Here is a 114913-nt window from a genome sequence, read left to right on the forward strand (position 1 = left end):
TTGGCCGGTGGCCACCGGCCAAGGCGCTAAGTCACTTCCATCGCACAAATGCTGGCCGTGCAGATACAAGGGGTTGCATCCATGAACTCAAGTGGCGAAGTGACTCGCGGATAGAACCCCTCACCCGTCTCGCCGCTTCGCGGCGATCCACCCTCTCCCGCAAGGGGAGAGGGGAAGAAGCACCACCTCCTTCTCCCCGCGCTTTTCCGCTATACTCGCCCGGGTAGCATCAGCGGGAGGGGAGTACCGTGGAGCACGAGCGCAACGCCGACCACACATCCGAGCCGAAGAATCTCGTCATCTGCTGTGACGGCACCGGCAACGAGATCTCGGAAAACATCTCCAACGTCCTGAAGCTCTATCGCTGCCTGCGCAAGACCGACAAGACGCGGCCGCGGCAGATGGTGTTCTACGATCCCGGGGTCGGCACGGTGACGGAGCCGTCGACGTGGCATCGCTGGAAAGCCAACGTCAACCTAGTGCTGGGGCTCGCCACCGGCTACGGGCTCGATGACAACGTGCTGTCGGCCTATTGCTTCCTGGTCCAGCACTACGCGCCGGGCGACAGGATCTATCTGTTCGGTTTTTCGCGCGGTGCCTATACCGTGCGCGTGCTCGCGGGGCTGATCCACAAGATAGGCCTGATCTCGCCGGAGCAGGCCAACCTCGCAGGCTCGGGCCTTGTCGCCTACAAGCAATATTCCGGCACCGGGCGCGGCAACGATGTCGAGGACCTCAAGGACATCGCCGTCGACGAACAGGGGCCTCTGCCGAAGGACCAATTCGACCTCGCCGCGCAGTTCGCACGCATCACCTCGACGCGCTGGCCGACCATCCACTTCATCGGCGTCTGGGACACGGTGGCGAGCGTGATCGTGCCGCGGCGCGACGTCTTCTTCCTCGTCTTCAGCCTGGAGGAGCTCGCCTTCACGCTGCGCAATCCGAGCGTCAACATCTTCCGGCAGGCGATCGCCATCGACGAGCAGCGCCGCATGTTCCGCCTCAAGGCCTATGAGGAGCCGCAGGAGTACTGGCGCCACCGCTACGTGCCCGACGAGAAGAAGGAGCCGCAGGACATCCTGCAGGTGTGGTTCGCCGGCGTGCATTGCGACGTCGGCGGCGGCTATCCGGAAGCCGAGAGCGGCGAGTCCAAATATCCGCTGCTCTGGATGATCGAGGAGGCAACTAAGGCCGGGCTGAACTTCAACCCGCGCACGGTGAACCAGCTCGCCTGGGGCGTCCAGCGCAAGAACTCGCCGTTCCAATACGTGCCGCCTGAATACACCGGCAAGACGGGCGAGCTGCATAATTCGATGACGGCGGTTTGGCGCGTGCTGGAGTATCTGCCGAAGAGCGCGACCTACAAGGAATGGCCGGAGCGGAAAGTGTTTGGGGGCTTCTACATCCCCGATTGCGAACCGCGCCCCATCCCCGAAGGCGCGCATGTGCATGAGAGCGTATTGAAGCGGATGGCGGTGGAGCCGGGCTATCGGCCGGTGAATCTGCCGAAGGACTATGTGACCGTGCCGATGCCGCTGCCGCCGGGTGTGGGGATGGCGGCGGAGACGGGGGAGATCGTGGTGGGGTGAGGTGGTTTGGCGGCGGACCATGATGGGGAGCTGGCCGGCGCTCCACCAAAGCCGTCGTCCTGGCGAAAGCCAGGACCCATACCGCGTGATCTTTCGGTTGCGGACAGTCGGCGTACCGAACGACGAGCCTTCGTCAAAGTACGTCCTGGGGTATCGCGACGAGCGCAAGGGCGCTCGCGCGGGGGTCCTGGCTTTCGCCAGGACGACGGCGGAATACAGCCAACCCACCCCGCTACCGCCAATATTCATTAAAATTATCGACCCCGCTTTAGTCGGATCGAATCACCTCTCGTTCATCATGGTCTCCCAGACCACCCGCGCCATCCGCGGAAATTGGAGGAGAGTGCCAATGCATCCGCGACGACATGCCCGCGTCAAACCCGCAGGCCTCGTGTCCCGCCAGGCCAAGATCATCACCGACCCGCGCGCGCCGGTGATCCCCTGCACGCTGATCGACTATTCGCCGGGCGGGGCCTGCGTCGATCTCGGCGGCCAGGTGAAGATTCCCGATCGCTTCGAGCTGCTGCATGTGAACACCAAGAAGCGCTGCCGCGTGGCGTGGAAGCGCGGCACGAAGGTGGGCGTGGTGTTTTAGAGAACCTTCCCCGTCGTCCTGGCGAAAGCCAGGACCCATTACCCCAGGGAGCCGTTTGGCGAAGGCTCGTCGTTCGGTACGCCTACTGCCCACAATCGATAGATCACGCGGTATGGGTCCTGGCTTTCGCCAGGACGACGGCTGTATCTGGAGCGTGCACCGCCTTACCCGCCTTACCCCACTCCGCTACTTCCGCATCCGCGCCTTCGCCCCCGCGACGATCTGCATCGCCACGCCGGCGATCCAGCCGAACAAGGCGAACCAGCTCCACGCAATATGCGGCTCGAGGCGGAGCACGATGATGGCGACGGAGGCGAGCGCGGTGAGCGTGGCGCAGAGCGTGCCGGCGGAGCTCAGCAGCTCCGCGGCGTCGATGTCGCCGTGGGCCTCGTCGAAGGGCAGCTGCGGCGTGTCGATGCCGAGATAGAAGCCGACGAAGCCCAGCACCATCATCAGCAGCAGGAAGCCCTCGGTTGTGAGCGCGGGTATCGCGGATCCCACATAAGCGCCGACGAAGAGCCCGCACGCCGCCCCCGCCATCGCAAGCCCCACGCGCTCGATGACGTGGGCAGCTTTCCGGATACGAAACCGCATGGCGGGCCTCCGCGAGGAGTTGGACGCGCCCGAGGTTAGGCCAGATTTGGCGGAGGTGGAAGCTGAGAGGCGTTACGGATGCGTGAGGGGTGTTGCCTCCCTCTCCCGTTCTTACGGGGAGAGGGTTGGGGTGAGGGGCCTCTCTCCGCATGTGAGATCATCGCCGCACCTGTACCCCCTCACCCGCATCCCATCGTCGATGGGATGCGACCTCTCCCCGCAAGCGGGGCGAGGTGAAGAGCCTACCGCGCCCCGAACGTGGTCTTGCCGAACAGCGCCTTCTGGGTCGAGGGCTGCGAGCGCCAATATTGCGGCGGCGCTTCGACTTCGCCGCCGAGTTCGGCTGCGGCGTGCCAGGCCCAACGCGGGTCGTAGAGCATGCCGCGGGCGAGCGCGACCATGTCGGCCTTGCCGGATGCGACGATGTCTTCGGCCTGCTTCGGCTCGGTGATCAGGCCGACGGCGATGGTGGGCAAACCCGTCTCGCGCTTGATGGCCTCGGCAAACTGCACCTGATAGCCGGGGCCGAGCGCGATCTTCTGCAGCGGCGAGACGCCGCCGGAGGAGGCATCGATCCAGTCGACGCCGCGCGCCTTCAGCGCCTTGGCGAACTCAATCGTCTGCGCCAGATCCCAGCCGCCCTCGACCCAGTCGGTCGACGACACCCGCATGCCGACCGGCTTGTCGTGCGGGAACGCCGCGCGAACGGCGTCGTAGACCTCCAGCGGGAAGCGCATGCGGTTCTGCAAGCTACCGCCATATTCGTCGGTGCGCCTGTTCGAGATCGGCGACAGGAATTGATGCAGGAGATAGCCGTGCGCGCCGTGCAGCTCGATGGCGTCGATGCCGATGCGGTCGGCGCGTCTGGCGGCATCGACGAAGGCATCGCGGATGCGCTTGAGGCCTGCGGCGTCGAGCGCCAGCGGCGCGGCCTCGCCCTCCTTGTGCGGCAGCGCGGACGGCGCCACGGTCTGCCAGCCGCCCGCGTCCTGCGCGATCAGCTGGCCGCCGTCCCAAGGCCGCGCGCTCGAGGCTTTGCGGCCGGCATGCGCGAGCTGCATTGCGACGGCGGTCGAGGAATGTTTGCGCACCGAGGTGAGGATCTGCTTCAGCGCGGCCTCGGCGGCATCGCTGTAGAGCCCGAGGCAGCCCGGCGTGATGCGGCCGATCGCCTCGACATGGGTCGCCTCGATGCAGAACATCGCCGCGCCGGACAGGCTGAGATTGTTGATGTGGGTGAAGTGCCAGTCGGTGGGAACGCCGTCCTCGGCCGAATATTGGCACATCGGCGACACCACGATGCGGTTCTTCAAGGTCAGGCCGCGCAGCTTGATCGGGGAAAACAGGGCGCTCATGCGGGGGAGTTCCGAAAGGGAGGGAGGGCGGGAGTTGGAGGGAGTGTAGTGAGCGATGCGCCAATTGCCAGCCGCGCGGCGGGAATGGCGGCTCGCGGGGGATGCATTGCGGCTACTCCACCAGCGCGAACTGCAGCAGCAGCGTGCGCTGGAGCATCGAGAAATTGTCGTCGGACACCAGCGTCAGCACGGTCTCGCCCTCGGGCGTGAAATGGGCGTCGATGCCTTCCATGTTGTCGATCTCGTGGCCGAGATCGGCCTTGAACAGCACGGGGCCGTCGACCAATGCGCCGGGCGCGATCGATTTCAGGGGGATCGCGCGGATGCGGATGTCGACGCCGGTGAACCAGGAGAATTTGCGTTCGAGGATCAGGAGATCGCCCGAGGGCAGCAGCACGGCGTCGCTGATGAGCTGCTGGTCGGTGCGGCGAATGCTGAACTGGCCGGGCGTGGGGCCGCCGAGCAAAAATCCGATCAGATTGCCGTCGGCATCGAAGCCGCCCTCCGACAGCGCGATCAAGGTCCCCGCGAGCGGCTGCCCCTTTGATATGTCCTTGGGGACAAACACCAACGCCTCGAGCCCCTTGTTATAGGGCAGTTTGCGCACGGCCTGCGGCGTCGGCAGCACCTCGCCGCGGGCGCGCGTGCCGCCCTTCGAAAAATCGAACCGCATGATCTGGTTGACGCGCTCGAGCCCGACATAGACGAGGTCGCCGTCGCGCGCGAGCGACTCGGTGTCGTACCACAGCCGCTTCTCCGTGATCGGCCGCCCCTCCGCATTGAGCACCGGCGCGGCCTCGACGTCGTCGAGACCGGTCATGCTCCGCCCGGAATAGTGGATGCGACCGGTGAACCAGGTGCCCTGGTCGGAGATCGCGAGGAAGCGCTCGCCTTTGCTGTCGAGGAAGCGGAAGCCGGACAGCCCGCCGAAGCCGCGATGCGGCGAGGTCAGCACCAGGCCGCCGCGATAGTCCAGCGAACCGAAGCGCGTGCGCACGCGGTCGCGCGGCTCGAAATTGGGAATCGGCCGCGCGTTGACCTCGATGCCAACGGGCGCGGCGACGGCGTGCTCGATCAGCGCCGGCTTCGGCGCGGGCTGTGCCTGCGCCAGCCGAGACAGTGCGAGAGTGGAAAATCCCGCCGCCGCGTGGCCGATAAAGCTGCGGCGGGATCGATATTTGCTCACGAATGCAGTTTGCGTCGCGGGCGACCGGCCGGCTGCGTCGGCGCGGTGTTGGTCTCGCTGAAGAGTTCGGCGAGTTTTTCGGTGATCGCGCCGCCGAGCTCTTCGGCATCCACGATCGTCACGGCGCGGCGATAATAGCGCGTCACGTCATGGCCGATGCCGATCGCGATCAGCTCGACCGGCGAGCGGATCTCGATCTCCTCGATGATGTGGCGCAGGTGCCGCTCGAGATAGTTGCCGGGATTGACCGACAGCGTGGAATCGTCGACCGGCGCGCCGTCCGAGATCATCATCAGGATCTTGCGCTGCTCGGGCCGGCCGAGCAGGCGCTTGTGCGCCCAGTCGAGCGCCTCGCCGTCGATGTTCTCCTTCAGCAGCCCCTCGCGCATCATCAGGCCGAGATTCTTCCGCGCACGACGCCACGGGGCGTCCGCCGATTTGTAGATGATGTGGCGGAGATCGTTGAGGCGGCCCGGACTGGCCGGCTTGCCGGCGGCAAGCCACGCCTCGCGCGATTGCCCACCCTTCCAGGCGCGCGTCGTGAAGCCGAGAATCTCGACCTTGACGCCGCAACGCTCCAGCGTGCGGGCGAGAATGTCGGCGCAGGTCGCCGCGACCGTGATCGGCCTGCCGCGCATCGAGCCGGAATTGTCGAGCAGCAACGTCACCACGGTGTCGCGGAACGTTGCCTCCTTCTCGTGCATGAAGGACAGCGGGTGATAGGGATCGGTCACCACGCGCGACAGGCGCGCGGGGTCCAAAATGCCCTCTTCGAGATCGAACTCCCAGGCGCGGTTCTGCTGCGCCATCAAGCGCCTCTGGAGGCGGTTGGCGAGACGGGCGACGATGCCCTGCAGATGCGCGAGCTGCTTGTCGAGATAGGCGCGCAGGCGCTCCAGCTCGTCATGGTCGCAGAGGTCCTCGGCGGCAATGATCTCGTCGAACTTCGGCGCGAAGGCATGATATTCCGGCCCCCGCGGCTCGTTCTTGCCGTGCGAATTCGGCCGCGTCGCCTCGCCCGGCGTCTCGTCGTCGCCGAGCTCGCCGTCGTCGAAGGTGTCGGAGGTCGAGGCCTGCGCGCTTTCCATCGCGCTCTCGCTCATCTCCTCGCTCGACGCCTGGGCCTGATCGGCGCTCATCTCCTGCGCGGCGTCGGAATCGGGCGAACCCTCGGCACCGGACTGATCGTTGTCGCCGTCCTGGTTCTCGTCGTTCTCGTCATTGTCTTCGCTGTCTGCGCTGCGCTCGTCGCCGATTTCGAGCGCCGTCAGGAGATCGTGCACGGCATCGCCGAACCTGGTCTGGTCCTCGACCACGGTATCGAGCCGGTCGAGCCGCCTGCCGATCTTGTCTTCGAGAATAGGACGCCAGAGATCGACCATCTTCTTGGCGGCCGTGGGCGGCGCCATGCCGGTCAGGCGTTCGCGCACGAGCATCGCCAGCGCGTCGGCGAGCGGCGCATCGGCGCGATCGGTGATCTCGTCGAACTTGCCGCGATGGAAATGGTCGTCGAGCATCGCGGTGAGGTTTTTCGCAACGCCCGCCATGCGCCGCGCGCCGATCGCCTCGACCCGGGCCTGCTCCACCGCCTCGAACACGCCGCGCGCCTGCGGATTGCCCGGCATCAGCTTGCGATGCACCTTTGGATCATGACAGGCGAGCTTGAGTGCGATGGAATCGGCATGGCCGCGCACGATCGCGGCATCCCGCCTGGTCATCTTTCGCGCTGGCTCGGGCAGCCGCGCCTTGCCCGGCGCGAGCCCTGGACGCTCGGCGGCGAAGCTGACGTCGAGCTCGGGGGCCTTGGCGATCGCCTTCAGGCAGGAGGCCACCGAGCGCTTGAACGGCTCGGTCGGCGCTTCCTTGGTGTTGCGGAATTTGGAGTTGGAGGTGGTGCTCATCTCGCCCTTACCCGTCGTCCCGGCGAAGGCCGGGACCCATAACCACCGGCGATCATTGCGTCAGGAGAAATTAGCAGCGTCGCTTCACTCGAGACATCACGCGGTATGGGTCCCGGCGTTCGCCGGGACGACATATCGCGAGAAATCAGCTGAGCGCCACGTTCACCGCCGATTCCGGCAGCTCCGCGTTGAAGCAGCGCTGGTAGAACTCGGCGACGAGGGGCCGTTCCAGCTCGTCGCACTTGTTGAGGAAGGTGACCCGGAACGCAAATCCGATGTCGCCGAAGATGTCGGCGTTTTCCGCCCAGGTGATCACGGTGCGCGGGCTCATCACCGTCGACAGATCGCCATTGGCGAAGGCGTTGCGGGTGAGATCGGCGAGGCGAACCATCTTGTTGACGATGTCGCGGCCCTCCGTGGTGCGATAGTGCTTGGCCTTGGCCAGCACGATCTCCACTTCCTCGTCATGGCTGAGGTAGTTCAGCGTGGTCACGATCGACCAGCGGTCCATCTGGCCCTGGTTGATCTGCTGGGTGCCGTGATAGAGGCCCGAGGTGTCGCCGAGGCCGACGGTGTTGGCGGTCGAGAACATGCGGAATGCGGGATGCGGCTTGATCACCTTGTTCTGGTCGAGCAGCGTCAACCGGCCGGAGACTTCCAGCACGCGCTGGATCACGAACATCACGTCCGGACGGCCGGCGTCGTATTCGTCGAACACCAGCGCGACGTTATGCTGGAGCGCCCAGGGCAGGATGCCGTCGCGGAATTCGGTGACCTGCTTGCCGTCGCGGACCACGATCGAGTCCTTGCCGACGAGGTCGATACGGCTGATGTGGCTGTCGAGGTTGACGCGCACGCAGGGCCAGTTCAGTCGCGCGGCGACCTGCTCGATATGGGTGGACTTGCCGGTGCCGTGATAACCCGTGACCATGACGCGGCGGTTGTGGGCGAAGCCCGCGAGAATGGCGAGCGTGGTGGCGCGATCGAAACGGTAATCGGAATCGACTTCGGGGACGTGAGGATCGACTTCGGAATAAGCGGGGACTTCGAGATCGCTGTCGATCCCGAACACCTGGCGCACCGACACCTTCATGTCGGGCAAACCGGAAACTTCCTCAACTTTGGACATCGCGGCGGTCGTCATCAATCCTCCGAGGTCCCGGGCGATCCCGAGACCAGTTATTGCACGTTGGCTGCGGCTGGGTGCTGTTGCGAACCTATCAGAGACAACGTGCGGGCAGAAGCCCGCCCCCCAATCAAAGTTCCGTTGTCTTTTCATTTAGATAGGCAAGGAACGCGATTTTTGGAAGGCTGCCCTGCGAATCACGCCTGAATTTCGTGCGGAGGCACGGTCCTGCCTACGCGGCTGGCACTTTTGCCGCCGGTCGTTACTTATGTAGGGTCCGATGTAGGGCCCGAACCTCGAGGCCCAATCCCACCACAGAGACGATGTGACGTCCTTTCTCGATCCCCTCATTTCATTCGTCTCGGCCCACGCGTGGCTGGCCTATCTGACCCTGTTCCTGGCGGCCCTGCTGGAGGCGGTTCCAGTGGTGGGGTCCGTCATCCCGGGCTCGACCATCATCCTGGCGCTGAGCGCCCTGGTCCCAGGCGGCGAGCTTCGGCTGCAATGGGTGTTGCTGGCGGCAGCGCTGGGCGCAGTGCTCGGCGATGGTTCGGCGTACTGGATCGGGCACCGGCAGCAACGGGAGATCCTCAACACCTGGCCGCTGACCAATTATCCGCGGGTGGTCGAGCAGAGCGAGACTTTCTTCCACCGCTTCGGCACCTGGGCGGTGTTCTTCGCCCGCTTCGTGCCGCCGATCCGGGCCTTCGTCCCGGTCACCGCGGGTGCGCTCGGCATGCCCCCGGCCCGCTTCTACGCCATCAACATCCCGGCGATCCTGGTCTGGGCGCCGGCGCATGTGCTGCCGGGCGTGCTGGCGGTGTCGGCCCTGCACGAATATGCCGGGCTGCATCACCATGGACATGTCGGCAAGCACATCTGGATCCTGACCGTGATCGGCGGCGCGATCGTTCTGGGCCTGGCGGTCTGGATCTATCGCCGCCGAAACGGTGGCGATGTGGCGGTGGCGAAGCCGCGGGGGTGATTGACCGTATCCAAGCCCACCCTCCTCATCCGGAGGGCCCGCCAACGGCGGGCGTCTCGAAGGATGGCCGTGGGCGAAAGCCGGGCCTGCATGGTTCGAGACGCGCGTTCCGCGCTCCTCACCATGAGGGTTTTTGATTATCCCTTGGAGTCCGCGCCCCCTGCCCTTCGCCCCGGTGCAGGCCCAACATAACGCGCCCTTGGCCTGATCAGCTTGCCGAACTGTAATTGCTCGCTCGCATGAGCGATCCAGCCGACGCTGCGGGCCATGGCGAACAGGGCGAGCTCGCTGCCTGCGGGCAGGCGCAGCGCGTGTACGAGCACCGCGAGCGCGTAGTCGATGTTGACGAGCTCGCCGGTCGCCTCCGCGATGCGCTCGGGCACCTCCTTGGTGAATTTGCGCGGTGCGCCGGTGCGGGCCAGGGAATTCAGGAGCGACTGCGCGCGCCGATCGCCCCGCTTGTAGACACCGTGACCGAAGCCCGCAAAGCGTTCGCCGAGCGCGACGCGTTCGCGGACCATTGGCTCGACGTCACGATCCACCAGCGCCTTGACGAGCTGCGAGGCGAGCACGCCGGCGCCGCCGTGCTTCGGTCCCTTCAGCGCGGCGAGGCCGGCGATGACGGAGTCATAAAGATTGAGGCCGGTCGAGGCTGCGCAACGCGCGGTGAAGGTGGACGCGTTCAATTCATGCTCGGCGAGCAGAACCAGCGCGCGGCGTATGAGATCGGCCGCGTGCTTGTTGTCGGGCGCCCAGGCCCTCGCGATCTGCTGGTGCAGTGGCTCGGCGGACGGCTCCGTATTGAGCATGGTCGCGACCAGGAGTCGGACGATGCGCGCACCGACCATCGCGCGTCCATCATGCGCGCGGGTGAAGGCGCGGGGATCGGCGCTCGATGCGAGCGCCAGCACGGCAATGGCGCGATCGATCGGCGCGGCGCGGCGTGCCGCCTGCGCGATCAGGCGCATCTCATCGGACACCGCGGGCTGATTATCCGGCGCAAAGGGATCGACGCCGGAGACGTCCCACAGAAGCGTCGCCGTGTGCTCCAGCGTGTCGTTTTCGGCGAGATCGACGCAATTGACGCCGCGATAGATCGCGCCGTCCTCGGTGATGGTGGAGATCTCGGTGTCCATGACCGGCAGATCGGCATCGAAGCTGCGCAGGCCGCGCGGCTCCGGCGACGGCACCCGGCGCTCCTTCAGCGCCCGGACGTCCTCGGCGCGATAGCGGTTCTTGCGCGAGTCCGGCGTCGGCTCGGAGCGGACCAGGCCGCGGCTGACATAGGCGTAGAGCGTGGCCGGCGAGATCGCGAGCTCGGCGGCAGCTTCCCTGGCCGACAGGTAGAGCTCCTCGGAATTATTCATATTGATTTATGTAATCAAGATTGATCAATCTGTCGAGAGGCCTGACCTTTGACTGGTACAAAGGAGATTTGGGCCATGAACATCCACCTCACCAAGAGCCAGATCGGGCTGGACGGCGTTCCCGCGGCCGAAACCGTGCTGAGCCATGTCGACGGCGAGCGCGGCGAGTTGATCATCGCCGGCGAGCATGTAGGCACCCTCGCCAGGCAGTCGAGCTTTGAGGGCGTCACCGCCAGGCTCTGGAACGGCGCCAGCATAACCACGCTGAGCGAAGCCAATGTGCGCGCGAGCCTCGGCGCGGCACGCGAGCGCGCCTTCGCCCGGCTGGACGAGTTGCTGCCGGCGACGCGCGGCATGGGCGTCGTCGAAGGGTTTCGCGCGGCGGTCGCCGGACTTCGCGCCGAGCACGGCCTCGCCCATGAGGCGACGATCGTCGGCGCATTCCCGGTGATTGCGGGCGCGCTCGTCCGCCGCGCCAGGGGTCTCGATCCCGTGGCGCCCGATCCGAACGTGAGCCATGCTGCCGATACGCTTCGCATGCTGCACGGGCGGGCGCCTGAACCCCGCGAGGTCACGGCGCTGGACGCCTATCTCGTCACCGCCAGCGACCACGGCATGAACGCCTCGACCTTCACCGCGCGCGTGGTGGCCTCGACGCAGGCTGATCTGTTTGCCGCCGTCACCGCCGGCTATTGCGCGCTGACGGGTCCGCTGCATGGCGGCGCGCCGGAGCCGGTGCTGGAAATGCTCGACGCGATCGGCTCGCGCGAGCGCATCCAGCCCTGGGTGGACGCGGCACTCGCTCGCGGCGAGCGGATGATGGGTTTTGGCCACCGCGTCTATCGCGTGCGCGATCCGCGCGCCGACGTGCTCAAGACCGCGATCGAGGCGCTGGCCTCGGACGGCGCCGACCTGCCCTTTGCCGGCGAGGTCGAAGCCTATATCCGCAGCGCACTGCGCAAGAAGAATCCGGACCGGCCGCTGGAGACCAATGTGGAGTTCTTCACCGCGATCCTGCTCGATGCGCTGGCGATCCCGAGGCAGGCCTTCACGCCGATCTTCGCGGTGGCGCGCGCCGCCGGTTGGACGGCGCATGCGCGCGAGCAGCAGCGGACCGGACGGCTGATCCGGCCGAGTTCGTCATATGTGGGGGCGATGCCGAAGATGTGAGGGACCGCGGATATCTCCGCGAGCCGGGAATCGTAGGGTGGCCAAAGGCGCACTTGCGCCGTGCCCACCATCGATCCAACACCGCAACAGAAGTGGTGGGCACGCTTCGCTTTGCCCACCCTACGATACTGCGGCGCGGGGAGAGGCCTCAGGCCTCGCGCACCACGGTCTTCAGATAATTATACGCCTTGATGATCTCGATCAGGCGATCCTCGGTGGAGCGGTCGCCGCCGTTGGCGTCGGGGTGGTGCTGCTTCACCAGCGCCTTGTACTTGGACTTGACGTCGGCCAGCGTGGACTCGGGGCCGAGGCCCATCACCTGGAGCGCCTTGCGCTCGGCATTCATGATCTTGCGCGTCTCGGCCTTGGGCGCGGCCTGCGGGCCGGCGCGCCAGCCGGTGCGGCCGTTGAGCTCCTGGAACATGCTGAACGGATCGAAGGCGCCGTCGATCTCGGCCTCCGCGCCTTTCTTGACGCCGCCATTGGCGCCCATCTTCCAGGTCGGACGATGACCGGTCAGCGCATCTTTTTGATAGCGCGCGACAGCGTCGGCATTCATGCCGGAGAAGAAATTGTAGTTCTGGTTGTACTCGCGCACATGGTTCAGGCAGAAGTGCCAGTACTCACGCTGGTTGTCGCGACCCTTGGGCGCACGATGGGCGCCCTTGTTCTGGCACCCGGTCCATTCGCAATTGACCACGGCGTCGCGCGGCTTCACGTCCGGCTGCTTGCCTTTCGGCTTGACCCGGATGGAGTCGAAGAACTTTGATGAATCGATCGGCATGGCTGACTTTGACTACGCAATGCAAAAACCTTCAAGTCTTGACATTGCAATTAGCTGAAAACACATACCCGAAGCTTCGCCTCGGCGTTCTCAAGAACGGCCGCCAAAGGCGACCTACGGAATTGACGGAGTGCGGTCGCGCACCTTAATGGCACACCCATGGCTATGAGAGACACTATCAGCAACAAGTTGCAGGAAGCTTTCACGCCGGAAAGCCTGCAAGTCGTCGACGAGTCACATTTGCATGAGGGCCACGCCGGCCATCGGCCGAGCGGCGAGACGCACTTCCGCGTTTATATCGTGTCTCAGGGCTTCAAAGGGAAGAGCCGGGTCGATCGCCACCGCATGATAAATTCGGCGCTGGCCGCGGAACTCGCAGGCAGCGTGCACGCGCTGGCGATCCACGCGCAAGCGCCGGGGGAAGGCTGAGGCTTCTTCACTCTCGGCTGGAGGCCTCGTGCGTCATCGAAATGGTCGTCATGCCCGGGCATAGCCGTACGAAGGACGGCGTCGCTGCCGCTCGCCTATGTCCCGGGCATCCACGTTCTTGGTGCGGCCAGTGAGACGTGGATGGCCGGGTCAAGCCCGGCCATGACGATGTGGAAGCTTCAGAGCCAAAGCTACCGCGTCAAAACGACGTCCCCGCCCGCCGCCGCTTGGCTTCCTCCATTTCCGTCTCGCGCGGCACCGGTGAAATACGGAGTGCGGTGATGCGGTTGCGTTCGCGGCGGAGGACGCGGAAGCGGAAGCCGTGAAAGGTGAAACTCTGGCCGCGGTCGGGGATCGAGCGCGCCTCGTGAATGACGAGGCCGGCGACCGTCGTTGCCTCTTCGTCGGGCAGGTGCCAGTCCATGGCGCGGTTGAGATCGCGGATCGGCACCGAGCCGTCGACGACGACCGAGCCGTCCGGCTGGGCGCGCACGCCCGCGACCACGACATCATGCTCGTCGGAGATGTCGCCAACGATCTCTTCCAGAATGTCTTCCAGCGTCACGAGACCTTCAACTTCGCCATACTCGTCGACGACCAGGGCGAAATGGGTCTTGCGGCGGCGGAACGCCTTGAGCTGCTCGGAGACGGGCCGCATCTCCGGCACGAACCAGGGCGGCAGCGCGATGGTGGAGACGTCGATGCGCGAGGTCTCGCCGTCGGCCGCGCGGATCGCGCGCAGCAAATCCTTGGCGTGGAGCACGCCGATGATGTTTTCCGGCTTCTCGCGCCACAGCGGGATGCGGGTATATTCGGCCGCCAGCACCTCGCGCACCAGATCCTCCGGCGGCAGGTCGGCGTTGATCATCGTCATCTCGGTGCGATGGATCATGACGTCGGAGACCTGGAGCTCGCGCAGATCGAGCAGCCCGCCGAGCATGTCGCGGTCGTGCTTCTCGAACTTGCCTTCGTGGTGCAGCAGGTCGACCGCACCGCGCAGGCGCTCGGTCGGCGACAGGATCGCCTGGTGCTCGCCGGCAAGGCCGAACAGACGCATCAACAGCCGCACGATGACTTCCACGATCCGCAGCAGCGGCCCCAGCACGTACATCGTCAGCCGCATCGGGCGCGCGACCGCCAGCGCCATGCGATCGGGCGCGTTGATCGCGATGGTCTTGGGCAGCACCTCGGCGAAGATCACGACCAGCGCGGTCATCAAGCCGGTGGCATAGAGCACGCCAACATCGCCGAACCAGGCCGTGAAGATGCTGGTGGCCAGGGCGGATGCACTGATATTGGCGATGTTGTTGCCGAGCAGCAGCGCGCCGATCAGGCGCTCGCGCATGTCGAGCAGCTGCGAGACCACGTCGGCGTCGCGATTACCCTGCTTGGAGAGCCGCAGCATGCTGGCGCGCGAGGCGCCGGTCAGCGCGGTCTCGCTCGCGGCGAAGAAGCCGGAGACGAGCAGGCAGAGAATGACGATGGTGAATCCGAGCCAATCCATGAACCACTCTGGTTTCTTGTTTTGACGCGTTTTCTTGACGCGAACCGGTACCCACTTCGCTCGAAAACGCTTTAGCGCCGTTCAACCGCGTGTCACGCCTTGTGGGCGAGCTTGTCCTTGAGGAAGTCGCGCACCGGAGCCGGTTCGACATCCTTCACGATCACGGCGCGTCCCACGGCCTCCAGCAGGATGAAGGTGAGCTTGCCGCGCACGACCTTCTTGTCCTGCGCCATCAGCGCCATCAGCGCGTCGGCATCGGCAAGCCCCTCCTGCGCAAAGCCCGCGATGTCCTGCAAACGCGTCGGCAGGCCGGCCTCAATCAGGTGACGCTCGACGCGCGTCGCATCCGCTTCGCCGATCATGCCGAGCTTCGCGGAAAACTGCGCCGCCAGCGTCATGCCGATCGAAACGCCCTCGCCGTGAAACAGGCGGTCGGAGAAGCCGGTCGCGGCTTCCAGCGCATGGCCGAACGTATGGCCGAGATTGAGCAGCGCACGCTCGCCTGTCTCGCGCTCGTCGCGCGAGACCACGCCGGCCTTGGCGCGGCAGGAGGTCGCGATCGCATGCTCGCGCGCCGAACCGCCTTTGGCGATGTCGGAATGATTCTTCTCGAGCCAGACGAAGAAGGCCTCATCACCGAGCACGCCGTATTTGGCGACCTCGGCGTAGCCGGCGCGGAACTGCCGCGGCGACAGCGTGTCGAGCACGGCGGTGTCGGCGATCACCAGCACCGGCTGGTGGAAGGCGCCGAGCAGATTCTTGCCCTGCGGCGAGTTGATGCCGGTCTTGCCGCCGACGGAGGAATCGACCTGCGCCAACAGCGAGGTCGGCACCTGCACGAAATCGACGCCGCGGCGCAGGATCGCCGCCGCAAAGCCGGCGAGATCGCCGACCACACCGCCGCCGAGCGCGATGACGAGATCGTTGCGCTCGATCTTCGCGGCGATCAGGGCTTCGCTGACCTTTTCGAGACCGGCATAGGTCTTGGATATCTCGCCTTCCTCGACGACGATGCGCGATGTCGGAATGCCCGCGGCGGCCAGTGAGGCCTCGGCAGGCTCGAGCCAGTATTTCGCGACGGTGCGATCCGTCACGATCGCAGTGCGCACGCCGGGGCGCAGGCGCGCGACCCGTTCGCCGAGCGAAGCCAGCACGCCGCGGCCGATGACGATGTCATAGGCGCGATTCTCCAGCGCGACCTCGACTGTGACGGGATCAGAATGTTTCAAGGGCGCGGTCATCGTGCGGCACTCGCGACGTCGGCTGGTGGCGGGGACGCCCGTTCGCCGCAAAGATGCGCACGCAGCGTCTCGATGGTCTCGTCGACGATCTTGTCGTGCGGCACGTCGCGCGAGGCGATGGTGAGGTCGGCATGGCCGTAAACCGGCTCGCGCTCGGTGAGCAGGCGCGTCACGGTTCCTTCGGGATCGGCGGTCTGGAGCAGCGGACGGTCGGCGCGCCGGCGCACGCGGCGCATGATGACGTCGTGATCGGCCTTGAGCCAGATCGAGATCGCCTTCGCGGCGATGCGCGCCCGCGTCTCCTCGCGCATGAAGGCGCCGCCGCCGGTCGCCAGCACGATGGGGCCGCCGTCGAGCAGTCGCGCGATCACGCGGGCCTCGCCGTCGCGGAAATGCGGCTCGCCGTGGCGCTCGAAGATTTCCGGTATGGTCATGCCGGCCGCGGCCTCGATCTCGGTGTCGGCATCGACGAAGGGCAGCTTGAGCCGGAGAGCCATGCGGCGGCCGATGGTGGATTTGCCCACCCCCATCATGCCGACGAGCACGACCGAGCGCGTCCCCAGCGCCGACAGGATGTCGGCCTCGGGCGAGGCTTGGATCGGCAACGCGGCGTCGGGCATTTGTCTCGCTCGAATGGGTCTCGCTCGATCTGCCGCCAAAGGCGGCATCCTTTGGCCACCTATACGACCCCGCAGGGGCCCTCGCCAGAGGACTCTTGCCACGAAACGGCGAACGTGTTGGATGATTTCATTGGTTAATTTGCCCGCCAAGCCCCTGACCGAGACCCTCTCCGAGATCCTGCCGATGCCCAGCCTGTTCCGCTTCCTGACGGTCGTCGCCGTGATCGCCGGCATCGTCTATGGCGTGGTCTTCGCGCTGGCGAACTTCGTCAATCCCAAGCCGCGGGAAATGACGGTGACGATCCCGCCGGATAAGTTTCTCAAGAAATAGCAGCTAGGCTGCCGGCATGCGTGCCAGATCTTCCGCCAGCAAGCCCTCGGACACAAAACTCACCGGCCTGTTCCTCGACATGCTCGCGGCGGAACAGGGCGCCGGCCCCAATACGCTCGATGCCTATCGCCGCGACCTCACCGATTTCTCCGAGTTTCTCGGCCGCGTCGGCCATGCATTCGCGGACGCGGAAACACAGACGCTGCGCGACTATCTCGCCGATCTCGACACGCGCGGTTTCAAGTCCACCAGCGTCGCGCGACGGCTGTCGGCGATGCGGCATCTCTATCGCTTCCTCCTGAACGAACGCATCAGAACCGACGATCCCGCGGCGATCCTGTCCGGCCCCAAGCGCGGCCGTGGCCTGCCGAAGGTGCTGTCGATTGCCGACGTCGACCGCATGCTCCGCCGCGCCAAGGAATTGAGCGAGGCGGAGGATGCCTCGCCCTCGAAACGGCTGCGCGCCCTGAGACTCTATTGCCTGCTCGAGGTGCTCTACGCCACCGGCCTGCGCGTCTCCGAGCTGGTGGCGCTGCCGCGCACGGCCGCCAAGCGCGACGCCCGCATGATCGTGGTGCGCGGCAAGGGCAACAAGGAACGGCTGGTGCCGCTCAACGAAGCCTCGCGCCAGGCGATGGCCGATTATCTCGCGGCGACGGAGACGGCAAAGACAGACAACAAGAAGAACAGCGTGGCGGCCTCGAAATGGTTGTTCCCGTCGTTCGGCGAGAGCGGACATCTGACGCGGCAGCATTTTGCCCGCGACTTGAAGGAGCTTGCGGTCGCTTCGGGGCTCCAGGCCCGGCTGGTCTCCCCGCACGTGCTGCGCCACGCCTTCGCCAGCCACCTGCTTCACAACGGAGCCGATTTGCGCATCGTGCAGACGCTGCTCGGCCACACCGACATCTCGACCACCCAGATCTACACCCACGTGGTCGAGGAGCGGCTGAAGAGCCTGGTCCGCGACCTGCACCCGCTGGCGGAGAAATGAGGCTACTGTAGCCCGGCTACAGGCCACAGCCCGAAACCGCCTTGACTTCGGCCACATCTCCGCAGAAAGAGCCGGGGCCTCACGATGATTTGGCCTGGGCTCGTTGCGAGCACACAAGCCAACTCATTGACGAATCTACACTTCTTACCGCGACATCGAATCCGCTTCGCCGCTTCGCCCCGTTCTCCCTATATTGAGTTGATGCCAGACCAGATGCGCAGCTATCTCGATTTCGAAAAGCCCGTCGCCGAGCTCGATTCCAAGCTCGACGAATTGCGGACGCTTGCGGCCTCCGGCAGCGACATCGCCGAGGAGATCGGTCGGATCGAGGACAAGGCGGCGCAGGCGATGGCCGACCTCTATCTGAACCTGACGCCGTGGCAGAAGACGCTGGTCGCCCGGCATCCGCAGCGGCCGCATTTCAACGACTTCATCAAGGGCCTGATCACCGACTTCACCCCGCTCGCCGGCGACCGCAAGTTCGGCGAGGACGAGGCGCTGGTGGCCGGCTTCGGCCGCTTCCGCGGCGAGGCCATCTGCGTGATGGGCCAGGAAAAGGGCGATTCCACCGAGAGCCGCATCAAGCATAATTTCGGCATGGCGCGGCCCGAGGGTTATCGCAAATGCGTGCGGCTGATGGAGATGGCCGAGCGGTTCGGCCTGCCGGTGCTGTCGCTCGCCGATTCCGCCGGCGCCTATCCCGGGATCGGTGCGGAAGAGCGCGGCCAGGCCGAGGCGATCGCGCGCTCGACCGACGCCTGCATGGCGCTGACCGTGCCGAACGTCGCCATCATCACCGGCGAGGGCATGTCGGGCGGCGCCATCGCCATCACCACCGCCAACAAGGTCCTGATGCTGGAGCACGCGATCTACAGCGTGATCTCGCCCGAGGCGGCGTCCTCGATCCTCTGGCGCGACGGCTCCAAGGCGCAGGAAGCCGCCAACAACATGAAGATCACCGCCCAAGACATGCTCCGCTTCGGCGTGATCGACAGCATCCTGAAGGAGCCGGTCGGCGGCGCCCATCGCGACCCCGCCGCCATGATCGCCACCACGGGCGACGCCATCGCCAAGGCCTTTGACGAGCTGCGGGGTCTGGACGGCGACGCCATCCGCAAGCATCGGCGGCAGAAATTCCTCGATATCGGCCGGAAACTGGGCTGATTCGGGCGGTTTGGGGCCCGCAGCGGCGGTGCGCTCCCCGCAAGCGGGGAGGTGAAGAGCCCCGGTAACCCCGCGTTAACCCTTTTTTTGCCCAAATCAGCGATCTCTGTACCGGTTTGGCCGCGAGGCCCAAGTTACGGCCCAGTTTAAGTCTTCGTTGACCACGCCTTTGGGCCAACGGGCTCGTGATCCCCGTTCGGGTTGCGACCACATGACCCAGAGGTTAGAATTTTAATCAATGGCTTCAGGGCATAAGCGCTGGAGCGTGATTGCGAAAAAGCCCGTCGCGACGGGTCCGGGTTTCCGGTCGGATCATGCTTCAAGATTGGGGTTTGCGCGCGATGCTCTGGACGGTGTGGGGTCCATCTTGATTTCTCGTTCGCTTGCTCGCGCGTTTCTGGTTTCGGTGGCGCTTGCCGCCAGCTTTGTGCTGGCCGGCTGCGATACCGACCAGGTTTCGCTTGCGACGAATGCCAAGGCCAACCAGCCGGTGCCGCCAAAACTTCTCGCCGCGATGGTCGAGAAGAACATGGACCTGCAATCCCCGATCCTGGTGCGCCTGTTCAAGCAGGAGGCCGAGCTCGAGGTCTGGAAGCAGACCCGCAACGGCCAGTTCGCGCTGCTCAAGACCTATCCGATCTGTCGCTGGTCGGGCGACCTCGGCCCGAAGGTGCGCGAAGGCGACCGCCAGGCGCCGGAAGGATTCTACTCGATCAATCCGGGCCAGATGAATCCGCAGTCGGCGTACTATTTGTCGTTCAACACGGGCTATCCGAACGCGTTCGACAAGGCCTTGGGCCGCAGCGGCTCGCAGCTGATGGTGCATGGCGATTGTTCGTCGCGCGGCTGCTACGCGATGACGGACGAGCAGATCGCCGAGATCTATTCGCTCGGACGCGAGTCCTTCTTCGGCGGCCAGAAGGCGTTCCAGCTGCAGGCCTATCCGTTCAAGATGACGCCGGTGAACATGGCCAAGCACCGGAACAATCCGAACATGCCGTTCTGGAAGATGATCAAGGAAGGCTATGATCATTTCGAGGTGACGCGGCAGGAGCCGAAAGTCGATTTCTGCGAGAAGAAATACGTCTTCGACGCGGCGAAGGCGCCTGACGCCAAGCGTGATCCGGTGTTCGACGCCTCGGCAAAGTGCCCGGCCTATGTGATCCCCGAGGACATCGTCAGCGCCGTGCGCGAGAAGGACCAGCGCGACCAGGCCGAGTACAACAAGCTGGTTTCGCGCGGCACGCCCGTTGCGCGCATGAACACCGGCATCGACGGCGGCATGAACAAGATCTTTGCCGCGAAAATTCCGGAAGGCTCGACTGGTCTGTCGGAGGGCGCCGAAGGCACCACGCTCCAGATGCTGGCGATGGCGAAGGCGCCGGGCACGATCCCCGGACACGTCAATCCGCCGAAGCCGAATCTCGATGCAGCCGCGCCCTCGCCGCAGGAGGAGCCGGTCGTCGCTGTCAGCGCGCCCGCCGCCAACACCCGCATCGCCACCGCAGCTCCGGCGGAGAAATCCGGCTTCTTCTCCAGCCTCGGCCGCAAGATGGGCATGGGCAGCGCCGACGCCACGGCAACCACGCCGCCGCCACAGGCCACGGCATCCGTTGCCGCGACCACGACGCCGCCGACCGCAGCGTCCCGGCTGAAAGCCGCGGTGACCCGGTTCGTGCCGGGACACGACAAGTCCAAGGATGCAGCGAAGGATGCGCCGAAGCCGGCTGTTGCCGCTGCCAAGCCCGCCGAGCCAGCGAAGCCCGACACCCGCCTCGCCGCGACCCGCCCGACGCTGAAGCCGTCGGTATCTGATGGCGCGGGTGAAGCGACCCAGATCATGGGAGCCGCGCCGGTGGTGCAGTCGAACTCATTCGACAGCCGCTTTGGGGCGGTGAAGTAAGCGGGCGCTCCGCTTAATCTCTTCGATTCATCCCAGCCTGACGCCGTCATTCCCCGCGAATGCGGGGAATCCAGTATTCCAGAGGCACCCCTTATCGATCGAGAAGCTGCGGCTTACTGGATGCCTCGCCTTCACGGGGCATGACAGCCGAGTTCGGTGTGAGAGCGACGCGCTTCACGCGCGCTCTCCTACGGCGCCAGATAGCGCAGCAGCTCCGGATTGCCCCTCACCTCGCCGGCCTCGCCTTGCAGCGCGACGCGACCGCGGTCGAGCACGTAGGCGTAGTCGGCAACGCGCAGCGCGAGATCGAGGTGCTGCTCGACGATGATGACGGCGATGGTTTTCGCGAGCTCGATCAGGCGCTCGGTGATTTCCTCGATCACGCCGATCCAGACGCCCTCGGTCGGCTCGTCGAGCAGAAGCAGTTTTGGATCGCCGAGCATGGCGCGGCCGATCGCGAGCATCTTGCGCTCGCCGCCGGACAGCGTGCCGGCGGGCTGGTCGAGGCGCTGGCCGAGCTTTGGGAAGATGGTCAGCACGTGGTCGACCGCGTCGGCTTTTCTGCTCGCGAGCGAGCCGACCGCGAGATTGTCGCGCACCGAGAGGCGCGCGAACACCGAATGCTCCTGCGGCACGTAGCCGATGCCGGCGCGCACCCGCTCCTGGGTCGCACGGCGGCTGATGTCGCGGCCGTCGAAGGCGACCTCGCCCTTCCACGCCGGCAGCTCGCCGACGATGGTCTTCATCAGCGTGGTCTTGCCGGCGCCGTTGCGGCCGAGCACGGCGACACCGCCGCGCCAGGGAATGCCGAGGTTGACGTCGAACAGGACCTGGCTGCGGCCATAGCCGGCGTCGAGATGCTTGATGTCCAAAAATTCAGGCACGGCGCAAATAGATCTCCTGGACGGCCTTGTTGGCCTGGATCTCCGACACCGTGCCGGACGCCAGCACCTTGCCCTGGTCGAGCACGGTGAGGCGATCGCAGATGTCGCGGATGAAATCGAGGTCGTGCTCGACGATGACCAGCGAGCAATGTTTCTTGATCGGCTGCAGCAATTCGCCGGTAACGCGGCGCTCCTCCAGGCTCATGCCGCCGGTGGGCTCGTCCAACAGCAGCAGTTTCGGCTTTCCGGCCAGTGCCATCGCGATCTCCAGCCATTGCTGCTGGCCGTGCGACAGCGCCGCCGCCGCGTCGAAAGCGCGATCGGCCAGGCGGAACTGCGTCAGCATGGTCATGACCTGATCGTGCAGGAGCCCGCGGGTGCGCGAGAACACGAGATCGAACAGCGAGGATTGCGCCTGCAGCGCGAGCAGGATGTTGTCGTAGAGCGTCAGCGTCGGCAGCACGGATGTGATCTGGAATTTCAGGCTCATGCCGGCGCGGGCACGCTCGGTCGGCGTGAACGCGGTGATGTCGGTATTGATGAAACTCACTTTGCCCTGCGTCGGCACCTCGGCGCCGGCAATGCACTTCATCAGCGTGCTCTTGCCGGAGCCGTTCGGGCCGATTAGGCCGTGAAACTCGTTCTCGCCGACAGTGAGCGTGGCGCCATCGAGCGCGGTGAGCTTGCCGAAGATCTTCTTGACGCCGGTGGCTTCAAGGAGCGGCATCGCGCTTCTCCTTCCCGGTCTTCCTGGATTTGGCACCAAAGCTGCCGACCCGCTCGCGCTCGCCGAGCACGAAACTGATCAGGCCGAGCGGCCGGAACAAGATCACGAGCAGGAGCAGCACACCGAGGATGATCGGCCAGACCTCGCGGTAATTGTCCGAGAGCCAGAAGCTGACGCCCTCGACAATGACGGCACCGATGACGGCGCCGATCAGCGTGCCGGAGCCGCCGAACAGCACATAGAGCACCACTTGCGTCGAGACGACGACGCCGACCATGTTGGGCCAGACGAAACCTTCGTGGAAGGCGTAAAGGCTGCCGGCAAGACCCGCCACCGCGCCGCCGATCGCGAAGATGATCGCCTTGAGGTGCTGCGCCTTGTAGCCGAAGAAGGCGATACGCTGCTCGTTCTCGCGCAATCCCGCGAGCGCCAACCCGAACTGCGAGCGCACCAGAAAACGGCAAAGCAGGTAGACCACGACAAGAAGGCCAAGCACGAGATAATAGAACGGCGGCCCTTCCGAGAATTCGTAACTGCCGAGGGTCATCGACGAGATCGAGGGGATGCCGTTCTGGCCACCGAGATAGTACCAGCCACGCGCGAGCCGGTCGGCGGCGTAGGAGCCGGTCAGCGTGCCCAGCGAGACGAAGATCACGCTGGAGGGATGCCGCCCCAGCAGCAGGAAGCCGCCCAGTAGCAGCGCGAAGGTGAGGCCGATGATGGTGCCCGCAGGCAGCACCAGGAAGATGTTGGTGATGTCGAGGTCGCGCGCGAGCAGCGCCACGCCATAGCCGGCCGAACCGAAAAACAGCGCCTGGCCGAAGCTCATGATGCCGGCATAGCCCCACACCAGGTCGAACGAGAGCGCGAACAGCGCGAGGATGATCACCCGCGTTGCAAACACCGTGAGATAGTCCTGCAGCACCAGCGGCGCGAACAGCGCCGCGACGAGCACCACGCCCTCCACAATCGGCAGGATTTTTCGCTGCGAACCAGTTACCCCTGCTGATCCGTGTTCAACCATGGCGATGTTCTGTTCCCCGCCGATCTCGGCGGGGACTGCCTGCTTCGCTGCGCCCATCGCTTTCGGCATTCGACCCTAGCATTCCTTGGGATCGACGAGCCCGTCGCTGCGTCCGACGATCTCGTAATTCCCGCCCTTGGCGACCGCGGTGTACATCTTCATCTTGCAATGCCGCTTGCCCGGCACCATCTCGGCCGGTCCGCCCGGGCCTTCGGCGATCTTGGCGTGATCGAGTGTAGCCGCGACCGACTCGCGGTCGATCTTGCCGGCTTCCTTGACGGCGGCTTCCCACAGCTTCAGGCCGCGATAGGTGCCGGTGGCGGCGCTGCCGGCGGCAAACAGGAAGTTGCCCGGGAAATCCTTCTCGTAGGCCGCCTGGATTTTTGCGTCGAACGGGTTCTCCTTGGTGAGCACCTTGAAATAGTCGAGACAGCTGGCGAGGCCCTCGATCTCGGCGGCCTGATTGATGTTGAGCGTGTTCTCGTCATAGTAGACGCAGGCCAGCCGTCCGCCATTCTTGAGGAAGCCGGCTTCATAGAGCTGCTTGAAGAACGGGCCGACGCCCGGCGGGATGACGGTGTTGAAGACGACATCGACCTTGTTGGAGATGATGCGGTTGACGGTCGAGGAGAAGTCGACCTGGTCGAGCGGATAATATTCCTCGAACACGACCTCGCCGCCGTTGGCCTCGATCACCTTGCGGGCGTAGACGTTGAGCGTGTGCGGCCAGACGTAGTTGGCGCTCGGCAGCGCGAACTTCTTGCCGCCGTTCTTGATCAGCCAGGGAATGAACTCGTCGCATTGCTGCGCCGGCGTCGGCCCGGTGCAGAACAGATAGGGCGTGCACTCCTTGCCTTCGTACAGCTGCGGATAAATGTAGAGCGTCTTGCCGCGCGCCACGATCGGGTCCTTGATCGCGTTGCGCATCGACGAGGTGATGCCGCCGAGCACCATATCCACCTTGTCGCGCTGGATCAGCTTGCGGACGTTGCCGACCGCGACGGATTCGTTCGAGGCGGTGTCCTCGATATAGAGCTCGAGCGGGCGGCCGAGCAGGCCGCCGCCGGCGTTGATCTCCTTGATCACCATCTTGGCGACGTTTGCGTCGGCATTGCCGGCGTAGGCGATCGGTCCGGTGAGGTCGGTGGCGATGCCGACCTTGATCGGGGCTTCGGCCGCATTGGCCCAGGGCGCCGGGATCACCCAACTGCCGACGCCGGTTGCGACCGCTCCGGAGGCAAAGGCGAAATTCGAGAGGAAGCGGCGGCGGGAGAGCTGAGTGCGATCGGACATGTGACTAAACCCCTTTTCCAGCGATGAGGCCCTGCGGCCGGAATTTGATGAAAACGATGGCGAGAACGAAGACGAGGACATCGGCCACGACGGGCGCCATCACCCAGGGCAGCGCGGCACTGAGCGTACCGATGAGGCCGGCGCCCGCGACCGGCCCGATGAAGGAGCCGACGCCGCCGACCATGACCGCGACAAAGCCCTGGATCAGGAAGCGCAGGCCGAGATCGGCGAACAGGCTGAACACGGGGACGATCAGCGCGCCGGCAAGACCGGCAAGTGCCGCGCCGAACGCAAAGGTGGCGCCGTAGATCAGCGGCGTGGAGATTCCGGAGGCGCGTGCCAGCGACGGATTTTCCAGCGTGGCGCGCACGCGCAGGCCGAAGCTGGTGCGTGCCAGCAGCAGATAGCAGCCGCCCATCACCAGCGCCGTGATGACGATGATGGTGAAGCGCCAGGCCGAGATGTGCATGGCGCCGATGTCGATCGAGCCGCCGATCGGCTCCGGCACGGTAAGATAGAAGCCGCCGATCAGGCCGCGCACGGATTCGCGGATGATCAGGCCGAGCGCATAAGTGCCGAGCATGGCGACGATGGGAGCTGCGTAGAAGCGTCGGATGATCAGCGCCTCCAGCACGAAGCCGAGCGCGCCGACGACGAAGGGCGCGGCGACCATGCCGGCCCAGATCGGCAGGCCCTTGGCGTAGGCGAGATAGGTGATATAGGCCCCGAGCAGGACGAACTCGCCCTGCGCGAAGTTGAAGATGCCCATCATGCTGGCGATGATCCCGAGCCCCAGCACGATCAGGACGATGATCGCACCGAAGCTCAGGATCTCGAACGCCGCGACGAACGCGTTAGCCATGCGCCGGAGCCTTTTCCGTTCCGATGGAATCGGAACGGGGCTCCGGTTTGTTGTCTTGACGCGTCCGAAAACGCTTCCCTGTTCCGTTGGCCCGCATCAATGCCTCGCTCACATCTTCTTCCAGTCGCCGATCTGCTCGAAGGCGTGGGCGGCGCGGTAGATGGTGGATTCCTCGAACATGCGGCCGACCAGCATCAGGCCGACGGGCAGGCCGTCGACCATGCCGCAGGGCAGCGACATCGCCGGATGATGGGTGATGTCGAACGGCGCGGTGTTGGAGATCATTTCCAGCGCGCGCGCGACATAGTCCTCGCGGCTGGCCGTGGGCTCCGGCAGCTTCGTCGCCTTCATGGGCGTGGTCGGCAGCAGCAGCAGGTCGTAATCCCCAAAGGCCTTGTCGTAGGCCGCGGTCAGGCGGCGGGAGATGTTGAGGGCCTTGCCGTAGTAACGGGGACCAAAAGTATTGTTGATGTAGGTGCCGAGCAGCAGGAACAGCTTTGTGGTCTCGGACAGGGAATCCGCCTGCCGGCGCCAGCCGCGATGGAAGTCCATCAACGTGGTCGAATAGAGGTCGGAGCGGGACAGACCATAGCCGTCGCCATACATCATGGTCTGGGTCATGCCCTCGGTGCCGATCGGCGTCCAGATCGCGGGGCCCATGAGATGCATCGGAATCGAAACGGTCTCGACCGTGGCGCCGAGATCCCTGAAACGCTTTGCGGCCTCCCGCACGCTCTCGTTCACGGCGGCTTCGGCATTCGCCTGCTCGAAGCCTTCCTTGAGGATGCCGATCTTCATGCCCTTGACGCCCTGGCCGAGCGCCTTGGTGTACTCCTCGACCTTGGGCGCCTTGATGCGGGGATCGTAGCCGTCGTCGCCGGCCAGCACTTCGAGCAGCAGGGCGTTGTCGGCGACGGTCGCCGTCATCGGGCCGGTGTGATCGACGAACACCTCGATTGGCATGATGCCGGTGTAGGGCACGAGGCCCCAGGTCGGCTTCATGCCGTAGGTGCCGCAGAACGAGGACGGCATGCGGATCGAACCACCCTGGTCGCCGCCGATCGCCATGTCGACCTCGCCGAGTGCGACGACGACGCCTGAGCCTGACGACGAGCCGCCGGCCGAATAGCCCATCTTGTGCGGATTGTGGACGGCGCCGACCGCATTGGTGTGGCTTCCGCCGGACATGCAGAAGGATTCGCAATGAACTTTTCCGGCGATCTCGGCGCCGGCATCGAGCATGCGGGTGACGATGGTGGCGTCGAAATCGGGCACGTAGCCTTCGAGCGTCGCCGAGCCGTTCATCATGGGGACGCCGGCGAGCATGATGTTGTCTTTGAGAGCGACCGTCTTGCCCTTGAGCTTGCCGCTCGCCGCACCCTTCACGGTCGACTTGCGATACCAGGCGTTGCGCGGGTTCTCTTCCGGCGAGGGCCGATAGCCCGGCGTGCGCGGATATTTGACCTCCGGCACCTCGTCCGGCATCGCGCCGACGAGATTGTAGGCTTCGATCGAGCCCTGCATCAGGCCGCGGAACGAGGCGACATCGTCGTCGGTCAGCGAAAGGCCGCACTGGTCAGCGACACTGCGCAATTGGGCTGGGGTGGGAAGGACAACTGTCACGGCGCTCTCCTCAAAGGCTTCTTGATCCCTGGAATTGGAATCCCTGGCATTGGAGCTCATAGGCGCGCGTGCACGGCGCGCGCCCATCGGCTCCACCTCGATATTACAGACGGAAATATTTTCCTTTTCAAGTATTATTTTGGATTTGGGCGTTTGCAGATGGCCGCGCCGGCATCAGATCGGTTTGATCAGCTTGAAATCGAGGCCATCCGCCCCGGCGAGATACATCTGCATCCGGGTATGACCATTCCTGACGGTGACGGGGCCCCGCGCGCCGCCATAGACGATGTTGCGGCCGGCCGCGAGCATCGGTCCCATCGCCAACGTGCCCGCCTTGTTCGCCACAGCTTCGAGGAAGCACAGTCCCTCATAGCTGGATTGACCGAGCGACCCGATCGGGGGCCCGTTCGGTCCGAACATCGCGCGATAGCGGCTCTGGAAGTCGTCATTGGCCTGCGATCCGATGCCGGGGAAATAGCCGGAGGCGCAGAACAGATTCTCGCTGTTGTCGGCGCCGATTCCGAGCAGCACGGTCTCGTCCATCGCCCCGGCCAGGCGCAGCGTCGTGGCACCAAGGCCGCATTCGCCGAACGCGCGATTGAACGTGATGCTGTCGGTGCCGATCAACGAGATCAGGACGACGTCCGGCCTCGCGGCACGGATGCGCTCCAGATGCGGCTCGTGGTTGTCTTCGCCGAGGGGAACGAACTCTTCGCCGACGACATGGCCGCCAGCTTCCTTGATGTAGCGCTTCACCGCGCGGTGCGACTGCCAGGGCCAGACATAATCGCTGCCGATCAGGTACCAGCGCGCGGCCTTCTTGACGTCGGCGAGCCAGTGAATGGAGGGGCGGCTCTGCCAGCGCGGCGTTTCGCCGATCGCCATGACACCCGGCGTCTGCTCGCCGCCTTCGTAAACGGGTGTGTAGATGTAGGGGATGCGGTGGCGGGTGGTGACCTTGCGCAGTGCCACGCGCACCGCGCTGGTGTGCAAGCCGACGATGAGATCGATCTCATCGGACGCGATCGCCTGCTCGGCGCGGCTCAGAATCTCGTCGAGCGGGCCGCCGGCGTCGTAGATCGAAAGCTCGATCTCGCGCCCGAGGATGCCGCCGCGCTTGTTGATCTCGGCGACCGCGAGCTGCGCGCTGCTTGTCGCGCACGGGCCCCAAACGCCGGGCGAGCCGGTGCAGCAGATGAAGCCGCCGATGCGGAGCTTGTTGTGTGCGCCGCGGCGCTTCATGAAATGCGCGTCAACCGGCGACCGGTCGAAATCCGCTGCCGCGGGCGACAGATTCCTGAACAGCAAGGACGGCGGTAACGCCGGACCGCCGTGAGCCGGGAAGTTTACCGTCGGGCGCACGCCAACTCCTGTCTGATACCAGACTTGAAAGCTCATTCAGCAGGCGGCCGCGGCACCCGCCCTTTTGTTGAGCAATATCCTATTTTGAAAATATTGAATATTCAAGAATTGAAGTGCATATAGATGCAGCATCGATTGCAAGACATTCACTCATTTGGGTCAAGACAAAGTCTTAGCCGTGGCAAAACCGAACACCCCGATCACCGAACACCTCGCCTACCTGCTCGCGCAAGCCAACCGGGAGATCAACCGGCAGCTGGAACTGCGGTTGAGCAAGGAAGGCGTGCCCGTCGAGCAGTGGCGCATCCTGAAAGTGCTGTCGGATGGCAACGGCCATTCGATGGGCGAGCTGGCGGATGCCGTGCTGCTCAATCATCCGACGCTGACCAAGATGATCGACCGCATGGTCTCGGACACGCTGGTCTACCGCGTGCAGGACCCGAACGACCGCCGCAAGGTTTTGATGTTCATCTCCGATCGCGGCAAGGTGCTGAGCAAGAAGCTCAACTCGCTCGCGGTCGACCAGGAGGAGCACATCCTGGAGAGCTACGGCGACAAATCGACGAGCGAATTGAAGCGGCTGCTGGAGAGCTTGATCGACAGCTCGAATTGAGGCGGTACGTCTAGCCGGCTCTCTCGATACGCCTCGTCCTGGACAAGCGCAGCGAAGCGGAGCGCCGATCCAGGACCCATTACCCCAGAACCTAGTTTGGCGAAAACCCGCGCGGGTTAGCAGCTCGCTGCCTTAACCTCTCACGGGGGAAATGGGTCCCAGCCTTCGCCGGGATGACGATGGAGATGGAGCTGCGTGCCACATACTCGCTGTCATCGCCCGATTTAATCGGACGATCCAGTATTCCAGAGACCCATGTGATTTGAACCGAGAGGCCGCGGCGTACTGGGTCGCCCGGCTAGACCGGGCGACGACAGTGGAGAGTGCGGCGCCGACGTCGGCGCCTCACGTTCAAACCTTACGCGTACCGCCCGTGGCAGTGCTTGTACTTCTTGCCTGAGCCGCACGGACAATCCTCGTTGCGGCCGATCTTGCCCCAGCTGGCCGGGTTCTTGGGATCGCGCAACGCGGCGTCGGTGGCCTGTGCTCCGAGCGTGACGCTGGCGAGCGCCATTTCGTCCTCGCCGGTGTTCGGGTCGAACTTGTGCGCTTCCATCGGCGGCAGCACCGGGGCTTCCTGCTCCGGCGGCACGATCTCGACCCGCATCAGCTGCGCCGTGACGGCCTCGCGCAGATGCGCGCTCATCTCCTGGAAGAGGTTGAACGCCTCGGTCTTGTACTCCTGCAAGGGATCGCGCTGGCCGTAGCCGCGCAGGCCGATGACTTGGCGCAGATGGTCGAGCATGATCAGATGCTCGCGCCAGAGATGGTCGAGCGTCTGCAGCAGAATGGTCTTCTCGACGTAACGCATCACGTCGGGACCCCATTGCGCGACCTTTGCGGCCATGTGCTCGTCGGCGCGGGTCTCGATGCGCGTGAGCAGCTCCTCGTCGGCGATGCCCTCTTCCTTGGCCCAGTCCTCGACCGGCAGGTCGAGATCGAGCACGCGCTTGAGCTCTTCCTTCAGGCCCGCGACGTCCCACTGCTCGGCATAGGCGTGCTCGGGCACGTGCTTGGCGACGAGGTCGTCGATGAAGGCGTGGCGCATGTCGGCGACGGTCTCGGCGACGCTGTCGTCCTTCATCAGGTCGACGCGCTGGTCGAAGATCACCTTGCGCTGGTCGTTCTGGACGTTATCGAACTTGAGCAAATTCTTGCGGATGTCGAAGTTGCGCGCCTCGACCTTCTGCTGCGCCTTCTCGAGCGCCTTGTTGATCCAGGGATGGATGATGGCCTCGCCCTCCTGCAGGCCGAGACGCTGCAGCATGCTGTCGAGGCGATCCGAGCCGAAGATGCGCATCAGATCGTCTTCCAGCGACAGGAAGAATTTCGAGCGGCCGGGGTCGCCCTGACGGCCGGAACGGCCGCGGAGCTGGTTGTCGATGCGGCGGGATTCGTGGCGTTCGGAGCCCATGATGTAGAGGCCGCCGGGCTTCTTCACGGTCTTGGCGGGCTTCGAACCCTTCGCCGGCTCGATCTCGACCTCTTCCTCGGCCTTCAGCACGATGTCGCGGAAGTGCTCGATGTCGGCCTTGATCTGTTCGATCTTCCTCGCCTTCTCGGCCTCGTCCTCGATCGAAGCGGCCTCCTGCTGGATCCGCATTTCGAGCGAGCCGCCGAGCTTGATGTCGGTGCCGCGGCCGGCCATGTTGGTCGCGATCGTGATCGCGCCGGGTACGCCGGCTTCCGCGACGATGTAGGCTTCCTGCTCGTGGAAGCGCGCATTCAGCACCGCGAACAGCTTTGCCGGTTTGCCGGCGCGGGCCGCGGCGTACAGCTTCTGCATCGAATTTTCGTTGCCGAAATCGATCTGCCGATAGCCGTGCTTCTTGAGATATTCGGCGATCACTTCCGACTTTTCGATCGACGCGGTGCCGACCAGAACCGGCTGCAGCCGCGCATTGGCGCGCTCGATCTCGGCCAGGATCGCGGCGTATTTCTCGTTCTGGGTGCGATAGACCTCGTCGTCCTCGTCGAGACGGGCGACCGGCAAATTGGTCGGGATCTCCACGACCTCGAGCTTGTAGATGTCGAACAGTTCGTCGGCTTCGGTCAGCGCCGTACCGGTCATGCCGGCGAGCTTTTCGTACATCCGGAAATAGTTCTGGAAGGTGATCGAGGCCAGCGTCTGGTTTTCCGGCTGGACCTGCACGTGCTCCTTGGCTTCCAGCGCCTGATGCAGGCCTTCGGAATAGCGGCGGCCCTGCATCATGCGACCGGTGAACTCGTCGATGATGATGACCTCGTCGTCGCGGACGATGTAGTCCTTGTCGCGCGTGAACAGCGTGTGGGCGCGCAGCGCCTGGTTGATGTGGTGCACGACGGAGACGTTCTCGACGTCGTAGAGCGACTCGCCCTTGAGCTGGCCGGCATCGCGCAGCAGCGTCTCGATCTTCTCCATGCCGGCTTCGGTCAGCGTCACCGTGCGCTGCTTCTCGTCGACGTCGTAGTCGGACTTGTCGAGCTTGGGCAGGAAGCCGTCGATGGTGTTGTAGAAGTCGGAGCGGTCGTCGAGCGGGCCGGAGATGATCAGCGGCGTGCGCGCTTCGTCGATCAGGATGGAGTCGACTTCGTCGACGATCGCGTAGAAGTGCGGCCGCTGGACCATGTCCTCGAGCCGGTACTTCATGTTGTCGCGCAGATAGTCGAAGCCGTATTCGTTGTTGGTACCGTAGGTGATGTCGCAGGCATAGGCCGTCTTGCGCTCGGAATCGTCGAGGCCGTGCACGATCACGCCGGTGGTCAGGCCGAGGAAGCCGTAGATCTGGCCCATCCAGCCGGAGTCGCGGCGGGCGAGGTAGTCGTTGACGGTGACGACGTGGACGCCCTTGCCGGCGAGCGCGTTGAGGTAGACCGCGAGCGTGGCGACCAGGGTCTTGCCTTCGCCGGTCTTCATCTCGGCGATGTCGCCCTCGTGCAGCACCATGCCGCCGATCAGCTGGACATCGAAATGGCGCTGGCCGAGCGTGCGCTTGGCGGCTTCACGGACCGTGGCGAAAGCGGGGACCAGCAGGTCGTCCAGGGTCTTGCCCTCGGCGAGCTGCTTCCTGAACTCGACGGTGCGGGCCTTGAGGGCCTCGTCGGAGAGCTTCGAGACCTCGGGCTCCAGCGCGTTGATCGCGTTGACGCGGGACTGATATCCCTTCACCCGCCGGTCGTTGGCGGAGCCGAAAAACTTGCGGGCGAGCGCGCCGATCATGCTTAGTTCCTGTGTTCGCGATTCAACCGCGTTCGCGTTGCAGCCAAGAGGTTGTCACCCGCCTGCCTATCAACTCACCGTGACGCCTGCTGGGCGCCGGAGCCCGGACTGCGGGGGGTCCATCCGCCATATGGGTGGGAGTTGGGCAAGTCTGGGTTCAACGGCCAAAAACGCAGCAAAATAAACGCCATCGCATGGACGCGACCGGGCAGAGATATGGCCCGGTCAGGGCCTTGTCAACGGCGGGTGCATTGCGGCTAATTCATCATTTTGACAGACTTTTCGCGTTGCCAAGGCCCCCTGAATTGGGCGAGTGTCCGCCCCGCTCGAGCAGCCCCCTGCTTCAACAAAAGGATTTTCCATGACCACCTCGTTCCCGGTAACCAAAACCGGCCTGCGCTTCGGCCTCGCCACCGCCCTCGTGGGCTGCCTTGCGCTGGCGCTGATCGCGGGTCCCGGCCGGGCTGCCGACGATCCGGTGCTGGCGAAGGTCAATGGCGCGGAAATCAAGAAGAGCGACGTCGCCATGGCCGAGGAGGAACTCGGGCCGAGCCTCGCCCAGATGGACCCGGCGACCAAGGACGAGAACGTCCTGTCCTTCCTGATCGACATGAAGATCGTCGGCAAGGCCGCCGAGGACAAGAAGGTCGCCGACGGCGAGGAGTTCAAGAAGCGGCTCGCGTTCGCCCGCAACCGCCTGCTGATGGACAGCCTGCTCGCCGGCGAGGGCAAGGCCGCGACCACCCCGGATGCCATGAAGAAGGTCTATGAGGAGGCCTCCAAGCAGATCACCGGCGAGCAGGAAGTGCACGCCCGCCACATCCTGGTCGAGACCGAGGACGAGGCCAAAGCCGTGAAGGCCGAGCTCGACAAGGGCGCGGATTTCGCCGAACTGGCCAAGAAGAAGTCCAAGGATCCGGGCTCGGCCGACGGCGGCGACCTCGGCTTCTTCACCAAGGAGCAGATGGTGCCGGAATTCTCGGCGGTCGCCTTTGCGCTGGAGCCGGGCAAGATCTCCGACCCCGTGAAGTCGCAGTTCGGCTGGCACGTCATCAAGGTCGAGGAAAAGCGCAACCGCAAGGCGCCGGACTTCGAGCAGGTCAAGGCGCAGATCGAGCAGTATGTCACCCGCAAGGCCCAGGCCGACTACGTCGCCAAGCTGCGCGCGGAAGCCAAGGTCGAGCGGCTGGACCAGCCGGCGGACGCGGCCAACAAGGACGCCAAGCCGGCTGATGCGGCCAAGCCTGCCGATGCCAAGCCTGCCGATGCGAAGCCGTCCGACAGCAAGATGGCGCCGCCCGCGAAGAAGTAAGAATTCGCTGTCACTTCGGTGACGTGAAGAGTATCTAAGCCTTTGTGATGCCCGGCCCCCGCGCCGGGCATCTGCATATCCAGATCCCATCAAGGCGCCCGCGATGTCCTCCTCCGTCTCTCCCCTCGCCCCGAAACACGTTCCCGACATGCCCGTGATCGCGGGCGTCCGTCTCGCGACGGCCGAGGCCGGCATCCGCTACAAGAACCGCACCGACGTGCTGCTGGCGGTGATGGACAAGGGCACCGCGGTCGCCGGCGTCTTCACCAAGTCGAAATGCCCCTCCGCGCCGGTGGAATGGTGCCGCGCCAAGCTGAAGGGCGGGAAGGCGCGCGCGCTGGTGGTCAATTCCGGCAACGCCAATGCCTTCACCGGCAAGACCGGTCGCAGCTCCACCGCGCTGACCGCCAAGATCGCGGCCAAGGCCGTCGGCTGCACCGAGGGAGAAATCTTCCTGGCCTCGACCGGCGTGATCGGCGAGCCGCTGGATGCGACCAAGTTCGACGGCGTGCTTGGTCGGCTCGCTGAAACTGCCGAGGCCGGCGATTATCTCGCCGCCGCCAAGGCGATCATGACCACCGACACCTTCCCGAAGGTCGCAACCGCGACCGTGAAGCTCGGTAAGGCCAAGGTCACGATCAACGGCATGGCCAAGGGCGCCGGCATGATCGCCCCCGACATGGCGACGATGCTGTCCTTCATCTTCACCGACGCACCGATCGCGCCTGGCGCGCTGCAGGCGCTGCTCAAGAGCGGCGTCGAGGACACGTTCAACGCGGTCACGATCGACGGCGACACCTCGACCTCGGATACGCTGCTGGCCTTTGCCACCGGTGCTGCCGCAGAACACGGCGCGCCGAAGATCAGCCGCGCCAGCGATCCGCGCCTGAAAGCCTTCGTCAAGGCCTTCAACCAGGTGCTCGCCAATCTTTCCGAGCAGGTGGCCCGCGACGGCGAAGGCGCGCGCAAGCTGGTCGAGATCACCGTCGAGGGCGCCAAGACCAAGGCCTCGGCGCGCAAGATCGCGATGTCGATCGCGAACTCGCCGCTGGTGAAGACCGCGATCGCCGGCGAGGACGCCAATTGGGGCCGCGTGGTGATGGCGGTCGGCAAGGCCGGAGAGCCGGCGGACCGCGACAAGCTCTCGATCTCCTTCAACGGTATCCGCGTCGCCAGGAGCGGCGCGCGCGATCCGTCCTATGACGAGGCGCAGGTGTCGGAAGCGATGAAGGCGCCGGAGATCGCGATCAAGGTCTCGCTCGGCCTCGGCAAGGGCCGCGACCGCGTGCTGACCTGCGACCTCACCAAGGAGTATGTCGCGATCAACGGGGATTACAGGTCGTAGCCGGACTCATGGTGAGTCCTCTTAACCCGCAATCGGGCGGGGTGATCAAAATCACCCCGCGATCCTCGCATCGGCGAGTGCCTTCTTGAACAGCGCGTTCATCGCGTCCGAAATGCCCTGGGTGGGGCTAACCTCGAAATAGAATCCCGGCGACGCGCAGCTCTGCATGTTCTGCGCGATCTTACTGTTCGGAGACGGCCCCCACGGCCCGGCGTTAAAGGGCGATATCCATGTGTTGTACCAGCCGTCAGTAGGCGGTTGATATGTCGTGTACAGCACCGCGATCTTGATCCCGCGGTTCTTGATGGTCGTGCAGAGCGCCGGATTGATCGGCGACTGACAGCGGTTCGATGATGCGAGAGGATACGAAGAAGAAGAGACACTACACATCGTCGTGCCCGAGTTGGCTTCGTCAGCGACCCCATCGGATACAAAAAACAGATACTTCAGCGGTGAGGCGGACGTACCTGCTCCAGGCGAGGCGATTGCGGTATTGATTGCGGGAAAAATAGTGGTGAAGGGAGTATCTTTGTCGATAGTATAGACGTCATTCTGACCGGCAACCGCCATCAGGTCGATGTTTCCCGCCGCCGTCTTGGCGGAGCTCAGGCTCGAAGAGAGCGCGAACAGATTTCTCAATCCGATCGTCGCTGAAGAAGCGCCGAAATCGTAGATCGCCATTCTGAACTGGTTCGAATAGGTCTGCGTACTCTGGGCTGTGTCCATCAGGTTCGCGCTCGCCTGGCGCACCACGTCAATTCGGGTCGTGATGCCATTTGCTTTGGCGATGTCGTAGTTGCTTGTGCCGGCGGCCTTGGTGGTGTCGTGACAGGCGAATGCACATCCACCCGTCTTTCCCTGCAAATTCGTTATGTCGGTCGGTGTCGCTGCGACGCCCATCGACGGAGAATTGTCCAGCAGGAGATAGAAGTCGACATAGAGCGGCATGTTGGCCGTCGACGACGACGTGCCGCTCATGGTCAGTGTGGTCTTGCCGATCAGGCCGAGAAACATGGTGTTGATGGTGGCGGTGAACGAGACGGTCGAGTTGATGGTCGAGCCGGTCTTGACGACGGTCGGGGTGACGCTGTTGAGCGTATAGCCGGTCAGGTTGGCGCGATTGGCATCGAAGATTTTCTGGGCGTCGTCGACGCCGACCGTGATCGTGCCGTCCGTGGTCATCGAGCCCGCGGCGATAAACCCCGGCGATGCCTTGGCGAGCGCACCGACGCTGGCCGCATCAGCCGCGCCCTGAAGCTTCGCCCGGACCTGCGTCGCGCGGGAGTAGTCGATCGCGGTGCCGATGAACGTGATCAGGGGGACGCAGCAGATTGCGAAGATCACCGCGACATTGCCGCGCCGGTCGCGGACGAACCGACGGAAGATGGTACGACACTCAGCGCGCATGGATCTGGCCCGAAATGGTTTCAGCGTTTCCACTCTAGGAACCGTGGATTAAATATGACTTATGGAGACCTCGGAAACACGGGCCGTAACAGGGTTAACCAACCGTTGCGGATGATCCTTCAGGCGAGCGGAATTCCAGGCATGGCTGATCTCAAACTGACGCTCGTGGTGGCTTGCGCGCTGGTCGACACCGACAAGCGCGTCCTGATCGCACAGCGCCCCGAGGGCAAGACGTTGGCCGGCCTCTGGGAATTTCCCGGCGGCAAGTGTGAGCCCGGCGAGCGGCCGGAACAGAGCCTGATCCGCGAACTCCACGAGGAGCTCGGCATCACCGTCGCCGAGCCCTGCCTGGCGCCGCTGACGTTCGCGAGCTACGGCTACGAGACCTTTCACCTCCTGATGCCGCTCTACATCTGCCGGCGCTGGGAGGGACAGGTCACGCCACGCGAAGGCCAGACCCTGGCCTGGGTTCGCGCCAACAAGCTGCGCGACTATCCCATGCCGCCCGCGGACATTCCGCTGATCCCGCATTTGATCGATCTGCTGATGTGAGCTCGGACCTCATCCTGAGGAGACCGCGCAGCGGTCGTCTCGAAGGATGGCTGCGGATGAGAGCGGGGCCTGCATGGTTCGAGACGGCGCTGACGCGCCTCCTCACCATGAGGATTAATCCTTCCCCGCCTTCTTCACCGCCTCCGCCAGGCTCGCCTTCGCCGATCCCGGTTTGAGCGGCTGCTGCTGGCTCGCATGCGGGGCCCAGCCGGAGAGCCAGATGATGTCGAATGTCGCACGGATGCGGCCGTCGGCATCGGCATAGCGTTCCGCGTAGATTTCAGCCATCCGCAGTAGCGTCGATCGCCGGCTCGGCGTGCGGCGCCGCTCGATCAGCACATTGGTGGCGCCCATACGCCTGATATCCTGCATCAGCGCGAACGCGTTGGCGTAGCGCACCACGACGCGGTCGACATCGGTGACCGGCAACGCAAACCCCGCCCGCTGCAACAGCGCGCCGATGTCGCGCAAATCGGCAAACGGCGCCACACGCGGCGAAACACCGCCCTCGCATTCGGCCTCGGCGGCGGCAAAAGCCTGGCGCAGCTCGGTCAGGCTGTCGCCGCCGATCATCGCCGCCAGCAGCAGGCCGTCCGGCCTCAGCGCGCGACGGATTTGCGCAAGCACCCCCGGCAGATCATTGACGAATTGCAGCGCCAGCGCCGAGACCACGAGATCGAGGCTTTCCGGCGCAAAGGGCAGCTTCTCCGCACCCGACGCATCGAGCTCAATGCGCTCGATCGAGGGCAGCCGCGCGCGCAGCACCGCGAGACCCTCGCCGGGCGTCCAGAGATCGGCCGCGGTGTGAAACTCCCGCATCACCGCCGCCAGCCGGTCGGACATGTCCTCGGCGGCCCGATCCAGCAGGAAACTCACGGCACCTTGCGCCTGCGCGCGGCGCTGTCGCGCGCGCAGCAAAGCACGATCGAACAAAGCAGGCGGGGTTTGCGGGTCTTGAGCCATGCCGCTGGTTACGCCGATCATGCTGATGATTGCAATCTCCTCTCCCATGTCCCGGACGGGTTGCGGCACGCAGTGACGCTCCGCAGAGCCGGGATCCAGAAGGCGACATGGCACGATGCGGCGAGATGGGCCCCGGCTCTGCAGCGCACCGCCGAAGTGGCGCTGCGCTGCATCCAGGGCACGAGACCGATCCAGCCGCTTGAGCGCCGCCAAACAGAACGCTAGCCTCGTCCCATGGAAGCCGCTCACGCCCCTTCTCGTTCCATCGCCGCCCCCCTGCGTGCCGCATGGACGGCTGGCCGCCACGTGCTGTCGCGTGCGGCACGGCTTGCGCTCGACATCGCGCTGCCGACGCTGTGCGTGTCCTGCCGCGAGCCGGTCGACGGCGAGGGCGTGTGCGCGGCGTGCTGGGCGCGGCTGTCGTTCATCGAACGGCCCCACTGCCCGCGGCTCGGCATTCCTTTTGTGTACGATCCCGGTCCCGACATGCTGTCGATGGAGGCGATCGCGAGCCCGCCGGCCTACCAGCGGGCGCGCGCCGCCGTGCGCTATGACGACGTCGCGCGCACCCTGGTGCATGCGCTGAAATACCAGGACCGCACGGATTTGGCCCCCGCCATGGGCCGCTGGATGGCGCGCGCGGGCGGCGAACTGCTCGCCGAGGCCGACATGCTGGTGCCCGTTCCCCTGCATTGGCGAAGGGCCTGGCGCCGCCGCTACAACCAGTCCGGCGCGCTGGCGGGGATCATCGAGCGGCAGAGCGGGGTGAAAGCGAAGGCTGAGGTGCTGCGCCGGGTACGCGCGACCGAGCAGCAGATCGGCCTGTCACGGCCCAGCGCGCCACCAATGTGCAGGGCGCATTCCAGGTATCCCCCGACCGCCAGGCGGACGTCCAGGGTCGGCGCATTGTCCTCATCGACGACGTCCTGACCTCGGGTGCGACGCTTGATGCCTGCGCACGGGCCCTGCTCCGGGCCAAGGCAGCGCAAGTGGACGTGCTGGTGTTTGCCCGGGTTGTCGAGAGCCGGTGAAGTCCCATATAATTCAATGAATTCATGACATGAGAGCGCCAGACCAAATGACCGCTGCTGTCGAGATCTACACGAGGCCGGGCTGCGGCTATTGTTCCGCCGCCAAGTCGCTGCTGACCCGCAAGAAGGCGACCTTCACGGAGTTCGATATCGCCAAGAACCCGTCCTGGCGCCAGGAGATGTACGATCGCTCCGGCGAGGGCTCCACCTTCCCGCAGATCTGGATCGGCGGAACCCATGTCGGCGGCTGCGACGAGCTCTACGCACTCGATCGCGAAGGCAAGCTCGACGGCATGCTCGAAAGCGTCAAGGCGGAGTCATGAGCGACAACAGGACGTTCACGGCGGCGATGGTGCAGATGCGCACCGGCCTGATGCCCGAGCCGAGCCTCGAGCAGGCCACCAGGCTGATCCGCCAGGCTGCAGCCAATGGCGCCGACTACGTGCAGACGCCCGAAGTCAGCAACATGATGCAGCTCAACCGCAAGGCCCTGTTCGAGCACCTCCAGAGCCAGGATGACGATAACTCGCTGAGGGCGTACCGGGCGCTCGCTGCCGAACTGAAGATCCACATCCATGCCGGCTCGCTGGCGCTGCGCTTTTCCGACGAGAAAGCGGTCAACCGCTCGTTCCTGATCGGGCCCGAGGGCAATGTGCTCGCGAGCTACGACAAGATCCACATGTTCGATATCGAGCTGCCGGACGGCGAGAGCTATCGCGAATCCGCCAATTACCAGCCGGGCGAGACGGCCGTGATCTCCGACCTGCCCTGGGGCCGCGTCGGGCTGACGATCTGCTACGATGTCCGCTTCCCCGCGCTCTACCGCGCGCTGGCCGAAAGCGGCGCGTACTTCATCACGGTACCCTCGGCCTTCACCCGCAAGACCGGCGAGGCGCATTGGCACGTATTGTTGCGTGCGCGCGCGATCGAGACCGGTTGCTTCATCTTCGCCGCGGCGCAGGCAGGCCTGCACGAGAACAAGCGCGAGACCTATGGCCATTCGCTGATCATCGATCCCTGGGGCGAGATCCTCGCCGAAGGCGATGTCGAGCCCGGGATCATCATGGCGAAAATCGATCCGGCCAAGGTCGAGACCGCGCGCCGCGCGATCCCCTCGCTCCAGCACGGTCGCCGCTTCGGCGTCGCCGACCCCAAGGCGGGGCCGGACCACCTGCACCTGGTGCGGGGATCGGCATGATCCGCTACGCGCTCCGCTGCGACCGGAGCCACGACTTCGAGAGTTGGTTCCAGAGCTCGGCCGCGTACGATTCTCAGGTGAAGCGCAAGCTCGTGACCTGTCCGATCTGCGGCTCGGCCAAGGTCGACAAGGCGATCATGGCGCCGCGCATCGTTGGCAAGAAGGGCCGCGGACGCGCCACGCCACCGCCTGAGCCCACCGCCACGACGACCGCGCCCGAGGCTGCGCAATCCGCACCGACCTCGCTGTTGCTGGCGCAGGAGCGCGAGCTGCGCACCAAGCTCAAAGAGCTGCGTGACCACATCGTGAAGAACGCCGACAATGTCGGTGAGCGATTCGCCAATGAAGCCCGCGCGATGCATTACGGCGACAAGGAGCACCGTCCGATCTACGGCGAAGCCTCGCCCGACGAGGCCAAGTCGCTGATCGACGAAGGCATCGAGGTGTCTCCGCTGCCGACGCTGCCGGAAGATCGGAATTAGACTCCCACCAGCATCGCCACGCCGATCACGATCAGCGCGATGCCGACAACCTCGCGCGGCGCGATCGGCTGCTTGAACGAGTAGTACGCCACACCTTGCGCGAACAGCACCTCGATCAGAGCGAGGGTGCGGACATTGGCGGCGGCCGTCAGCGCGAACGCCAGGAACCAGAACTGCGAGGCGAAGGCGCCCATGAAGCCGGCGAGCAGCGATGGTTTCCAAAGCCCCAGGATCGCCTGAAGCACCTTCGGCGCGCGCCAGAGCAGATAGATCGTCAGGATCAGCGTCTGCACGAACAGGCCGAGCACCAGCGTGAACGATGCCGCCGTCACGAAGGAGACATCCGGCACGTTGATGATGGCGCCGCGGAAGCCGACCGCAGAGAGCGCGAAGGCCGCGGCCGCGACGAGGCCGGTGATCGTCGGTTTCAGTTCGGCAAAGCTCTTCTCGCCACCGGGCCGCAACGCGGTGATGACGACGCCGATTGTCGCGATCACGATTGCAAGTACCTTGAGCCATGTCAGATGATCGCCGAGGAAGACGAAGCCGAAGATGGCAGTCTGAATGGCTTCGGTTTTCAAATAGGCCGTCGTCACCACGAAGGAGCGGTCGTTCATGGCGAGCAGCATCAGGCCGGTCGCGACGATCTGGCTCAGCGCGCCGAGCAGGAGCCACGGCCAGAACACACCAGGCGGCATGCCGAGATGATCGCCGGTGGCGACCAGCACCACTGCCAGGAACAGGAGCGAGAACGGGAAGCCGAACAGGAAGCGGATATTGGTCGCCCCCCAGGTCCCCAGCGGCTTCGTCAGCGACCGCTGCATCGCATTGCGCGCGACCTGGCCAAGCGCGGCAATGACTGTGAAGGGAATCCAGAGGCTGGCGATGGTGAACATGGGAAAATGGGTGGGAGGACCAATGATTGCGGCCAAAGTGCCGCCGGGACTCAGGCAGGTCAATCACGCCCACGTCATAGGAGCGATGCTTTCGCCACAAACTCAATCGTCGTCCTGGACAAGCGAAGCGCAGATCCAGGACCCATTACCCCAGGGAGTGATTTGGCGAAGATTCGTGGTTATCAGCCTTCGCCTAACTAGACCCTGGGGTAATGGGTCCTGGCTTTCGCCAGGACGACGAATGTTTGGATGCAGCCCGGCCTCACACCATGCCTTCCGCCACCACCATGTAGTTCACGTCCATGTCTGACGAGAGGGTCCATTTGTCGGCGAAGGGTGAGTAGACCACGCCGGTCTGCTCGGTGATGACCAAGCGGTTGTCGAGCAGGTACTTCGTCAGTTCGTCGGGGGTGACGAACTTGTTCCACTCGTGGGTACCGCGCGGCAGCCAGCGCAGGACATATTCGGCACCGACGATGGCGAGCGCAAAACTCTTCCAGTTCCTGTTCAGCGTCGAGACCACCATCAGGCCGTTCGGCTTCAGCATCGCCGCGCAGCGCTTCAGGAAAACGCCGACGTCGACGACGTGCTCGACCACCTCCATCGCCAGCACGATGTCGAAGCGCTCGCGCGGGTCGATCTCCTCAACCGTGGTGCAGCGATAGTCGATCGCGAGATGCGCCTTGTCGGCATGCAGCTTTGCGGCCGCGATGTTGCTGACCGACGGATCGACGCCGATGACCTGCGCACCCAAGCGCGACAGCGGCTCGCAGAGCAGGCCGGCGCCGCAGCCGATGTCGAGCACGCGCAGACCGCCGAGGCAGTTGAGGCTGCGCAAATTGCGCTCGAACTTGCGGCAGGCGGCATCGCGGATGTAGCCGAGCCGCAGCGGGTTGATCCGGTGCAGCGGCGCCATCTTGCCGTTGGGGTCCCACCACTCGGCTGAAAGTTTTGAGAATTTCGCGATCTCGGCGGCGTCGACGGTCGAGCCCGGCTGCGGGCTTGCGGTAGCGGAAGTATTTTGCTGCATGCTCATTGTTACGCGCGGTCCTACCGCGTGCTGATCGAACTGCGGAAGGCGAGCGGCGAGGCGATGGTCCGGATGGTTTCGCGACCTTCCCCCACGCCATTGATGGTCACGTCGCCGTAGTTGAGAATGCGTCCAAGAATGGTCTGATTCACATCGACGCTCTCGACCTTGTCCAGCGCCATCTCGAAGGTGCGGCGCTTGATGAAGCCGGTCTTGTGCACGATCCGCAAATTGGTGACGTCGGTCTCGGTCGTAAAGCGATGGAACCAGCCCTTCACGGTCCAGTACAGCGCCGCCAGAGCCACCAGGCCGGCCGCGACCAGACAGAGCAGCACGAGCCCCTCGACGATCGTTTGCCGGGACAAGACGAACAGGGCCAGCGCCACGATCCAGGCCAGGATCGCCGGCAAATAGAAGATCCAGTGCGCATTGGTCGAATACAGCACCCGCTCGCCCGGTTGCAGGATCTCGTCGATATAACGCGCCATGACCTCGATTAACCCATTGCCCGGATTGGCCCGGGCAGGAACCCGCTTGCCCCCGGCCCCGCCCCTCTGTATACGCGCGGTCGGTATCGCAGGCACCCGTCCAGCGCGGTCACCATACTTATCCTTATGAGGGAATGCACGCGTCGTCATGAGCCGCCTCGTGATGAAATTCGGCGGCACATCCGTCGCCAACATCGAACGTATCCGCAACGTCGCACGCCATGTGAAGCGTGAGGTCGACGCCGGCCATGAAGTGGCCGTGGTCGTCTCAGCGATGTCCGGTAAAACCAACGAGCTGGTGGCCTGGTGCACCGAGGCTTCGCCGATGCACGACGCGCGCGAATACGACGCCGTGGTCGCATCGGGCGAACAGGTGACGTCCGGCCTGCTGGCCATCGTGCTTCAGGGCATGGGTATCCAGGCCCGCTCCTGGCAGGGCTGGCAGATCCCGATCACGACCAGCGACGCCCATGCCTCGGCCCGGATCGAGGGTATCGACGGCGGCGAGATCATCAAGCGCTTCAGGGAGCGCAAGGAAGTCGCCGTGATCGCCGGCTTCCAGGGCATCAACCCCGAGACCAACCGCATTACCACGCTCGGCCGCGGCGGCTCCGACACCTCGGCCGTGGCGATCGCCGCCGCCGTCAAGGCGGACCGCTGCGACATCTACACCGATGTCGACGGTGTCTACACAACCGATCCACGAATCGTGCCGAAAGCGCGCCGGCTCGACAAGATCGCGTTCGAAGACATGCTGGAGCTGGCATCCCAGGGCGCCAAGGTGCTCCAGGTCCGCTCAGTGGAACTCGGCATGGTCCACAACATGCCGATTTTCGTCCGCTCGAGCTTCGACAAGCCCGAGGATATCGACCCGCATGCCAACCAGCCGCCCGGCACGCTGATCTGCAGCGAGGAGGAGATCATGGAAAGCCACGTCGTCACCGGCATCGCCTTTTCGAAGGACGAGGCCCAGATCTCGGTACGCCAGATCGAGGACAAGCCCGGCGTGGCGGCGTCGATCTTCGGCCCGCTCGCGGATGCCAACATCAACGTCGACATGATCGTGCAGAACGTCTCCGAGGACGGCAAGACCACCGACCTCACCTTCACGGTGCCGGCCGCCGACTACACCAGGGCCAAGGAGACGATCACCGCGGCCAAGAGCCAGATCAATTATGCCCGGCTCGACACCGCGACCGATGTCGCCAAGATCTCGGTGATCGGCAGCGGCATGCGCAGCCATGCCGGCGTTGCCGCCCAAGCGTTCTCGGCCCTCGCGGGACGGAATATCAACATCCGGGCCATTACAACCTCCGAGATCAAATTCTCGGTTCTGATCGACACCGCCTATACCGAGCTTGCGGTGCGCACCCTGCACACGCTCTACGGTCTCGATCAGTCTTAGGCTAATTTTCTCTTAGCGGTCGCAGCAAACGCTGGGGTCTCCACACTTTCGCGTTTGGCAGGCGTTTTGCTTGGCAAAACAAGCCCCAATTCGCTATACGGCGAACAGGGTGGGCTGCCGGAAACTGTGCCCCAGTTGAGGCGGTGCTGATTCGGCTCAGGCAACCGCCGGGGCCGGCGCCGGACGAGCAAACTTGTTGTTTTTCTGGATTTCTGGGCGAGCCGCCGCGGGTCCTTTCGGCCCCGGCAGACGGAGGAGATTGACGGTTCATGCGGAGCGCGTCGGGAGGTCCCCGCGTCTTGTTGAGACGGCTCCGCGAAACCATGGCGGAGCAGGTCTCGGCCCAAGAGCGGCTGGACAAGATCGTGGTGCTGATCGCCGCCAACATGGTGGCCGAGGTGTGCTCGGTCTATGTGCTGCGCGTCGACAACACGCTCGAGCTCTATGCCACCGAAGGCCTCAATCGCGAGGCAGTGCACCACACCGTGCTCAGCGCCCATGAGGGCCTTGTCGGTCTGGTCGCCAGCGAGGCAACGCCTCTCAATTTGAGCGACGCGCAGAGCCATCCGGCCTTCTCGTTCCGCCCGGAGACCGGCGAAGAGATCTACCACTCCTTTCTCGGTGTGCCGATCCTGCGGGCCGGCAACACGCTCGGGGTGCTGGTGGTGCAGAACCGCGCCAAGCGCAACTATGTCGAGGAGGAGCTCGAGGCGCTTCAGACCACCGCGATGGTGCTGGCGGAGCTGATCGCCTCCGGCGAGCTGTCTGCGCTGGCCCAGCCGGGCCATGAGCCCGCGGCGCGTCATTCGGCGCAGAAGGTCGGCGCCATCCTGTCGGAAGGCATCGCACTCGGCCATGTCGTGCTGCACGAGCCGCGCGTCGTCATCAAGGACTACATCGCCGAGGACCTGCCGAAGGAGATCAAGCGGCTCGACACCGCGCTCGCCAAGCTACGGGCCGATCTCGACCGCATGCTGGAGCGCGGCGACGTGGCGGAAGGCGGCGAGCATCGCGAGGTGCTGGAAGCCTACCGCATGTTCGCCAACGACCAGGGCTGGTCGCACAAGCTGCACGAGGCGGTCGCCACCGGCCTCACGGCGGAAGCCGCCGTCGAGCGTGTGCAATCCGACACCCGCGCGCGCATGCTGCGCTCGACCGATCCCTATTTGCGCGACCGGCTGCATGATCTCGAGGATCTCGGCTATCGCCTGATGCGGCAGCTGGTCGGCCAGGATCACGCGCCGTCACGCGAACAATTGCCCGACAATGCCATCGTCATCGCGCGCGCGATGGGCCCGGCGGCGCTGCTCGACTACGACCGCAAGCGCCTGCGCGGCATCATATTGGAGGAAGGCACCGCCAATTCCCACGTTTCGATCGTGGCGCGCGCGCTCGGCATTCCCGCGGTCGGCGAAGTCCCGAACGCGCCCGGTATCGCGGATCCCGGCGACGCCGTCATCGTCGACGGCACCTCCGGCATGATCTATGTGCGCCCATCGCAGGAGGTCGAGGCGGCCTTCGCGGAGCGCGTGCGCTTCCGCGCCCGCCGCCAGGCCCAGTATCTGGCGTTGCGCGACCTGCCCTGCGTCACCAAAGACGGCCAGAAGGTCGAGCTGATGATCAATGCGGGTCTCGCGATCGACCTGCCGCATATCGAAGACACCGGCAGCGCCGGCATCGGCCTGTTCCGCACCGAGCTGCAATTCATGGTCGGCCAGAGCCTGCCGCGCACCAGCGACCAGCTCGCGCTCTATCGCACCGTGCTGGATGCCGCCGGCACCAAGCCCGTCACCTTCCGCACCCTCGACATCGGCGGCGACAAGGCGCTGCCTTATATGGAAGCGGTGATCGAGGAGAATCCAGCGCTCGGATGGCGCGCGATCCGTCTCGGGCTCGACCGTCCCGGCCTGTTGCGCGGCCAGATCCGCGCGCTGCTGCGCGCCGGCGGCGGACGCGCGCTGCGCATCATGTTCCCGATGATCTCGGAGGTCGGTGAATTCGATTCGGCGAAGGCGCTGGTCGAACGCGAGCTGACCTATCTGCGCCAGCACGGCCACACGCTGCCTGAAAGAATCGACATCGGCACCATGGTCGAGGTACCGGCGCTGCTCTATCAGCTCGACGAGCTCCTCAAGAAGGTCGACTTCATCTCAGTCGGCTCCAACGATCTGTTCCAGTTCCTGTTCGCGGTCGACCGCGGCAACGCAAAGGTCTCCGAGCGCTTCGACACCATGTCGGCGCCGATCCTGCGCGCGCTGCGCGACATTGCGCGCAAGTCGCAAGAGGCGAAGAAATCGCTGTCGCTCTGCGGCGAGATGGCGTCGAAGCCGATCGGCGCGCTCGCGCTGATCGCGATGGGCTATCGCTCGCTGTCGCTCTCCGCCACCGCGCTCGGCCCGGTCAAGGCGATGGTGATCGATCTCGACGCCAAGAAGGCCGAAGCGATGCTCGGCCCTTTGCTGGACGCGCCCGCCGGCAGCGTCTCGATCCGGCAGAAGCTGACGGAATTTGCCGAGGCCGAAGGCCTGGCGTTGTAGCGGGCCTGTCGCCCCCTTCCTGCCGCCTTCGCCCCTTTCCCGCATTTTGAGACTGAACCCATGTCGTCACTGCCCGAAGCCAAACTGGACGTCCTGCTCGCGCATCACGCCTCGCTCGAGGCCGAATCGCTCGGCCAGCTCGCCTCCGAACGCTATGTGCAGATCACCCGTGAACTCGCCGAGCTCACGCCGCTGATCGAAGCGGTCAAGGCCTATCGTTCGGCGGTCAAGGAGCTCGCCGACACCGAGGCACTGATCGCCGATCCCGCGACCGATGCGGAGATGCGCGCCATGGCGGAGGCCGAGCGCGGCGAGCTGACGCCGAAGATCGAGGAACTGGTCCAGAAAATCCGCGTCGCGCTGCTGCCGAAGGACGCCATGGACGACCGCAACGTGGTGCTGGAAATCCGCGCCGGCACCGGCGGCGACGAGGCTTCGCTGTTCGCCGGCGATTTGTTCCGGATGTACGAGCGCTTCGCGGCGCTGCAGGGCTGGAAGGTCGAGGTGATCTCGGCCAGCGAAGGCAGCGTCGGCGGCTACAAGGAAATCATCGCGGAGGTGCAGGGCCGCGGCGCGTTCTCCAAGCTGAAATTCGAATCCGGCGTGCACAGGGTGCAGCGCGTGCCGGACACCGAGACGCAAGGGCGCATCCACACATCCGCCGCCACCGTCGCCGTGATGCCCGAGGTCGAGGAGGTCGACGTCGAGATCAGGAACGATGATTTGCGTATCGAGACCATGCGCGCCGGAGGCGCCGGCGGCCAGCACGTCAACAAGACCGAATCGGCGATCCGCATCACCCACATCCCGACCGGCATCGTGGTGATGATGCAGGACAGCCGCTCGCAGCACAAGAATCGCGCTTCCGCCATGAACATCCTGCGTTCGCGCATCTACGACGCCGAGCAGCAACGCCTCGACGCGGCGCGCTCGGCCGAGCGCAAGGAGAAGGTCGGCTCCGGCGACCGCAGCGAGCGCATCCGCACCTATAATTTTCCGCAGGGACGCGTCACCGATCACCGCATCAATTTGACGCTCTACAAGCTGCCGCAGGTGATGGCGGGCGAAGCGCTGGGCGAACTGACCGACGCGCTGACCACCGAGCACCAGGCCGCGCAGCTCGCCGCCCAAGGCGCCGCGGCGTGAGGATCTGACGTCGCGTCAGGCCCCGCTGGAGGCGCGGAACGACTTCAGGAGCCGGCTCAATGCCGGGCTCGCGGCGCGGCGGAGCTCCTCGAGGTTCTTCCGAGAAAGCGCCTGGAGCTTCTGCTCACCCTTTTTCGTCAGCTTGAGATGAACGCGTCTGGCATCTTCAGGGTCGGCAATGCGGCTGACCAGCCCGAGCTTCGCCAGGCGGTTGATCAGTTCCACAGCGGAGTGATGCCGGATCAGCAGAAATCGCGCGACATCACCGACGGTCGCAGGACCCGGACGCACAAAGCCCTTGATCCCAAGCAGCGCCTGATGCTGCGTCGGCGTCAATCCCTGCTGTGCTGCGGCTGCCTCGCTGAACGCCAGAAAGCTCCGGATCTGGTAGCGGAACTGCGCCAGCCCAGCATAGTCGGAGTCGCGCATTGTGTGGCCGCGTGAAGGCCCCGCAGGCTTCGCCGCCGTGGACGGCTGCGCCTTCTTCGCCCGAACCATGCCGCGCCCCTCCGTTCGTGCCACTCGGCAACGCGGGCAGCCCAGCCAAAGTAGCAAGCAGCAGCGCGGGGACCAACCAGCGGGAACTCCGGATACACAGCTATCCGTCGATCTATTCGAAGCTGGACAGCAGGATCTTCACCAGGATGACCTGAAACGCGATCGGGATGCGGACGCTTTTCCGCCGGATCGAGCGCTGCAGCGCTCCGGCAATCTCGGAGCTGGTCAAGGTACCGGCGGATGCATTGGTAATCATCTCCGCCCACATCTGCGACAGCGAGCCGCCGGGTGGGATCACCGGCTTGATGGTCACGCCGCAGCCCTGCGCCCAGTCGATGATTTCCCTCATCGTGTGAGGACCGCAATTGCGCGCGGTCGCGAGGCGTTCGGCCGTCAGCGCAAGCAGCAATTCGCGCGAGGGCGACCAGTTCCCCTTCGGCGGCTGCTCGGCGGTGAGCTCGACCGCGAGCTCCTTGAGGACGTTCTGGGCGCGCACGCTCAGCTTCTGCATCGGACCGGGTGCGCGCTTCGCCTGAACGGGGCCGACGACGGGCCCCCGCCGGCCGGCCGGCCAGTTGCGCGGATCGGGCATGCGCGAGGGATCGCCGGACTGCGGTGTCGCGCGCTGCCCGCTCACCTCTTCCGGCCACGCCGTCTCCTGCCGCTCCGCACCTTGCGGCCACGACCGTCGCTTCCGGGTACCCGCCACTGTCGTCTGCCGCGCCATTTCTCTCGCCGAACCCGCCAGCCTCGTACTCACAAAGACTAACATATATCGTGATACGATATGTTTTCATGAGATAATTTTCGGCGTTCGACCAAAGACGAAATTGACAGAAGGCGTTCACAAGCAATGCTTACGCCCAAGAGCTACACGCGGATGTGACGTGCCCGGCGCGGGCAGGCCCTCGAGGCCGGCTGCCGCCGGACAGGTCGTGCTTTGCCTGCAAACAAGAACGATGTTCGGAGGAAACGATCATGACTGACAATCTCATCCGCCGCGGCCTCTCGCGCCGTGGCCTGCTTCAGACCACCGCGGGCCTCATCGGCGGCTCGATGCTGCCGGCGATGCCGGCGTTTGCCGAGGACAAGCCGGCGATCGGCTCCTACCCCGCGGGGGTCTCGGGTTCCACCGCCTTCATCGGCATCTCGGTGCCGCGCACCGGTACCTATGCCGTGCAGGGTGAAGATGAGCTCAAGGGCTATCAACTTGCGATCGAGCACATCAACAGCGGACACGACCTGATCAAGAAGATATCGCCCAAGACCAGCAAGGGCGTGCTCGGCAAGGAGCTGAAGTTCGGCGTCGCTGATTCTGCGGCCAAGCCCAACGAGGCGGTGCAGGCGCAGCAGCGCTTCATCAGCGAGAACAAGGCGATCATGATCACCGGCGGCACGTCGAGCGCCGTTGCGGTGGCGCTGAACAAGCTCGCCCAGCGCGAACACGTGATTTTCGTGTGCGGCATTTCCGGCTCGAACGATACCACTGGCAAGGATTGCGTCCGCTACGGCTTTCGCCAGAACTTCTACGGCCAGACTGCGGCTGCGGCGATTGGCCCGGTGATGGTACGTGAGTTCGGCAAGGGCAAGAAGGCGGCGTATCTGACGCCCGACTACACCTACGGCCACACCGTTACCAAATCGATGCAGGATTTCCTCGCGACGGCCGGCTGGACCACCGTGACCAACCAGGTCGCCCCGCTCGGCGCCCCCGACTATTCCTCATACCTGCTGAACGTCGCGAATTCCGGCGCCGACGTGCTCATCAACGTCAATTGGGGGCACGACGCCGTGCTGTCCACTCAGCAGGCCAAGCAGTTCGGCGTGCTCGACAAGATGAAGCTGGTCGTGCCGTACCAGGTGCCTTTCATCGCACGCGAGACCGGCGGCCTGATGCAAGGCGTCTACGCCGCCACCGACTATTGGTGGACCATCGAGGACAAGTTCCCGCTGGCCAAGATGTTCAACGAAGCATTCGAGAAGAAGTACGGCTACAAGCCGGAATGGGGCGCGGAGAACGCCTATGTCAGCTTCGCCCATTGGGCGCACATGTGCGAGCAGGCCGGCAGCTTCAGTCCGCCTGACGTGATCAAGGCCTACGAGAAGGGCGAGACGATTCCTTCTCTGGTCGGCGACGTGCATTACCGCCCCGAGGATCACCAGTGCGTTCGCCCGGTGATCATCGTCAAGGGCAAGCAGCAGAAGGACATGAAAAACAAGGAAGACTGGTACGACGTCGTCGAGATCGTCCCGGGCGAAGGCCTGATGCAGAAGCCCGACGCTTTCGGCTGCCATCTCGGCGACTACAGCTGAGACCTCGCGAACCCGTGTGACGCCGCGGACTGCACTCCAGTCCCGCGGCGTCACCTTTTTCTGACGCGCACCCTCGCGCGCCACAACAGCGATTGTCGCATGATAAGTTGGCCCAACCTCGTTTCACAGCTGTTCAACGGGCTCGCGCTCGGCGCCCTGCTCGCGCTGATCAGCTCAGGCCTGACCATCATCTACGGCACGCTCGGGGTGCTCAACCTCGCGCACGGCGCGATGTTCATGATCGGCGGCTATGCCGGCTTCGTCGCCTACCAGTACACGGAGTCGTTCATCCTCGCGGTGATCGCGGGCTCCCTGTTCGTGATGCTGCTCGGCGTTCTCATGGAACGCGTCATCATCCGCCATTTCTATCATCGTCCGCACGAGGATCAGCTGCTCGTGACCTTCGGGCTCGGCATTTGCTTCGTCGAGCTCGTGCGCCTGATCTTCTCGAGCCAGTCGCAGCTGGTGCCGCCGCCGGCGCTGTTCCAGGGCATCACCAATCTCGGGTTCATGTTCTACCCGACCTATCGCCTCGCCGTGGTCGGGATCGTCGCGGTCGCGCTCGGCGCGTTGTTCATCGTCCTCTACCGGACCCGGCTGGGCATGATTGTGCGCGCCGGCATCGAGGATTCGGTGATGGTGGATTCGCTCGGCATCAACGTCTACCGCGTCTTCATGATCGTGTTCGGCATCGGCGCAATGGCGGCCGGCTTTGCCGGCATCGTCAATGCGCCGGTGGTTTCGCTGACACCGGGCATCGGTGACGACATCCTGGTCCAGACCTTCGTGGTGGTGGTGATCGGCGGCGTCGGTTCGTTCCCGGGCGCAATTCTCGGCGGCCTGATCGCCGGCGAGATCATCAGCGTCACCTCCATGTTCAACCCCGGCTATGCCTATGTGATGCTGTTTGCGGCGATGACGCTCGTGCTCGTGGTACGACCGCATGGCCTGCTCGGCGTCCAGGGCCGCGAGTAAGCGATCACCTGATGCTCAAGCAACGCCCCTTCCTGATCGAAGCCCTGACTGCGATCGGCTTGATCGCAGCCCCCTTCGTGCTGCCTCATCTCGGCTTCGCGCCGAACACCGTGAACAGGATCCTGGTCTGGGGCCTGTTCGGGCTCGGCTTTGACATCCTGTTCGGTTTCACCGGCCTGCTCTCGTTCGGTCAGTCCGCCTTCTACGGCACCGGCGGCTTCGTCGCCGCCTACCTTCTGACGCGTGCAGGCTTCGGCAACGTGCTGGGCGCGCTGGTCATCGGCATGATCGCGGCCGCCGCGACCGGCTACCTGATCGGCCTGATCGCATTGCGCCGCACCGGCATCTATTTCGCGATGATCACCGTGGCGATCGCGGAGGTGTTCTTCTTCGTCGAGTTCAATCCACTTTCCGATTTCACCGGCGGCGAGAATGGCCTGCCGGGGGTACCGACGCCGAGCTTCGATCTCGGCTTCACCTCCATCCACTTCACCAATGGCTGGTCGCTCTATCAGTTCATTGCGCTGTGCTACTTCGTCGGCGTCGTCATCGCCCTCAGGATCGTGCGCTCGCCGGTCGGCGCGATTCTGAGTGCGATCCGCGACAATCCGCTGCGCGCCACGGCCGTCGGCCATAACATTCACGGCTACAAGCTGACCGCTTTCGTGATCGCAGCCGCTTACGCGGGCTTCGCCGGCGGACTGCTCGGCGTGCTCCAGGCCTTCATGCCGCCCGACGCCTTCACCTTCGACACCTCGGGCCAGCTCGTGATGCAGACGGCCATCGGCGGCAGGGGCACGCTGTTCGGACCGCTGGTCGGCGCAACCGTTTGGCTCTTCCTTCAGGACTTCCTCCAGTCCGCGCTGGGCCTCGGCGCGGCCTGGAAGCTGGTGCTGGGTGTCGTCTTCGTGCTGCTGGTCTGCTTCCTGCGCGGCGGCATCATCGGCGGTCTTGCCGATCTCTACCGCCTCGTCTCAGGCAAGCGAAAGCGAACGGATGCGGAGATGGAGCAGGAGGCCGCTGACGGCGAGGCCGCGCAGCAACTCCCCCCCGCGCCAATGCAGGCGAAGGAGGTCGCGCATCCCGTCTATTCCGGACCGATCCTCAAAGCCACCGGCCTCACCAAGCGCTATGGCGGGCTCATCGCCAACAGCGACATCGATTTCAGCGTCAACCAGGGCGAATTGCGCGGGATCATCGGCCCCAATGGTGCCGGCAAGTCGACCTTCTTCAAGATGCTGACCTGCGAGATCGCGCCGAGCTCTGGTCAGATCGTGTTCGAGGGGCGCGACATCACGGGATTGAAGGTCACCGAGGTTTGCCAGCTCGGACTGACCAAAAGCTACCAGGTCAACCAGCTCTTCACGGGGCTGACGGTGCGGGAGAACCTGACGATCGCCGCGCTGGCCGAGCTGCGCGGGAAATTCCGGCTCGACCTGTTCCGCACGCTCGCCGGCGTCAAGGGCCTGACGGAGCAGGTGGCGCACACGCTCGCTTTGGTGAACCTGGCTCGTCGTGCCGACACGCCCGTGTCCGAGCTTGCGTATGGCGAGAAGCGCAGGCTGGAAATCGGGCTTGCGCTCGCCACGTCGCCGCGCCTGCTGCTGCTTGACGAGCCGCTCGCCGGCATGAGCCCGCGAGAGCGTGTCGAGACCGTCAAGCTGCTCAAGTCGATCGCGCGCGGCCGTACCATGATCATCATCGACCACGACATGGATTCGCTGTTCGAGTTGGTCGAGCGCGTCACCGTGCTCCAGGAAGGCCGGGTGCTGGTCTCCGGCACGCCGGAGGAAATCAAGGCCAACGCCGCCGTCCAAGAAGCCTATCTCGGCGGCGTGCACGGAGAGATCGCGGCATGAGCCTGATCGAGGTCAACGGCCTGAACAGCTATTACGGGGACTCCCACATCCTGTTCGACGTCGCCATGCACGTCGCGCGTCACGAGGTGGTGGCGCTGCTCGGCCGCAACGGCGCTGGCAAGAGCACCACGCTGAAGAGCCTGATGGGTGTCGTGACGCCGCGTAGCGGCAGCGTGAAATTCGACGGCATCGATATCGCCGGGCGCAAGAGCCACAGAATCGCGCAAGCCGGCATGCAGCTCGTGCACGAGGAGCGCCGCATTTTCGGCAGCCTGTCGGTGGAAGAGAATATTCTGCTCGCCGGGATCACGGCGCCCAAACGCTGGCCGCTCGACCGCATCTACGAGATGTTTCCGCGGCTGAAGGAGCGGCGCAACAACCGCGGCACCGAGCTCTCCGGCGGCGAGCAGCAGATGCTCGCGATCGCACGTGCGCTGGTGCGCGATCCCAAGATCGTGCTGCTGGACGAGCCGTTCGAGGGGCTCGCGCCCGTCATCGTCCACGATCTCGTCAAGGCCTGCCGCGAGCTCGCCGCCGCCGGCCAGACCATCGTGCTGGTCGAGCAGAATTTGGCGGCGACGCTGGCGCTGGCGACGCGGATCTACATCATCAACAACGGACACATCGTGCACGAGGGGCCGGCGCGGGAGCTCAAGGCCCAGCCGGAGCTGCTCCAGCGCTATCTCGGCGTCTAGAGAGCGGCGATCATTCGCCTGGCGTGAGCGGCGAGCACCACCATGTCCTCCTTGCGTGTCTGCGCCGGTAGCAGCTCGATTCCGGCCCTCACCGGCATGACGTGCATGTGCAGATGAAAGACCACCTGACCGCTGGCGGGCTCGCTGAACTGCTGAAGGATGATGCCCTCCGCGTCGAACGCCTTCATCGCGGCAATCGCGATGCGCTTGGCGGTTCGGGCGACCGCGGCGAGGTCGTCATCCGCGACGTCGAGGATGCCACGTGCCGGCGCCCGGGGAACGACCAGCGTGTGCCCGGGCGAGCGCGGCATGATATCGAGGAAGGCGAGGCTGTGGTCGTCCCGGAAAACCTCGAAGCAGGGGATCTCGCCACGCAGGATCTTTGCGAAGACGTTCTGATCGTCGTAGGGCGTCATGGACCCTCCTTCGTTTGCGAGGCGGGATCTGACGCGCTCCTTTCCGTTGACGCAAGCAAGCCAGCCGATCTATCCACGATGCCAGGCAGGATGGTTCCATTGGCGACAGATTTCGATCCCGGACATAGCATCGAGAGTGCGCGGCGCGCGCTTGCGGCACGGCTGCAATCGGCCGGCATCGAGCAGCCCGCCCTCGATGCGCGCCTGCTCGTCGGGGCTGCGCTAAGGCTTGATCTGACCGGCATGGTGACGCAGGCGGCCCGGCAACTCGCACCTGAAGAGGCTGCGCGGCTCGAAGCATATGCGCAACGCCGGCTCGCGCATGAGCCGGTCGCCCGCATTCTCGGCGCCCGGGAATTCTGGGGCCTGCCGTTCCAGCTATCCGAGGCGACGCTGGTGCCGCGCCCCGATACCGAGACGGTGGTCGAACTGGCACTCGAAATCTTTCGCGAGCGGCAAGCCCTCCATCGCCCGCGCATCGCCGATATCGGCACCGGCTCCGGCGCCATCCTGCTCGCGCTGCTGCACGAAATTCCCGGCGCCGTCGGCGTCGGCACCGATCTCAGTCTGACCGCGCTCAAGACCGCCAGAGACAACGCCGCGGCTCTGGGCCTCCCCGACCGCGCCAGCTTCGTCGCCTGCTCCTACGCAGCCGCGCTCAGCGGCCCGTTCGACCTCGTCGTGTCGAACCCGCCTTACATCCCGTCGGCCGAAATTCCGAAACTGAGCGTCGAGGTGCGCGAGCACGATCCGCATCTGGCGCTCGACGGCGGCAATGATGGTTACAACGCCTATCGCGCCCTGATCCCGCAGGCGGCTGAACGTCTCGCCCCAGGCGGCGCACTGATCGTCGAGGCCGGACAGGGCCAGGCCCGAAATATTGAAACCTTGATGATTGCTGCCGCGTTGGTCGTGGACAGGTCGCCCAAGGCAGATCTGGCGGGCATCCCACGGGCGGTTTCGGCCCGAAAAATGCCCCCATAAAAGCCGGATTGGGCTGCAAAAAACCTCTTGGAATATCCCTTGGGAACGACTACCTTCCGATCAACACATCGGTGCCGGCCCCGTAGACCTACGGGCGAAAGCCGGGCTCTCGGGCGAGAGCTTACTGATAATGGTTCCAAGCCGCAGGTCCTGTTGAGCGCGATGGCCTTTTGAGCTGCGCTGCTTACCGACCGCAACGTGAACGAAAGCCTGATATTGCGCTTGAAGATTTACGCAACAAAGCAGGGCTTGTTTCGGCAGGCGATATGAATGGGTTCGCTGGCGATGGATGCTGGCGGTGGGGAACGCGTCTTTTGTTGAACGCGACGGTCGACGAACATCGGCAGGGATCAATCCGCTCTTGCGTGCGGTTGCGCGCAAGCGATGTGAACCGCTGTCATCAGGTCACTCTCGGCAATCAGTAATGCGTGCAACCTTTAGGGCTGGAATTAAAGGCAGGACATGAGAAACGGTCAGAACAAGCAGCGGATGCGCAACCGCAACAATAATAATAACAATAACAACAATAATAACCGGCGCGGCCAGAACCCGATGACCCGGGTCTACGAGTCCAACGGACCCGACATCAAGATCCGCGGCACGGCTTCGCATATTGCTGAAAAGTATCTCCAACTCGCGCGCGACGCGCGCTCCTCCGGAGACCCCGTTGCGGCCGAGAACTACTACCAGCATGCCGAGCATTACTTTCGCCTGATCGCGACGGCTCAGGAACAGTTCCGGCAGAACCAGCAGCCGCGCGGCGACGAGCCCATCAGCAACAGCAGCGGCGACGACGGCGAGGACGACGGCGAGAATTTCTCGAACTTCGGCCAGGAGCCGGGTTTTGTCCCACAGCCGCCACCGCAGCCCTTCACGCGCGACCGCGACGGCCAGCGCGATCATCAGCCGCGTGATCATCAGCCCCGCGACAACCACTATCAGCGCGACAACCAGCAGCCGCGCGAGCATCGCGAACGCGACCATCGTCCGCAGCCGCAATATCAGCCGCAGCCGCTGCCGCTGAACCAGCCCCAGCCCGTCGTCGCCGACGCGGTCAGCGTCGATCGTCTGCCCTCCTTCATCACCGGCCCGCAGCCGCAGGTGAGCGGCGGCGCGCCCGGCCAGGCCGGCTTCGAGGGTGGTGGTGGCGAGCGCTTTCCGCGGCGGCGCCGCCGGCCGAATGGCCCGCGCCCCGAGCGCGAAGCCGCTCCGGCTGCCTCGAGCGACGAAGTGGCCCCCGGCGAGTAAACCTTTCGCCGGACATCCTGCGCCAAATCCTGATCTGAATTGAATCGTCCCGGCATGTCCGGGACGATTTGTTTTTAGCTGCGCGTCGCCGTCGTCGAGGACGGTACCAGCACCGGCTTCGCCAGCGAGGGAATCAGCCGCGCCCGCTCGCGCTTGGCGGGGATCGCGCGGTAGACCTGCTTGGTCGCCTCGACGATGTGCACGCCGGCAAAGGGCAGCGACAGCGCCGCGCCGGCGCGCTCCCACATCTGTGCGGATTTCAGCACCCAGCCGCCGGCATAGGGCGGCATGAACAGCGCCTCGCCCCAGGCGGTCGGGGTGAACCAGGTCTGGCGCAACAGGTCGGTGATCTGCGAGCGCGAATAGGGCCGGCCGTGACCGAACGGCGTGCTGTCGGTGCGGGTCCACACCCCGCGCCGGTTCGGGATGACCGCAATCACGCGACCGGAGGGCGACAGCACACGCCATGCCTCACGGAGCAGCGCGGCCGGATCGTCCGACATTTCCAGTGCGTGGACCAGCAGGATGCGATCGACCGCGGCGTCGGGAAGCGGCAGCGAGAACTCATCCACCAGCGAGGCGAGCGCCGGCCGTCCCGTCGGCCATTTCAGGACGCCTTGGGCCGACGGCATGAAGGCGATGCAGCGCTCCGCGTCCTCGCGGAACAACCCGAGATAGGGCGTGGGATAGCCGAAGCCGAGCACCCGCTGGCCATCGACGCGCGGCCAGCGCTCCCGAATGCCGCGATTGATCATTTGCCGCGCCACAATCCCGAGGCGACGGGAGTAGAACTCGCGGAGGTCGACGACATCAATGGTCATGACCGCAATGTAACATGCACGAGGTGGCCCCCGCGCGCGGAATATTGCATTGCCTGCGCAACGTTAACGCCATATTTGTCTGACGGTGCTGAGCGCGATGGAGATGACATGGCCGCCGAAATTCGTACTTTCACCTGTTTAAACGACAATTTCGGTTATCTGATCCACGATGTGGACACCAAGGCGACCGCGTCGATCGACGCGCCGGAGGCCGGCCCCATCGTGAAGGCGCTCGAGCGCGAGGGCTGGCAGCTCACCGATATCCTGATCACCCATCATCATGGCGATCATGTCGGCGGGGTCGCCGAACTCAAGCAGAAATACAATTGCCGCGTCGTCGCGCCGCATGACAAGACGACCAAAATCGCAGACGTCGACCTGCGCGTCGCCAATGCCGAAATCGTCAAGGTCGGCAGCTTGCTGGGGCGCGTACTGGAGACGCCCGGCCACACGCTCGACCACATCTCCTACGTGTTCGACACCGAGAAAGCGCTGTTCGCCGCCGACACGCTGTTCTCGATCGGCTGCGGCCGCGTGTTCGAGGGCACCTATCCGATGATGTGGGATTCGCTTCTGAAGCTGCGTGCCCTGCCCGACGACTTCAAGCTCTATTGCGGCCATGAATACACGGCGTCCAACGTCAAGTTCGCACTGACCGTCGACCCCGACAATGCGGCGCTGCAGGCGCGCGCGGCGGAGGTCGCGAGGTTGCGGGCCGAGAACAAGCCGACCATTCCCTCGCTACTTGGTGACGAGAAGCGGACAAACGTGTTCCTGCGCGCCGACGAACCCTCGGTCGCAGCCAGGCTGCACATGAAGGGCGCGGATGCCACCGCGGTGTTCGGCGAGCTGCGCGAGCGCAAGAACAAGTCCTGAAGATCAAATCTTGAAAAGCAAATCCTGACGGGAATCGATGCCGACCGCAGCCGAGATCATCGCGCGCCTCGAACTCCGCCCGCATCCCGAGGGCGGACATTACCGCGAGACGTTTCGCGACCAGACCACGGACGCCAACGGCCGCGCGCGTTCGACCCTGATCTATTTCCTGCTTGCGCGCGGCGAGCGCTCGCACTGGCATCGCATCGATGCGGTCGAGAGCTGGCACTATTACGCCGGCAGCCCGCTGATGCTGCGCATCGCCCATGACGGCTGCTCCCAGCACGAGGTGCGGCTCGGCACGGATCTGTTGAACGGCGAGCGGCCACAGGCGATCGTGCCGGCGGATGCGTGGCAGACGGCGGAGACCACCGGCGAGTGGACCCTGGTCGGCTGCACCGTGGCGCCAGCATTCGAGTTCGCCAAGTTCGAACTCGCGCCGAAGGGTTGGGAGCCTTAAGGCACCGTCGCTCCGGCTTGCGCCGGCAATGACGCTATCGCTTCCGCAGCACCATGTCCTTCGCGGCGATCAGGCCGCCGCCGGCGATCAGGATCGCGGCGACGGCGATATTGGCGCTGGCATTAGCGAATCCGGCGGCGATGAGGAAGCCGGTCGAGAGCAGCGGCGTCGCGTACGACGCGGCGCCGAGCACGCGGATGTCGCCGCGCTTCATGCCGATGTCCCAGGCGTAGAACGCAGCACCGACGGGACCGATGCCGAGCGCGATGACGGAGAGCCATTGCAAGCTCGTGTCCGGCCACACCGTGGTTTCAAGCAGTCCATGCATCAGCGCGGCGAGCATCGCGGTGGCGAGGCAGAATCCCGCGACCGCATCCGTCGGCACCGCCTTCAATCGCCGCGACAATACCGAATAGATCGCCCACACGAAGGCTGCGATGAAGGCCGCGGCCAATCCCGGCAATTGTCCCTGCGTGAAGCCGGAGGTGTTCCCGGCGAACAGCAGCACGGTGCCGACGAGGCCGAGCACGGCGCCGACGACGTGATGCACGGCAAGTCGCTCGCCCGGCAGAAACGACGAGAACAGCACGATCAGGAGCGGCCACAGATAATTCAGCAGGCCGGCTTCAGCCGGCGGCGCAAAACGCAGCGCGAGGAAATACAGCGCATGATAGCCGAACAGTCCGCCGACGCCGACGGCCCACACGGCCAGCGGCTGACGCAGGCTCTTGGTCGCCTCGCCGCGGCCGATCCAGGTGAGCAGGCCGACCAGACCGCCGATGGCGAACGTCATCGCGGCCAGCTGGAAGGCCGGGATCTTTCCGGTCGCCACCGTCATCATCGACAGCAGCGACCACATCAGGATCGCCGTCAATCCGATCAGCGTCGCGGTGCGGGGAGTCATTTGGCCAAATACTCTCGTCATGGCCGGGCAGAGCCGTCTGAAGGACGGCGTTGCTTCCGATCGCCTATGTCCCGGCCATCCACATTCTTTTGTGGCGACGGTTGTTGTAAGGCCGTGGATGCCCGGGACAAGCCCGGGCATGACGAGTCGTTGGCTTTACGATCGAACGTGATGCCTGCGCATCACACCATGTATTGGCCGCCGTTGACGGTCAGCGTCGAGCCGGTGATGGCACCGGCCTCATCGGCGGCAAGGAACACGACTGCGCGCGCGATTTCCTCGGGCTCACCGAGACGGCCGATTGGGATCAGCGGCAAGATGGCCTTTTCCAGCACGTCCTTCGGCACCGCCTGCACCATCTCGGTGTTGATATAGCCGGGGCAGATCGCATTGACGGTCACACCGGCCTTGGCATTCTCCAGCGCGAGCGCCTTGGTGAAGCCGATCTCGCCGGCCTTGGCCGCGGAATAGTTCACCTGACCGAACTGGCCCTTCTGCCCGTTGATCGAGGAGATGTTGATGATGCGGCCGAACTTGCGTCCGCGCATGCCCTCGATGACCTGGCGCGACATGTTGAACAGCGAGCCGAGATTGGTGCCGATCACGGCGCTCCATTGCTCGAGGCTCATCTTGTGGAAGGCGCCGTCCTTGGTGATGCCGGCATTGTTGACGAGCACGTCGATCGGGCCGACCTCGGCCTCGACCTTCTTCACGCCCTCGGCGCAGGCATCGAAACTGCTGACGTCCCATTTGTAGACGGCGATGCCGGTCTCGGCCTTGAACGTCTCCGCCGCCGCGTCGTTGCCGGCATAGCTCGCCGCCACCTTGTAGCCGGCCGCCTTCAGCGCCTTGCTGATCGCAGCTCCGATGCCCCGCGTACCACCCGTCACCAATGCAACACGTGCCATATCGTATTTCCTTCCCTTGGACTCTTCGGACGTTTCTGTGTGATCGTTTTTAACGGTGGATTATGCGGTTGGTTTGACGGACATCAAGAACAAAACGCCCGGCGTCGAGCCGGGCGTTTCTCTTTAGTCGAGGCTTGTACGGTTGCGAAGAATATTTGATTTGCAACGGCTGCCTTTTTAATCGCGTGCAACGCACTCAGTCACGTGTGCAGCGCACGCACAAATGACGCGTCAACTATTCTCAGTCGCGCGCCACACACATCGCGATTCCCATGCCGCCGCCGATGCACAGCGTGGCGAGGCCCTTCTTCGAATCCCGCTTCTGCATCTCGTGCAGCAGCGTCACCAGCACGCGCGCGCCGGAGGCACCGACCGGATGGCCGATCGCGATCGCGCCGCCGTTGACGTTGACCTTGGAGGTATCCCAGCCGAGGTCCTTGTTGACGGCACAGGCCTGCGCCGCGAAGGCTTCGTTGGCCTCGATCAGGTCGAGATCGCCGACGTTCCAGCCAGCCTTCTTCAGCGCGGCGCGCGAGGCCGGGATCGGGCCCGAGCCCATGATCTTCGGATCGACGCCCGCCTGCGCCCAGGACACGATGCGCGCGAGCGGCTTCTTGCCTTCCTTGGCGGCCTGCCTGGCCGTCATCAGCACCACGGCGGCAGCGCCGTCATTGATGCCAGAAGCAGAGCCCGCGGTGACCGTGCCGTCCTTCTCGAAGGCGGGGCGAAGCTTCGCCATCGCGTCGACCGTTGCGCCATGGCGCGGATATTCGTCGGCGCTGACGACGACATCGCCCTTGCGTCCCTTGATGGTGACGGGAACGATTTCGTCGTTGAATTTACCGGCCTTCTGCGCAGCTTCCGCCTTCTGCTGCGAGGCGACCGCGAACTCGTCCTGCTGGGCGCGGGTGATCTGCCACTGCCGCGCGACGTTCTCGGCGGTGTTGCCCATGTGATAGCCGTTGAAGGCGTCCCACAGACCGTCCTTGATCATGGTGTCGATGAATTCGACAGCACCCATCTTGACGCCGCCGCGCAGATACTGGGCGTGCGGAGCCATGCTCATGGATTCCTGGCCGCCGGCGACCACGATCTCGGAATCGCCGTTGAGCAGCGCCTGATAGCCGAGCGCAACGGTGCGCAGGCCCGAACCGCAGAGCTGGTTGACGCCCCAGGCCGGGCTCTCGACCGGAATGCCGGCATTGATCGAAGCCTGACGGGCCGGGTTCTGGCCTTGGGCGGCGGTCAGGATCTGGCCCATGATGACTTCGGAGACCCGGCCGGGCTCGATGCCGCCGCGCTCCAGCGCGGCCTTGATGGCAATGGCGCCGAGATCATGGGCGGGAAGGGTTGCGAACGCTCCGTTGAAGCTTCCGACCGGGGTGCGGGCGGCGCTGACGATGACGACATCGTCTGACATGGGCATCTCCTGGGTTGTATGGGGGCAGACGGGGCTGGGGAAACGGCTCGCCAGTCTCGGACGGCATCCTGTTAACGTCGTTGAGGCATGTCAATCGGCCGGCGGCCGAATTCATCCCGCAGCGCATTCAAAATAGCGTTCTTGGCGCTTTCGCAAGCACGTTTTTGCTGCCCGATTAACCGTGGCGCACAAAACGGTAGCGTGACCCCTTTGAAAATGCTTATTTTGTTGCGTTGCGTACTCTTCCCGCCCTGCGGCATAGCCCGTCAGGTTCCCGTTCTCCGCGTCTTGCAAGTGAGAGCCCATGGCGAAATCAGACCAACCCACCACAATCAAGAAATACGCGAACCGCCGGCTCTATAACACCGGGACGAGCACTTACGTGACGCTGGAAGACCTCGCCTCCATGGTCAAGGACGGCGAAGATTTCCTGGTCTACGACGCCAAGACCGGCGACGACATCACCCGCTCCGTGCTTGCCCAGATCATCTTCGAGCAGGAGAACAAGGCCGGCCAGAACCTGCTCCCGACCACCTTCTTGCGCCAGCTGATCCGCTTCTACGGCGACAGCATGCAGATGGTGGTGCCGAAATATCTGGAGCAGGCCATCGCGTCGCTCACGCAGGAGCAGGAGAAGTTCCGCAAGCAGATCGCCACCTCGCTGTCCGGAACCCCGTTTGCGCCGCTGGAGGAACAGGTCCGCCGCAACATGGAGCTGTTCCAGCAGACCTTCTCGATGTTCAAGCCTTTCGCGCCCGGTGCGGCCCGCCCCGCGGGCTCCGCGGAGCCGACGCCCGAGCCGACCGCCGAAGCCCCGAAGGACAGCAATATCGACGATCTGCGCCAGCAGATGAAAGACATGCAGGAACGCCTCGAGCGGATGTCGAAGAAGGACGAGTAGGTCTCGTCGTAAGGCGCGCCCCGCGCACCACGGCCGTTTGCGTTGCTCACGAACCACAACGATGTCGTCCTGGCGAAAGCCAGGACCCATACCGCGTGATTTATCGATTGTGGGCGCTAGACGTACCGAACGACGAATCTTCGCCAAACTGCTCTCTGGGCTAATGGGTCCTGGCTTTCGCCAGGACGACGGCAGCAGCGCGAATCAAGCCGCCAGCTTCACCGCATGGGCGAAGTCCCAATAGAGCTTGCGCGCGCGAATGTAGAGCGGGCCCGGCTGCAGCTCGCGATCGTCAATGCGGATCACCGGCGCGACCTTTGCGAAATTTCCGGTAGAAAAGATCTCGTCGGCGGCGAGGAAGTCGGCATAGCGCAGCGTCTTCTCGACCACGGTGACGCCGTCGGCGCGAAGCAGGCTGATGACGCGCTGGCGGGTGATGCCGTTGAGGAAGGTGCCGTTCGGCACCGGCGTGTAGACCACGCCGTCCCTGGCCATGAACACGTTGGAATTGCCGAACTCCGCCACGTTGCCGAGCATGTCGAGCATCAGCGCGTTCTGGAAGCCGCGCGAGGCCGCCTCGGCAAGCGCGCGCGAATTGTTTGGATAGAGACAGGCGGCCTTGGCCTCGACCGGCGCGCATTCGGCGGTGGGCCTGCGGAACGGCGACAGCGTGATCGCGTTGCCGACGGGCTTCGGCATCGGCGCCTCGTAGATGCACAGGCACCAATCGGTGGTCTCGGGATCGAACAGCACGCCGCCGCCCGATCCGTTCCGCGCCCAGTACATCGGACGGACGTAGAGCTCGGCATTTGGCGCGAAGCGCGCGATGCCCTCGTTTGCGAGTGTCATCCAGGTTCCGGTGTCGACCACCGGCTTCAGCCCAAAGTTGATCGCGGATTGATTGGCGCGGGCGACGTGGCGGTCGAGATCGGGCGCGACGCCTTCGAACGCACGCGCGCCGTCGAACACGACCGAGCCGAGCCAGGCCGCATGCGTGCGCGGGCCCATGATCGGCACATTGCCGTCATGCCATTTGCCCTCGAAGAAGGTCCAGCTCGGCGAATAGGCGATGGGCTTTTTGATCTCGGCCATGACCGGCCTCTCCCCTTGGCGTGGTGCCGCACTATAGCGCCACTATTGAGCGTAATTTCTAAATGATTCCCCGCGGGAAAATGGTGAGTTACCCTCCCGGGAGGGGAAAGGAAGCACCATGCCGCTCGATCCGCTCGCAAAGCGTTTGTTGACCATAATGGCTGCGGCTGCGCCGCAGGCACGGAGCCGGCCCAGCGTGGAAGCGCGGCGCCAGTCATTGGCAAAGCTGATGCAGTTCGCGCGCGCCGATGCGCCTGACGTGGCGACGTCCGACGGCGTGCTGCCTGGTCCCGGCGGTGCGCTGCCCTATCGCCTCTATTCACCGGCAGGTGCCGATGATCGCGCGCCCGGCTTCGTGTTCTTTCACGGCGGCGGGCTGGTTGCCGGCAGCATCGCTACGCATGACCGCATCGCGGCAGCGTTGGCACATGCGACCGGTTGCCGCCTCATCTCGGTCGACTACCGGCTGGCGCCCGAGCACAAATTCCCCGCCGCCGTGGACGATGCGATCGCCGCCACGGAATGGGTCGCGCGCGAGGCCGCATCGCTCGGCATCGACGCCGGGCGTCTGGTGCTCGGCGGCGATTCCGCCGGTGCAACGCTCGCCGCGATCGTGTGTCAGGAGGCGGCGCAGACCGCAGGCCTTTCCATCGTCGCGCAATGCCTGATCTGCCCGGTGCTGGATTTCGAGGAGGCCTCGCCTTCGCGGCAAGCATTCGCCGAGGGCCACCTGATCGACCGCGTCACGATCGAAGCCGATCTCGCCGACTATCTGCCCGAGGCGTTGGACGCTGCCGATCCCCGCATCTCGCCCCTGCGCGGGACACGGCTTGCGGGCCTGGCGACCGCCATCATCCACACCGCCGAGTTCGACCCGATGCGCGACGAGGGCAATGCCTATGCCCGCAAGCTGCTCGCGGCGGGTGTCGCGGTCGAGCACGTCTGCCACGAGGGCATGGTCCACAATTTCCACGCCATGGGCGCAATTCTGCCGCAGGCGCAGCTCGTGCTGTCGCAGATCGGTGAGCAGGTCAGGCGGGCGGTGGGAACGTGAAGCACCTGGTGCTGCCGCCTCCCGCAATGGGAGAGGAAAGAGAATGCCTCACGCTCTCGCCTCGATGACGGAACGCGCCGCCGCGACGTAGCTTGGCCAATGCGAATCCGCATAACGCTCCGCCTGCCACGCGCAGGTGATTTCGGGCGCATGCGCAGCCGCGATCATGCGCGCAAAGCGCTCTTCGGCGACCGTCACGTCGTCGGACGCGGCCGAGGGGGCGGCTGCTGCGACGCTCGGCGCAACGGCGAGTCCCGTCAGTCCGGCGAGCAGGATGCGGCGTGACGTGTCCATGGCTGTCGTTCTCCAGTGTCCGGCCTGCACTCTGGCGGAGGATGTGTCCGTGCGGTCACGGCAACGTACCTGCGTGCATTCGCACCGTCCACCGATTGCGGACACCGCGTGACCACACGGGCGATCACAATCCATCCAGCAGGCAGTTCCGCCATCGGGTAGACGAGGGCCGGATGCGTGAACCAATTATTAGCCCTCTCGCAAAATCGCGCACCAGCTTACCCTTCTGCAAGTAAGCTTCGGGCAAACTGGGCCGCTTTCGCCTGGGAGGTTGGGAATGCCCCGCTTGGTATCGGAACGAACGTTCCTCGCCGGCCAGATCTTCTTCAACTTCGGTCAGTCGACGATCGATTGCGTCGTGCGCCGGATGTCCGAAGACGGCGCGACGCTGGAGGTGCAGAGCAGCCTCGGCGTGCCCGATCGGTTCCAGCTCCGGCTCGCAGGCCAGGAAATCCTCTCCTGCCATGTGCTCTGGCGGTCGGACCGTCAGGTCGGCATTGCGCTCGGAGCGGAAGATCATGTCGAGGCGAAGACCGTGGACGAGCAGGAGCGGCGGACCGATTCGCTGATACGCGGACAGATGCTGGCGCTTCGCGCAGCGCTTGATTTCGTCCCACTGGGCATCGTGCTGCTGGATGCCAATCTCCGCGCGCAATTGATCAATCGGGCGTTCCGGCAGATGTGGCTGTTGCCGGATGAAGTCGCCAACAGCAACCCGTCATTTGTGACGCTGATGCATCATGGCCGCGATACGCTAGCCTACGAGATTCCGCCGGCCGAGCTGGAGGCCTATGTCGCCGAGCGCGTCCGTCAAATACAGGTAGGCGATGCGTCTCCGCGCGACCTGCGCCGTACCAGCGGCGACGTCGTTCGGATGCAATGCACGCCTCTGCCCAACGGCGGGCGGATGCTGACCTATACGCCGGTCACCGACATCGTGCGCTACTCCGACGAGCTGAAATTGCTGCGCGACGCCCTCGAGAATGTCGAGGACGGCGTGTTGCTGCTCGACCGCGATCTCAATGCCAGCTTCATGAACCGGCGCATGCGGCGGTTCTGGGAGGTGAGCGAACAGGAAGCTGCCGCCCGCCCGACCTATGCATCGTTGGTCAGCCGGGTGCACCGTGCGAGCGCGCCCGATCTGCCGGCGAACGAACTGGCGAAATTTCCCGTCAAGCGCGTCGCCGAGGTCAAGGCGGGCGATCATGTGCGCGACCTCCAGACGCCGGATGCGCGGCGGATCAGGGCCCACTGCACCACGATGTCGAACGGCGGCCGCATGCTGACCTATGTCGACATTACCGATCTCACCAACAAGGCCAACATGCTGGAGCGTCTGGCCACCACCGACCCGCTCACGGGCCTCTATAACCGCCGCCATTTGCTGGGCTCGCTTGAGGCCGAATGGAGCCGCTTCCAGCGCTACTACCGCTCTGTTTCGGTCCTGATGCTCGACATCGATCATTTTAAGTCGGTCAACGACCGCTATGGTCACGCGGTCGGAGACGAGGCGATCAAGGCCGTGGCGGCCGCATGCCTCGATGGCAAGCGCAAATCGGACGTCGTCGGCCGCTTCGGCGGCGAGGAGTTCGCGATTCTGCTGCCCGAAACCAGCCTGTCGCGTGCAAGAATCGTCGCCGATCGCATCCGCAAGCGCGTGATGAGCGCACAGATCGCCGCCGATCAAATTCAGTTCGGCGTCACCGTGAGCATCGGCATTGCGGAAGCAAGTGTCAGCATGTCCGGCATCGACGCCTTGATGAGCGCGGCCGATCACGCGCTCTACCAGGCAAAGGCCGAAGGCCGCAACCGCTGCGTCGCCTGGTCGCCCCCGCCGCCCATGAACAAGGCGGCGGAGTGATCGCACCGTCGATCTATTCCGGCACCGGCACGTCGAACGTGTTCAGCGTCACCGACACCATGCAGTAAACGCCGACGAGATAGGACAGTTCGGCCGCGCCGTGCTCGCCGAATTCCTTGACCGCGGCCCGATAAGTCAGTTCCGGCAGCACGCCGCCGCTGACCAATGCGGACGCCACGTCGTAGGCGACGGCTTCCTGCTTGGTGAGATCGACCGGCCGCTGTCCAGCGACGATGGTCGCGAGCTTCTCGTCGGAGAGGCCGCGCTGCTCGGCGACCAGCACATGCGCATAGAGCTCGTAGCCGGAGCGGAAATGCGAGCCGGTGACGAGGATCGCGACCTCGCGCACCGGCGCCGGCAGCAGCGGGTTCGCCGCGATCGCCTTGACCAGCTCCCACACCGGCTTGCCAAAACGCGGCTCGCGGATCCATGGATTCCAGGGCCCGAGCAGCGCGCCATCGTCGCGCATGTTCACAAAGCCCTTGAAGTGGTCCTTGATGCCCGCTCGCATGTCGTCATAGAGCGGCTTCTGTTCGGCACTCAGGTCTTTCGGATCGAGAATGGGCAGGCGCACGGCAGGTCTCCTCGTTGAGAAGGCGCGAAACTCGCCCGCACGCACGCGCAAGGCAAGTGAAGTTGCCGTGACGGCCGTGCAATTTTGCAAATGGCAGGCAGGCGCCAGCTATCAGGCGCCAGGATGTCGCAAGTTCTGCGGATTCGTTACGTCTTCGAACTCGAGCGCCAGTGGCTGCGCCGTATCGAGGAACGACGACAAGGCCGCCTCGAACGGCGCCGGATCGAGACCGCGCGCTTTCAGCCAGGCGGGCTCATAATAGGTCTGCCGGTAGCGCTCGCCGGAATCGCAGATCAGCGTCACCAGCGACCCCGTCTGATTCGCCTTTCGCATGTCCGAGGCGAGCCGGCACAGCGCCAGGAAGTTGGTGCCTGTAGAGCCCCCCACCGCGCGGCGCAGCCGACGCGACAGCACGTTCATCGCCGCGATCGTTGCCGCATCCGGGATCTTCATCATGCGGTCGACCACGCCCGGCACAAAAGAAGGTTCGCAGCGCGGCCGCCCGACACCTTCGATTAGCGAGGGGCGGTCGCAAACATGGGAGCGATCCTGCGAGCTGAAACAGTCGAAGAAAGCGGAATGCTCGACATCGGCGACGCACAGCCGCGTCGGATATTGGCGATAACGCAAATAGCGTCCGATGGTGGCCGAGGTGCCGCCGGTGCCCGCGCCCATCACGATCCAGTCCGGCAGCGGGCGCGGCTCGCCCTGCAATTGCGTGAAGATGGATTCGGCGATGTTGTTGTTGCCGCGCCAGTCGGTGGCGCGCTCGGCGAAGGTGAACTGGTCCATGTAGTGGCCGCCCAGCCGTGCGGCCAGCGCGCCGGCCTCCGCATACAGCGCGCGGCCGTCGTCGATCAGATGGCAGTTGCCGCCGTAATGCTCGATCGCGGCGATCTTCTCGGCCGAGGTCGTGCGCGGCATCACGGCATAGAAGGGCACGCCGATCATCTGCGCGAAATAGGCTTCCGACACCGCGGTCGATCCCGACGAGGCCTCGACGACAGGCGTGCCTTCGCGGATATGGCCGTTGCAGAGCGCGTAAAGGAAGAGCGAGCGCGCGAGCCGGTGCTTCAGGCTGCCGGTCGGATGCGTGGACTCATCTTTCAGATAGATGTCGATGCCTGACAGCGCCGGCACGATCAGCCGGATCAGATGCGTGTCGGCCGTGCGGCACTGGTCGGCCTCGATCGCGGCGACCGCCTCGTCCACCCAACCGCGCCGATAGGCCGGCCCGGCCGGATTGAGGTGGCGGAAGGGGAATGACTGCATCACCTGAATCTCTCATGATGCGGATCGCGCATCAATAGCTTCCGCTCAAAACTCCAGTGGCGCGTTGTCGACGACTTCCTTCATCACGAAGAAGGTGCGGGTCTGGCGCACGCCCGGCAGCGCGATCAGCTGCTCGCCATGGATACGGTTGAAGTCCTCCATGTCGCCGACGCGGATCTTGAGGAAATAGTCGAAGTCGCCGGCGACGAGATGACAGTCGAGCACGAATTTAAGGCTGGTGATCGCCTGCTCGAAGATCGCAAAGCTCTCCGGCGTCGAACGGTCGAGCACGACCCCGACCATCACCAGCGTGCCCTTGGCCACCTTCTTGGGCGCGACCATGGCGCGGACGGCGGCGATGAAGCCGTGCTCGAACAGGCGCTGGGTGCGGCGATGGCAGGTGGCGGGGCTGATGGCGACGGTTTCGGCCAGCTCCGCATTGCTGAGGCGTCCGTTATTTTGCAGCAATCGCAACATCTTAAGGTCGATACGATCAAGACGAGCCGACATGGAAGAAACTTCCGTAGTTAGCATCTAGTGCGAAAGAAATACTACGTTATATGGCACTTTCCGCAAGACTGCGCGCAACAGAGGCGCAATAATTGAAAGCACCTTTTTGCAGAGCGATGCTAGCGTTTTTCGAGACATTAACGCCAATCGGGATGACCTTACGATGCTCGAAAAATTCGCGCGCTATCCGCTGACCTTTGGTCCGACGCCCATCGAGAAGCTGGAGCGGCTGTCGAAGCATCTCGGCGGCAACGTCGAGGTCTACGCCAAGCGCGAGGACTGCAATTCCGGGCTCGCTTACGGCGGCAACAAGCTGCGCAAGCTCGAATACATCATCCCCGACGCGATCGCCTCGAACGCCGACACGCTGGTCTCTATCGGCGGCGTGCAGTCCAACCACACCCGCATGATCGCGGCGGTTGCGGCCAAGATCGGCATGAAATGCCGCCTGGTGCAGGAAGCCTGGGTGCCGCACGAGGACGCCGTCTATGATCGCGTCGGCAACATCATGCTGTCGCGCATCATGGGCGCCGACGTGCGCCTGGTCGACGATGGCTTCGACATCGGCATCCGCAAGAGCTGGGAGGAGGCGATCGAGGAGGTGAAGGCGGCGGGTGGCAAGCCCTATGCGATTCCCGCCGGCGCCTCCGTGCATAAATTCGGCGGCCTCGGCTATGTCGGCTTCGCCGAAGAAGTGCGCAAGCAGGAAGCCGAGCTCGGCTTCAAGTTCGACTACATCGTGGTCTGCACCGTCACCGGCTCGACCCATGCCGGCATGCTGGTCGGCTTCGCCGCCGATGGCCGCGCGCGAAAGGTGATCGGCATCGACGCGTCCTTCACCCCGGCGCAGACCAAGGCGCAGGTGCTCTCGATCGCGCAGAACACGGCCAAGCTCGTCGAACTCGGCCAGGATCTCGTCGCCGACGACGTCGTGCTGATCGAGGATTACGCTTATCCCGCCTATGGCGTGCCGTCGGAAGAGACCAAGGAGGCGATCCGCCTCACCGCGCGTCTCGAAGCCATGATCACCGACCCCGTCTACGAGGGCAAGTCGATGCAGGGCCTGATCGACCTTACGCAGAAGGGCTATTTCGAGAAGGGCGCAAAGATCCTCTACGCCCATCTCGGCGGCGCGCCGGCGCTGAACGGCTATGGGTATGCATTCAGGAACGGCTAGCGCGTCGGTGATGTGAGGCGGCGCGCACCTCCCCACGAGTGTCGTCCTGGCGAAAGCCAGGATCCATTACCCCGACTGCCAATTGTTGAAGCACGCCGAGGCAGTCAGCGTGCCTCTTCCTACGGCCTGTGGCTATGGATCCCGGATCTGCGCTCCGCTCCGCTTCGCTTGTCCGGGATGACGACGTGAGGAGAGATGGCCGCGCCCTACCGTGTCCTGACGATCTGCAGCAGCTCGTCGCCGTAATGCTCGAGCTTCTTGTCGCCGATGCCGGGCACATTGCGCAGCTCGTCCATCGTGGTCGGCCACGCGCGCACGATGCCGTCGATGGTGGCGTCGTGCAGCACGACATACGCCGGCACGCCACGTGCGCGGGCAATCTCCGAGCGCCACGCGCGTAGCCGCGTGCGCAATTCAGGATCGACATCGCCCTGCGCCGCGTCGGCTGCCGGCGCCAGATCACCGCGGCGGGACTTGGCGCGGCTCGAACGGATCCGGGCCCCGGGCGCTTCCTCGCGCAGCCACACTTCAGTTTCGCCTCGCAGCACGCCGCGCGACGAGTCCGTCAGCTTCAGCGCGCCGAAAGCTTCGCTGTCACTCAGCAAATGCCCCATTGCCACGAGCTGCCGCAGCACCGTGCGCCACTGCTTCTCGTTGAGCTCGCGTCCGATGCCGAACACCGTGAGCTTGTCGTGGCCGAACTGCGTCACCTTCTCGGTCAGGCGTCCGATCAGCACGTCGATGAGATGCATCGCGCCGAAACGCTGCCCGGTGCGATAGGCACAGGATAGCAATTTTTGCGCCAGCACCTTGCCGTCGCGCATTTTCGGCGGCGTCAGGCAATTGTCGCAATTGCCGCAGCCCTCGCCCATCACGATCTCGCCGAAATAGGCGAGCAGCCGCCGGCGCCGGCAGTGCGGCGTTTCGGCAAGGCCAACGAGCGCATCGAGCTTGCCGATCGAGACCCGCTTGAATTCGTCGGAGCCGCTCGATTCGTCGATCATGCGGCGCTGCTGCACGATGTCCGAGAGACCATAGGCCATCCAGGCCGCCGACGGCTTGCCGTCACGGCCGGCGCGTCCTGTCTCCTGGTAATAGGCCTCGATGCTCTTGGGCAGATCGAGATGCGCGACGAAGCGCACATCGGGCTTGTCGATGCCCATGCCGAAGGCAATGGTCGCGACGATGACGATGCCGTCCTCGTTGAGGAAGCGGTCCTGGTTGCACGAGCGAACGCTGCTGTCGAGCCCGGCGTGGTAGGGCAACGCCGCAATGCCGGCATCGTCGAGCGCGGCGGCGACCTCCTCCACCCGTTTGCGGGACAGGCAATAGACGACGCCCGCATCTCCCGCGTGACGCTCCCGGATGAAATCCTTGAGCTGCGACACCGCGTTGCGTTTGTCGACGATCTCATAACGGATGTTGGGACGATCGAAGCTGGAGACGAAGTGCGGACTGTCTGCAAGCGCAAGCCGCTCGACGATTTCCTTGCGGGTCAATTCGTCGGCAGTCGCGGTCAGCGCGATGCGCGGCACGTCGGGAAAGCGCTCGGCGATGATCGACAGGCCGACATATTCGGGGCGGAAATCATGGCCCCATTGCGAGACGCAATGCGCCTCGTCGATCGCGAACAGCGCCACTTTCGCCCGCGCGAGCAGCGCCAGGCAGCGCGGCGTCACCAGCCGTTCCGGCGCGACATAGAGCAGGTCGAGATCACCCGCGAGCAGGCGCCGCTCGATGTCTGAGGCTTCCTGCGCGGTCAGCGACGAGTTCAGCGCGGCGGCGTTGACGCCTGCTTCGAGCATGGCGGCGACCTGATCGCGCATCAGCGCAATCAAGGGCGACACCACGACACCGCAGCCTTCGCGCAGCAGCGCCGGTAATTGATAGCACAGCGACTTGCCGCCGCCGGTCGGCATCAACACCAGGCAATTGCCGCCGTCCGTGACGTGCCGGATGATCTCACCCTGCGCGCCGCGGAACCCGGGCAGGCCGAACACCGAACGCAGCACCGAGAGCGCATCGCGGCCCTGGGCCGGCGCAGACAGCGGAGCGGTGGAAGGAGAGGACATGGGCATGTCGGGCTGAGGCCGTGAGATTCGTCACAAGGCCAGTCGCATGACCGCGCAGGCGTGGCAAGACTGTTTGCGCGCAGGACGCCGCCTTCCCCCTCCCTTTGTGGGAAGAACGCTTCTTACGCCCCGATCCTTCGCAGCGCTTCCGCGACCGTCACGATCGGCATGTCGCGCTTCCCGGCGGCCTGCAGCGCATGGCGCATCAGGTCCGGCGTGCAGCCATACGGGCTCGGCGCCTTGGCGACGTCATGGCCGTAGAAGATCAGCCATCCGCCGCTCTCGACCGCCTCGTCGAAATAGCGATCGACACCCGCAATATCGATCTCGCAATCGACCAGCGGCGAGGCCCGCAGGAACTGGAGATCGATGACGTCGCGATTGACGCCGGGAAGGATGCCGCGCGCCGAGCGGAAGGTCCTGGCGAGCTGCGACTTGCGCCACACCGACGCGATGCCATAGGGGTAAGCGAAATTTTCCAGCGTGATCGAAGAATCGATGCCGCGAAAATGGCTGCGGTTCCGCTCGATCTCGCGGGCCATGGCGGCCTCGTCGAGATTGACCGCACTCAGGTGCGAGAAGGTGTGGCAGGCGATCTCGTGCCCGGCCCGGTGAAGCCGCACGATGGCGTCGTTGGACAGGCCGTGCCAGTGGTCCGAGGGACGATCGACCAGGCTGCCGGCGAGATAGAACGTACCGCGGCCGCCATGCTGCTCCAGAAGCCCGGCGCCCTCGCCTGCGGCGCTATCGGGGGCATCGTCGAAGGTGAAGCTCACCATGGGCGCATGCGCGGGCAGCCGGTGCGGCGCGGCGCGGAAATGCCGGGCCAGCCGATTGCTGACGCGTCCCTGGAGTGCCGACCACACGACTCGCATTTCCTGTTTGCCCTGCCCCTCACTGAAGCATTCGTGCGCCGCTCGAGGCAAGCTTCACACTTCGTTAGTCCTAACGTCGAGCCCGTCGTCCCGACCTAACGCGCAAGCACCGACGCGTCGGTCCCTGCGCCGAGATATTGCAGCCAGTTCCGGAACAATGCCGCCGCGGCGCTGCCCGCGGCAATGTCGGCACGCAAATTCAGCGCCGGCAGCTCGTTGCTGAGCGCGGGGTGGCGCTGGTGCCTTGCCTGTTTCTCGAAGCGGGCCAGCTTCTCTTCCGTCGCAGCGTCAAAATAGCTCACGGGCAAATGCGGATAATTGTCGCGCTCACGCGCGAGATACCGGCCGATGTCGCGCAAATATTCGCGCTGAAGCGACAGCGCGTCGTATTCGGGATGGCCCTGGAAGAACACAAAGCGGCTGGCATATTGGCGGACGAAGATATCGACGCCGGCCTTTGCCGAACGCGTCAGCACCTGGTAGCCGGCCTGCGCGAGGTCGCTCTCGGCGATCTCGTTGAGGCGCGAATGCGAGACCTTGAGCGGCGCAGGCGCGGCCCGCGTCAGCGGATCGCTGGTCACGGCTTCGCAGTCGAAAATGCCGTGACATTTGGCGGGCAGCGGCCGCCGTTCGATGCGGTCGAGATGCAGCACCGCGGCATGCGCGGCGAGGCACGACCAGATCGTCGAGCGCGTGTTGACCTTGGCCCAGTCGATCAGCTCGGTGAGGTCGCGCCAGTACGGTTCCCGGTCGAGCTCGGGCGCGATCGGCTCGGCGCCGGTCACGATCAGGCCGTCGAACTTGTGACGCCTGAGCTCGGTGAGTTCGGAATACTCGCTCTCGACATGCCATCTCGCTTCCGGCGAGCGCTTGACCGAGGGCAGCGAGAAGCAGTGAAAGCGAATGCGGCGCGGACCTGCAGCGGCTTGCAGCAGCTTCATGAACTGCCGCTCGGTCGCCTTCAGCGCCGGATCCGGCATGTTGTTGATCAAGCCGATCGTAAGCTCGGTCCCGCCGGACTCGCGCGCCAGATCGCCCGCTCCCGGCACCAGCGCCGGGCTCGATATGGCTTGATCCCTGTCGATCAGGATCGTCATCAGCGCGGCCGCTTACTCCGCGGCCTGGAGGCGCGCGGACGGGCAGGCCTTTTCCAGGGCCTGGTCGAGGTCCTCGATGATGTCCTGGCAATGTTCGATGCCGATCGACAAGCGGATCGTTTCCGGCAAAACACCGGCGACCCGTTGCTGCTCCGCCGACATCTGCCGGTGCGTGGTCGAGGCCGGATGGCAGGCTAGCGACTTGGCATCGCCGATATTGACGAGGCGCGTGATCAGCTTCAACGCGTCGTAGAAGGACTTGCCGCCTTCCATGCCGCCCTTGATGCCGAAGGTGAACAGCGACGAGGCGTTGCCGTCGAGATATTTCTGCACCAGCGGATAATAGGGACTATCGGGGAAGCCGGTGTAGTTGACCCAGGCCACGCGCGGATCCTTGCGCAGGAAGTCGGCGACCTTGCGGGCATTCTCGCAGTGGCGCTCCATGCGCAGCGCGACGGTCTCGATGCCCTGGAGCAGCAGGAAGGCGTTGAACGGCGACAGCACCGAACCCATGGTGCGCTGATAGATGCTGCGCGCGCGCTCGATATAGGCTGTGCGGCCGAAGCGCTCGGCATAGACGAGGCCATGATAGGAGGCGTCCGGCTTGTTGTAGCCGGGGAAGCGATCGGCGTGCTTGGCCCAGGGGAAATTTCCGGAATCGACGATGGCGCCGCCGAGCGTGGTGCCGTGGCCGCCCAGAAACTTGGTCAGCGAATGCACGGCGATGTCGGCGCCGTAATCGAACGGCTTGAGCAGGATGGGTGTTGCAACGGTATTGTCGACGATCAGCGGCACGCCATGGGCATGGGCGATCTTCGCCAGCGCCTCGATGTCGCAGACATTGCCGGCGGGATTGCCGATGGTTTCGGCGAAAACCGCGCGGGTGTTCTCGTCGATCAGCTTTTCAATCGCCTCGGGCTTGTCGCTCTCGGCGAAGCGGCCGGTGATGCCCTGCCGCGGCAGGATGTGCGAGAGCAGCGTATGCGTGGTGCCGTAGAGCTGCGGCACGGAAACGATGTTGCCGCCGTGGTCGGCGACGTTGACGAAGGCGAAATGCAGCGCGGCCTGCCCGGTCGCGACCGCAAGCGCGCCGACGCCGCCCTCGAGCTCGGCGATACGTTTCTCCAGCACCGCGCTGGTCGGATTGGCGATGCGGCTGTAGCGATAGCCTTCGGTCTCGAGATTGAAGAGCGCCGCGCCGTGATCGGCGCTGTCGAAGGCGTAGGCCGCAGTCTGGTAGATCGGCACGGCAACCGCGTGCGTGGTGGCTTCGGGCTCGTAGCCGGCGTGAATAGCGATCGTCTCGTTGCGCATCGTGCCACCTCCGCGTGGAGCGGGCCGCACTTATTGGCCTGTATGAGGCATGTGCGTTGTCCGCCGTCCCTCTGTTAGAGGCGGGTGGTAAAGCGGACAATAATTCGTCTAGAGATCGAGGAAGTAACCCTAACACTTGTTGGGGAATTGGCTAAAATTCGAGTCAAATTGGATTAATGAAGTTTGCGCAGCCGGCTGACTGGCTTCCTTCTCCCCTTGCGCAGGGGAGAAGGTGAAACCTTCGCTGCCTATCAGTCCATCTGCTCCCACAGCCGATGGGCGAGCACGCCGGCCCGCTTCTCGATCGCGGCCGCGGCATCGAGCGCGAGGTCCTCGCGATAGCGTCCGGCAATGAGCTGCACGCCGATCGGCTTGCCATCGTGCAGCGTCACCGGCACCACGGCGCCGGGCAGGCCCAGCACGTTGATCGCGGAGATGAAGCGGATCTCGCCCCAGAAAATCTCGCGCACGCGCTCGGGGCTGACGGTGTCCTCTCGCGGGCTAGGCGTCGGCTTCACCGTGGTCGGTGCCAGCACCACCGGATATTCCTCGAAGAACAGTTGCCAAGCGCGGATATGGCCGTTCCGCGCGGCGGTGGCCTGCATCCAGGCCTTGAGGTCGAGCACGTTGGCCTTGGCTTTCATGCCGCTCCAGGCCTTGTGGAAGTCCTCCGACGTCACCTTCAGCATGCTGGCTTCCTGCAACACCATCGTCTCGTTCGTGATGATGTCGCACCAGGTCTGCCAGACGCCGTCGATGTCGGGCACATCGACCTCGCTGACGCGATAGCCGGAACGCTCCAGATGATCGGCGGCCTGGCGCAAGGCCGCCGCGACGTGTGGATCGACGTCCATGTCTTCGGGAATCCTGGCGAGCGCGACCTTGATCGGCCCTTTCGGTTTCGGCCCGACCAGCGGCGCCGGCACCCACCAGGGATCGCGCGGATCGCGCTGGCTCATCGCCTCCAGCGCGAGCCTGACGTCGGCGACGTGGCGGGCGAGCGGCCCCTGCGCCGACATCAGATGCGCCAGCATCGGCCGCTCGGCGGTTGCGCTCGCGTTGAAAGCGGGAATACGCCCCTGCGTCGGCTTGATGGTCGCAACGCCGTTGCAATGCGCCGGCCAGCGCAGCGAGCCGCCGATGTCGTTGCCGTGCGCGATGGTGCCGATGCCGGCGGCGACGGCCGAACCCGCACCGCCCGAGGAGCCACCGCAGGTGATGTCCGGATCCCACGGATTGAGCGTCAGCCCGTGCAAGGGGTTGTCGGTGAAGCCGCGGAAGGAGAATTCCGGCGTGTTGGTGAGGCCGATGACGACCGCGCCTGCCTTCTTCAGGTTGCGCACCACGGGCGAATCCGACGGCGCGATGAGGTCCTTGTTGGCGGGAACGCCATTGAAATTCGGGCGGCCTTGGTAGTCGACATTCTCTTTGATCGTGATCGGTACGCCGTGCAGGAGGCCGAGCTCGCCGCCCCTCGCGCGCTGCTTGTCGGCCGCGTGCGCGGCGTTCAGCGCTTCCTCGCTGAGATCGACGACGACGGCGTTCAGCCTCGGGTTGACGGCACGCATCCGCTCAAGATGCGCCTCGACGGTCTCGACCGCGGAGATAGCGCCGGAGCGGATGGCGGCCGCGGTCTCGACCGCCGACCATTGCCAGGCCGGGCCTTTTGGGCGGCGTGGTGCTGATGATTTGCGCGGAGCTGCCTTCTTCACCGGCTTCGTTGCGGCCTTCGCGACCTTGCCCTTGCGAATGGCGCTTTTCTTGCTGGAGGTCTTCGCTGCTTTCTTCGCAGCAGTTTTCTTCCTGGTCGCCGTCTTCTTCTTCGCCACGTCGCATCTCCTCACATTGCGCCGCGGAAGTTATGGAGGTCACACGACCGTGTACAGGCGCGTTTCTGCATGGCGCGCGATCGCGACGCGTTGTCGCGGCCGAAGGCGCGCGAGAGACGCTCATGCACCTTTGGGTCTTTTCCCACGACGCATGTACTGGCTGAATGATGGACTAAACTGCCGCCAGATTGCGGCATCGCGACCGGGTTTTGAGGCCGCCATTTGGACAGCGACAAATTGGAGCATTTGCCTGCAGCCGCATCGCCATGTCGGCAGCGATCGCCGATGGAAGGGCGTCGCGGACGGGCGAGAGGAACGGAAGGTATGGGTTGGCCGGACGGGGCTGATGGCGGAGAGAGTGGGATTCGAACCCACGGTACGGTTTCCCGCACACACGCTTTCCAAGCGTGCGCCTTAAGCCACTCGGCCATCTCTCCGGAGCGCACTCTCTTGAAGGGGCGCCGATGATTTTGCAAGGGATCGCGGGGGAATCGGGTGATTTTTCCCTAAGATGTTGTATTTCATAGACAATATCAGGCGCCGCGCCACCGCTCGGAACCGCCCGCCGGCTGAACCGGCGGCGGGTTTGGCGCGACGATTCACTCAAGACCGTCAAACACGTCCGGGGGCACCATGACCATCCGCAACACCATCGCCGCGCTGAGCCTGATCTCGGCCCTTGCCGCCGCCTTCGCCGGACCGGCCGCCGCACAGGTCTGCACCCGGCAAGGGGTCGATGTCAGCTGTGACGACGGGCGGCGCGGGATGCTTTCCGGCGATGCCATCCTCTGGCCGGACGGCACCCGTTCGAGCGCGACGCCGCATCAAAGCGTCATCATCGGCAACAAGAGCTCGGTGCATGTCGGGCCCGGGGTGTTCGTCGGCCAGGGCAAGGGCATGGTGCCGCTCGACGATCCGAACGCGCCGAACAAGCGGCAGTGCGCGATTCTGGAGGGCGTGTCGTATTGCTATTGAGGCTCTCGTCTTCGCCCCCTGCCCTCCCCGCAAGAAACGGGGAGAAGAAGACTAGATCAACCGCACGCCTGAGATCGCCGACTTCAGCCAGCGCAGCGCTTGCGGCGGCTGGTTGGCGAGCGGCGCGACCGCGGCCTTCTCCGTCCGGCATTTCTCCAGTTCAGCGACGAAATCCGCCGACCATTGCTGGATGGTGTGGCCGCGCAGCTTCTTCATCATCGCATCCCAGCGCATCTTACGCTCGGTGAGCGGCATCGCGGCCGCGACCGCGATCGCGCGCGCCATGCCGTCGATGTCGTGCGGATTGACCAGCAGGGCGGCGTCGAGCTCGTTGGCCGCGCCGGCGAATTTCGACAGCACCAGCACGCCGGGATCGGCCGGGTTTTGAGCGGCGACGTATTCCTTGGCGACAAGGTTCATGCCGTCGTGCAGCGGCGTCACCACGCCGATCTGTGCGGTGCGGTAGAGACCCGCGAGCACGGCCTGGCTGAAGCCCTTGTTGAGATAGCGGATCGGTGTCCAGTCCGCCTCGCCGTGGCGGCCGTTGACGTCGGACACGAGCCGCGCGACCTCGTTCTGCAAATTGCCATAGGCTTCGATGGCACCGCGCGAAGGATTTGCGATCTGCAACAGCGAAATGCTGCGCGAGAACTGCGGATGCTCGGTCCAGAGCCGATCGAACGCGCTGATGCGGTTGACGAGGCCCTTGGAATAGTCGAGCCGGTCCACGCCGATCGCGAGCCGCTCACCGTTGAGGCTGCGGCGCAGCCGCGACACGTCCGGATGCGACGCCGATTTCGCCGCGTATTGCGCGAACTTCTCGGCGTCGATGCCGATCGGAAAGACTTCGCAGCGCGTTCGGCCATGCTGCGAGATCGCCACGCCGTCTTCCACGGCGAGGCCGAGTTCGCCCGCGACATAGCCTAGAAAATTCTGGCAGTCGTCGTTGGTCTGGAAGCCGATCAGATCGTAGGCCAGCATCGCCGTGATCAGCTCGCGATGATTGGGAACGCCCTGCATCACCGCGGCGACGGGCCATGGCGTATGGAGGAAGAAGCCGATCGGATCGTCGACGCCGAGATCCCGCAGTTCCGCACCGAGCGCGAGGAAATGATAGTCCTGTACCCAGAACGCAGTTTGCGCTTTCCGGAAGCGCATCAAGGCACGCGCCATGAAGGCGTTGACCTCGCGATAGCTGACATAGTCATCGCGCGAGACGCGGATCAGATCGCTGCGCGAGTGCAGCGCCGGCCACAGCGCCGAATTGGCGAAGCCTTCGTAATAGCCGCCATAGTGCGCCGCCGGCAGATCCAGCGTCGCGATCGCACCCGAACCCAGTGCTTCGATTTCTGCGAACGGCTCCTTTTGATGACCATCACGCACACGGCCCGAGGAACCCACCCAAATCGCGCCCGAATGTTCCACGACGGGTAACAACGCCGCCGCGAGACCGCCCGTCATGGGCTCATTGGGCTTGCCGCGCGCGACGCGATTTGAAACGACGACTAAATTCACAGGTCGTCCCCTCCTGTTTCATTCCACCCCATTTAACTGCCGTTCATCAATATGGTTCCTGATCATCCTTTGCACCAATTGAAACCAAAATCGGGCGGGCGCGTTGGAACCGGTTTACCTCCGCGGAACCTGACGATTTCGCTACATAAAGTCGGTTTCGGAACCGCAGCGCGCGCAGCATGAAGCGGACGCGCTGGGGAGCTACGCGCGCGATATGTGGCTGCGAGATGTCGGCGCCCTATTCCAACCTTGAGTCGTCGAGCAGCCGCGCAAGGAACGCGCGCACGTCGTTCGGCGCGTCGAAGTGCCCGTTGACGCCCATGGCGCGGCGGCCGACCGAGAAGGCGAGCCCGTTCATGTCGGGCATGATCGCGAACACGGTCTCGTCGGTAACATCGTCGCCGATGAAGATCGGACGGCGTCCCTTGAAAGGCTCGTGCTTCATCAATTCGCGCACGCCGGTCGCCTTGGTGAAACCGGAATGCTTGATCTCGCAAACGAACTTGCCAGGCAGCACCTCGATCGGCGCATTGGGCAGGTCGGCGCGGATCAGCGAAACGGATTCATAGATCGCCTTCTCCGCATGCGGCGCAAGGCGGTAATGCAGCGCCAGCGAATAGCCCTTGTCTTCGAGCAGAATGCCGGGACTGAGCTTGGCGACCGCCGCGAGCCGCCGCTTCAACTCCTTGTCCAGCGGCGGCGCGCTGACGGCATCGGCTTCGTTGTCCACCGAAAGCCGCATCTCCGCGCCGTGGCCGGCAACGGCGCGAAAGACATCGGGCGCGAAGATCAGGTCGATGTCGTTGAGCGAACGGCCGCTGACCATCGCCAGCGCGCCCGAGGTGCGCTCCGTCAACCGGTTCAGCGTTTCCGACAGGCCGGGCGGCACCCACACCTCGCGCGGCGTCGGCATCAGGTCGAGCAGCGTCCCGTCGATGTCGAGCAGGATCGCTGTTTCATTGAGATGCGGCACGAGTGCGTGGGGCACCGGCACCGCATCGGGCGCTTCATCGTCGACCATGGTACGCTTTAGATCCAATTCAGCCAGTTCCGATTTCATAGTCTACTCCATGGACGCAAGCGGCCGCGCGATTTCTTCGAGCGATCTGCGTTCCGCCGAGACGGCATAGCGCCACGCCACGATCGCGGCCGCGATCATCAGGAAGGCCCCCAGCAAATAACCTGCGAACACGCTCGTGCGTGATCCCGTGTCGATCAGCGCCCCGAACAATGCGGGGCCGATCACGCCGCCGATGCCGGTGCCGACCGCATAGAACACCGCGATCGCGAGCGCACGGACTTCCAAGGGAAAAGTCTCGCTGACGGTGAGATAGGCCGCGCTCGCGGCGGGCGAGGCAAAGAAGAAGATCACCATCCAGGCGATGGTCTGCCCCTGCGCGCTCAAGGCGCCAATCGAGAACAGATAACCCGACAGCGCCAGCAACAGGCCCGACGTCCCATAGGTGAACATGATCATGGTACGGCGGCCGAGCGTATCGAACAGGCGACCGAGCAGCAGCGGACCGAGGAAATTGCCGGCGGCAAAGGGGAGCAGATACCAGCCGACATGATCGGCGCTGATCCCGTAAAAATCGGTCAACACCAGCGCAAAGGTGAAGAAGATGGCATTATAGAAGAAGGCCTGCGCGATCATCAGCACGAGGCCGACCATCGCCCGCTGGCGATAGACCGAGAACAGCGTGTGCACGACCTCGCGGATCGGCGTGTGGCTCCGCATTTTCAGGCGGATCTTGGCGAAGCGCCCGTCGCTCGTGTCCTGGTCGTGTCCAATCACCGAGCGCTCGATCTCGTCGACGATGGCGTGGGCCTGGTCGGGACGGCCGTGGATCATCAGCCAGCGCGGACTCTCTGGAATCCACATCCGCATCAGGAGCACGACGAGGCCGATGGCCGCGCCGATGAGATAAGCGAGGCGCCAGCCGAGATCGGGGCCGATCACCGCGGGATCGAGCAGCACGATGGCCGCCACCGCGCCCATCGCGGCGCCGATCCAGAAGCTGCCGTTGATGACGAGATCGGTCCAGCCGCGATAGCGCGCCGGCACCAGTTCCTGGATGGTCGAATTGATCGCGGTATATTCGCCGCCGATGCCGGCGCCGGTGAGGAAGCGAAACAGTGCGTAGCTCGCGACATTCCATGACAGAGCGGTCGCGGCCGTTGCCGAGAGATAGAGCGCGAGCGTGATGAAGAACAGCTTCTTGCGGCCGATGCGGTCGGTCAGCCAGCCGAAACCGAGCGCGCCGAGCACCGCGCCCGCGAGATAGGCGGAATTGGCAATGCCGAGATCGAGATTGGAGAAATGCAGAGAGGGGCTTTGCTTCAGCGCGCCGGAGAGGGCGCCGGCCAAGGTCACCTCGAGGCCATCGAGAATCCAGGTGATGCCGAGCGCGAGCACGACGCGGGTGTGAAAGCCGCTCCACGGCAGCGCGTCAAGCCGTGCGGGAATGCTGGTTTCGATGATGCGATCGGCCGCGTACGCCGTGGAGACCACAGGTCCATCGTTCGGCGCTGGGCTTCGCTGCAATTCCATCGTGTTGTTGCATCTGACCAATGGACATGGCCCCGGTTCACATGGCGTGGACGGGGGCGATCCGATCAAGGGGGTGCGGCATTCCGCCTGCCACCTGCGACAACGTCTGCGGCGAGGGCAGGTTCCCGCAGGAACGACCGCTCGCGGCGCTGGTTTTCGGTGGAGCCGCAAGGAGTTGACGCATGGCTCATGCCAGAAAGACGACACATTCTCGCAAAACAGCGGCGCGCAAGCGCACCAAGCGCACCGCACCGAAGCGCTGGTCACAGCGCGTGACGAAGGAGAGCGACGCGCTCGACCTCAAACAAGGCGTGTTCAAGCTGACCAGCGCGAAGAAGATCGCGGCTTCGCTGAAGCGCTCGGCCGAGCACAGCGCGCGCCGCAAGTCCGGCGCCTATCGCTCGGCGCCGTCGATGCTGACGTTCTACATCAACCGCGCCGGCAAGACGCTGCCGCAGACGCAGCGCACGCGGCTGGAGCGGGCAAAGGTGGAGCTGAAGCGGGCGTTCGGGAGGGAGTGAGTGCCACGTCGTCCTGGACAAGCGCTGCGCCGATCCAGGACCTATTACCCTAGAGAGCGGTTTGGCGATGACTCGGAGTTGGCAGTTCGCCCGGCAACTCCGCCTTGGGGTCATGGGTCCTGGCTTTCGCCAGGACGACGGCGGAGTGCGTGGCGCGCTTCGAGCTTACGCCGCCCGGATATTCCCCATGAAGCGGTCGAGCTCGGCGCGCAGGCGGGTGCTTTCGGACGACAGCGTCTTGGCCGAATGCAGCACCTCTTCGGAGGCTGAGCCGGTTTCGGCGGCGCCGCGATTGACCTGACCGATATCGGTGGCGGCGGTCTGGGTGCCTTGCGCGACGGTCTGGACGCTGCGCGCGATTTCCTGGGTCGCCGCGCCTTGCTGCTCCACGGCGCTCGCAATCGACGTCGAGATCGACGAGATCTGGCCGATGGTCGCGCCGATCTCCTTGATCGCCGCAACCGACTCGGCCGTCGCGCCTTGCATGCCCGTGATGTGCGAGGAGATCTCGTCGGTCGCCTTCGCGGTCTGGCTTGCCAGCGACTTCACTTCGCTGGCGACAACTGCAAAGCCGCGGCCGGCTTCGCCGGCGCGTGCCGCCTCGATCGTCGCATTCAGAGCGAGAAGATTGGTCTGCTCGGCGATCGCGGTGATGAGCTTGACGACTTCGCCGATCTGCTGGGCGGCATGCGAGAGCTTGCCGATGCGGTTATCGGTCTCCTTTGCCTGCACCACGGCAGCTTCGGCAATACGGCTGGAATCGCGCACCTGGCGGCCGATCTCCTCGACCGAGGCCGAGAGCTCTTCGGTCGCGGTCGCGACCGACTGCATGTTGCTGGAGGCCTGCTCGGAGACGTCGGCGACCTGGCTCGACAGGCTCTGCGTGGTCTCGGCGGTGCGGGTCAGCGTCGAGGCCGCCGATTCCAGCTGCACGGCGGAAGCCGAGACGTTGGAGACGATGGCACCGACCGCGCTCTCGAAATCGTCGGCGAAGCGAATCAGTTCGGAGCGGCGGCTTGCGGCCTGCTCCCTGTTCTGAAGTTCGTTGGCGGCGGCGTCGCGCCCGGCCTTGGCCACGGCCTGCACCTTGAATTCCTCTACCGCGCCGGCCATCTCGCCGATCTCGTCCCTGCGCCCCAGGCCCGGCAGCACGACATCGAAATTGCCCGCGGCAAGCTCGCGCATCGCCTTGCACATCGCGATCATCGGACGCGAAATGCCGTTGCCCAGCATCAGGGCGAGCGCAGCCCCGACGGCAAGGCCGCCCAGCGCCATCATCAGCATCAGCCGCTCGGTCTCGCCGATGGTGGCATTGGCGTTGACCTCGATGCGCTGCTGATCCGCCGTCAGCTCCGACCGCAGCTCACCCGAGAGCTTGAGAATGGACGCAGCCGTCTTGGTCATGTCGCCGTTCAGCTTGACGATGACCTTCACGTTCTCGGTCAACTTTGAAAAGGAGGTGCGGTACTGCTTGAGGAGGTTGCTGATCTCAGTGACGCGGTCGGTGATCTTCTGGTCGTTAGCATAGATCGAGACCAGCAAGGTCTCCAGGAATTTGATGCGGGCAATCACGCCGTCGGCGGTCTTCGGCTCCGGCTTGGCGACGAAGGCGCTGACCGAGGTGGAGACCGCAAGGTATTGCGATGTGATGTCCTTGGCCGTGCTCTGAACCGAGTTCAGGCCCGCCAGTGCCGCGGTATCGGCGAGATCGTCGAACTTGAACCGGATCTTGTTGCCGACGCTGTTGAGCTCATCGGTCGCGATCTTGCCGTTCTCGCGCGTCAACGTGATGATCTCGCCGAACACCTTGGTAAAGCTCTTGAAGTCGGCCTCTAGCCTGCCGACCTGCTCGCGGCGCGCTACGCCCGTGGTGGCTGCCGCCGACTTGGCGATCGCGGCCCTCAAATTCTCTTCGGCTGCTTTGGCTGCGGTCTCATCATCCGCCGCGCCGGTCAGCGTGTAGGCCCGCGCCAGCCCCTGGTAAGCGATCAGCTCGCGATCGACCGTCCGCGCAAGGTCCGCTTCGGCGACGCTAGAGCGATAGGAGGCCACGGCGGCCTGGATCCGCTCGAAGCCGAAATACGCGAAAGCCATGCTGACGGCGAGGATGGCGAGCACCGCCACGAAGCCGAGGATGATTTTTGCGCGAAAACGCAAGGTGAGCAGCTTCGATGTGGTCGGCTTCGACTTGACGGGCATTCCCCACCCCATTCCATTCGCGGAAAACCAGGCGCAGCCCGGAAGCAGCCCGCTTCCTGACGCGTGAGCACGGTAAATGGCAAAGGATAAGCGGCGGTAAATTTGTGGCGCCGCAACCGGCGGTTACGTGACGCAGGGTCTCGTCGTCCTGGCTTTCGCCAGGACGACATTGACGGGAATGCCCCTACGCTGCCCGGATGTTCCCCATGAAGCGGTCGAGCTCGGCGCGCAGGCGGGTGCTTTCGGATGACAGTGTCTTGGCCGAGTGCAGCACCTCTTCCGAAGCCGAGCCGGTTTCGGCGGCGCCGCGGTTGACCTGGCCGATGTCGGTGGCGGCGGTCTGAGTGCCCTGCGCGACGGTCTGGACGCTGCGCGCGATTTCCTGCGTCGCCGCGCCTTGCTGCTCGACCGCGCTCGCAATCGAGGTCGAGATCGACGAGATCTGGCCGATGGTGGCGCCGATCTCCTTGATCGCCGCAACCGACTCGGCGGTGGCGCCCTGCATGCCCGTGATGTGCGAGGAGATCTCGTCGGTGGCCTTCGCGGTCTGGCTCGCCAGCGACTTCACTTCGCTGGCGACCACTGCAAAGCCGCGGCCGGCTTCGCCGGCGCGCGCCGCCTCGATGGTCGCATTCAGAGCGAGAAGATTGGTCTGCTCGGCGATCGCCGTGATGAGCTTGACGACTTCGCCGATCTGCTGGGCGGCATGCGAGAGCTTGCCGATGCGATTATCGGTCTCCTTTGCCTGCACCACGGCAGCCTCTGCGATGCGGCTGGAATCGCGCACCTGGCGGCCGATCTCCTCGACCGAGGCCGAGAGCTCTTCGGTCGCGGTCGCCACCGACTGCATGTTGCTGGAGGCCTGCTCGGAGACGTCGGCGACCTGGCTCGACAGGCTCTGGGTGGTCTCGGCGGTGCGGGTCAGCGTCGAGGCCGCCGATTCCAGCTGCACGGCGGAAGCCGAGACGTTGGAGACGATGGCGCCGACCGCGCTTTCGAAATCGTCGGCGAAACGAATCAGCTCGGAGCGGCGAGCGGCGCTCGCTTCCTTGTTCTGAGCCTCGTTCGCGGCGGCGTCGCGCTCGGCCTTGGCCACGGCCTGCACCTTGAATTCCTCGACCGCGCCGGCCATCTCGCCGATCTCGTCCTTGCGGCCCAGGCCCGGCAGCACAACATCGAAATTGCCCGAGGCAAGCTCGCGCATCGCCTTGCACATCGCGATCATCGGACGCGAAATACCGGTGCCGAGCAGGAAGGCGAGGACCGCACCGAGCAGCGTGCCGCCGACGGCCAGCATCAGCACCAGCTGCTCGGTCTTCCCGATGGTCGCTTCCGATTCGGACTCCAACCGCTGCTGTTCGGCAACGAGGTCCGCCTTCATGGCGGTAGCACCCTGAAGGATCGCGCCGGCCGAGCCGCTCATCTCGGTGACGAGATCGTCGATCATCTTGGCATTGGCGATCAGCTTCTCCAGCGATTCCCGATAGGCACCGAGCAATCCCTTGGCGTCCTTCAGGCCGGCGACGATCTTGTCGTCCATGGAATAGACCGCGTTGAGGGAGTTCTCGACGAATTTCAGCCGCGCCAGCGCGCTGGTCGCGATCGCCTGGTCGGACGTCAGCACGAAATTGGTCGCCGCCGCGTTCGCGGTCTGGAATTGAGCATTGACCTGCTTGGTCCCGAACTCGATCGCCTGCGCCTCGGAATCGGAGGCATTGTTACCGATGTCGTCGAGCTTGTATTTCAGGAGGTTGGCGTTGCGCGAGAGCTGGTTCTGCACCAGCAGCGCGCTGTCACGCTTGGCCTGGAGGACTTTTGCGAAGGTCGCTGAGAAGTTGGAGAACTCCTTGGCGAGCTTGCCCAGGCTCTCCTGGCGCGCCGGCTTCTTGGCGCTCTTGACCGCCTGGTCGATGGCGCTCTTCAGGCCGGTCTCCGCGTCCAGCGCCGTCTTGGCGTCGTCCTCCTTGCCGGTGACAACGAAATATTTGACGGCCGAGCGATAGGCGAGCAGCTCCCGGTCGATATTGCGGGCGAGATCGGCCTCGGTGACGCTGCTGCGGTAGGACCCGACCCCGGACGAGACCCGCTCGAAGCCAAAATAGGAGAAAGCCATGCTGCCGGCGGAGATCACCAGCACGGCGGCAAAGCCCAGAATGATCTTGGCGCGGAACCTGAGGGTCGGCATTATTGTGCGCTTCGACGACGACGCGATACGCCTGGACATTCCCACCCCCATTTTCATTCAGCCGCGATCCGGTGGCGTCCCGCCCCCTGACCTAGCTGAGCAAAACTAAGGCAGAATCGATAAGGGGCGGTAAATTCGGTGCGCCCGCGGAGTTTCCGGCTCTATCGGCCAAGGCGAACTGAAAAGGCGAACTGCATAGGGATATGGAGGCTGGCATCCCAGCTGCGCCCGGGGCCGTGCCCCCATCCGGTCGACTCGGCCACCCCCACCAATGCTGGCCATTCCGGATCCATGACTTTTCCATGACGCGGGCGACCAAAATCGTAGTTGCAAAGTTCCGGGTCGCTGTCTCTAATTAGAAACAATCAAAATCGACCCCGGGGAGGATTCAACCGTGTCTACAGTCAAACTGACGGTGAACGGCAAGGCTGTTGCCGTCGACGTCGAGGACCGTACGCTGCTGGTTCAGCTGCTGCGCGACCACCTCAACCTCACCGGAACCCATGTCGGCTGCGACACCAGCCAGTGCGGCGCCTGCGTCGTCCATATGGACGGCAAGGCCGTCAAATCCTGCACCATGCTCGCGGGCCAGGCCGATGGCGCCAGCATCACCACGATCGAAGGCATCGCCAAGGGCGACGAGCTGCACCCGATGCAGGCCGCCTTCCGCGACAATCACGGCCTGCAGTGCGGCTATTGTACGCCGGGCATGATCATGTCGGCCATCGACATCGTGCACCGCTATGGTGGCCAGCTCGACGAGGCCACCGTCCGCCACGAGCTCGAAGGCAATATTTGCCGCTGCACCGGGTACCACAACATCGTCAAAGCCGTACTGGACGCGGCCGGACGCATGAAGGTCTCGCAGGCGGCCGAGTAAACGGCGCGCGTCGAAATAAGAACCACTGCCGCCGCTTTCGAGGGAAAGCGCGGTCAAGTCAAATTCCGGTCGGGAGGACCAGACATGGGTGTTGAAGGCATTGGCGCGCGCGTCGTGCGCAAGGAAGACAAGCGTTTCATTACCGGCAAGGGCCGCTACGTCGACGACATCAAATTGCAGGGCATGACCCATGCCCATTTCATCCGCAGCCCGCACGCGCATGCCAAGGTGAAGGGAATCGATTCCTCCGCCGCGCTGAAGATGCCGGGCGTGGTCGCGGTGCTGACGGGACAGGAGATCGTCGACGACAAGGTCGGCAACCTGATCTGCGGCTGGGCCATCACCTCCAAGGACGGCAGCCCGATGAAAATGGGCGCATGGCCGGCAATGGCGCCGGAGACGGTGCGCTTCGTCGGTCAGGCGGTCGCAGTCGTGATCGCCGAGACCAAAAATCTCGCACGCGATGCGGCCGAAGCCGTGGTCGTGAACTACGAAGAGCTGCCCGCGGTCGCCGACGTCCACGCCGCGATCAAGTCCGGCGCGCCGCAGCTGCATCCCGAAGCTCCCGGCAACCAGGTTTATGACTGGGTGATCGGCGACGAGGGCGCCGCCGATGCCGCCTTCGCCAAGGCCGCTAACGTGGTGAAGCTCGACGTCACCAACAACCGCCTCGCGCCGAACGCAATGGAGCCGCGTGCCGCGATTGCCAATTACGATGCGGCGGAAGAGCATTTCACGCTCTACACGACGTCGCAGAATCCGCACGTGGCCCGCCTGGTGCTGTCGGCGTTCTACAACATCGCACCCGAGCACAAGCTGCGCGTGATCGCGCCCGACGTCGGCGGCGGCTTCGGCTCCAAGATCTTCATCTATCCCGAAGAGATGGTGGCGCTGTGGGCCTCGAAGAAGGTCGGCCGTCCCGTGAAATGGACCGGCGACCGCACCGAAGCCTTCCTCACCGATGCGCATGGCCGCGACCACGTCACCCATGCCGAGATGGCGTTCGACGCCAACAACAAGATCACCGGGTTGAAGGTGAAGACCTACGCCAATTTCGGCGCCTACATGTCGCTGTTCTCGTCGTCGGTGCCGACCTATCTCTACGCGACGCTGCTGTCGGGCCAGTACAACATCCCGGCGATCCATGCCGAGGTGGTCGGGGTCTACACCAACACCACGCCGGTCGACGCCTATCGCGGCGCCGGCCGCCCCGAGGCGAGCTATCTGATCGAACGTCTGATGGAGACGGCGGCGCGGCAGTTGAAGGTCGATCCGGCCGCGCTGCGCCGGACCAACTTCATCACCCAATTCCCACACCAGACGCCGGTGATCATGGCCTATGACACCGGCGACTTTAATGCCTCGCTGGATGCAGCGATGAAGGCGATCGACTATGCCGGCTTTGCCGGGCGCAAGGCCAAGGCGAAAGCCGACGGCAAACTGCGCGGCATCGGCGTCTCCTGCTACATCGAGGCCTGCGGCATCGCACCGTCGAAGGCGGTCGGCAGCCTGGGCGCCGGCGTCGGCCTTTGGGAATCCGCCGAGGTCCGCGTCAATCCGGTCGGCACCATCGAGGTCCTGACGGGATCGCACAGCCACGGCCAGGGTCACGAGACCACGTTCTGCCAGCTCGTCGCGGAGCGCCTCGGCATTCCCATCAGCCAGGTCTCGATCGTCCATGGCGACACTGACAAGGTGCAGTTCGGCATGGGCACCTACGGCTCGCGCTCGGCGGCCGTCGGCCTCACCGCGATCCTGAAGGCAATGGAGAAGATGGAATCCAAGGCCAAGAAGATCGCCGCCCACGCGCTGGAAGCCTCGGAAGGCGACATCGTCATCGAGAACGGCGAGTTCAAGGTGGCCGGGACCGACAAGGCGATCGCCTTCCCGATGGTCGCGCTCGCGGCCTACACCGCGCACAATCTGCCCGACGGGATGGAGCCGGGCCTGAAGGAAAGCGCCTTCTACGACCCGACCAACTTCACCTTCCCGGCCGGCACGTATATCTGCGAGCTCGAGGTCGATCCCGGCACCGGCAAGACCTCTTTCGTCAACTTCGTCGCCGCCGACGATTTCGGCCGGCTGATCAACCCGATGATCGTCGAAGGCCAGGTCCATGGCGGTCTTGTGCAAGGCATCGGACAAGCGTTGCTCGAGCACGCGATCTACGACGCCAACGGCCAGCCGGTCACGGCCTCGTTCATGGACTACGCCATGCCGCGCGCCGACGACGTTCCCTCGTTCAATCTCTCCCACACCACAACGCTGTGCCCGGGCAATCCCTTGGGCATCAAGGGTTGCGGCGAGGCCGGCGCGATCGGGGCGTCAGCGGCCGTGATCAATGCGATCACGGACGCGATCGGCAAGAACAATCTGGAAATGCCCGCAACCCCCGACAGGGTGTGGCGCACGATCCACGCGGCTTAAGGGAGGAACGAAGATGTACCAGACCGTTTATCATCGCGCGTCCTCGGTTGACGAAGCCGTCTCCCTGTTCTCCAAAAGCAGCGAAGCAAAATTCCTCGCCGGCGGGCAGACGCTGCTGCCGGTGATGAAGCAACGCCTCGCCAGTCCGTCCGACGTCATCGACCTCGGCAAGATCAAGGAGCTGCAGGGCGTCGAACTCTCGGGCGACGTCCTGACCATCAAGGCCGGCACGACCTATTTCGACATCATGCAGAATGCCGATGTGAAGAAGGCGATTCCCGCAATCGCCTATCTGACCTCGGTGCTCGGCGACCCCGCGGTGCGCTATCGCGGCACGATCGGCGGCTCGATCGCCAACAACGATCCCGCCGCGGATTATCCCGCCGCGCTGCTCGCGCTCGGCGCCACCGTGAAGACCAACAAGCGGTCGATTGCGGCGGACGACTTCTTCCAGGGCCTGTTCACGACGGCGCTGGAAGACGGCGAAATCATCACCGCCGTGTCGTTCCCGGTTCCGGCGAAGGCAGGCTACGAAAAAATGCGTCACCCGGCGTCTCGCTTCGCGCTGACCGGCGTGTTCGTCGCGCAGACGAAGTCCGGCGAGATTCGGGTGGCCGCCACCGGCGCCTCGCAAAGCGGCGTGATGCGGGTCCCGGCCATCGAAACGGCGCTGAAGGCGAATTGGTCACCTTCGGCGATCGACGGCGTGAGCATTTCGGCGAGCAATCTGCTGGCCGACATCCACGGCACGGCGGAGTACCGGGCCAACCTGATCAAGGTAATGGCGCAGCGCGCGGTGGCTGCCGCTCGCTGATCGTGACGCCTTAGCGCCTCAACACAAATTTTCCGCGGCGCGCACTTCGGTGCGCGCCGCTTTATTTTAGCCAGGCGACATGAAAACCGCTTGCCTCGCTGGCGTGAAGGCGAGAAAAGTTAATCAGCCAATTAACTCGCCCACAGAGGAATGTCCGAGGCGATTGCCGAACAATCGGCATCCGCCCGCGACCCGAGGAAACAACAAATTGCTCGACAAATCAGCCCCCACCTCCTCCGTTCGCGCCGCCGGCCCGCTTGCAGGCTTCCGCATCGTCGAATTCGCCGGCATTGGGCCCGGTCCGTTCGCCTGCATGCTGCTGGCCGACATGGGTGCCGATGTCGTCACGCTCGATCGGGTCGGCGCCAGGAAGAACATGAAGTCGGTCGCGGGCCGCGGCCGCAAGGTGGTCGAGCTCGATCTCAAGGACAAGGCGGCGATCGCGGAGGTGCTCGACCTGCTTGCGAATGCGGACGCGCTGGTCGAGGGTTTTCGTCCCGGCGTGATGGAGCGGCTCGGCCTCGGGCCTGATGTGGTGCTCGCGCGCAATCCAAAGCTGGTCTACGGCCGCATGACCGGCTGGGGCCAGCAAGGTCCGCTCGCCAATGCCGCCGGCCACGACATCAACTACATCTCCATCACCGGCGCGCTCGCCGCGATCGGCACGAAGGAAGCGCCGGTGCCGCCGCTCAATTTGGTCGGCGATTTCGGCGGCGGCGCGCTCTATCTCGTTGTCGGCGTGCTCGCGGCGCTGCTGGAGGCCTCGCGGTCAGGCAAGGGGCAGGTCGTCGACTCCGCGATGTGCGACGGCGCGGCATCGCTGATGTCGTTCTTCTTCGACATGACCACGCTCGGCCGCTGGACCGAAGGCCGTAACGAGAACTTCCTCGACGGCGGCGCGCATTTCTACGGCGTCTACGAATGTGCCTGCGGCCATTTCGTCTCGATCGGCTCGATCGAGCCGCAGTTCTACGCGCTGCTGCGCGAGCACGCTGGACTCACCGACGCCGATTTCGATGCGCAGATGGACCGCAAGGCATGGCCCGCGCTGAAGGAAAAACTGAAGACGGTGTTCAAGAGCAAGACGCGCGAGGACTGGTGCAAAATCATGGAAGGCACCGACATCTGCTTTGCGCCGGTGCTGACCATGTCGGAAGCGACCGAGCATCCGCACATGGTCGCCCGCAAAGTCTTCGTCGAGCGCCACGGCGTGAAGCAGCCGGCACCGGCGCCACGCTTTTCGCGGACGCCATCGGCGGTGCGCGAGCCGGAAGTGGCGGAGATCGGCGCGGTGACGAAGGCGTGGGCGGAGCGTTAGGAGCGGCAAGATCTCCGCTGCCGCACCACACTCCGCCGTCGTCCTGGCGAAAGCCAGGACCCATAGCCACCAAACGTGGTTTGACGAAGACTCGGAGTTATCAGTCAACCCAACAACCGCTCCCTGGGGTAATGGGTCCTGGCTTTCGCCAGGACGACGGCTGTGTTTGACGCCGCGGCGTGCCTAAATAGCGCGCCTACGCCGCATCCACCTTCAACACCCCACGCCGGATCTGATCCTCCTCGATCGACTCGAATAGCGCCTTGAAGTTACCTTCGCCGAAGCCGTCATCGCCCTTGCGCTGGATGAACTCGAAGAAGATCGGGCCGATCGCATTGGCCGAGAAGATCTGCAGCAGCACCTTGGTCTGGCCGCCGTCGACCACGCCTTCGCCGTCGATCAGGATCCCGTTTTTCTGCAGCCGCGCGAGGTCCTCGCCATGCTTCGGCAACCGCCCGTCGATCCGCTCGAAATAGGTCGCGGGCGGCGCCGGCATGAAGGGCAGGCCCGCTTCGCGCAAGTCCTCGATGGTGCGGTAGATGTCGCGGCAGCCGCAGGCGATGTGCTGGATGCCTTCGCCGCGATAGATATTGAGATATTCCTCGATCTGGCCGGAATCGCCGGCATCCTCGTTGATCGGAATCCGGATCTTGCCGTCGGGGCTCGTCAGCGCCCGCGAGAACAGGCCGGAGGCGCGGCCCTCGATGTCGAAGAAGCGGATCTGGCGGAAGTTGAAGAGCTTCTCGTAGAAGCCGGTCCAGACGTCCATGCGGCCGCGGTGGACGTTATGGGTGAGGTGATCGAGATAGAACAGGCCGGCGCCAGTGGGACGCGGATCGCGCACGCCGAGCCATTCGAACTCGCCGTCATAGGCCGAGCCCTTGGCGCCGTAGCGATCGACGAAGTAGAGCAGGCTGCCGCCGATGCCCTTGATCGCGGGGACGTCGAGCGTCTTCTGAGCGGAGGACACATCCGCAGGTTCGGCACCGAGCGATATCGCGCGGTCATAGGCCTTGTTGGCATCGACGACGCGAAACGCCATCGACGGCGCACAGGGGCCGTGCGCGGCGACGAAATCGTGACCCTGGGTGCCGGGCTCCTCGTTGACGAGATAGTTGATGTCGCCTTGGCGATAGACCGTGATCTTCTTCGTTCTGTGGCGCGCGACGGCCGCATAGCCCATCAGCTTGAACAGGGCGTGCAGCTGTTCCGGATCGGGATGCGCATATTCGACGAACTCGAACCCGTCGGTGCCCATCGGATTGTCGGCGCTGATCGTGGCCGGCGGTGCATCGTGCGGAAACGGACCCATGGCGCTCTCCCAAATTGCTGCTGGGATGAATTATCCTTCACGGGGCCCGCAATGAACGTGCAAATGAGGCGCAATTTCATTATCTTGCGCACGATCTGTGCATAGAAGGGGAGAATGGCGCATGACTTCGGTAGACGCCTTCGACCTCAAGATCCTCGGCGCGCTCCAGGATGATGGCCGCCTCACCAATCAGGAACTCGCCGACCTCGCGGGGCTCTCGGCCTCGCAATGCTCGCGCCGGCGGATGCGGCTGGAGGAGGAGAAGGTGATATCGGGCTATCACGCCGATCTCTCCAGCGAGGCACTGGGCTTTGGCGTGGTCGCCTTCATCCAGGTGACGCTCGCGACCCACTCGCCGGACAACTCGAAACGCTTCCGTGCGCTGGTCAATCGAATCGACGAGATCCAGGAGGCCTATTCGCTCACGGGCGACGCCGACTATGTGCTGAAAGCCGTGCTGCGCGACCTGAAGGGTCTCTCCAATCTCGTCAACGACGTTCTGATGCCACACCAGAGTGTCGCGCATGTGCGCTCATCGATCGTGCTCGACAGGCTGAAGGAAAGCTCGAAGCTGCCGCTGAAGGATTTGAAGGCTGGCTGAAATCGAGGGAACTACGCCATTCGCGCTTCGCACGCCGTCTGCGATGATCCGGGTCAATCTGCGGAGATTCAACCATGGCCCTCCAGCTTCGACCGAACTGCGAATATTGCGACCGCGACCTGCCGCCGAATGCAACCGATGCGCGGATCTGCTCCTATGAATGCACCTTCTGTGCGGACTGCGTGGAGACGAAACTCTCCAATGTCTGCCCGAACTGCGGCGGCGGTCTTACGCCGCGCCCGATCAGGCCAACGCAGGAATGGCGACCGGGCGTGTGCACGACGAAGCAGGCGCCGTCGGACAAGCGAGTGCATCTGAAGTACAGCCTGGAGGATGTCGCCGCGCATTGCACGCGGGTCAAGGACGTACCGCCTGAAAGGCGATGAACTCTCTCCACGTCATTGCGAGGAGCCCTTGCGACGAAGCAATCCAGACTGCCTCGGCGGAAAGATTCTGGATTGCTTCGCTACGCTCGCAATGACGGAGTTTGTGGAAGCGGCGGCGCCCTACTCCGCCGCCAGAATCGTCCCCTCGACCTCACCAAAACCGACGCGATAGCCCTCGCCCTGACACCAGCCGCGCATGACGAGGCTGTCGCCGTCTTCCAGGAATGACCGCTTGATGCCGCCGGGTAATTCGGCCGGCTCGGTGCCGTTCCAGCTGATCTCCAGCAGGCTGCCGCGCTGGTTCTTCTCCGGGCCGGAAATGGTGCCGCTGCCCAGGAGATCTCCGACATTCATGGCGCAGCCGGAGGAGGCGTGGTGCATCAGCTGCTGCACCGACGACCAATACATGTATTTAAAATTGGTGCGGCTGATGGCGGCGGGCGCGTTGGCTCCGGCGGCACGCAAGGAGACGTCGAGTTCGAGATCGTAGTTCTGCGGCTTGCCCTGTTTGAGGTAATCGAGCGGCACCGGCTCCTGCTCCGGCCCCTTCAGGCGAAACGGCTCCAGCGCCTCGCGCGTCACCACCCACGGGCTGATCGAGGTCGCGAACGCCTTGGCGAGGAACGGCCCAAGCGGCACATATTCCCATTGCTGGATATCGCGCGCGCTCCAGTCGTTGAGCAGCACGAAGCCGAAGATCATCTCCTCGGCCTGTTGCTCCCCAAGCATCCCGCCCATCGGCGAGGGCTGCCCGACCACGACGCCCATCTCCAGTTCGAAGTCGAGCCGCTTGCAGGGGCCGAAGCTCGGCACCTCCACATTCGGCGGCTTGAGCTGCCCGCGCGGACGCTTCACCTTTGTGCCCGAGACCACGACGGTCGAGGCACGGCCGTTATAGGCGATCGGCATATGCAGCCAGTTCGGCTGCAGCGCATTGTCCTTGCCACGGAACATGACGCCGACATTGGTGGCGTGTTCCTTCGATGAATAGAAATCGGTGTAGCCGGAGACCGCGAATGGCAGATGCAGTTTCGCATCGCGCATCGGCACCAGCGCTTGCTTGCGCAGCTCCTCATTGTCGCGCAGCTCGGGATGATCGGCGCGCAGGAGCTCGCTGATCCGCGCCCGCGTCTTGGCCCAGACCTTTGGCCCCAGCGCCATGAAAGCATTGAGCGACGGCGTCGAGAACACGCCGAGCGGGCCGACGTCGAGCCGCGAATCCTGCTCGAGTTCCCAGAGATCGAGCACATAGTCGCCGATCGCCGCGCCGACGCGCGGCGTCGGGTTGGCCGTGGTCGAGAACACACCGTAAGGCAGGTTCTGGATCGGGAAGTCGGAGGCGGGATCGACGTCGATGAAGGAGCGGAGGCTGGGGTCGTTCGGGTGGGTTGTCACTTTTCGCCAGTCCTTTTTCCTTCTCCCCTTGCGGGAGAAGGTGGCGCGAAGCGCCGGATGAGGGGTTGCATCTGCGTGTCCGAATGAGAGAGGCTTGTTCGCGGAGACAGACCCCTCACCCGTCTCGCCGTTACGCGGCGAGCCACCCTCTCCCACAAGGGGAGAGGGGAAGAACGCTACGGCTTGCTCGGGTCGAACCTCTTTTCCAGGCCCTTCCAGCAATCCGCGTAGTCGTCCTGCAACGTCGCGGAATTCGCGGCGTGCGCGGTGACGCGCTGCGCATAGCGGGTCTCGAACATGAAGGCCATCGTGCCGGTCAGCTTGACCGGCTTCAGCTCGCCGTTGCTGGCGTGCTCGAAGGCATCGCGATCGGGGCCGTGCGGCAGCATGCAATTGTGCAGGCTCATGCCGCCCGGCACGAAACCTTGCGGCTTGGCGTCGTAGACGCCGTAGATCAGGCCCATGAACTCGCTCATGATGTTCATGTGATACCACGGCGGGCGGAAAGTGTTGTCGGCGACCATCCAGCGCTCGGGGAAGATCACAAAGTCGATGTTCGCAGTGCCTGCTGTCTCCGACGGCGAGGTCAGCACGGTGAAGATCGAGGGATCGGGATGATCGAAGCCGATCGCGCCTACGGGAGAGAAGCTGCGCAGATCATATTTGTACGGCGCGTAATTGCCGTGCCAGGCGACGACGTCGATCGGCGAGTGGGGCAGCGTGGTCTTGAACAGAGCGCCGCCCCATTTCACGAACAGCTCGGTCGGCGTGTCCTTGTCCTCGTAGTGCGCGACCGGTGTCAGGAAGTCGCGGGCATTGGCGAGGCAGTTGGCGCCGATCGGCCCGCGCTCCGGCAGCGTGAAGGCGCCGCCGTAGTTTTCGCAGAGATAGCCGCGCGCAGGTCCGTTCGGAATCTCCACCCGGAACTTGACGCCGCGGGGGATCACCACGATCTCGCCGGGCTCGGCATCGATCCGGCCGAACTCGGTGACGATGCGAAGATTGCCCTGCTGCAGCACGAACATCAGCTCGCCGTCGGCATTGTAGAAGTGCTGGTCCACCATCGACGTGGTGATGAGATAGACATGGGCGGCCATGCCGGCCTGGGTGTTGACGTCACCGGCGGTGGTCATGGTCTGCACGCCCTGCAGGAAAGTCATATCCTCCTTTGGGATCGGCGCCGGATCCCAGCGCAATTGCGCGATCGGCAGATCGTTTTCATGGCACGGTGCCGAACGCCACAGGCCGCCGTCGGCCTTCTCGAACCGGCCCGAATGTTTCACCGACGGGCGAATGCGATAGAGCCAGGAGCGCTCATTGCTGCCGCGCGGCGCGGTGAAGGGCGAGCCGGAGAGCTGCTCGGCATAGAGGCCGTAGGCACAGCGCTGCGGCGAGTTGCGTCCGATCGGCAGCGCGCCCGGCAGGGCTTCGGTCTCGAAGCTGTTGCCGAACCCGGACATGTAGCCCGGTGTGACCTGGGCCGTGCTGCGAATGATCTGATCGGGCGAGGTATTGATGTTCATGATGATCCTCCTCCTTGCAGGGCCGCCCACATCTCCTGGTCGCGCTTGTCGGTCCAGATCACGGGGTCGTCGATCCCCGACGCCTCGTCATAGGCGCGCGACACGTTGAACGGCAGACAGTGCTCGTAGATGGCGAAACTCGAAAATTTCGGATCCATCACCTCGCGCGTCGCGGCCATCGATTCCTTCAGCGTGCGGCCCTTGGCGACCGAGATTTCGGCGGCGCCGTAGAGCGAGGTGACGAAGTCGCGCGTCATCGCGATGGCTTCACGCACCGTGGCGACACCCTTGAGCGCATCGCCGCGACCCGGCGCGATCGCCTTGGGATTGAAGTTGCGGATTTCGTTCAGCGTCAGCGGCCATTCGCGCAAATGCGCGTCACCACAATAGCAGGCCGAGTGATATTCGATCAGGTCGCCGGAGAACATCACCTCGGCATCGGGCACCCAGGCGACGATGTCGCCGGAGGTGTGGCCGGCGCCAAGCTGCATCAGCCGCACCTCGCGCTTGCCGAGATAGATCGACATCTCGCCTTCGAAGGTCAGCGTCGGCCAGGTCAGGCCGGGAATGCTCGATGCGTCCTGAAACAGGCGCGGAAAGCGGCCATACTCGGAATCCCAATCCTGCTGGCCACGCTCTTCGATCAGGCGATGGGTCTCCTGCGAGGCGACGATACCCTGCGCCTTGTAGGCGGATGCACCGAGCACGCGCACGGCGTGATAATGCGATAGCACGACATATTTGATCGGCTTGTCGGTGACGGTACGGACGCGCTCGATCACCTTGTTGGCCATCGCCGGCGTCGATTGCGCGTCGAACACCAGGCAGCCGTCGTCGCCGACGATGATCGCTGTGTTCGGATCGCCCTCCGCGGTAAAGGCGTAGAGATCGGTGCCGATCTCGGAGAAGGTGATTTTCTTCTCGGAGAGGTCGCCGGTGGATGCGAAGTTCTTCGCCATCAGTTCATCCTTCAAGTCACTGGGTTATTATTGTTGTTGCTGTTGCTGTTGCTGCTGGCCATCGATCATGCGCCGCTTGGCGAGCAGGATCGCCTCCCGCAGCACGTCGATATCGCCGATATGGTTGGCAAGGATCAGCACCAGCGCCGCGTCGAAATCGGCGCTTTGCTCGTCGGTGAAGCCCCGATGCGCCTCCACGATGGCGCGAAAGGCGTCGTCGGGCCGCGCGAAGTTGGAGCTGGTCGAGAGCGGCATGCGAATCCTCAATTCAATTCAAGCCTTGGGCGCGTGACAGCGCTGCCGCGACGCCAGCGCGCGTGGGGTGACGGAAGCGCGCCGCAACGTAGCCGTCCGGCCTGAGTAGGTAGGCTGAGCCTGGTTCCGCATCATAGCGCTTTGCGGTGAGCCCCGCCGGATCTGCGAGCCCGTCCTCACCGCCGATGCAGATGTCCTTCACACCAACGGGCGCCTCAATCGCCGTGCCATTGCTGAACGACAGCAACGTGAACTCCGTTCCGCCCTGCCGGAATGCATCCGTCAAATAGGCTTGCTCGCCCGCGCGTGTCGCAACGGGAGCATCGAGCATCGAACAACCCGGGAGCGGTCCACCGCGCCAGGCGTCCGCATCCGGCGATGACAGTGGCGAGTCATAGCTGCACGGGACCGAGAGCCGCCCGCCATTGACCATGCGCTTGCCGAATTCCGTTTCCTTGGCCAGCGACAGCACCGCCTTGCGCAGTCGCGCCTCCTGATGCGAGTTCGGCGCCATGAAATCGGTCGAGCGGGTGGACTCGCGGATGTTCTCGTCGGCCGCCAGACTGCGCTCGACATGATAGCTCTCGAGCAGGCTCGCGGGTGAGGCGCCGCGCAGCACGCGGTCGAGCTTCCACGAGAGATTCTCGGCGTCCTCGAGTCCCGAATTGGCGCCGCGCGCGCCGAACGGCGAGACTTGGTGTGCGGAATCGCCTGCAAAAATCACGCGGCCGTGGACGAAGCGGTCCATCCGCCGACACTGGAATTTGTAGAGCGAGATCCACTCGAACTCGAACTTGTCATGGCCGAGCATGCGCGCAATCCGCGGCCGCACGTTCTCCGGCTTCTTCTCGACGATGGGGTCGGCATAGCGATTGAGCTGGAGGTCGATGCGCCAGACATCATCGGGCTGTCGGTGCAACAACGCCGAGCGCCCCGCATGAAACGGCGGATCGAACCAGAACCAGCGCTCGGTTGGGAATTCCGCGGTCATCTTGACGTCGGCGATCAGGAACTGGTCCTCGAACACCTGTCCCGCAAAGTCGGCGCCCACCATCTGCCGCAGCGACGAGCGCGCGCCGTCGCAGGCGACGACATATTGCGCGCGCAGGCGATAGGCGCCCTCCGGCGTCTCGATCGTCAGCGCGACGGAATCGTTGCGGCTCTCCAGCGCCGTCACCTTGTTGCGCCAGCGCAGGTTGATCTCGGGCAGCTCGCTGATGCGGTCGACCAGATAGGCTTCGGCGTAATATTGCTGGAGATTGATGAAGGCCGGCCGCTTGTGACCGTCGTCCGGCAGCAGATTGAACTGGTAGAGCTGCTGCTCGCCGTGGAAGATGCGGCCGACGCTCCAGACCACGCCCTTCTCGACCATGCGGTCGCCGACGCCGAGCCGGTCCCAATATTCCAGCGAACGTTTCGAGAAGCAGATCGCGCGCGAGCCCTCTCCGATGCGGTCGGCATCATCCAGAAGGACGATGCGCTGGCCGCGCTGGGCAAGGTCAATCGCCAGCGACAGCCCGACCGGGCCCGCACCGACGATCACCACGGGATGCTCGGCCGCGCTCTGGCCGGGACGATCCTGATCGGGGTGGCGGCGATAGCCGAACTGGGTTTTGGCCTGATGCGTATTGGCCTTCGCCATGCGCTAACCTCGGCTCTGGTCAGGAGAGGCCTGATCTGCTAATAGTCTCACGTGCAACTATTTTGGACCGGAGCCGGCCGGCCGTCAACTGGAATTCGGAGCGCTATCCTTGGCGAGGACATCCAGCGACATCGCGCTGAAGACACGCGAGGCCGATGAGGCTTCAGCGCGGCCAAAAACGCGGCTGGACCTGTTCAGGTTCGTGCCGTTCCGCCTCAACCGGCTCGCGGCGGAGGTCAGCGCCGCGCTTTCGGTCGAATATCAGGAACGTCACGGCCTCGACATCCCGGCCTGGCGTGTGATCGCGACGCTCGGCTTCCGCAACGATGCCTGCAGCGCGCAGTACGTCGCGCAATGCACCCGCACGCACAAATCCACCATCAGCCGCGCGGTGACCATGTTGCTGCAACAGGCCTTGATCGAGCGCGTCGAGAACGAAGCCGACCGCCGCGAATTCCGCCTCCGACTGACGAGGAAAGGCCGCACGCTCTACGAGGAACTGTTTCCGCAATTGCTGCGACGGGAAGACGAGATTCTCGCCTGCCTCTCTGCGCACGAACGCAAACAGCTATCGACGCTGCTCGGCAAGATCGAACAGAGCCTCGACCTGATCCAGACCAGCGAAGAGGCCGACGCCAAGCAGGCGTATTGATCACTTCGCAAACGATCGCGACGGCGGCAAATGCAGCGCCCAGACATCGCCGTGGTCGCTGGCGCGCGGATAGATCTCCGTCACGATCGGATCATGCCCGGGAATGAACCGGTCAGGATGGCCGGCGAGACGCTCGATCGTCTCCCAGCCAACCGCCATGTCACCGACATTATAGACGATCGGGAACGGGCTGCGGCGCTGGAGATTGGCGTAATAATGCGCGGCGTCGGACGCAAGCACGACGGGCCCGCGTGCAGTCTCGACCTTGACCACCTGCAGGCCGTCCGAATGGCCGCCGACGCGGTGCACGGTCACGCCGGGCGCGACCTCGCCGTCGCCGGAATAGAAATTGACGCGCTCGCCATAGACATGGCGGACCATCTGGGTGACGTGCTCGACCGAGAACGGATGTCGCAGCAGTCCGTTGCACATGCAGCGCCCCGTCGCGTAGGCCATCTCGCGCTCCTGGAGATGGAAGCGCGCGTTCGGGAAGCGGTCGAGATTGCCGGCATGGTCGTAATGCAGATGCGTCACGATGATGTCGCGAATGCTCGCTGCCGCGACACCAAAGCGCTCCAGCGCATCGACCGGATTGAGCGTCAGCTTGCGCGCCCGCGCGGACGCTTCCTCGGCATTGAAGCCGGTATCGACCAGGATGTCGCGCCCGTTGCCGCGGATCAGCCAGACGAAATAGTCGAGGTCCTGCGCCGCGCTGTCATGCGGGTCGGGCGCGAGGAAGTTCATATTGGGGGTGCGCGGCGACATCGTCGCATAGCGCAGGGCGTAGATTTCGTAGGCGTTTCCCATGGTTTTGATCTTGCTCTTTTGTGGATGCACCTTCAGGGCGATCGACCGCACCAAGCCATCGTCCACCGCAAAGGTCAAACACCGGAGGTTGCGAAGGAAGCCCGTCCGCAATGTGAGACCAATCACATTGTTGTCGCCACGGCTGCCCTAACGTGCAGCCGCAATGACAACCAGAATGCATCGCGTGCAATCGTGACCGCCCGTTTATTCCCCCCGCAAGGTGCCCAAGTGTCGCGGTCAATTGTCGCGATAGCGCCGAATCCGCAAGCGGTTGACGCCCCCGTTCCCCGGTTTGATAATGCACATTGCGTAAGTTAAGGTCGCCGCGGCGCAAGCTGGAAACGGCGCCTTTTTGGCTGGATCGCGCTAATTATGAAAATTCGCCTGCTTTTCGTTCTGTCCTTGCTCGTGTCGCTCATCCCGACCGCTCCGTCACTGGCGGCCGGCGATCGCTTTGCGCTGGTCATCGGCAATGCCAAATATCCGGACGCCGACGCTCCCCTGAAGGAACCGCTCAACGACGCGCGCGATGTCGCCGACGAGCTCAAGCGCGACGGCTTTTCCGTCGAGACCGGTGAGAACCTGACCGGCGACGGCATGCGCCGCGCCTTCGACAAGCTCTACGGCAAGATCAAGCCGGGGTCGGTGGCACTGGTGTTCTTCAGCGGCTTCGGCATCCAGTCCGCGCGGCAGAGCTATTTGCTGCCGATCGATGCGCAGATCTGGACCGAATCCGACGTGCGGCGCGACGGCATCAGCCTCGAAACCGTGCTCGGCGAGCTCAACACCCGCGGCGCCGGCGTCAAGATCGCGCTGGTCGATGCCTCCAGGCGCAACCCGTTCGAGCGCCGGTTCCGCAGCTTCTCGGCTGGCCTCACCCCCGTCATCGCGCCGAACGGCACCCTGGTGATGTATTCGGCGGCGCTGGCCTCGGTGGTCTCGGACGCCGGCGGCGAGCACAGCCTGTTCGTCCAGGAACTCCTCAAGGAAATCCGCGTCCCCGACCTGATGGCCGAGGAGACGCTGAACCGCACCAAGATGGGCGTCACCCGTGCCTCCAGGGGCGAGCAGGTGCCGTGGATCTCGTCGTCACTGGCCGAGGATTTCTCGTTCATTCCGGGGGCCGGCGGCTCGCGCCCGACAACGACGCCACCACCTGCGCCTCCCGCGCCGCCGCCGGTCGTCGCCAACAACCCGCCGCCGGCTCCGCCCGCGCCACCACCTGTGCCGCCGAAACCGGCCGACACAGTGGCAGCACCGGCTCCGTCACCGAAGCCGCAGGTCGAGGCTGCCTTGCCGCCGGCACCGCCGCCGCCACCGCCTGTCATTCCGGCCGATCCCGTCACCGCTCCGAGCATGGAGAGCGGGCCGAGTGCGGCCGTGCTGGCCGAGGACCCCACGATCAAGGGGCTGACCGCCAAGATCGCGGCCAATCCGGACGACGTGAACGCGCTTTACCGGCGCGGCCAGGTCTATGCCAGCAAGGGCGCCTACAGCCTGGCCATCAAGGATTTTGACGAGACGCTCCGGATCAACCCGAAGGACGTCGAGGCCCTGAACAATCGCTGCTGGACCCGCACCGTGGTCGGCGACCTCCAGGGCGCGCTGAAGGATTGCAACGAGGCCCTGCGGCTGCGACCGAACTTCGTCGACGCGCTGGACAGCCGGGGGCTCGTCAATCTGAAATCGGGGGCGGTGAAGAACGCCATCGCCGATTTCGAGGCTGCCCTGAGGATCAATCCGCGCCTGACCTCCTCGCTGTTCGGACGCGGGATCGCCAAGCAGCGCAACGGCTCGGCCCAGGAAGGTGCACTCGACATCGCCAATGCCAAGGCAATGGACCCGAACATTGTTCAGGAATTCGCAAGCTACGGAGTGCGTTGATATTTTTTTGAACCGGGGCCGATGTGCCTCGAACCCGCGACGGCCCCTTTACGGGGCGGCTTACTGCAGGATTTTCGAACCGCGCCAGCTGGCTGCGCAGGAGGGACTGGCTATGAGATTGGCTGCAAAGGGACTTACCGCAATCCTGTCCATCATCACCGTTAGCGCCGCGCTGTCGCTGACGATCCCGCTGGCATTCGCGGGCGACGACGGCAACAGCAAGAACGTCACCGAGGACGAGATCGTCCGCGCGCTGGCGCCGCCGTCGAAGAAGCCGCTGACCCGCGGCCTCTCGATCGCTCCGCAGGCCGATCCCGCACCAAGTGCGACGGAGACCAAGCTGATCCAGTCCGTGCGCGGCCGCTCGACACGGTCGCTGTCATCGACCGAGCGCGAAGAAATCGCGTCGGCGGCCAAGGACAAGCCGAACATCGATCTGGAAATCACGTTCGACTACAACTCGGCCAATATCAGCGCCAAATCACTTGCCTCGGTCCAGGCGCTCGGCCGCGCGCTGACCAGCCCCGACCTGAAAGGCTCGACCTTCGTGGTCGCCGGGCATACTGACGCCGCCGGCGGCGAGAGCTATAATCAGGATCTGTCGGAGCGCCGCGCGGATTCGATCAAGCGCTATTTGGTCGACAAATACAGCATCTCCGCGACCGACCTCGTCACCGTCGGCTACGGCAAGAGCAAGCTGAAGGACCCGGCCCAGCCGATGGCGGAGGTCAATCGTCGCGTGCAGGTCGTCAACATGGAAAACAAGACCACCGCATCGAAGTGAGCACGACGTAATCCTTTGAAGTGACAAGTCGTGATGTGGTGTAAAGTCTCGCTTCCAGCGCGCGTCCCGCAGGCTTGCGGGACGCTGCTTTATTTCAGGGAAACGCTCTTCATGGGCCGCGCGCGGATGGCCGTGAGCCAGGCCAGGACGATCCGGCAATGAACCTCTCCCAATATCTCAAGCCGGCCGGAACGGTGGTCTTCGTCGTCGCGCTCGGCGTCGGCTATTATCTGTTCGAGCACCGGCACCGGGCCGAGCCCAAGGAAACCCCGAGCGAGGCGCTGGTCATCGTGACCAAGTCGACCAATGCCTGCTTCTCGGACCTGGTCCGGGTGACCGGCTTCTTCGTGCCGCGCCGCGAAGCCGTGGTCATCGCCGACCAGGAGGGATCCAGGGTCACCGACCTCTTCGTCACCGAGGGCACCCTCGTCACGGACAATCAGGAGCTGGCGCGCCTGACCGCGCCGCCCCAGATCCCGGGCCAGCCGCAGCGGCCCGGCCCGCAAGGTCCGGTCTCGCTGAAAGCCTCTGCGCCGGGCCTCGTCACGGAGGTCCGCACCATCGTCGGCGCGCCGGCCTCGCCGCAGGCCGGCCCGATGTTCCGCATCGCCGTCAACAACGAGATCGAGCTGGACGCGCAGGTGCCTGCTGTGCACATGGCCAAGCTCAGCTCCGGCGCGACCGTGCGCATCAGCCGCGACGACGCGCCCGATCTGATCGGGCGAGTCAGGCTGGTCGCGCCCGAAATCGATCGCGCCACCCAGCTCGGCCGCGTGCGCATCAGCGTCACCAACAATCCCTCGCTGAAAGTCGGCGTGTTCGCCCGCGCCTCGATCGACGCCAAGCGAAGCTGCGGCGTCGCGGTTCCCAAGACCGCGATCGACCATCTCACCGTGCAGGTCGTCAAGGGCAACATTGTCGAGACGCGCAAGGTACGGGTCGGGCTGTCATCGGACAGCGCGACGGAAATCCTGGAAGGCCTCAACGTCGGCGAGATCGTCGTCGCCGACGCCGGCTCTTCGCTGCATGACGGCGACCAGATCAAGACCATGTTCGCTGATGAACTCGATCGCACGCGGGTACGCTGATGGCTCTCAATATCTCGGCATGGTCGATCCGCAATCCGCTGCCGTCGGTGGTTTTTTCGATCATCCTCCTGATCCTCGGCTGGGTGTCGTTCACCAAGCTCGCAGTGACGCGGCTACCCTCGGCCGACATTCCCGTGATCTCGGTCGCGGTATCGCAATTCGGCGCGGCACCCGCCGAGCTCGAATCCCAGGTCACCAAGACGGTTGAAGACGCCGTATCCGGTGTCGAAGGCGTCAGGCACATCACCTCGCAGATCACCGACGGCTTGTCGGTGACGACGATCCAGTTCGCGCTGGAAACCAACACCGACCGCGCGCTCAACGACGTCAAGGACGCGGTGACGCGCGTGCGCTCGAACCTGCCGCAGAACGTCACCGAGCCGCTGATTCAGCGCGTCGACGTCATCGGCCTGCCGATCGTCACCTACGCCGCCATCTCGCCCGGAAAGACGCCGGAGCAGCTCTCCTATTTCGTCGACGACGTGGTCAAGCGCGCGCTGCAGGGCGTGCGCGGCGTCGCCCAGGTCGAGCGCATCGGCGGTGTCGAGCGCGAGATCCTGGTCTCGCTCGATCCCGACCGCCTGCAGTCGATGGGGCTGACGGCCGTCAATGTCAGCCAGAGCCTGCGCGGCACCAATGTCGACGTCGCCGGCGGCCGTGCCGAGATCGGCAAGAACGACCAGGCGATCCGCACCCTCGCCGGCGCCAAGACGTTGAGCGATCTCGCCGGCACCATGATTCCGCTGTTCGGCGGCGGCGAGGTCCGGCTCGACGATCTCGGCACCGTGACCGACACCATCGCAGACCGCCGCACCTTCGCCCGCTTCAACGGCGAGCCGATCGTCGCGCTCGGCATCAAGCGCTCCAAGGGTGCCAGCGACGTGAAGGTCGCCGAGGCCGTGCAGAAGCGCATCGACACGCTCAAGGCCACCTATCCCGACGTCGACCTGAAGGTGATCGACACCTCGGTTGAATATACCAACGGCAATTACCACGCGGCGATCTCGACCCTGTTCGAAGGCGCGATCCTCGCCGTCGTCATCGTGTTGTTGTTCCTGCGCGACCTGCGCGCCACCATCATCGCCGCGATCTCGCTGCCGTTGTCGATCTTCCCGGCGTTCTGGGCGATGGACCTGCTCGGCTTCTCGCTCAACCTCGTCAGCTTCCTCGCCATTACGCTGTCGACCGGTATTCTGGTCGACGACGCCATCGTCGAGATCGAGAACATCGTCAGGCACATGAACATGGGCAAATCGCCCTATCGTGCTGCCCTCGAAGCCGCCGACGAGATCGGCCTCGCGGTGATCGCGATCTCGCTGACGATCATCGCGATCTTCGCACCCGCGAGCTTCATGTCGGGCATCGCCGGACAGTTCTTCAAGCAGTTCGGCATCACCGTCTCGGTGCAGGTGTTCTTCTCGCTCCTCGCGGCGCGCTTCGTCACGCCGGTGCTCGCCGCCTACTTCCTCAAACATGGCAATCACCAAGAGCCGCCGCCCGGCCGCGTGCTGCGGTCCTATCACAGGCTCGTGGCCTGGTCGGTGAAGCACTATTTCATCACGGTGCTGGCCGGCTTCGGCGTCTTCGCTGCCTCGATCTGGAGCATCACGCTGCTGCCGCAGGGTTTCCTGCCGGCGCAGGACAGCTCGCGCTCGCTGGTTGCCCTCGAGCTGCCGCCGGGCACGCAGCTCGCCTACACCGAAAAAGTCACTGAAGACATCGTCGCGCGCCTGCGCAAGCGGCCCGAGGTGAAGAGCATCTTCGTCGACGGCGGCCGCGTTCCACCGGGGACCCAGGAAGTCCGGCGCGCCGCCTTGATCATCAACTACACGCCCAAGGACAGCCGCGACATCACCCAGCGCGAGCTCGAATTCTCGATCAGCCAGGAGCTGGAGAACATTCCGGACATCCGCTTCTGGTTCCTCGACGAGAACGGCCTGCGCGCCATCTCGCTGGTCGTGACCGGCGCAGACGCCAACATCGTCAACAACGTCGCCAGCGAGCTCGCGACGCAGATGAAGCGGATTCCCACCATCTCCAACGTGATCTCGGAAACCACGCTGGAGCGGCCCGAGCTGCGCGTCGAACCGCGCGCCGATCTCGCCGCACGGCTCGGCGTCTCGACCGAAAGCCTGTCGCAGACCATCCGCGTCGCCACCATCGGCGACGTCGGCCCCGCGCTCGCCAAGTTCGACGTCGGCGACCGTCTGGTGCCGATCCGCGTGCAGCTCGAGGATGCCGCGCGCGGCAATCTGAAGACGCTCGAACAGTTGCGCGTGCCGCTCGGCGAGCATGGCGAGAAGGGCGGCGTGCCGCTCTCCGTCATCGCCGACGTCAAGCTCGACCAGGGTCCGACCAGCATCAACCGCTACGATCGCGAACGACAGGCGACCGTCGCGGCCGACCTCGTCGGCTCCGCCGCGCTCGGCGACGCCACCAAGAAGATCTACGACCTGCCGGTCATGAAGAGCCGGCCGAAGGGCGTGAAGGTCTCACCCTCCGGCGATGCCGAAAGCCTGAACGAACTGTCCGAAGGCTTTGCCACCGCGATCACGGCGGGCCTGATGATGGTCTACGCCGTGCTGGTGCTGTTGTTCGGCACCTTCCTGCAGCCGATCACCATCCTATTCTCGCTGCCGCTCTCGATCGGCGGCGCGATCGCGGCCCTGCTGGTCACCGGCAAGCAGCTCACGACACCGGTGTGGATCGGCATTCTGATGCTGATGGGCATCGTCACCAAGAATGCGATCATGCTGGTGGAATTCGCCATCGAGTCCATTCACGCCGGCACACCGCGCGAAGAGGCCATGATCGACGCAGGCATGAAACGCGCACGCCCGATCGTGATGACCACGATCGCGATGGCCGCGGGCATGATGCCGAGCGCGCTCGCGGTCGGTGCGGGCGGCGAGTTCCGCTCGCCGATGGCGCTCGCGGTGATCGGCGGCCTAATCTTCTCGACTATCCTGTCGCTGGTGTTCGTGCCCGCGATGTTCATGGTGATGGACGATCTCGGCGCCCTGATCTGGCGCTTCGCCAAGCGGCTGGTCGTGCACAGCGAAGATGCGGAGGGCGCCGGTCATCACGGGGCTGCGCCGGCCGAAGCAATGCCGCGGCCGAAGAACATCGTGCATCCTGCGGCGGAGTAGCTATTGCCTCCAGATCTCGGGCTCGACATCGGTAAGTGAAGTGCTATCTTTCGGGAATGAACCTCATAAGCCGAACGCTTGAGATCGACGCCGACACCGATGCCCGTCTCCGGGAGATCGCGTCCGAGCGAGGAAAGGACGTCGCAACGGTTCTCGCAGAGGCCGTCGCATTGCTCGATTCAATGATCGACGTTTCTAGTCCAGACCTCGCAGAGGACCGCAGTCGTTACGATGATTTCAATCGCACCGGTCTAGCTGTGCCACTCGACGCCGTTAAAACGTGGGTGGCAAGCTGGGATTCGGCAGACGAGCTGCCCCGTCCCCAGCCGCGCAAGGTGAAATGATCCACCTTTCGCCAGCCGCGGTCGAAGACATCGAGCGGCTGCGAACATTCCTCGATACTGTTAATCCTGGCGCCGCGAAGCGCGCCTTGGCCTCGATCTGGAAGGCAATCGATCGGCTGCCGGAATTGCCGGCGCTGGGCAAACCGACTGAGGATGCCGTCATCCGCCAAATCATCATCCGCTTCGGCTCGTCAGGTTACATCTTGCGATATGTCATCGCTCCCGAGACAGGCGATATTCTCATTACGAGAATCTGGCATGGCCGTGAGGCACGGACCTGACGCCCCTACTCGTTGCGCGCGATCGCCGTCAGCTTGGTCATGTTCCGCAGCAGGATGCGGCCGCGCTGGAGATCGAGGATCGCTTCCTTGCGCCAGGCCTGAAGCTGGCGGTTGACGCTCTCGCGGGCGGCGCCGACGAAGACACCGAGTTGCTCCTGCGAAATGTGCACCTCCGAGCCGAAATCGGCGGCGAGCGCGCAGAGGCGCCGCGCGAGGCGAACCGGCAGCGGCTGGAGCATGGACTCTTCCATGCGCTCGCTCTGCCAGCGGATGCGCTGGCACAGCAGCGCGATGATCTTGATCCCGACCTTCGGCTCGCGTTCGAGGAAAGCGAGAAAGTCTTCGCGCCGCAGCACGAACAGCTCGCTGGCTTCGCCCGCGGTCGCGTCCGCAGTGCGGCTCTGGCCGTCCAGCACCGCAACCTCGCCGAACAGGTCGCCGGGCCCCATGAAGTTCAGCGTGAGGCGGCTGCCGTCGGAGGCGCCGGTCTCGATGCGGACCTGGCCTCGGCGCACGCCGAACAGCGCATCGCCCGCGTCGCCCTTCTGGAACAGCACCTCGCCATTCCCCAGATGCTGAGTGTGGCAGAGATTCGCCAGCCGCTGGAGCTCGTCTGCGCCGAGATCGGCGAACATCGCATTCATCTTGAGGATGACCGCAAATTCGGCCTGCTTGCTCATTTCAATGTCCTTGTGAATTTCGTTGGCAAATCGCTTGGAACCATCAACATCAGGATCGCGTAAAACCGCGCCGGGGAAGTGTGCCATAAGTCACATAACTTTGCAGCACCCCCAGACTATTTTTACGTGCTTGGAGCCGCTTCCCGTCCCGGGATAAACTCAGGCGCAAAGGACGGGTGGAAATGACGGTCATGTGCCGGATTCGACGCCGATCGCTCGCCGCTGGAAAGTCGACATGAGAGCCGTGAAATTCGCCGGCGCGGCGGTGGCCGCAATCGTCATCGTGATCGCACTCCTGCTCGTGGTCGGGATTCCCTCGGGCTTCCTGACGTCGAGGATTGCCTCGCGGGTCGAGAGCGCGACCGGCTATCGCCTGTCGATCGATGGCACCACCAGAATCAGCCTGTGGCCGACGCTGAACGTGACGCTGAACGACCTCACGCTTGCCGACCCCAAGGACCGCAGCGGCATCGCGCGCCTGACCATCGACAGCGTGCAGGCCGACATGTCGCTCTCGAGCGTCTGGTCGGGCCGCCCGAAGATCAGCGAACTCGTCGTCACCCATCCCGTACTCTACCAGCCGCTGCTGCGCGAGCGCCTGCCGAATGCCGGCGGCACGTCGAAGCCGGTCGCGCTCGATACCGACGGCGCCGCCATCGACCGCATCAAGGTCACCGATGGCGAGATCGCATTCGCGCGCGTGCGCGATCGCGTCGAGAGCCGCATCAGCGCCATCAATGCCGATGCGATCGTTGGCCGTGATCGCAAGATCAATATCACCGGCACCGCACGGGTCGGCGAGCATCCGACCAAATTCGACATCAAGGCAACCACGCCGGCGCCGCCGGCCGACCGGCCGACCATTCCGGTGGATTTCGCCATCGACATGCCGGACGTACTGAAGTCCCGGCTCGCGGGTCATGCCGAGATGCGGCTGAGCGGTGACGTCGTGATGATCAACGGCGTGAGTGGCACGCTCGGCGATGGCGCGTTCAACGGCTGGGCCTCGGTCGATATCGCGAGCAAGCCTCTGGTCAAGGTCGATCTCGACTTCCAGCGGCTCGCGATTCCGCTGGCGAAATCGCCGGAAGGCGCGTCCGGGCAGCCCTGGAGCGATGCGCCGATCGACGTCTCCGGACTCAACTATGTCGATGCGCAAATCAGGATCTCCGCGCATGAGGCGGTGATCGGCGAGGCACGGCTCGCGCCGCTGGCGGTCGATGCAAAACTCGCCGGCGGCGTGCTGAAGGCCGGCACCGCCAATCTCGGCGCCTATGGCGGCCAGGTCTCGGGCGAATTGATCCTGGATGCGACCAGCGGCGCGCCGAGCTTTGCCATGCATTCCGACCTCGCCGGCGTGCGCGCGCTGCCGCTGCTGCAGGGCCTCGCCGAATTCGACCGGATCGACGGCAAGCTGCAGGCCAAGCTCGCACTGCGCAGCGCCGGCACCAGCCAGCGCGCGCTGATGGCGAACATGCAGGGCACGGCCTTCGTCAATTTCCAGGACGGCGCCATTCGCGGCATCAACGTCGCACAGATGATCCGCTCGCTGACATCGGGCACGCTGTCCGGCTGGCAGGCAAACCAGGACAACAGTCGGGAGCAGAGCACGGATTTGTCGCAGCTCTCGGCGTCGTTCCGGATCGACAAGGGCCAGGCGGTGACCACCGATCTCAGCCTGACCGGACCGCTGGTCCGCGTGACCGGCGCCGGCACGGTCGCACTCGACACCAAGATGATGGGCTTTCGCGTCGAGCCGAAGCTGGTGATGACGACCGAAGGCCAGGGCCGCTCCGCCGAGCCGGTCGGCTTCGGCATCCCCGTGATGATCCAGGGCACCTGGTCGCAGCCGCGGATCTATCCCGACATGGCCGGCATGCTGGACAATCCGGACGCCGCCTATGCCAAGCTCCGTGAGATGGGCAAGGGGTTGTTCGGCGCTGATGGGGCCGGGCTCGGCAATATTCTGGGAAGCCTTGGCCTCGGGGGAGCCACCGCGCCGGGTGGCGGCAATGCGGCCGGCAATGCCAATCCGCAAACCCAGCAGCCCGGACAGAACAACCCGCTCGGCGGCCCCTTGGGCGAGGCGATCGGCAATCTGATCCAGCAGGGACTTTCCGGTGGCGCGGGAAACGGCACTGGGACTGCCACCGGCACAGGCACTGCCACCGGCCGCAGCCGCAGCCTGCCTGCAGCGCCATCCACATTGATGCCGCAAGCCTCGCCAGCGCCCTCCGGCCTGGAGGACCCGCCGGCGGCGCAGCAGGACAGCCAGCCGATGAACGACGTGCTGCGGCAGCTCTTTAATCGATGATTGCAGGACCAAAGCGCTGGACTCCCAGCCCTCCCTTGCCAAGGCCATCCCCTTACATCGGCGTCCCCGGCCGCGGCTTCCTCCAAACGGATGAGACTGCGACAATTCACCATGCTTCCGCCTGCCCAGCGTCCAAGGGAAGTAACCACGGCGGGTAACCACGCCGGCTGCTCGGCCGGCTCCCTTCACAGTCCCCTGGACCAAATTGTGCTAGAAGGCTCGCAGGGTCCGTGCGGCCCGTAGCGCCGGCGCCGATGGCGGCGCGAGAGGATCGGGATGGCAGGAGCGAACGACAAGACACGGTTTCTGCGCGAGGGTCTGTTCGCCAAATATGTCGTCTCCCTCGTCGGCCTCGTCGTGTTCGTGCTCGCCGTCAACGGCGCGATGGAGAGCTGGATCTCCTACCGCGCCACCAAGACACAGCTGACCGACGGTCTCGAGGACAAGGCGCAGGCTGCCGCGCGGAGGATCGAGCAGTCGATCTCCGAACTCGAGCGCCAGATCAGCTGGGTGACGCGGGCGAGCCAGGACACGCTCGAGAAGCGCCGCGCCGACTACGCCCAGCTGCTGCACCAGGTCTCGGTCGTCACTCAGCTGTTCCAGCTCAACGGCGACGGCCGCGAGGTGCTGCGCGTCTCGCGCCAGTCGACCACGACCGGCAGCAATGCCGATCTCTCCCGCGACATGCGCTTCACCGACACGGTCGCCCGCGGCGTCAGCTACGCGCCGGCCTGGTTCTCCGACCGGACGCCGTTCATGTCAATCTCGGTGGCGCATTCCGGTTTCAACGCCGGCGTCACCGTGGCCGAGCTCGATCTCAGCTTTCTCTCCGAGTACCTCTCCGACGCACAGGTCGGCAAGGCCGCCTTCGCCTATGTGGTCGATCCGCGCGGCCGCGTGCTGGCGACGTCCTCGAAGGGGCCCGAGATCGGCAAGGACCTCTCGAAGCTGCCGCAGGT

Annotated in this window: 100 protein-coding genes, 1 tRNA gene and 1 pseudogene (1 of these 102 cut by a window edge); 48 read left to right on the top strand and 54 right to left on the bottom strand. The window is 64.6% G+C overall.

What is annotated here, in order from left to right; genetic code table 11:
- The first annotated feature begins 248 nt into the window (after positions 1-248).
- Both AC0L3S_RS15760 and AC0L3S_RS15765 read left to right on the top strand, forming a co-directional pair.
- A complete protein-coding gene (locus AC0L3S_RS15760) occupies positions 249-1589 on the top strand; it encodes a DUF2235 domain-containing protein (protein WP_473279704.1) in 1341 nt (446 codons plus the stop codon).
- Between the two features lie 349 nt (positions 1590-1938).
- Positions 1939-2184 (top strand): PilZ domain-containing protein, encoded by a 246-nt coding sequence (locus tag AC0L3S_RS15765; RefSeq protein WP_007599245.1) that lies wholly within the window; start codon positions 1939-1941, stop codon positions 2182-2184.
- Positions 2185-2370: 186 nt separating this feature from the next.
- Here the strand turns inward: AC0L3S_RS15765 and AC0L3S_RS15770 are convergent, their stop codons facing one another.
- From AC0L3S_RS15770 to cobS, 5 genes are all read right to left on the bottom strand, one after another.
- The gene (locus tag AC0L3S_RS15770; RefSeq protein ID WP_007604593.1) at positions 2371-2778 is read right to left on the bottom strand and encodes a hypothetical protein; all 408 of its coding nucleotides are present in this window, start codon (positions 2776-2778) and stop codon (positions 2371-2373) included.
- 242 nt (positions 2779-3020) lie between these two features.
- On the bottom strand, positions 3021-4133 hold the full coding sequence (locus tag AC0L3S_RS15775; RefSeq protein ID WP_473279706.1) for an NADH:flavin oxidoreductase/NADH oxidase: 1113 nt from the start codon (positions 4131-4133) through the stop codon (positions 3021-3023).
- Positions 4134-4245: 112 nt separating this feature from the next.
- Positions 4246-5319, bottom strand: coding sequence for an esterase-like activity of phytase family protein (locus AC0L3S_RS15780; RefSeq protein WP_473279708.1), 1074 nt, complete (start codon positions 5317-5319; stop codon positions 4246-4248).
- The gene (gene cobT / locus AC0L3S_RS15785; protein ID WP_473279710.1) at positions 5316-7220 is read right to left on the bottom strand and encodes a cobaltochelatase subunit CobT; all 1905 of its coding nucleotides are present in this window, start codon (positions 7218-7220) and stop codon (positions 5316-5318) included. The genes AC0L3S_RS15780 and cobT overlap by 4 nt, the downstream gene beginning before the upstream one ends.
- A gap of 145 nt (positions 7221-7365) precedes the next feature.
- Positions 7366-8364 (bottom strand): cobaltochelatase subunit CobS, encoded by a 999-nt coding sequence (cobS, locus tag AC0L3S_RS15790; protein WP_275172738.1) that lies wholly within the window; start codon positions 8362-8364, stop codon positions 7366-7368.
- A gap of 307 nt (positions 8365-8671) precedes the next feature.
- Between cobS and AC0L3S_RS15795 the strand changes: the two genes are divergently transcribed.
- Complete coding sequence (locus AC0L3S_RS15795; protein WP_473279712.1) at positions 8672-9331, top strand: DedA family protein; 660 nt, start codon at positions 8672-8674, stop codon at positions 9329-9331.
- A gap of 137 nt (positions 9332-9468) precedes the next feature.
- Here AC0L3S_RS15795 and AC0L3S_RS15800 read toward each other — a convergent pair whose 3' ends face one another.
- Positions 9469-10698, bottom strand: a complete 1230-nt coding sequence (locus AC0L3S_RS15800) for a citrate/2-methylcitrate synthase (RefSeq protein WP_473279714.1) — start codon at positions 10696-10698, stop codon at positions 9469-9471.
- Between the two features lie 75 nt (positions 10699-10773).
- Here AC0L3S_RS15800 and AC0L3S_RS15805 point away from each other — a divergent pair, with 75 nt between their 5' ends.
- Positions 10774-11868: a citrate synthase/methylcitrate synthase gene (locus tag AC0L3S_RS15805; protein WP_473279716.1), complete on the top strand. Its 1095-nt coding sequence runs from the start codon at positions 10774-10776 to the stop codon at positions 11866-11868.
- 148 nt (positions 11869-12016) lie between these two features.
- Here the strand turns inward: AC0L3S_RS15805 and AC0L3S_RS15810 are convergent, their stop codons facing one another.
- Complete coding sequence (locus AC0L3S_RS15810) at positions 12017-12652, bottom strand: J domain-containing protein (protein ID WP_473264253.1); 636 nt, start codon at positions 12650-12652, stop codon at positions 12017-12019.
- A 159-nt stretch (positions 12653-12811) separates the two neighbouring features.
- On the opposite strand from AC0L3S_RS15810, the gene AC0L3S_RS15815 reads away from it, so the two are divergent.
- On the top strand, positions 12812-13081 hold the full coding sequence (locus AC0L3S_RS15815; RefSeq protein ID WP_473264252.1) for a BolA family protein: 270 nt from the start codon (positions 12812-12814) through the stop codon (positions 13079-13081).
- A 199-nt stretch (positions 13082-13280) separates the two neighbouring features.
- Here the strand turns inward: AC0L3S_RS15815 and AC0L3S_RS15820 are convergent, their stop codons facing one another.
- The 3 genes from AC0L3S_RS15820 to AC0L3S_RS15830 form a co-directional block, all read right to left on the bottom strand.
- On the bottom strand, positions 13281-14585 hold the full coding sequence (locus AC0L3S_RS15820) for an HlyC/CorC family transporter (RefSeq protein ID WP_007599226.1): 1305 nt from the start codon (positions 14583-14585) through the stop codon (positions 13281-13283).
- 92 nt (positions 14586-14677) lie between these two features.
- Positions 14678-15826 (bottom strand): 3-dehydroquinate synthase, encoded by a 1149-nt coding sequence (gene aroB / locus AC0L3S_RS15825; RefSeq protein ID WP_473279718.1) that lies wholly within the window; start codon positions 15824-15826, stop codon positions 14678-14680.
- Positions 15823-16446 carry a shikimate kinase gene (locus AC0L3S_RS15830; RefSeq protein WP_473279720.1) on the bottom strand — a complete coding sequence of 208 codons (624 nt, stop codon included), beginning with the start codon at positions 16444-16446 and terminating at the stop codon, positions 15823-15825. Before AC0L3S_RS15830 ends, aroB begins: the two co-directional genes overlap by 4 nt.
- A 184-nt stretch (positions 16447-16630) precedes the next feature.
- On the opposite strand from AC0L3S_RS15830, the gene AC0L3S_RS15835 reads away from it, so the two are divergent.
- From AC0L3S_RS15835 to AC0L3S_RS15850, 4 genes are all read left to right on the top strand, one after another.
- Entirely contained in the window at positions 16631-16777 is a 147-nt protein-coding gene (locus tag AC0L3S_RS15835; RefSeq protein WP_035669499.1) for a hypothetical protein, read from the top strand.
- A 16-nt stretch (positions 16778-16793) separates the two neighbouring features.
- Entirely contained in the window at positions 16794-17768 is a 975-nt protein-coding gene (gene xerD / locus AC0L3S_RS15840; protein ID WP_473279722.1) for a site-specific tyrosine recombinase XerD, read from the top strand.
- Between the two features lie 201 nt (positions 17769-17969).
- Positions 17970-18932 (top strand): acetyl-CoA carboxylase carboxyltransferase subunit alpha, encoded by a 963-nt coding sequence (locus AC0L3S_RS15845; RefSeq protein ID WP_473279724.1) that lies wholly within the window; start codon positions 17970-17972, stop codon positions 18930-18932.
- Positions 18933-19299: 367 nt separating this feature from the next.
- A complete protein-coding gene (locus AC0L3S_RS15850; protein ID WP_473279726.1) occupies positions 19300-20835 on the top strand; it encodes a L,D-transpeptidase family protein in 1536 nt (511 codons plus the stop codon).
- A gap of 188 nt (positions 20836-21023) precedes the next feature.
- On the opposite strand, the gene AC0L3S_RS15855 is transcribed toward AC0L3S_RS15850, so the two are convergent.
- The 7 genes from AC0L3S_RS15855 to AC0L3S_RS15885 form a co-directional block, all read right to left on the bottom strand.
- Entirely contained in the window at positions 21024-21719 is a 696-nt protein-coding gene (locus AC0L3S_RS15855) for a branched-chain amino acid ABC transporter ATP-binding protein (protein WP_007599215.1), read from the bottom strand.
- The gene (locus tag AC0L3S_RS15860) at positions 21712-22446 is read right to left on the bottom strand and encodes an ABC transporter ATP-binding protein (RefSeq protein WP_473279728.1); all 735 of its coding nucleotides are present in this window, start codon (positions 22444-22446) and stop codon (positions 21712-21714) included. The genes AC0L3S_RS15855 and AC0L3S_RS15860 overlap by 8 nt, the downstream gene beginning before the upstream one ends.
- Positions 22433-23539, bottom strand: coding sequence for a branched-chain amino acid ABC transporter permease (locus tag AC0L3S_RS15865; protein WP_473279730.1), 1107 nt, complete (start codon positions 23537-23539; stop codon positions 22433-22435). The genes AC0L3S_RS15860 and AC0L3S_RS15865 overlap by 14 nt, the downstream gene beginning before the upstream one ends.
- A gap of 6 nt (positions 23540-23545) precedes the next feature.
- Entirely contained in the window at positions 23546-24763 is a 1218-nt protein-coding gene (locus tag AC0L3S_RS15870) for a substrate-binding protein (protein WP_007599205.1), read from the bottom strand.
- Positions 24764-24767: 4 nt separating this feature from the next.
- Positions 24768-25625: a branched-chain amino acid ABC transporter permease gene (locus tag AC0L3S_RS15875; protein ID WP_275172720.1), complete on the bottom strand. Its 858-nt coding sequence runs from the start codon at positions 25623-25625 to the stop codon at positions 24768-24770.
- A 108-nt stretch (positions 25626-25733) separates the two neighbouring features.
- Positions 25734-27248 (bottom strand): amidase, encoded by a 1515-nt coding sequence (locus tag AC0L3S_RS15880; RefSeq protein WP_473264244.1) that lies wholly within the window; start codon positions 27246-27248, stop codon positions 25734-25736.
- A gap of 174 nt (positions 27249-27422) precedes the next feature.
- The gene (locus AC0L3S_RS15885; RefSeq protein WP_473264243.1) at positions 27423-28610 is read right to left on the bottom strand and encodes a substrate-binding domain-containing protein; all 1188 of its coding nucleotides are present in this window, start codon (positions 28608-28610) and stop codon (positions 27423-27425) included.
- A gap of 178 nt (positions 28611-28788) precedes the next feature.
- Between AC0L3S_RS15885 and AC0L3S_RS15890 the strand changes: the two genes are divergently transcribed.
- Complete coding sequence (locus tag AC0L3S_RS15890) at positions 28789-29223, top strand: MarR family winged helix-turn-helix transcriptional regulator (protein WP_007599198.1); 435 nt, start codon at positions 28789-28791, stop codon at positions 29221-29223.
- A gap of 358 nt (positions 29224-29581) precedes the next feature.
- Here the strand turns inward: AC0L3S_RS15890 and secA are convergent, their stop codons facing one another.
- Entirely contained in the window at positions 29582-32422 is a 2841-nt protein-coding gene (gene secA, locus AC0L3S_RS15895; RefSeq protein ID WP_473279732.1) for a preprotein translocase subunit SecA, read from the bottom strand.
- Between the two features lie 361 nt (positions 32423-32783).
- On the opposite strand from secA, the gene AC0L3S_RS15900 reads away from it, so the two are divergent.
- Both AC0L3S_RS15900 and argJ read left to right on the top strand, forming a co-directional pair.
- Entirely contained in the window at positions 32784-33734 is a 951-nt protein-coding gene (locus AC0L3S_RS15900) for a peptidylprolyl isomerase (RefSeq protein WP_473279734.1), read from the top strand.
- 103 nt (positions 33735-33837) lie between these two features.
- Positions 33838-35079 carry a bifunctional glutamate N-acetyltransferase/amino-acid acetyltransferase ArgJ gene (gene argJ / locus AC0L3S_RS15905; protein WP_473279736.1) on the top strand — a complete coding sequence of 414 codons (1242 nt, stop codon included), beginning with the start codon at positions 33838-33840 and terminating at the stop codon, positions 35077-35079.
- A gap of 51 nt (positions 35080-35130) precedes the next feature.
- On the opposite strand, the gene AC0L3S_RS15910 is transcribed toward argJ, so the two are convergent.
- Positions 35131-36486 (bottom strand): TadE/TadG family type IV pilus assembly protein, encoded by a 1356-nt coding sequence (locus AC0L3S_RS15910; protein WP_473264239.1) that lies wholly within the window; start codon positions 36484-36486, stop codon positions 35131-35133.
- 141 nt (positions 36487-36627) lie between these two features.
- Between AC0L3S_RS15910 and AC0L3S_RS15915 the strand changes: the two genes are divergently transcribed.
- Entirely contained in the window at positions 36628-37038 is a 411-nt protein-coding gene (locus AC0L3S_RS15915; protein WP_473264238.1) for a (deoxy)nucleoside triphosphate pyrophosphohydrolase, read from the top strand.
- A gap of 114 nt (positions 37039-37152) precedes the next feature.
- Here the strand turns inward: AC0L3S_RS15915 and AC0L3S_RS15920 are convergent, their stop codons facing one another.
- Complete coding sequence (locus tag AC0L3S_RS15920; RefSeq protein ID WP_473279881.1) at positions 37153-38022, bottom strand: methyltransferase domain-containing protein; 870 nt, start codon at positions 38020-38022, stop codon at positions 37153-37155.
- Between the two features lie 213 nt (positions 38023-38235).
- Between AC0L3S_RS15920 and AC0L3S_RS15925 the strand changes: the two are divergent.
- From AC0L3S_RS15925 to AC0L3S_RS15940, 4 genes and pseudogenes are all read left to right on the top strand, one after another.
- A pseudogene (locus AC0L3S_RS15925) lies at positions 38236-39032 on the top strand (ComF family protein).
- Positions 39033-39079: 47 nt separating this feature from the next.
- Positions 39080-39355 (top strand): glutaredoxin 3, encoded by a 276-nt coding sequence (gene grxC / locus AC0L3S_RS15930; RefSeq protein WP_007604552.1) that lies wholly within the window; start codon positions 39080-39082, stop codon positions 39353-39355.
- Positions 39352-40230, top strand: a complete 879-nt coding sequence (locus AC0L3S_RS15935; RefSeq protein WP_473279738.1) for a carbon-nitrogen hydrolase family protein — start codon at positions 39352-39354, stop codon at positions 40228-40230. The genes grxC and AC0L3S_RS15935 overlap by 4 nt, the downstream gene beginning before the upstream one ends.
- Positions 40227-40712 carry a DUF1178 family protein gene (locus AC0L3S_RS15940; protein WP_473279740.1) on the top strand — a complete coding sequence of 162 codons (486 nt, stop codon included), beginning with the start codon at positions 40227-40229 and terminating at the stop codon, positions 40710-40712. Before AC0L3S_RS15935 ends, AC0L3S_RS15940 begins: the two co-directional genes overlap by 4 nt.
- Here the strand turns inward: AC0L3S_RS15940 and AC0L3S_RS15945 are convergent.
- The 3 genes from AC0L3S_RS15945 to AC0L3S_RS15955 form a co-directional block, all read right to left on the bottom strand.
- Positions 40709-41608, bottom strand: coding sequence for an EamA family transporter (locus AC0L3S_RS15945; RefSeq protein ID WP_473279742.1), 900 nt, complete (start codon positions 41606-41608; stop codon positions 40709-40711). The genes AC0L3S_RS15940 and AC0L3S_RS15945 overlap by 4 nt on opposite strands.
- 262 nt (positions 41609-41870) lie before the next feature.
- Complete coding sequence (ubiG, locus tag AC0L3S_RS15950) at positions 41871-42644, bottom strand: bifunctional 2-polyprenyl-6-hydroxyphenol methylase/3-demethylubiquinol 3-O-methyltransferase UbiG (RefSeq protein ID WP_007599179.1); 774 nt, start codon at positions 42642-42644, stop codon at positions 41871-41873.
- Positions 42645-42658: 14 nt separating this feature from the next.
- Positions 42659-43126 carry a PH domain-containing protein gene (locus AC0L3S_RS15955; protein WP_473279884.1) on the bottom strand — a complete coding sequence of 156 codons (468 nt, stop codon included), beginning with the start codon at positions 43124-43126 and terminating at the stop codon, positions 42659-42661.
- Between the two features lie 148 nt (positions 43127-43274).
- On the opposite strand from AC0L3S_RS15955, the gene AC0L3S_RS15960 reads away from it, so the two are divergent.
- The 3 genes from AC0L3S_RS15960 (at position 43275) to prfA (ending at position 48214) form a co-directional block, all read left to right on the top strand.
- A complete protein-coding gene (locus tag AC0L3S_RS15960) occupies positions 43275-44531 on the top strand; it encodes an aspartate kinase (RefSeq protein ID WP_473279744.1) in 1257 nt (418 codons plus the stop codon).
- Positions 44532-44800: 269 nt separating this feature from the next.
- Positions 44801-47068 (top strand): phosphoenolpyruvate--protein phosphotransferase, encoded by a 2268-nt coding sequence (ptsP, locus tag AC0L3S_RS15965; RefSeq protein ID WP_473279747.1) that lies wholly within the window; start codon positions 44801-44803, stop codon positions 47066-47068.
- 60 nt (positions 47069-47128) lie between these two features.
- On the top strand, positions 47129-48214 hold the full coding sequence (gene prfA / locus AC0L3S_RS15970; RefSeq protein WP_473279749.1) for a peptide chain release factor 1: 1086 nt from the start codon (positions 47129-47131) through the stop codon (positions 48212-48214).
- Positions 48215-48229: 15 nt separating this feature from the next.
- Here prfA and AC0L3S_RS15975 read toward each other — a convergent pair whose 3' ends face one another.
- A complete protein-coding gene (locus AC0L3S_RS15975) occupies positions 48230-48712 on the bottom strand; it encodes a MarR family winged helix-turn-helix transcriptional regulator (RefSeq protein ID WP_027515133.1) in 483 nt (160 codons plus the stop codon).
- Positions 48713-48824: 112 nt separating this feature from the next.
- The gene (locus tag AC0L3S_RS15980) at positions 48825-49439 is read right to left on the bottom strand and encodes a hypothetical protein (protein WP_473279751.1); all 615 of its coding nucleotides are present in this window, start codon (positions 49437-49439) and stop codon (positions 48825-48827) included.
- A gap of 251 nt (positions 49440-49690) precedes the next feature.
- Between AC0L3S_RS15980 and AC0L3S_RS15985 the strand changes: the two genes are divergently transcribed.
- The 4 genes from AC0L3S_RS15985 to AC0L3S_RS16000 all read left to right on the top strand — a co-directional run bounded on the left by AC0L3S_RS15985 (position 49691) and on the right by AC0L3S_RS16000 (position 54554).
- Complete coding sequence (locus tag AC0L3S_RS15985; RefSeq protein ID WP_473279753.1) at positions 49691-51025, top strand: substrate-binding protein; 1335 nt, start codon at positions 49691-49693, stop codon at positions 51023-51025.
- A gap of 99 nt (positions 51026-51124) precedes the next feature.
- On the top strand, positions 51125-52000 hold the full coding sequence (locus tag AC0L3S_RS15990) for a branched-chain amino acid ABC transporter permease (protein ID WP_473279755.1): 876 nt from the start codon (positions 51125-51127) through the stop codon (positions 51998-52000).
- Positions 52001-52011: 11 nt separating this feature from the next.
- A complete protein-coding gene (locus AC0L3S_RS15995) occupies positions 52012-53859 on the top strand; it encodes a branched-chain amino acid ABC transporter ATP-binding protein/permease (protein ID WP_473279757.1) in 1848 nt (615 codons plus the stop codon).
- Entirely contained in the window at positions 53856-54554 is a 699-nt protein-coding gene (locus AC0L3S_RS16000; protein WP_473264227.1) for an ABC transporter ATP-binding protein, read from the top strand. Before AC0L3S_RS15995 ends, AC0L3S_RS16000 begins: the two co-directional genes overlap by 4 nt.
- On the opposite strand, the gene AC0L3S_RS16005 is transcribed toward AC0L3S_RS16000, so the two are convergent.
- Positions 54551-54970: an HIT family protein gene (locus AC0L3S_RS16005; RefSeq protein WP_473279759.1), complete on the bottom strand. Its 420-nt coding sequence runs from the start codon at positions 54968-54970 to the stop codon at positions 54551-54553. The two genes, AC0L3S_RS16000 and AC0L3S_RS16005, sit on opposite strands and share 4 nt — an antisense overlap.
- Positions 54971-55060: 90 nt before the next feature.
- On the opposite strand from AC0L3S_RS16005, the gene prmC reads away from it, so the two are divergent.
- Positions 55061-55954 (top strand): peptide chain release factor N(5)-glutamine methyltransferase, encoded by an 894-nt coding sequence (gene prmC / locus AC0L3S_RS16010; RefSeq protein ID WP_473264225.1) that lies wholly within the window; start codon positions 55061-55063, stop codon positions 55952-55954.
- 462 nt (positions 55955-56416) lie between these two features.
- The gene (locus tag AC0L3S_RS16015; RefSeq protein WP_473279761.1) at positions 56417-57202 is read left to right on the top strand and encodes a DUF4167 domain-containing protein; all 786 of its coding nucleotides are present in this window, start codon (positions 56417-56419) and stop codon (positions 57200-57202) included.
- Positions 57203-57276: 74 nt separating this feature from the next.
- On the opposite strand, the gene AC0L3S_RS16020 is transcribed toward AC0L3S_RS16015, so the two are convergent.
- Positions 57277-58023, bottom strand: coding sequence for a class I SAM-dependent methyltransferase (locus AC0L3S_RS16020; RefSeq protein ID WP_027515124.1), 747 nt, complete (start codon positions 58021-58023; stop codon positions 57277-57279).
- 108 nt (positions 58024-58131) lie between these two features.
- Between AC0L3S_RS16020 and gloB the strand changes: the two genes are divergently transcribed.
- Positions 58132-58899: a hydroxyacylglutathione hydrolase gene (gene gloB / locus AC0L3S_RS16025; protein WP_473264223.1), complete on the top strand. Its 768-nt coding sequence runs from the start codon at positions 58132-58134 to the stop codon at positions 58897-58899.
- Positions 58900-58936: 37 nt separating this feature from the next.
- Positions 58937-59359, top strand: a complete 423-nt coding sequence (locus tag AC0L3S_RS16030) for a cupin domain-containing protein (protein ID WP_473279763.1) — start codon at positions 58937-58939, stop codon at positions 59357-59359.
- Positions 59360-59393: 34 nt separating this feature from the next.
- On the opposite strand, the gene yddG is transcribed toward AC0L3S_RS16030, so the two are convergent.
- From yddG to AC0L3S_RS16045, 3 genes are all read right to left on the bottom strand, one after another.
- On the bottom strand, positions 59394-60263 hold the full coding sequence (gene yddG, locus AC0L3S_RS16035; RefSeq protein ID WP_473279765.1) for an aromatic amino acid exporter YddG: 870 nt from the start codon (positions 60261-60263) through the stop codon (positions 59394-59396).
- A gap of 182 nt (positions 60264-60445) precedes the next feature.
- Complete coding sequence (gene phbB / locus AC0L3S_RS16040) at positions 60446-61171, bottom strand: acetoacetyl-CoA reductase (protein ID WP_473264220.1); 726 nt, start codon at positions 61169-61171, stop codon at positions 60446-60448.
- 241 nt (positions 61172-61412) lie between these two features.
- Positions 61413-62591 carry an acetyl-CoA C-acetyltransferase gene (locus tag AC0L3S_RS16045; protein ID WP_275172698.1) on the bottom strand — a complete coding sequence of 393 codons (1179 nt, stop codon included), beginning with the start codon at positions 62589-62591 and terminating at the stop codon, positions 61413-61415.
- Between the two features lie 304 nt (positions 62592-62895).
- On the opposite strand from AC0L3S_RS16045, the gene phaR reads away from it, so the two are divergent.
- Positions 62896-63492 carry a polyhydroxyalkanoate synthesis repressor PhaR gene (gene phaR / locus AC0L3S_RS16050; RefSeq protein ID WP_473279767.1) on the top strand — a complete coding sequence of 199 codons (597 nt, stop codon included), beginning with the start codon at positions 62896-62898 and terminating at the stop codon, positions 63490-63492.
- A gap of 204 nt (positions 63493-63696) precedes the next feature.
- On the opposite strand, the gene AC0L3S_RS16055 is transcribed toward phaR, so the two are convergent.
- A complete protein-coding gene (locus AC0L3S_RS16055) occupies positions 63697-64584 on the bottom strand; it encodes a branched-chain amino acid aminotransferase (protein ID WP_473279769.1) in 888 nt (295 codons plus the stop codon).
- Between the two features lie 118 nt (positions 64585-64702).
- Here AC0L3S_RS16055 and AC0L3S_RS16060 point away from each other — a divergent pair, with 118 nt between their 5' ends.
- Positions 64703-65638 carry an alpha/beta hydrolase gene (locus AC0L3S_RS16060; RefSeq protein WP_473279771.1) on the top strand — a complete coding sequence of 312 codons (936 nt, stop codon included), beginning with the start codon at positions 64703-64705 and terminating at the stop codon, positions 65636-65638.
- Positions 65639-65686: 48 nt separating this feature from the next.
- On the opposite strand, the gene AC0L3S_RS16065 is transcribed toward AC0L3S_RS16060, so the two are convergent.
- A complete protein-coding gene (locus tag AC0L3S_RS16065) occupies positions 65687-65932 on the bottom strand; it encodes a hypothetical protein (RefSeq protein WP_473264217.1) in 246 nt (81 codons plus the stop codon).
- A gap of 277 nt (positions 65933-66209) precedes the next feature.
- Here AC0L3S_RS16065 and AC0L3S_RS16070 point away from each other — a divergent pair, with 277 nt between their 5' ends.
- Positions 66210-67793 carry a sensor domain-containing diguanylate cyclase gene (locus tag AC0L3S_RS16070; RefSeq protein WP_473264216.1) on the top strand — a complete coding sequence of 528 codons (1584 nt, stop codon included), beginning with the start codon at positions 66210-66212 and terminating at the stop codon, positions 67791-67793.
- 13 nt (positions 67794-67806) lie between these two features.
- Here AC0L3S_RS16070 and AC0L3S_RS16075 read toward each other — a convergent pair whose 3' ends face one another.
- The 3 genes from AC0L3S_RS16075 to AC0L3S_RS16085 all read right to left on the bottom strand — a co-directional run bounded on the left by AC0L3S_RS16075 (position 67807) and on the right by AC0L3S_RS16085 (position 70149).
- The gene (locus tag AC0L3S_RS16075; RefSeq protein ID WP_354063357.1) at positions 67807-68367 is read right to left on the bottom strand and encodes a carboxymuconolactone decarboxylase family protein; all 561 of its coding nucleotides are present in this window, start codon (positions 68365-68367) and stop codon (positions 67807-67809) included.
- A 111-nt stretch (positions 68368-68478) separates the two neighbouring features.
- Positions 68479-69639: a PLP-dependent cysteine synthase family protein gene (locus tag AC0L3S_RS16080; protein ID WP_473279773.1), complete on the bottom strand. Its 1161-nt coding sequence runs from the start codon at positions 69637-69639 to the stop codon at positions 68479-68481.
- Positions 69640-69684: 45 nt separating this feature from the next.
- Positions 69685-70149 (bottom strand): Lrp/AsnC family transcriptional regulator, encoded by a 465-nt coding sequence (locus AC0L3S_RS16085; protein ID WP_473279775.1) that lies wholly within the window; start codon positions 70147-70149, stop codon positions 69685-69687.
- 163 nt (positions 70150-70312) lie between these two features.
- On the opposite strand from AC0L3S_RS16085, the gene AC0L3S_RS16090 reads away from it, so the two are divergent.
- Positions 70313-71326 (top strand): 1-aminocyclopropane-1-carboxylate deaminase, encoded by a 1014-nt coding sequence (locus AC0L3S_RS16090; RefSeq protein ID WP_007599136.1) that lies wholly within the window; start codon positions 70313-70315, stop codon positions 71324-71326.
- A gap of 206 nt (positions 71327-71532) precedes the next feature.
- Here the strand turns inward: AC0L3S_RS16090 and recQ are convergent, their stop codons facing one another.
- From recQ to AC0L3S_RS16120, 6 genes are all read right to left on the bottom strand, one after another.
- Positions 71533-73398 (bottom strand): DNA helicase RecQ, encoded by a 1866-nt coding sequence (gene recQ / locus AC0L3S_RS16095; RefSeq protein ID WP_473279777.1) that lies wholly within the window; start codon positions 73396-73398, stop codon positions 71533-71535.
- A 122-nt stretch (positions 73399-73520) separates the two neighbouring features.
- The gene (locus AC0L3S_RS16100) at positions 73521-74264 is read right to left on the bottom strand and encodes a polysaccharide deacetylase family protein (protein ID WP_473279779.1); all 744 of its coding nucleotides are present in this window, start codon (positions 74262-74264) and stop codon (positions 73521-73523) included.
- A 104-nt stretch (positions 74265-74368) separates the two neighbouring features.
- Positions 74369-75370 carry a homoserine O-succinyltransferase MetA gene (gene metA / locus AC0L3S_RS16105; protein ID WP_473279781.1) on the bottom strand — a complete coding sequence of 334 codons (1002 nt, stop codon included), beginning with the start codon at positions 75368-75370 and terminating at the stop codon, positions 74369-74371.
- Between the two features lie 12 nt (positions 75371-75382).
- Complete coding sequence (locus AC0L3S_RS16110) at positions 75383-76684, bottom strand: O-acetylhomoserine aminocarboxypropyltransferase/cysteine synthase family protein (RefSeq protein WP_473264210.1); 1302 nt, start codon at positions 76682-76684, stop codon at positions 75383-75385.
- Between the two features lie 251 nt (positions 76685-76935).
- The gene (locus tag AC0L3S_RS16115; protein ID WP_473279783.1) at positions 76936-78513 is read right to left on the bottom strand and encodes an amidase family protein; all 1578 of its coding nucleotides are present in this window, start codon (positions 78511-78513) and stop codon (positions 76936-76938) included.
- Between the two features lie 347 nt (positions 78514-78860).
- Positions 78861-78950 (bottom strand) — tRNA-Ser (locus AC0L3S_RS16120).
- Positions 78951-79146: 196 nt separating this feature from the next.
- On the opposite strand from AC0L3S_RS16120, the gene AC0L3S_RS16125 reads away from it, so the two are divergent.
- A complete protein-coding gene (locus AC0L3S_RS16125) occupies positions 79147-79488 on the top strand; it encodes a hypothetical protein (protein WP_473279785.1) in 342 nt (113 codons plus the stop codon).
- A 51-nt stretch (positions 79489-79539) separates the two neighbouring features.
- On the opposite strand, the gene AC0L3S_RS16130 is transcribed toward AC0L3S_RS16125, so the two are convergent.
- The 3 genes from AC0L3S_RS16130 to AC0L3S_RS16140 all read right to left on the bottom strand — a co-directional run bounded on the left by AC0L3S_RS16130 (position 79540) and on the right by AC0L3S_RS16140 (position 83554).
- The gene (locus tag AC0L3S_RS16130; RefSeq protein WP_473279787.1) at positions 79540-81003 is read right to left on the bottom strand and encodes a trehalose-6-phosphate synthase; all 1464 of its coding nucleotides are present in this window, start codon (positions 81001-81003) and stop codon (positions 79540-79542) included.
- Positions 81004-81241: 238 nt separating this feature from the next.
- Complete coding sequence (otsB, locus tag AC0L3S_RS16135; RefSeq protein ID WP_473264201.1) at positions 81242-82063, bottom strand: trehalose-phosphatase; 822 nt, start codon at positions 82061-82063, stop codon at positions 81242-81244.
- Positions 82064-82066: 3 nt separating this feature from the next.
- Positions 82067-83554 carry an MFS transporter gene (locus tag AC0L3S_RS16140; RefSeq protein ID WP_473279789.1) on the bottom strand — a complete coding sequence of 496 codons (1488 nt, stop codon included), beginning with the start codon at positions 83552-83554 and terminating at the stop codon, positions 82067-82069.
- Between the two features lie 182 nt (positions 83555-83736).
- Between AC0L3S_RS16140 and AC0L3S_RS16145 the strand changes: the two genes are divergently transcribed.
- Positions 83737-84075 (top strand): DUF3175 domain-containing protein, encoded by a 339-nt coding sequence (locus tag AC0L3S_RS16145; protein WP_473279791.1) that lies wholly within the window; start codon positions 83737-83739, stop codon positions 84073-84075.
- Positions 84076-84240: 165 nt separating this feature from the next.
- Here AC0L3S_RS16145 and AC0L3S_RS16150 read toward each other — a convergent pair whose 3' ends face one another.
- Both AC0L3S_RS16150 and AC0L3S_RS16155 read right to left on the bottom strand, forming a co-directional pair.
- Positions 84241-86274 (bottom strand): methyl-accepting chemotaxis protein, encoded by a 2034-nt coding sequence (locus AC0L3S_RS16150; RefSeq protein ID WP_473279793.1) that lies wholly within the window; start codon positions 86272-86274, stop codon positions 84241-84243.
- A gap of 184 nt (positions 86275-86458) precedes the next feature.
- Entirely contained in the window at positions 86459-88498 is a 2040-nt protein-coding gene (locus AC0L3S_RS16155; RefSeq protein WP_473279795.1) for a methyl-accepting chemotaxis protein, read from the bottom strand.
- A 355-nt stretch (positions 88499-88853) separates the two neighbouring features.
- On the opposite strand from AC0L3S_RS16155, the gene AC0L3S_RS16160 reads away from it, so the two are divergent.
- The 4 genes from AC0L3S_RS16160 (at position 88854) to AC0L3S_RS16175 (ending at position 93898) form a co-directional block, all read left to right on the top strand.
- Positions 88854-89339, top strand: coding sequence for a (2Fe-2S)-binding protein (locus AC0L3S_RS16160; RefSeq protein ID WP_007599059.1), 486 nt, complete (start codon positions 88854-88856; stop codon positions 89337-89339).
- 84 nt (positions 89340-89423) lie between these two features.
- Complete coding sequence (locus tag AC0L3S_RS16165; RefSeq protein ID WP_473279797.1) at positions 89424-91766, top strand: xanthine dehydrogenase family protein molybdopterin-binding subunit; 2343 nt, start codon at positions 89424-89426, stop codon at positions 91764-91766.
- Positions 91767-91779: 13 nt separating this feature from the next.
- Positions 91780-92580 carry an FAD binding domain-containing protein gene (locus tag AC0L3S_RS16170; protein ID WP_473279799.1) on the top strand — a complete coding sequence of 267 codons (801 nt, stop codon included), beginning with the start codon at positions 91780-91782 and terminating at the stop codon, positions 92578-92580.
- Between the two features lie 208 nt (positions 92581-92788).
- The gene (locus AC0L3S_RS16175) at positions 92789-93898 is read left to right on the top strand and encodes a CaiB/BaiF CoA transferase family protein (RefSeq protein WP_473279801.1); all 1110 of its coding nucleotides are present in this window, start codon (positions 92789-92791) and stop codon (positions 93896-93898) included.
- A 196-nt stretch (positions 93899-94094) separates the two neighbouring features.
- Here the strand turns inward: AC0L3S_RS16175 and hppD are convergent, their stop codons facing one another.
- A complete protein-coding gene (gene hppD, locus AC0L3S_RS16180; RefSeq protein ID WP_473279803.1) occupies positions 94095-95210 on the bottom strand; it encodes a 4-hydroxyphenylpyruvate dioxygenase in 1116 nt (371 codons plus the stop codon).
- Positions 95211-95331: 121 nt separating this feature from the next.
- Here hppD and AC0L3S_RS16185 point away from each other — a divergent pair, with 121 nt between their 5' ends.
- Both AC0L3S_RS16185 and AC0L3S_RS16190 read left to right on the top strand, forming a co-directional pair.
- Positions 95332-95811: an Lrp/AsnC family transcriptional regulator gene (locus AC0L3S_RS16185; protein WP_473264189.1), complete on the top strand. Its 480-nt coding sequence runs from the start codon at positions 95332-95334 to the stop codon at positions 95809-95811.
- A gap of 74 nt (positions 95812-95885) precedes the next feature.
- Positions 95886-96197 carry a DUF1272 domain-containing protein gene (locus tag AC0L3S_RS16190; protein ID WP_473279806.1) on the top strand — a complete coding sequence of 104 codons (312 nt, stop codon included), beginning with the start codon at positions 95886-95888 and terminating at the stop codon, positions 96195-96197.
- A 120-nt stretch (positions 96198-96317) separates the two neighbouring features.
- On the opposite strand, the gene fahA is transcribed toward AC0L3S_RS16190, so the two are convergent.
- The 5 genes from fahA to AC0L3S_RS16215 all read right to left on the bottom strand — a co-directional run bounded on the left by fahA (position 96318) and on the right by AC0L3S_RS16215 (position 101971).
- On the bottom strand, positions 96318-97592 hold the full coding sequence (gene fahA, locus AC0L3S_RS16195; protein WP_473279808.1) for a fumarylacetoacetase: 1275 nt from the start codon (positions 97590-97592) through the stop codon (positions 96318-96320).
- A 176-nt stretch (positions 97593-97768) separates the two neighbouring features.
- Positions 97769-99115, bottom strand: coding sequence for a homogentisate 1,2-dioxygenase (gene hmgA / locus AC0L3S_RS16200; protein ID WP_473279811.1), 1347 nt, complete (start codon positions 99113-99115; stop codon positions 97769-97771).
- Complete coding sequence (locus AC0L3S_RS16205; protein ID WP_473279814.1) at positions 99112-100074, bottom strand: MBL fold metallo-hydrolase; 963 nt, start codon at positions 100072-100074, stop codon at positions 99112-99114. Before AC0L3S_RS16205 ends, hmgA begins: the two co-directional genes overlap by 4 nt.
- A gap of 27 nt (positions 100075-100101) precedes the next feature.
- Positions 100102-100329: a DUF2783 domain-containing protein gene (locus AC0L3S_RS16210; RefSeq protein ID WP_247396352.1), complete on the bottom strand. Its 228-nt coding sequence runs from the start codon at positions 100327-100329 to the stop codon at positions 100102-100104.
- 13 nt (positions 100330-100342) lie between these two features.
- Entirely contained in the window at positions 100343-101971 is a 1629-nt protein-coding gene (locus AC0L3S_RS16215; RefSeq protein WP_473279816.1) for an FAD-dependent oxidoreductase, read from the bottom strand.
- Between the two features lie 109 nt (positions 101972-102080).
- Between AC0L3S_RS16215 and AC0L3S_RS16220 the strand changes: the two genes are divergently transcribed.
- A complete protein-coding gene (locus AC0L3S_RS16220) occupies positions 102081-102623 on the top strand; it encodes a MarR family winged helix-turn-helix transcriptional regulator (protein WP_473279818.1) in 543 nt (180 codons plus the stop codon).
- Here AC0L3S_RS16220 and AC0L3S_RS16225 read toward each other — a convergent pair whose 3' ends face one another.
- On the bottom strand, positions 102624-103430 hold the full coding sequence (locus AC0L3S_RS16225) for an N-acyl homoserine lactonase family protein (RefSeq protein WP_473279820.1): 807 nt from the start codon (positions 103428-103430) through the stop codon (positions 102624-102626).
- A 372-nt stretch (positions 103431-103802) separates the two neighbouring features.
- On the opposite strand from AC0L3S_RS16225, the gene AC0L3S_RS16230 reads away from it, so the two are divergent.
- From AC0L3S_RS16230 to AC0L3S_RS16250, 5 genes are all read left to right on the top strand, one after another.
- Positions 103803-105314 (top strand): caspase family protein, encoded by a 1512-nt coding sequence (locus AC0L3S_RS16230; RefSeq protein ID WP_473264181.1) that lies wholly within the window; start codon positions 103803-103805, stop codon positions 105312-105314.
- A gap of 112 nt (positions 105315-105426) precedes the next feature.
- Positions 105427-106098, top strand: a complete 672-nt coding sequence (locus tag AC0L3S_RS16235) for an OmpA family protein (protein ID WP_473279823.1) — start codon at positions 105427-105429, stop codon at positions 106096-106098.
- A 158-nt stretch (positions 106099-106256) separates the two neighbouring features.
- Complete coding sequence (locus AC0L3S_RS16240; protein ID WP_473279825.1) at positions 106257-107186, top strand: efflux RND transporter periplasmic adaptor subunit; 930 nt, start codon at positions 106257-106259, stop codon at positions 107184-107186.
- On the top strand, positions 107186-110335 hold the full coding sequence (locus AC0L3S_RS16245; protein WP_473264179.1) for an efflux RND transporter permease subunit: 3150 nt from the start codon (positions 107186-107188) through the stop codon (positions 110333-110335). The genes AC0L3S_RS16240 and AC0L3S_RS16245 overlap by 1 nt, the downstream gene beginning before the upstream one ends.
- Before the next feature lie 280 nt (positions 110336-110615).
- On the top strand, positions 110616-110960 hold the full coding sequence (locus AC0L3S_RS16250; protein WP_473279828.1) for a type II toxin-antitoxin system RelE/ParE family toxin: 345 nt from the start codon (positions 110616-110618) through the stop codon (positions 110958-110960).
- Positions 110961-110965: 5 nt separating this feature from the next.
- Here AC0L3S_RS16250 and AC0L3S_RS16255 read toward each other — a convergent pair whose 3' ends face one another.
- Positions 110966-111640 (bottom strand): Crp/Fnr family transcriptional regulator, encoded by a 675-nt coding sequence (locus tag AC0L3S_RS16255; RefSeq protein ID WP_007599026.1) that lies wholly within the window; start codon positions 111638-111640, stop codon positions 110966-110968.
- A 235-nt stretch (positions 111641-111875) separates the two neighbouring features.
- Here AC0L3S_RS16255 and AC0L3S_RS16260 point away from each other — a divergent pair, with 235 nt between their 5' ends.
- Together AC0L3S_RS16260 and AC0L3S_RS16265 are read left to right on the top strand one after the other, a co-directional pair.
- Complete coding sequence (locus AC0L3S_RS16260) at positions 111876-113954, top strand: AsmA family protein (protein WP_473279831.1); 2079 nt, start codon at positions 111876-111878, stop codon at positions 113952-113954.
- Positions 113955-114230: 276 nt separating this feature from the next.
- A protein-coding gene (locus AC0L3S_RS16265; RefSeq protein ID WP_473279833.1) for an adenylate/guanylate cyclase domain-containing protein crosses the window boundary here: on the top strand, positions 114231-114913 show its beginning. It continues 1765 nt past the right edge of the window; 683 of the gene's 2448 nt are visible here — the first part of the coding sequence; it begins with the start codon at positions 114231-114233; the stop codon falls past the right edge of the window.

It is taken from the genome of Bradyrhizobium sp. Ken01 (assembly GCF_055807355.1).

Coding starts and splice junctions, on each gene's coding strand:
- AC0L3S_RS15765 (WP_007599245.1), top strand. CDS start 1,939: ATGCATCCGCGACGACATGCCCGCGTCAAACCCGCAGGCCTCGTGTCC.
- AC0L3S_RS15770 (WP_007604593.1), bottom strand. CDS start 2,778: ATGCGGTTTCGTATCCGGAAAGCTGCCCACGTCATCGAGCGCGTGGGG.
- AC0L3S_RS15775 (WP_473279706.1), bottom strand. CDS start 4,133: ATGAGCGCCCTGTTTTCCCCGATCAAGCTGCGCGGCCTGACCTTGAAG.
- cobT (WP_473279710.1), bottom strand. CDS start 7,220: ATGAGCACCACCTCCAACTCCAAATTCCGCAACACCAAGGAAGCGCCG.
- cobS (WP_275172738.1), bottom strand. CDS start 8,364: ATGACGACCGCCGCGATGTCCAAAGTTGAGGAAGTTTCCGGTTTGCCC.
- AC0L3S_RS15800 (WP_473279714.1), bottom strand. CDS start 10,698: ATGAATAATTCCGAGGAGCTCTACCTGTCGGCCAGGGAAGCTGCCGCC.
- AC0L3S_RS15805 (WP_473279716.1), top strand. CDS start 10,774: ATGAACATCCACCTCACCAAGAGCCAGATCGGGCTGGACGGCGTTCCC.
- AC0L3S_RS15810 (WP_473264253.1), bottom strand. CDS start 12,652: ATGCCGATCGATTCATCAAAGTTCTTCGACTCCATCCGGGTCAAGCCG.
- AC0L3S_RS15815 (WP_473264252.1), top strand. CDS start 12,812: ATGGCTATGAGAGACACTATCAGCAACAAGTTGCAGGAAGCTTTCACG.
- AC0L3S_RS15820 (WP_007599226.1), bottom strand. CDS start 14,585: ATGGATTGGCTCGGATTCACCATCGTCATTCTCTGCCTGCTCGTCTCC.
- aroB (WP_473279718.1), bottom strand. CDS start 15,826: ATGACCGCGCCCTTGAAACATTCTGATCCCGTCACAGTCGAGGTCGCG.
- AC0L3S_RS15830 (WP_473279720.1), bottom strand. CDS start 16,446: ATGCCCGACGCCGCGTTGCCGATCCAAGCCTCGCCCGAGGCCGACATC.
- AC0L3S_RS15835 (WP_035669499.1), top strand. CDS start 16,631: ATGCCCAGCCTGTTCCGCTTCCTGACGGTCGTCGCCGTGATCGCCGGC.
- xerD (WP_473279722.1), top strand. CDS start 16,794: ATGCGTGCCAGATCTTCCGCCAGCAAGCCCTCGGACACAAAACTCACC.
- AC0L3S_RS15845 (WP_473279724.1), top strand. CDS start 17,970: ATGCCAGACCAGATGCGCAGCTATCTCGATTTCGAAAAGCCCGTCGCC.
- AC0L3S_RS15860 (WP_473279728.1), bottom strand. CDS start 22,446: ATGCCGCTCCTTGAAGCCACCGGCGTCAAGAAGATCTTCGGCAAGCTC.
- AC0L3S_RS15865 (WP_473279730.1), bottom strand. CDS start 23,539: ATGCCGAAAGCGATGGGCGCAGCGAAGCAGGCAGTCCCCGCCGAGATC.
- AC0L3S_RS15870 (WP_007599205.1), bottom strand. CDS start 24,763: ATGTCCGATCGCACTCAGCTCTCCCGCCGCCGCTTCCTCTCGAATTTC.
- AC0L3S_RS15875 (WP_275172720.1), bottom strand. CDS start 25,625: ATGGCTAACGCGTTCGTCGCGGCGTTCGAGATCCTGAGCTTCGGTGCG.
- secA (WP_473279732.1), bottom strand. CDS start 32,422: ATGATCGGCGCGCTCGCCCGCAAGTTTTTCGGCTCCGCCAACGACCGG.
- AC0L3S_RS15900 (WP_473279734.1), top strand. CDS start 32,784: ATGACCACCTCGTTCCCGGTAACCAAAACCGGCCTGCGCTTCGGCCTC.
- argJ (WP_473279736.1), top strand. CDS start 33,838: ATGTCCTCCTCCGTCTCTCCCCTCGCCCCGAAACACGTTCCCGACATG.
- AC0L3S_RS15910 (WP_473264239.1), bottom strand. CDS start 36,486: ATGCGCGCTGAGTGTCGTACCATCTTCCGTCGGTTCGTCCGCGACCGG.
- AC0L3S_RS15915 (WP_473264238.1), top strand. CDS start 36,628: ATGGCTGATCTCAAACTGACGCTCGTGGTGGCTTGCGCGCTGGTCGAC.
- AC0L3S_RS15920 (WP_473279881.1), bottom strand. CDS start 38,022: ATGATCGGCGTAACCAGCGGCATGGCTCAAGACCCGCAAACCCCGCCT.
- grxC (WP_007604552.1), top strand. CDS start 39,080: ATGACCGCTGCTGTCGAGATCTACACGAGGCCGGGCTGCGGCTATTGT.
- AC0L3S_RS15935 (WP_473279738.1), top strand. CDS start 39,352: ATGAGCGACAACAGGACGTTCACGGCGGCGATGGTGCAGATGCGCACC.
- AC0L3S_RS15940 (WP_473279740.1), top strand. CDS start 40,227: ATGATCCGCTACGCGCTCCGCTGCGACCGGAGCCACGACTTCGAGAGT.
- AC0L3S_RS15945 (WP_473279742.1), bottom strand. CDS start 41,608: ATGTTCACCATCGCCAGCCTCTGGATTCCCTTCACAGTCATTGCCGCG.
- ubiG (WP_007599179.1), bottom strand. CDS start 42,644: ATGAGCATGCAGCAAAATACTTCCGCTACCGCAAGCCCGCAGCCGGGC.
- AC0L3S_RS15955 (WP_473279884.1), bottom strand. CDS start 43,126: ATGGCGCGTTATATCGACGAGATCCTGCAACCGGGCGAGCGGGTGCTG.
- AC0L3S_RS15960 (WP_473279744.1), top strand. CDS start 43,275: ATGAGCCGCCTCGTGATGAAATTCGGCGGCACATCCGTCGCCAACATC.
- ptsP (WP_473279747.1), top strand. CDS start 44,801: ATGCGGAGCGCGTCGGGAGGTCCCCGCGTCTTGTTGAGACGGCTCCGC.
- prfA (WP_473279749.1), top strand. CDS start 47,129: ATGTCGTCACTGCCCGAAGCCAAACTGGACGTCCTGCTCGCGCATCAC.
- AC0L3S_RS15975 (WP_027515133.1), bottom strand. CDS start 48,712: ATGGTTCGGGCGAAGAAGGCGCAGCCGTCCACGGCGGCGAAGCCTGCG.
- AC0L3S_RS15980 (WP_473279751.1), bottom strand. CDS start 49,439: ATGGCGCGGCAGACGACAGTGGCGGGTACCCGGAAGCGACGGTCGTGG.
- AC0L3S_RS15985 (WP_473279753.1), top strand. CDS start 49,691: ATGACTGACAATCTCATCCGCCGCGGCCTCTCGCGCCGTGGCCTGCTT.
- AC0L3S_RS15990 (WP_473279755.1), top strand. CDS start 51,125: ATGATAAGTTGGCCCAACCTCGTTTCACAGCTGTTCAACGGGCTCGCG.
- AC0L3S_RS15995 (WP_473279757.1), top strand. CDS start 52,012: ATGCTCAAGCAACGCCCCTTCCTGATCGAAGCCCTGACTGCGATCGGC.
- AC0L3S_RS16000 (WP_473264227.1), top strand. CDS start 53,856: ATGAGCCTGATCGAGGTCAACGGCCTGAACAGCTATTACGGGGACTCC.
- AC0L3S_RS16005 (WP_473279759.1), bottom strand. CDS start 54,970: ATGACGCCCTACGACGATCAGAACGTCTTCGCAAAGATCCTGCGTGGC.
- prmC (WP_473264225.1), top strand. CDS start 55,061: ATGGTTCCATTGGCGACAGATTTCGATCCCGGACATAGCATCGAGAGT.
- AC0L3S_RS16015 (WP_473279761.1), top strand. CDS start 56,417: ATGAGAAACGGTCAGAACAAGCAGCGGATGCGCAACCGCAACAATAAT.
- AC0L3S_RS16020 (WP_027515124.1), bottom strand. CDS start 58,023: ATGACCATTGATGTCGTCGACCTCCGCGAGTTCTACTCCCGTCGCCTC.
- gloB (WP_473264223.1), top strand. CDS start 58,132: ATGGCCGCCGAAATTCGTACTTTCACCTGTTTAAACGACAATTTCGGT.
- AC0L3S_RS16030 (WP_473279763.1), top strand. CDS start 58,937: ATGCCGACCGCAGCCGAGATCATCGCGCGCCTCGAACTCCGCCCGCAT.
- yddG (WP_473279765.1), bottom strand. CDS start 60,263: ATGACTCCCCGCACCGCGACGCTGATCGGATTGACGGCGATCCTGATG.
- phbB (WP_473264220.1), bottom strand. CDS start 61,171: ATGGCACGTGTTGCATTGGTGACGGGTGGTACGCGGGGCATCGGAGCT.
- AC0L3S_RS16045 (WP_275172698.1), bottom strand. CDS start 62,591: ATGTCAGACGATGTCGTCATCGTCAGCGCCGCCCGCACCCCGGTCGGA.
- phaR (WP_473279767.1), top strand. CDS start 62,896: ATGGCGAAATCAGACCAACCCACCACAATCAAGAAATACGCGAACCGC.
- AC0L3S_RS16055 (WP_473279769.1), bottom strand. CDS start 64,584: ATGGCCGAGATCAAAAAGCCCATCGCCTATTCGCCGAGCTGGACCTTC.
- AC0L3S_RS16060 (WP_473279771.1), top strand. CDS start 64,703: ATGCCGCTCGATCCGCTCGCAAAGCGTTTGTTGACCATAATGGCTGCG.
- AC0L3S_RS16065 (WP_473264217.1), bottom strand. CDS start 65,932: ATGGACACGTCACGCCGCATCCTGCTCGCCGGACTGACGGGACTCGCC.
- AC0L3S_RS16070 (WP_473264216.1), top strand. CDS start 66,210: ATGCCCCGCTTGGTATCGGAACGAACGTTCCTCGCCGGCCAGATCTTC.
- AC0L3S_RS16080 (WP_473279773.1), bottom strand. CDS start 69,639: ATGCAGTCATTCCCCTTCCGCCACCTCAATCCGGCCGGGCCGGCCTAT.
- AC0L3S_RS16085 (WP_473279775.1), bottom strand. CDS start 70,149: ATGTCGGCTCGTCTTGATCGTATCGACCTTAAGATGTTGCGATTGCTG.
- AC0L3S_RS16090 (WP_007599136.1), top strand. CDS start 70,313: ATGCTCGAAAAATTCGCGCGCTATCCGCTGACCTTTGGTCCGACGCCC.
- recQ (WP_473279777.1), bottom strand. CDS start 73,398: ATGTCCTCTCCTTCCACCGCTCCGCTGTCTGCGCCGGCCCAGGGCCGC.
- metA (WP_473279781.1), bottom strand. CDS start 75,370: ATGACGATCCTGATCGACAGGGATCAAGCCATATCGAGCCCGGCGCTG.
- AC0L3S_RS16110 (WP_473264210.1), bottom strand. CDS start 76,684: ATGCGCAACGAGACGATCGCTATTCACGCCGGCTACGAGCCCGAAGCC.
- AC0L3S_RS16125 (WP_473279785.1), top strand. CDS start 79,147: ATGACCATCCGCAACACCATCGCCGCGCTGAGCCTGATCTCGGCCCTT.
- otsB (WP_473264201.1), bottom strand. CDS start 82,063: ATGAAATCGGAACTGGCTGAATTGGATCTAAAGCGTACCATGGTCGAC.
- AC0L3S_RS16140 (WP_473279789.1), bottom strand. CDS start 83,554: ATGGAATTGCAGCGAAGCCCAGCGCCGAACGATGGACCTGTGGTCTCC.
- AC0L3S_RS16145 (WP_473279791.1), top strand. CDS start 83,737: ATGGCTCATGCCAGAAAGACGACACATTCTCGCAAAACAGCGGCGCGC.
- AC0L3S_RS16150 (WP_473279793.1), bottom strand. CDS start 86,274: ATGCCCGTCAAGTCGAAGCCGACCACATCGAAGCTGCTCACCTTGCGT.
- AC0L3S_RS16155 (WP_473279795.1), bottom strand. CDS start 88,498: ATGTCCAGGCGTATCGCGTCGTCGTCGAAGCGCACAATAATGCCGACC.
- AC0L3S_RS16165 (WP_473279797.1), top strand. CDS start 89,424: ATGGGTGTTGAAGGCATTGGCGCGCGCGTCGTGCGCAAGGAAGACAAG.
- AC0L3S_RS16170 (WP_473279799.1), top strand. CDS start 91,780: ATGTACCAGACCGTTTATCATCGCGCGTCCTCGGTTGACGAAGCCGTC.
- hppD (WP_473279803.1), bottom strand. CDS start 95,210: ATGGGTCCGTTTCCGCACGATGCACCGCCGGCCACGATCAGCGCCGAC.
- AC0L3S_RS16185 (WP_473264189.1), top strand. CDS start 95,332: ATGACTTCGGTAGACGCCTTCGACCTCAAGATCCTCGGCGCGCTCCAG.
- AC0L3S_RS16190 (WP_473279806.1), top strand. CDS start 95,886: ATGGCCCTCCAGCTTCGACCGAACTGCGAATATTGCGACCGCGACCTG.
- hmgA (WP_473279811.1), bottom strand. CDS start 99,115: ATGAACATCAATACCTCGCCCGATCAGATCATTCGCAGCACGGCCCAG.
- AC0L3S_RS16205 (WP_473279814.1), bottom strand. CDS start 100,074: ATGGCGAAGAACTTCGCATCCACCGGCGACCTCTCCGAGAAGAAAATC.
- AC0L3S_RS16210 (WP_247396352.1), bottom strand. CDS start 100,329: ATGCCGCTCTCGACCAGCTCCAACTTCGCGCGGCCCGACGACGCCTTT.
- AC0L3S_RS16215 (WP_473279816.1), bottom strand. CDS start 101,971: ATGGCGAAGGCCAATACGCATCAGGCCAAAACCCAGTTCGGCTATCGC.
- AC0L3S_RS16225 (WP_473279820.1), bottom strand. CDS start 103,430: ATGGGAAACGCCTACGAAATCTACGCCCTGCGCTATGCGACGATGTCG.
- AC0L3S_RS16230 (WP_473264181.1), top strand. CDS start 103,803: ATGAAAATTCGCCTGCTTTTCGTTCTGTCCTTGCTCGTGTCGCTCATC.
- AC0L3S_RS16235 (WP_473279823.1), top strand. CDS start 105,427: ATGAGATTGGCTGCAAAGGGACTTACCGCAATCCTGTCCATCATCACC.
- AC0L3S_RS16240 (WP_473279825.1), top strand. CDS start 106,257: ATGAACCTCTCCCAATATCTCAAGCCGGCCGGAACGGTGGTCTTCGTC.
- AC0L3S_RS16245 (WP_473264179.1), top strand. CDS start 107,186: ATGGCTCTCAATATCTCGGCATGGTCGATCCGCAATCCGCTGCCGTCG.
- AC0L3S_RS16255 (WP_007599026.1), bottom strand. CDS start 111,640: ATGAGCAAGCAGGCCGAATTTGCGGTCATCCTCAAGATGAATGCGATG.
- AC0L3S_RS16260 (WP_473279831.1), top strand. CDS start 111,876: ATGAGAGCCGTGAAATTCGCCGGCGCGGCGGTGGCCGCAATCGTCATC.